The 112,918-nt window shown below is 47.4% G+C and carries 113 protein-coding genes, 9 tRNA genes and 2 riboswitches (2 of these 124 cut by a window edge); of the genes, 60 read left to right on the forward strand and 62 right to left on the reverse strand.

What is annotated here, in order from left to right; translation table 11 throughout:
- Window positions 1–203, forward strand: the end of a protein-coding gene (locus ASJ33_RS03325; RefSeq protein WP_023652133.1) for a metal ABC transporter ATP-binding protein. 562 nt of this gene lie to the left of the window's left edge; 203 of the gene's 765 nt are visible here — the last part of the coding sequence; its start codon lies beyond the left edge, outside the window; the stop codon is at window positions 201–203.
- A complete protein-coding gene (locus ASJ33_RS03330; protein ID WP_023652134.1) occupies window positions 200–1,021 on the forward strand; it encodes a metal ABC transporter permease in 822 nt (273 codons plus the stop codon). Before ASJ33_RS03325 ends, ASJ33_RS03330 begins: the two co-directional genes overlap by 4 nt.
- 48 nt (window positions 1,022–1,069) lie before the next feature.
- On the opposite strand, the gene ASJ33_RS03335 is transcribed toward ASJ33_RS03330, so the two are convergent.
- The 4 genes from ASJ33_RS03335 to ASJ33_RS03350 form a co-directional block, all read right to left on the reverse strand.
- Window positions 1,070–1,420 (reverse strand): hypothetical protein, encoded by a 351-nt coding sequence (locus ASJ33_RS03335; protein ID WP_023652135.1) that lies wholly within the window; start codon window positions 1,418–1,420, stop codon window positions 1,070–1,072.
- 116 nt (window positions 1,421–1,536) lie between these two features.
- Window positions 1,537–2,667: a cell division protein FtsZ gene (gene ftsZ / locus ASJ33_RS03340; RefSeq protein WP_012881889.1), complete on the reverse strand. Its 1,131-nt coding sequence runs from the start codon at window positions 2,665–2,667 to the stop codon at window positions 1,537–1,539.
- A 32-nt stretch (window positions 2,668–2,699) separates the two neighbouring features.
- Window positions 2,700–3,902, reverse strand: coding sequence for a cell division protein FtsA (ftsA, locus tag ASJ33_RS03345; RefSeq protein ID WP_023652136.1), 1,203 nt, complete (start codon window positions 3,900–3,902; stop codon window positions 2,700–2,702).
- Between the two features lie 61 nt (window positions 3,903–3,963).
- A complete protein-coding gene (locus ASJ33_RS03350) occupies window positions 3,964–4,173 on the reverse strand; it encodes a hypothetical protein (protein ID WP_011928966.1) in 210 nt (69 codons plus the stop codon).
- Window positions 4,174–4,412: 239 nt separating this feature from the next.
- Between ASJ33_RS03350 and ASJ33_RS03355 the strand changes: the two genes are divergently transcribed.
- The 4 genes from ASJ33_RS03355 to ASJ33_RS03370 all read left to right on the forward strand — a co-directional run bounded on the left by ASJ33_RS03355 (window position 4,413) and on the right by ASJ33_RS03370 (window position 7,449).
- On the forward strand, window positions 4,413–5,102 hold the full coding sequence (locus tag ASJ33_RS03355) for a DUF5343 domain-containing protein (RefSeq protein ID WP_023652137.1): 690 nt from the start codon (window positions 4,413–4,415) through the stop codon (window positions 5,100–5,102).
- A 138-nt stretch (window positions 5,103–5,240) separates the two neighbouring features.
- Window positions 5,241–6,104 (forward strand): universal stress protein, encoded by an 864-nt coding sequence (locus ASJ33_RS03360; RefSeq protein ID WP_023652138.1) that lies wholly within the window; start codon window positions 5,241–5,243, stop codon window positions 6,102–6,104.
- A gap of 53 nt (window positions 6,105–6,157) precedes the next feature.
- Window positions 6,158–6,787, forward strand: coding sequence for a cyclase family protein (locus ASJ33_RS03365; RefSeq protein WP_023652139.1), 630 nt, complete (start codon window positions 6,158–6,160; stop codon window positions 6,785–6,787).
- On the forward strand, window positions 6,787–7,449 hold the full coding sequence (locus tag ASJ33_RS03370) for a ribulose-phosphate 3-epimerase (RefSeq protein WP_023652140.1): 663 nt from the start codon (window positions 6,787–6,789) through the stop codon (window positions 7,447–7,449). Before ASJ33_RS03365 ends, ASJ33_RS03370 begins: the two co-directional genes overlap by 1 nt.
- Here the strand turns inward: ASJ33_RS03370 and rpiB are convergent.
- The 3 genes from rpiB to ASJ33_RS03385 are packed head-to-tail and all read right to left on the reverse strand — an operon-like array spanning window position 7,446 to window position 10,458.
- A complete protein-coding gene (gene rpiB, locus ASJ33_RS03375; RefSeq protein ID WP_041330779.1) occupies window positions 7,446–7,904 on the reverse strand; it encodes a ribose 5-phosphate isomerase B in 459 nt (152 codons plus the stop codon). The two genes, ASJ33_RS03370 and rpiB, sit on opposite strands and share 4 nt — an antisense overlap.
- Window positions 7,897–9,897 (reverse strand): transketolase, encoded by a 2,001-nt coding sequence (gene tkt, locus ASJ33_RS03380; RefSeq protein ID WP_041330780.1) that lies wholly within the window; start codon window positions 9,895–9,897, stop codon window positions 7,897–7,899. Before tkt ends, rpiB begins: the two co-directional genes overlap by 8 nt.
- Window positions 9,898–9,948: 51 nt before the next feature.
- Complete coding sequence (locus tag ASJ33_RS03385; protein ID WP_041330781.1) at window positions 9,949–10,458, reverse strand: nitroreductase family protein; 510 nt, start codon at window positions 10,456–10,458, stop codon at window positions 9,949–9,951.
- Between the two features lie 125 nt (window positions 10,459–10,583).
- Between ASJ33_RS03385 and ASJ33_RS03390 the strand changes: the two genes are divergently transcribed.
- From ASJ33_RS03390 to cobU, 12 genes are all read left to right on the forward strand, one after another.
- Window positions 10,584–11,426, forward strand: a complete 843-nt coding sequence (locus tag ASJ33_RS03390; RefSeq protein ID WP_041331711.1) for a class I SAM-dependent methyltransferase — start codon at window positions 10,584–10,586, stop codon at window positions 11,424–11,426.
- 139 nt (window positions 11,427–11,565) lie between these two features.
- Window positions 11,566–12,195 (forward strand): LOG family protein, encoded by a 630-nt coding sequence (locus ASJ33_RS03395; RefSeq protein ID WP_023652144.1) that lies wholly within the window; start codon window positions 11,566–11,568, stop codon window positions 12,193–12,195.
- A gap of 601 nt (window positions 12,196–12,796) precedes the next feature.
- Window positions 12,797–13,813 carry an ABC transporter substrate-binding protein gene (locus ASJ33_RS03400; protein WP_041330783.1) on the forward strand — a complete coding sequence of 339 codons (1,017 nt, stop codon included), beginning with the start codon at window positions 12,797–12,799 and terminating at the stop codon, window positions 13,811–13,813.
- Window positions 13,814–13,866: 53 nt separating this feature from the next.
- Window positions 13,867–14,958, forward strand: coding sequence for a FecCD family ABC transporter permease (locus ASJ33_RS03405; RefSeq protein ID WP_023652147.1), 1,092 nt, complete (start codon window positions 13,867–13,869; stop codon window positions 14,956–14,958).
- Window positions 14,959–14,969: 11 nt separating this feature from the next.
- Window positions 14,970–15,797: an ABC transporter ATP-binding protein gene (locus ASJ33_RS03410; RefSeq protein ID WP_012881902.1), complete on the forward strand. Its 828-nt coding sequence runs from the start codon at window positions 14,970–14,972 to the stop codon at window positions 15,795–15,797.
- On the forward strand, window positions 15,787–16,557 hold the full coding sequence (locus ASJ33_RS03415) for an adenosylcobinamide amidohydrolase (RefSeq protein ID WP_041330785.1): 771 nt from the start codon (window positions 15,787–15,789) through the stop codon (window positions 16,555–16,557). Before ASJ33_RS03410 ends, ASJ33_RS03415 begins: the two co-directional genes overlap by 11 nt.
- A 1-nt stretch (window position 16,558) precedes the next feature.
- Window positions 16,559–17,485 (forward strand): cobalamin biosynthesis protein, encoded by a 927-nt coding sequence (locus ASJ33_RS03420; RefSeq protein ID WP_023652150.1) that lies wholly within the window; start codon window positions 16,559–16,561, stop codon window positions 17,483–17,485.
- Window positions 17,469–18,575: a pyridoxal phosphate-dependent aminotransferase gene (locus ASJ33_RS03425; protein ID WP_041330787.1), complete on the forward strand. Its 1,107-nt coding sequence runs from the start codon at window positions 17,469–17,471 to the stop codon at window positions 18,573–18,575. The genes ASJ33_RS03420 and ASJ33_RS03425 overlap by 17 nt, the downstream gene beginning before the upstream one ends.
- Window positions 18,576–18,590: 15 nt before the next feature.
- Window positions 18,591–18,789, forward strand: a riboswitch (cobalamin riboswitch).
- 157 nt (window positions 18,790–18,946) lie between these two features.
- Window positions 18,947–20,005, forward strand: a complete 1,059-nt coding sequence (cobT, locus tag ASJ33_RS03430) for a nicotinate-nucleotide--dimethylbenzimidazole phosphoribosyltransferase (protein ID WP_041330789.1) — start codon at window positions 18,947–18,949, stop codon at window positions 20,003–20,005.
- 37 nt (window positions 20,006–20,042) lie between these two features.
- Window positions 20,043–20,807: an adenosylcobinamide-GDP ribazoletransferase gene (gene cobS, locus ASJ33_RS03435; protein ID WP_041330790.1), complete on the forward strand. Its 765-nt coding sequence runs from the start codon at window positions 20,043–20,045 to the stop codon at window positions 20,805–20,807.
- Between the two features lie 19 nt (window positions 20,808–20,826).
- Window positions 20,827–21,429 carry an alpha-ribazole phosphatase gene (gene cobC, locus ASJ33_RS03440; RefSeq protein WP_041330791.1) on the forward strand — a complete coding sequence of 201 codons (603 nt, stop codon included), beginning with the start codon at window positions 20,827–20,829 and terminating at the stop codon, window positions 21,427–21,429.
- 52 nt (window positions 21,430–21,481) lie between these two features.
- The gene (gene cobU, locus ASJ33_RS03445; RefSeq protein WP_041330793.1) at window positions 21,482–22,048 is read left to right on the forward strand and encodes a bifunctional adenosylcobinamide kinase/adenosylcobinamide-phosphate guanylyltransferase; all 567 of its coding nucleotides are present in this window, start codon (window positions 21,482–21,484) and stop codon (window positions 22,046–22,048) included.
- A 79-nt stretch (window positions 22,049–22,127) separates the two neighbouring features.
- Here the strand turns inward: cobU and trxA are convergent, their stop codons facing one another.
- The 11 genes from trxA to ASJ33_RS03500 form a co-directional block, all read right to left on the reverse strand.
- Window positions 22,128–22,451: a thioredoxin gene (gene trxA, locus ASJ33_RS03450; protein WP_041330794.1), complete on the reverse strand. Its 324-nt coding sequence runs from the start codon at window positions 22,449–22,451 to the stop codon at window positions 22,128–22,130.
- 174 nt (window positions 22,452–22,625) lie between these two features.
- Window positions 22,626–23,771: a sensor histidine kinase gene (locus ASJ33_RS03455; RefSeq protein ID WP_023652158.1), complete on the reverse strand. Its 1,146-nt coding sequence runs from the start codon at window positions 23,769–23,771 to the stop codon at window positions 22,626–22,628.
- Window positions 23,772–23,785: 14 nt separating this feature from the next.
- A complete protein-coding gene (locus ASJ33_RS03460; RefSeq protein WP_023652159.1) occupies window positions 23,786–24,460 on the reverse strand; it encodes a response regulator transcription factor in 675 nt (224 codons plus the stop codon).
- 78 nt (window positions 24,461–24,538) lie between these two features.
- Window positions 24,539–25,174, reverse strand: a complete 636-nt coding sequence (locus ASJ33_RS03465) for a DUF3786 domain-containing protein (RefSeq protein WP_041330795.1) — start codon at window positions 25,172–25,174, stop codon at window positions 24,539–24,541.
- A gap of 18 nt (window positions 25,175–25,192) precedes the next feature.
- Window positions 25,193–26,539 carry an acetyl-CoA decarbonylase/synthase complex subunit gamma gene (gene acsC, locus ASJ33_RS03470; RefSeq protein WP_041330796.1) on the reverse strand — a complete coding sequence of 449 codons (1,347 nt, stop codon included), beginning with the start codon at window positions 26,537–26,539 and terminating at the stop codon, window positions 25,193–25,195.
- Between the two features lie 20 nt (window positions 26,540–26,559).
- A complete protein-coding gene (acsB, locus tag ASJ33_RS03475) occupies window positions 26,560–28,761 on the reverse strand; it encodes an acetyl-CoA decarbonylase/synthase complex subunit alpha/beta (RefSeq protein ID WP_041330797.1) in 2,202 nt (733 codons plus the stop codon).
- 59 nt (window positions 28,762–28,820) lie between these two features.
- Window positions 28,821–29,762 (reverse strand): acetyl-CoA decarbonylase/synthase complex subunit delta, encoded by a 942-nt coding sequence (locus tag ASJ33_RS03480; RefSeq protein WP_041330799.1) that lies wholly within the window; start codon window positions 29,760–29,762, stop codon window positions 28,821–28,823.
- A 35-nt stretch (window positions 29,763–29,797) separates the two neighbouring features.
- The gene (locus tag ASJ33_RS03485; protein WP_041330800.1) at window positions 29,798–30,688 is read right to left on the reverse strand and encodes a bifunctional 5,10-methylenetetrahydrofolate dehydrogenase/5,10-methenyltetrahydrofolate cyclohydrolase; all 891 of its coding nucleotides are present in this window, start codon (window positions 30,686–30,688) and stop codon (window positions 29,798–29,800) included.
- Window positions 30,688–31,470, reverse strand: coding sequence for an AAA family ATPase (locus tag ASJ33_RS03490; RefSeq protein ID WP_041330801.1), 783 nt, complete (start codon window positions 31,468–31,470; stop codon window positions 30,688–30,690). Before ASJ33_RS03490 ends, ASJ33_RS03485 begins: the two co-directional genes overlap by 1 nt.
- Window positions 31,467–33,389, reverse strand: coding sequence for an ASKHA domain-containing protein (locus tag ASJ33_RS03495; protein ID WP_041330802.1), 1,923 nt, complete (start codon window positions 33,387–33,389; stop codon window positions 31,467–31,469). Before ASJ33_RS03495 ends, ASJ33_RS03490 begins: the two co-directional genes overlap by 4 nt.
- Window positions 33,390–33,426: 37 nt before the next feature.
- Entirely contained in the window at window positions 33,427–35,220 is a 1,794-nt protein-coding gene (locus ASJ33_RS03500) for a formate--tetrahydrofolate ligase (protein WP_041330804.1), read from the reverse strand.
- Between the two features lie 129 nt (window positions 35,221–35,349).
- Between ASJ33_RS03500 and ASJ33_RS03505 the strand changes: the two genes are divergently transcribed.
- The 5 genes from ASJ33_RS03505 to ASJ33_RS03525 all read left to right on the forward strand — a co-directional run bounded on the left by ASJ33_RS03505 (window position 35,350) and on the right by ASJ33_RS03525 (window position 40,064).
- Window positions 35,350–35,931: a hypothetical protein gene (locus tag ASJ33_RS03505; RefSeq protein WP_023652168.1), complete on the forward strand. Its 582-nt coding sequence runs from the start codon at window positions 35,350–35,352 to the stop codon at window positions 35,929–35,931.
- Window positions 35,894–36,229, forward strand: coding sequence for a hypothetical protein (locus tag ASJ33_RS03510; protein ID WP_023652169.1), 336 nt, complete (start codon window positions 35,894–35,896; stop codon window positions 36,227–36,229). The genes ASJ33_RS03505 and ASJ33_RS03510 overlap by 38 nt, the downstream gene beginning before the upstream one ends.
- Window positions 36,230–36,305: 76 nt before the next feature.
- Complete coding sequence (aspS, locus tag ASJ33_RS03515; RefSeq protein WP_023652170.1) at window positions 36,306–38,102, forward strand: aspartate--tRNA ligase; 1,797 nt, start codon at window positions 36,306–36,308, stop codon at window positions 38,100–38,102.
- A 19-nt stretch (window positions 38,103–38,121) separates the two neighbouring features.
- Window positions 38,122–39,465, forward strand: a complete 1,344-nt coding sequence (tig, locus tag ASJ33_RS03520; protein ID WP_041330806.1) for a trigger factor — start codon at window positions 38,122–38,124, stop codon at window positions 39,463–39,465.
- Entirely contained in the window at window positions 39,462–40,064 is a 603-nt protein-coding gene (locus ASJ33_RS03525) for an ATP-dependent Clp protease proteolytic subunit (protein ID WP_010936452.1), read from the forward strand. Before tig ends, ASJ33_RS03525 begins: the two co-directional genes overlap by 4 nt.
- A gap of 79 nt (window positions 40,065–40,143) precedes the next feature.
- Here ASJ33_RS03525 and ASJ33_RS03530 read toward each other — a convergent pair whose 3' ends face one another.
- The 10 genes from ASJ33_RS03530 to ASJ33_RS03575 all read right to left on the reverse strand — a co-directional run bounded on the left by ASJ33_RS03530 (window position 40,144) and on the right by ASJ33_RS03575 (window position 48,783).
- Window positions 40,144–41,130: a carbohydrate kinase family protein gene (locus ASJ33_RS03530; protein WP_012881925.1), complete on the reverse strand. Its 987-nt coding sequence runs from the start codon at window positions 41,128–41,130 to the stop codon at window positions 40,144–40,146.
- A gap of 1 nt (window position 41,131) precedes the next feature.
- Window positions 41,132–41,953 (reverse strand): phosphoribosylglycinamide formyltransferase, encoded by an 822-nt coding sequence (gene purN, locus ASJ33_RS03535; RefSeq protein ID WP_041330808.1) that lies wholly within the window; start codon window positions 41,951–41,953, stop codon window positions 41,132–41,134.
- A 2-nt stretch (window positions 41,954–41,955) separates the two neighbouring features.
- The gene (locus ASJ33_RS03540; protein WP_023652173.1) at window positions 41,956–42,615 is read right to left on the reverse strand and encodes a PHP-associated domain-containing protein; all 660 of its coding nucleotides are present in this window, start codon (window positions 42,613–42,615) and stop codon (window positions 41,956–41,958) included.
- A 2-nt stretch (window positions 42,616–42,617) separates the two neighbouring features.
- A complete protein-coding gene (efp, locus tag ASJ33_RS03545; protein WP_041330809.1) occupies window positions 42,618–43,178 on the reverse strand; it encodes an elongation factor P in 561 nt (186 codons plus the stop codon).
- Window positions 43,179–43,193: 15 nt separating this feature from the next.
- Window positions 43,194–44,282 carry a M24 family metallopeptidase gene (locus tag ASJ33_RS03550; RefSeq protein WP_041330810.1) on the reverse strand — a complete coding sequence of 363 codons (1,089 nt, stop codon included), beginning with the start codon at window positions 44,280–44,282 and terminating at the stop codon, window positions 43,194–43,196.
- Window positions 44,279–45,202 carry a tyrosine recombinase XerC gene (xerC, locus tag ASJ33_RS03555; protein ID WP_041330811.1) on the reverse strand — a complete coding sequence of 308 codons (924 nt, stop codon included), beginning with the start codon at window positions 45,200–45,202 and terminating at the stop codon, window positions 44,279–44,281. The genes ASJ33_RS03550 and xerC overlap by 4 nt, the downstream gene beginning before the upstream one ends.
- Entirely contained in the window at window positions 45,203–47,314 is a 2,112-nt protein-coding gene (topA, locus tag ASJ33_RS03560; RefSeq protein WP_041330812.1) for a type I DNA topoisomerase, read from the reverse strand.
- A 6-nt stretch (window positions 47,315–47,320) separates the two neighbouring features.
- A complete protein-coding gene (gene dprA, locus ASJ33_RS03565; RefSeq protein WP_023652178.1) occupies window positions 47,321–48,442 on the reverse strand; it encodes a DNA-processing protein DprA in 1,122 nt (373 codons plus the stop codon).
- 128 nt (window positions 48,443–48,570) lie between these two features.
- A tRNA-Ser gene (locus ASJ33_RS03570) sits at window positions 48,571–48,660 on the reverse strand.
- Between the two features lie 33 nt (window positions 48,661–48,693).
- Window positions 48,694–48,783 (reverse strand) — tRNA-Ser (locus tag ASJ33_RS03575).
- Window positions 48,784–49,213: 430 nt separating this feature from the next.
- On the opposite strand from ASJ33_RS03575, the gene ASJ33_RS03580 reads away from it, so the two are divergent.
- The 11 genes from ASJ33_RS03580 to ASJ33_RS03630 all read left to right on the forward strand — a co-directional run bounded on the left by ASJ33_RS03580 (window position 49,214) and on the right by ASJ33_RS03630 (window position 58,721).
- Window positions 49,214–50,488: a cation:proton antiporter gene (locus ASJ33_RS03580; protein ID WP_041330814.1), complete on the forward strand. Its 1,275-nt coding sequence runs from the start codon at window positions 49,214–49,216 to the stop codon at window positions 50,486–50,488.
- A 35-nt stretch (window positions 50,489–50,523) separates the two neighbouring features.
- Window positions 50,524–50,595, forward strand: a tRNA-Arg gene (locus ASJ33_RS03585).
- Window positions 50,596–50,629: 34 nt separating this feature from the next.
- Window positions 50,630–51,202 carry a 2-oxoacid:acceptor oxidoreductase family protein gene (locus ASJ33_RS03590; RefSeq protein WP_023652182.1) on the forward strand — a complete coding sequence of 191 codons (573 nt, stop codon included), beginning with the start codon at window positions 50,630–50,632 and terminating at the stop codon, window positions 51,200–51,202.
- Window positions 51,195–51,491, forward strand: coding sequence for a 4Fe-4S binding protein (locus ASJ33_RS03595; protein WP_011929000.1), 297 nt, complete (start codon window positions 51,195–51,197; stop codon window positions 51,489–51,491). Before ASJ33_RS03590 ends, ASJ33_RS03595 begins: the two co-directional genes overlap by 8 nt.
- The gene (locus ASJ33_RS03600) at window positions 51,491–52,663 is read left to right on the forward strand and encodes a transketolase C-terminal domain-containing protein (protein WP_012881935.1); all 1,173 of its coding nucleotides are present in this window, start codon (window positions 51,491–51,493) and stop codon (window positions 52,661–52,663) included. The genes ASJ33_RS03595 and ASJ33_RS03600 overlap by 1 nt, the downstream gene beginning before the upstream one ends.
- Window positions 52,663–53,604: a pyruvate synthase subunit PorB gene (gene porB, locus ASJ33_RS03605; protein WP_012881936.1), complete on the forward strand. Its 942-nt coding sequence runs from the start codon at window positions 52,663–52,665 to the stop codon at window positions 53,602–53,604. Before ASJ33_RS03600 ends, porB begins: the two co-directional genes overlap by 1 nt.
- A complete protein-coding gene (locus tag ASJ33_RS03610; protein WP_012881937.1) occupies window positions 53,580–54,053 on the forward strand; it encodes a complex I 24 kDa subunit family protein in 474 nt (157 codons plus the stop codon). The genes porB and ASJ33_RS03610 overlap by 25 nt, the downstream gene beginning before the upstream one ends.
- The gene (locus tag ASJ33_RS03615; RefSeq protein WP_041330817.1) at window positions 54,053–55,924 is read left to right on the forward strand and encodes an NADH-quinone oxidoreductase subunit NuoF; all 1,872 of its coding nucleotides are present in this window, start codon (window positions 54,053–54,055) and stop codon (window positions 55,922–55,924) included. The genes ASJ33_RS03610 and ASJ33_RS03615 overlap by 1 nt, the downstream gene beginning before the upstream one ends.
- Before the next feature lie 11 nt (window positions 55,925–55,935).
- A complete protein-coding gene (locus tag ASJ33_RS03620; RefSeq protein WP_041330818.1) occupies window positions 55,936–56,658 on the forward strand; it encodes a 2Fe-2S iron-sulfur cluster-binding protein in 723 nt (240 codons plus the stop codon).
- A gap of 55 nt (window positions 56,659–56,713) precedes the next feature.
- Window positions 56,714–56,791: transfer RNA gene (locus ASJ33_RS03625), tRNA-Pro, on the forward strand.
- 460 nt (window positions 56,792–57,251) lie between these two features.
- Complete coding sequence (locus tag ASJ33_RS03630; RefSeq protein WP_041331714.1) at window positions 57,252–58,721, forward strand: dihydrolipoyl dehydrogenase family protein; 1,470 nt, start codon at window positions 57,252–57,254, stop codon at window positions 58,719–58,721.
- A 34-nt stretch (window positions 58,722–58,755) separates the two neighbouring features.
- On the opposite strand, the gene ASJ33_RS03635 is transcribed toward ASJ33_RS03630, so the two are convergent.
- Window positions 58,756–58,830: transfer RNA gene (locus tag ASJ33_RS03635), tRNA-Gly, on the reverse strand.
- A gap of 149 nt (window positions 58,831–58,979) precedes the next feature.
- On the opposite strand from ASJ33_RS03635, the gene ASJ33_RS03640 reads away from it, so the two are divergent.
- Together ASJ33_RS03640 and ASJ33_RS03645 are read left to right on the forward strand one after the other, a co-directional pair.
- Window positions 58,980–59,366 carry a zinc ribbon domain-containing protein gene (locus ASJ33_RS03640; protein ID WP_041330819.1) on the forward strand — a complete coding sequence of 129 codons (387 nt, stop codon included), beginning with the start codon at window positions 58,980–58,982 and terminating at the stop codon, window positions 59,364–59,366.
- A 16-nt stretch (window positions 59,367–59,382) separates the two neighbouring features.
- Window positions 59,383–59,457 (forward strand) — tRNA-Ile (locus ASJ33_RS03645).
- A 65-nt stretch (window positions 59,458–59,522) separates the two neighbouring features.
- Here the strand turns inward: ASJ33_RS03645 and ASJ33_RS03650 are convergent.
- Window positions 59,523–60,320, reverse strand: a complete 798-nt coding sequence (locus ASJ33_RS03650) for an SDR family NAD(P)-dependent oxidoreductase (RefSeq protein WP_023652187.1) — start codon at window positions 60,318–60,320, stop codon at window positions 59,523–59,525.
- 146 nt (window positions 60,321–60,466) lie between these two features.
- On the opposite strand from ASJ33_RS03650, the gene hflX reads away from it, so the two are divergent.
- Window positions 60,467–61,678 (forward strand): GTPase HflX, encoded by a 1,212-nt coding sequence (gene hflX, locus ASJ33_RS03655; RefSeq protein ID WP_023652188.1) that lies wholly within the window; start codon window positions 60,467–60,469, stop codon window positions 61,676–61,678.
- 5 nt (window positions 61,679–61,683) lie between these two features.
- Window positions 61,684–61,896, forward strand: a complete 213-nt coding sequence (locus tag ASJ33_RS03660) for a hypothetical protein (protein WP_023652189.1) — start codon at window positions 61,684–61,686, stop codon at window positions 61,894–61,896.
- Window positions 61,897–62,520: 624 nt separating this feature from the next.
- Here the strand turns inward: ASJ33_RS03660 and ASJ33_RS03665 are convergent.
- The 7 genes from ASJ33_RS03665 to dxs form a co-directional block, all read right to left on the reverse strand.
- Window positions 62,521–63,693: an LL-diaminopimelate aminotransferase gene (locus tag ASJ33_RS03665; protein WP_041330821.1), complete on the reverse strand. Its 1,173-nt coding sequence runs from the start codon at window positions 63,691–63,693 to the stop codon at window positions 62,521–62,523.
- Complete coding sequence (gene dapF / locus ASJ33_RS03670) at window positions 63,680–64,534, reverse strand: diaminopimelate epimerase (protein WP_041330823.1); 855 nt, start codon at window positions 64,532–64,534, stop codon at window positions 63,680–63,682. The genes ASJ33_RS03665 and dapF overlap by 14 nt, the downstream gene beginning before the upstream one ends.
- Window positions 64,521–65,507, reverse strand: coding sequence for a tRNA (adenosine(37)-N6)-dimethylallyltransferase MiaA (gene miaA, locus ASJ33_RS03675; protein ID WP_023652193.1), 987 nt, complete (start codon window positions 65,505–65,507; stop codon window positions 64,521–64,523). Before miaA ends, dapF begins: the two co-directional genes overlap by 14 nt.
- Before the next feature lie 49 nt (window positions 65,508–65,556).
- Complete coding sequence (gene tpiA, locus ASJ33_RS03680) at window positions 65,557–66,312, reverse strand: triose-phosphate isomerase (RefSeq protein ID WP_023652194.1); 756 nt, start codon at window positions 66,310–66,312, stop codon at window positions 65,557–65,559.
- Between the two features lie 11 nt (window positions 66,313–66,323).
- The gene (locus ASJ33_RS03685; RefSeq protein WP_023652195.1) at window positions 66,324–67,529 is read right to left on the reverse strand and encodes a 2,3-bisphosphoglycerate-independent phosphoglycerate mutase; all 1,206 of its coding nucleotides are present in this window, start codon (window positions 67,527–67,529) and stop codon (window positions 66,324–66,326) included.
- Window positions 67,522–68,715 (reverse strand): phosphoglycerate kinase, encoded by a 1,194-nt coding sequence (locus ASJ33_RS03690; RefSeq protein WP_023652196.1) that lies wholly within the window; start codon window positions 68,713–68,715, stop codon window positions 67,522–67,524. Before ASJ33_RS03690 ends, ASJ33_RS03685 begins: the two co-directional genes overlap by 8 nt.
- A 98-nt stretch (window positions 68,716–68,813) precedes the next feature.
- The gene (dxs, locus tag ASJ33_RS03695; protein ID WP_041330824.1) at window positions 68,814–70,715 is read right to left on the reverse strand and encodes a 1-deoxy-D-xylulose-5-phosphate synthase; all 1,902 of its coding nucleotides are present in this window, start codon (window positions 70,713–70,715) and stop codon (window positions 68,814–68,816) included.
- A 164-nt stretch (window positions 70,716–70,879) separates the two neighbouring features.
- Between dxs and ASJ33_RS03700 the strand changes: the two genes are divergently transcribed.
- Window positions 70,880–71,431 (forward strand): COG2426 family protein, encoded by a 552-nt coding sequence (locus tag ASJ33_RS03700; protein ID WP_041330825.1) that lies wholly within the window; start codon window positions 70,880–70,882, stop codon window positions 71,429–71,431.
- A gap of 39 nt (window positions 71,432–71,470) precedes the next feature.
- Window positions 71,471–71,547 (forward strand) — tRNA-Arg (locus ASJ33_RS03705).
- A gap of 383 nt (window positions 71,548–71,930) precedes the next feature.
- Here ASJ33_RS03705 and hpt (ASJ33_RS08625) read toward each other — a convergent pair.
- The 8 genes from hpt (ASJ33_RS08625) to ASJ33_RS03750 form a co-directional block, all read right to left on the reverse strand.
- Window positions 71,931–73,352: a hypoxanthine phosphoribosyltransferase gene (gene hpt / locus ASJ33_RS08625; protein WP_072555580.1), complete on the reverse strand. Its 1,422-nt coding sequence runs from the start codon at window positions 73,350–73,352 to the stop codon at window positions 71,931–71,933.
- A gap of 108 nt (window positions 73,353–73,460) precedes the next feature.
- Window positions 73,461–73,820 carry a 50S ribosomal protein L20 gene (gene rplT, locus ASJ33_RS03720; protein WP_023652200.1) on the reverse strand — a complete coding sequence of 120 codons (360 nt, stop codon included), beginning with the start codon at window positions 73,818–73,820 and terminating at the stop codon, window positions 73,461–73,463.
- A gap of 18 nt (window positions 73,821–73,838) precedes the next feature.
- Window positions 73,839–74,042, reverse strand: coding sequence for a 50S ribosomal protein L35 (gene rpmI / locus ASJ33_RS03725; protein WP_012881956.1), 204 nt, complete (start codon window positions 74,040–74,042; stop codon window positions 73,839–73,841).
- Window positions 74,035–74,592 carry a translation initiation factor IF-3 gene (infC, locus tag ASJ33_RS03730; RefSeq protein ID WP_072555582.1) on the reverse strand — a complete coding sequence of 186 codons (558 nt, stop codon included), beginning with the start codon at window positions 74,590–74,592 and terminating at the stop codon, window positions 74,035–74,037. The genes rpmI and infC overlap by 8 nt, the downstream gene beginning before the upstream one ends.
- Window positions 74,593–74,658: 66 nt before the next feature.
- Window positions 74,659–76,407: a threonine--tRNA ligase gene (gene thrS, locus ASJ33_RS03735; RefSeq protein WP_023652202.1), complete on the reverse strand. Its 1,749-nt coding sequence runs from the start codon at window positions 76,405–76,407 to the stop codon at window positions 74,659–74,661.
- 126 nt (window positions 76,408–76,533) lie between these two features.
- Window positions 76,534–79,065, reverse strand: coding sequence for a hypothetical protein (locus tag ASJ33_RS03740; protein WP_023652203.1), 2,532 nt, complete (start codon window positions 79,063–79,065; stop codon window positions 76,534–76,536).
- A 140-nt stretch (window positions 79,066–79,205) separates the two neighbouring features.
- Window positions 79,206–80,612, reverse strand: a complete 1,407-nt coding sequence (locus ASJ33_RS03745; protein WP_012881960.1) for a hypothetical protein — start codon at window positions 80,610–80,612, stop codon at window positions 79,206–79,208.
- Between the two features lie 494 nt (window positions 80,613–81,106).
- A tRNA-Leu gene (locus tag ASJ33_RS03750) sits at window positions 81,107–81,191 on the reverse strand.
- 97 nt (window positions 81,192–81,288) lie between these two features.
- Here ASJ33_RS03750 and ASJ33_RS03755 point away from each other — a divergent pair.
- Together ASJ33_RS03755 and ASJ33_RS03760 are read left to right on the forward strand one after the other, a co-directional pair.
- Entirely contained in the window at window positions 81,289–81,657 is a 369-nt protein-coding gene (locus ASJ33_RS03755) for a zinc ribbon domain-containing protein (protein WP_012881961.1), read from the forward strand.
- Window positions 81,658–81,667: 10 nt separating this feature from the next.
- Complete coding sequence (locus tag ASJ33_RS03760; protein WP_041330827.1) at window positions 81,668–82,330, forward strand: YggS family pyridoxal phosphate-dependent enzyme; 663 nt, start codon at window positions 81,668–81,670, stop codon at window positions 82,328–82,330.
- Here ASJ33_RS03760 and ASJ33_RS03765 read toward each other — a convergent pair.
- Window positions 82,327–82,986: an MtnX-like HAD-IB family phosphatase gene (locus tag ASJ33_RS03765; protein ID WP_023652207.1), complete on the reverse strand. Its 660-nt coding sequence runs from the start codon at window positions 82,984–82,986 to the stop codon at window positions 82,327–82,329. The genes ASJ33_RS03760 and ASJ33_RS03765 overlap by 4 nt on opposite strands.
- 23 nt (window positions 82,987–83,009) lie before the next feature.
- Window positions 83,010–83,513, reverse strand: coding sequence for a peptide deformylase (def, locus tag ASJ33_RS03770; RefSeq protein ID WP_041330829.1), 504 nt, complete (start codon window positions 83,511–83,513; stop codon window positions 83,010–83,012).
- Between the two features lie 125 nt (window positions 83,514–83,638).
- On the opposite strand from def, the gene ASJ33_RS03775 reads away from it, so the two are divergent.
- Window positions 83,639–83,715 (forward strand) — tRNA-Pro (locus ASJ33_RS03775).
- A gap of 82 nt (window positions 83,716–83,797) precedes the next feature.
- Here the strand turns inward: ASJ33_RS03775 and heR are convergent.
- Genes heR through ASJ33_RS03790 form a run of 3 tightly spaced genes read right to left on the reverse strand, consistent with a single transcriptional unit; the run spans window position 83,798 to window position 85,723 of the window.
- Window positions 83,798–84,601: a heliorhodopsin HeR gene (heR, locus tag ASJ33_RS03780; RefSeq protein WP_041330830.1), complete on the reverse strand. Its 804-nt coding sequence runs from the start codon at window positions 84,599–84,601 to the stop codon at window positions 83,798–83,800.
- A 52-nt stretch (window positions 84,602–84,653) separates the two neighbouring features.
- Complete coding sequence (locus tag ASJ33_RS03785; RefSeq protein WP_023652210.1) at window positions 84,654–85,055, reverse strand: DUF2177 family protein; 402 nt, start codon at window positions 85,053–85,055, stop codon at window positions 84,654–84,656.
- Window positions 85,052–85,723: a dienelactone hydrolase family protein gene (locus tag ASJ33_RS03790; protein WP_023652211.1), complete on the reverse strand. Its 672-nt coding sequence runs from the start codon at window positions 85,721–85,723 to the stop codon at window positions 85,052–85,054. Before ASJ33_RS03790 ends, ASJ33_RS03785 begins: the two co-directional genes overlap by 4 nt.
- Window positions 85,724–85,935: 212 nt before the next feature.
- On the opposite strand from ASJ33_RS03790, the gene ASJ33_RS08475 reads away from it, so the two are divergent.
- Window positions 85,936–86,100: a hypothetical protein gene (locus ASJ33_RS08475; protein WP_012881968.1), complete on the forward strand. Its 165-nt coding sequence runs from the start codon at window positions 85,936–85,938 to the stop codon at window positions 86,098–86,100.
- Window positions 86,101–86,170: 70 nt separating this feature from the next.
- On the opposite strand, the gene ASJ33_RS03795 is transcribed toward ASJ33_RS08475, so the two are convergent.
- Window positions 86,171–88,297, reverse strand: a complete 2,127-nt coding sequence (locus ASJ33_RS03795; protein ID WP_012881969.1) for a sodium-translocating pyrophosphatase — start codon at window positions 88,295–88,297, stop codon at window positions 86,171–86,173.
- Window positions 88,298–88,470: 173 nt separating this feature from the next.
- Here ASJ33_RS03795 and ASJ33_RS03800 point away from each other — a divergent pair, with 173 nt between their 5' ends.
- On the forward strand, window positions 88,471–88,701 hold the full coding sequence (locus ASJ33_RS03800; protein ID WP_012881970.1) for a hypothetical protein: 231 nt from the start codon (window positions 88,471–88,473) through the stop codon (window positions 88,699–88,701).
- A 66-nt stretch (window positions 88,702–88,767) separates the two neighbouring features.
- Here the strand turns inward: ASJ33_RS03800 and ASJ33_RS03805 are convergent, their stop codons facing one another.
- The 4 genes from ASJ33_RS03805 to ASJ33_RS03820 form a co-directional block, all read right to left on the reverse strand.
- On the reverse strand, window positions 88,768–89,097 hold the full coding sequence (locus ASJ33_RS03805; RefSeq protein ID WP_023652212.1) for a DUF4870 domain-containing protein: 330 nt from the start codon (window positions 89,095–89,097) through the stop codon (window positions 88,768–88,770).
- Between the two features lie 73 nt (window positions 89,098–89,170).
- Window positions 89,171–90,313, reverse strand: coding sequence for a site-2 protease family protein (locus ASJ33_RS03810; protein WP_041330833.1), 1,143 nt, complete (start codon window positions 90,311–90,313; stop codon window positions 89,171–89,173).
- Window positions 90,314–90,342: 29 nt separating this feature from the next.
- The gene (greA, locus tag ASJ33_RS03815; protein ID WP_041330835.1) at window positions 90,343–91,140 is read right to left on the reverse strand and encodes a transcription elongation factor GreA; all 798 of its coding nucleotides are present in this window, start codon (window positions 91,138–91,140) and stop codon (window positions 90,343–90,345) included.
- Window positions 91,141–91,187: 47 nt separating this feature from the next.
- Window positions 91,188–92,309: an NAD(P)/FAD-dependent oxidoreductase gene (locus tag ASJ33_RS03820; RefSeq protein ID WP_236886634.1), complete on the reverse strand. Its 1,122-nt coding sequence runs from the start codon at window positions 92,307–92,309 to the stop codon at window positions 91,188–91,190.
- Window positions 92,310–92,439: 130 nt separating this feature from the next.
- On the opposite strand from ASJ33_RS03820, the gene ASJ33_RS03825 reads away from it, so the two are divergent.
- The gene (locus ASJ33_RS03825; RefSeq protein ID WP_010936505.1) at window positions 92,440–92,676 is read left to right on the forward strand and encodes a hypothetical protein; all 237 of its coding nucleotides are present in this window, start codon (window positions 92,440–92,442) and stop codon (window positions 92,674–92,676) included.
- Here the strand turns inward: ASJ33_RS03825 and ASJ33_RS03830 are convergent.
- Genes ASJ33_RS03830 through thiC form a run of 3 tightly spaced genes read right to left on the reverse strand, consistent with a single transcriptional unit; the run spans window position 92,665 to window position 95,844 of the window.
- Entirely contained in the window at window positions 92,665–93,405 is a 741-nt protein-coding gene (locus ASJ33_RS03830) for a CPBP family intramembrane glutamic endopeptidase (RefSeq protein ID WP_041330836.1), read from the reverse strand. The two genes, ASJ33_RS03825 and ASJ33_RS03830, sit on opposite strands and share 12 nt — an antisense overlap.
- Window positions 93,398–94,513, reverse strand: coding sequence for a site-2 protease family protein (locus tag ASJ33_RS03835; protein WP_041330838.1), 1,116 nt, complete (start codon window positions 94,511–94,513; stop codon window positions 93,398–93,400). The genes ASJ33_RS03830 and ASJ33_RS03835 overlap by 8 nt, the downstream gene beginning before the upstream one ends.
- Window positions 94,514–94,548: 35 nt before the next feature.
- On the reverse strand, window positions 94,549–95,844 hold the full coding sequence (thiC, locus tag ASJ33_RS03840; protein WP_041330840.1) for a phosphomethylpyrimidine synthase ThiC: 1,296 nt from the start codon (window positions 95,842–95,844) through the stop codon (window positions 94,549–94,551).
- 51 nt (window positions 95,845–95,895) lie between these two features.
- A riboswitch (TPP riboswitch) is annotated at window positions 95,896–95,991 on the reverse strand.
- 80 nt (window positions 95,992–96,071) lie between these two features.
- Between thiC and rsmG the strand changes: the two genes are divergently transcribed.
- The 9 genes from rsmG (at window position 96,072) to ASJ33_RS03885 (ending at window position 104,973) form a co-directional block, all read left to right on the forward strand.
- Entirely contained in the window at window positions 96,072–96,779 is a 708-nt protein-coding gene (rsmG, locus tag ASJ33_RS03845) for a 16S rRNA (guanine(527)-N(7))-methyltransferase RsmG (protein ID WP_041330841.1), read from the forward strand.
- Between the two features lie 191 nt (window positions 96,780–96,970).
- Entirely contained in the window at window positions 96,971–98,500 is a 1,530-nt protein-coding gene (locus ASJ33_RS03850) for a R3H domain-containing nucleic acid-binding protein (protein ID WP_041331718.1), read from the forward strand.
- 3 nt (window positions 98,501–98,503) lie between these two features.
- On the forward strand, window positions 98,504–99,127 hold the full coding sequence (gene tmk / locus ASJ33_RS03855; RefSeq protein ID WP_041330843.1) for a dTMP kinase: 624 nt from the start codon (window positions 98,504–98,506) through the stop codon (window positions 99,125–99,127).
- Window positions 99,124–100,197: a tRNA 2-thiouridine(34) synthase MnmA gene (mnmA, locus tag ASJ33_RS03860; RefSeq protein WP_023652222.1), complete on the forward strand. Its 1,074-nt coding sequence runs from the start codon at window positions 99,124–99,126 to the stop codon at window positions 100,195–100,197. The genes tmk and mnmA overlap by 4 nt, the downstream gene beginning before the upstream one ends.
- 1 nt (window position 100,198) lies before the next feature.
- Window positions 100,199–100,834 (forward strand): ribonuclease HII, encoded by a 636-nt coding sequence (locus ASJ33_RS03865; RefSeq protein ID WP_041331719.1) that lies wholly within the window; start codon window positions 100,199–100,201, stop codon window positions 100,832–100,834.
- The gene (locus tag ASJ33_RS03870) at window positions 100,824–101,189 is read left to right on the forward strand and encodes a YraN family protein (protein WP_023652224.1); all 366 of its coding nucleotides are present in this window, start codon (window positions 100,824–100,826) and stop codon (window positions 101,187–101,189) included. The genes ASJ33_RS03865 and ASJ33_RS03870 overlap by 11 nt, the downstream gene beginning before the upstream one ends.
- 35 nt (window positions 101,190–101,224) lie before the next feature.
- On the forward strand, window positions 101,225–102,283 hold the full coding sequence (locus ASJ33_RS03875; RefSeq protein WP_023652225.1) for a thiamine phosphate synthase: 1,059 nt from the start codon (window positions 101,225–101,227) through the stop codon (window positions 102,281–102,283).
- Entirely contained in the window at window positions 102,276–102,929 is a 654-nt protein-coding gene (locus tag ASJ33_RS03880; protein ID WP_041330845.1) for a haloacid dehalogenase, read from the forward strand. Before ASJ33_RS03875 ends, ASJ33_RS03880 begins: the two co-directional genes overlap by 8 nt.
- 4 nt (window positions 102,930–102,933) lie before the next feature.
- Complete coding sequence (locus ASJ33_RS03885; protein WP_041330847.1) at window positions 102,934–104,973, forward strand: sodium-translocating pyrophosphatase; 2,040 nt, start codon at window positions 102,934–102,936, stop codon at window positions 104,971–104,973.
- 12 nt (window positions 104,974–104,985) lie between these two features.
- Here ASJ33_RS03885 and ASJ33_RS03890 read toward each other — a convergent pair whose 3' ends face one another.
- A complete protein-coding gene (locus ASJ33_RS03890; protein WP_236886636.1) occupies window positions 104,986–105,666 on the reverse strand; it encodes an MBL fold metallo-hydrolase in 681 nt (226 codons plus the stop codon).
- A gap of 43 nt (window positions 105,667–105,709) precedes the next feature.
- Between ASJ33_RS03890 and ASJ33_RS03895 the strand changes: the two genes are divergently transcribed.
- The 4 genes from ASJ33_RS03895 to ASJ33_RS03910 are packed head-to-tail and all read left to right on the forward strand — an operon-like array spanning window position 105,710 to window position 109,625.
- A complete protein-coding gene (locus ASJ33_RS03895) occupies window positions 105,710–106,255 on the forward strand; it encodes a hypothetical protein (RefSeq protein ID WP_048893983.1) in 546 nt (181 codons plus the stop codon).
- A gap of 36 nt (window positions 106,256–106,291) precedes the next feature.
- A complete protein-coding gene (locus tag ASJ33_RS03900; protein ID WP_010936520.1) occupies window positions 106,292–107,593 on the forward strand; it encodes a glycine--tRNA ligase in 1,302 nt (433 codons plus the stop codon).
- 13 nt (window positions 107,594–107,606) lie between these two features.
- On the forward strand, window positions 107,607–108,854 hold the full coding sequence (locus tag ASJ33_RS03905) for a metallophosphoesterase family protein (protein WP_041330848.1): 1,248 nt from the start codon (window positions 107,607–107,609) through the stop codon (window positions 108,852–108,854).
- Window positions 108,855–108,875: 21 nt separating this feature from the next.
- Window positions 108,876–109,625: a pseudouridine synthase gene (locus ASJ33_RS03910; protein ID WP_023652232.1), complete on the forward strand. Its 750-nt coding sequence runs from the start codon at window positions 108,876–108,878 to the stop codon at window positions 109,623–109,625.
- Here the strand turns inward: ASJ33_RS03910 and ASJ33_RS03915 are convergent.
- The 3 genes from ASJ33_RS03915 to hpt (ASJ33_RS03925) are packed head-to-tail and all read right to left on the reverse strand — an operon-like array spanning window position 109,618 to window position 112,599.
- A complete protein-coding gene (locus ASJ33_RS03915) occupies window positions 109,618–110,352 on the reverse strand; it encodes a phosphoribosyltransferase (protein WP_010936523.1) in 735 nt (244 codons plus the stop codon). The two genes, ASJ33_RS03910 and ASJ33_RS03915, sit on opposite strands and share 8 nt — an antisense overlap.
- On the reverse strand, window positions 110,352–112,067 hold the full coding sequence (ade, locus tag ASJ33_RS03920; RefSeq protein ID WP_041330849.1) for an adenine deaminase: 1,716 nt from the start codon (window positions 112,065–112,067) through the stop codon (window positions 110,352–110,354). The genes ASJ33_RS03915 and ade overlap by 1 nt, the downstream gene beginning before the upstream one ends.
- Window positions 112,051–112,599, reverse strand: coding sequence for a hypoxanthine phosphoribosyltransferase (gene hpt, locus ASJ33_RS03925; protein ID WP_041330850.1), 549 nt, complete (start codon window positions 112,597–112,599; stop codon window positions 112,051–112,053). Before hpt (ASJ33_RS03925) ends, ade begins: the two co-directional genes overlap by 17 nt.
- A gap of 282 nt (window positions 112,600–112,881) precedes the next feature.
- Here hpt (ASJ33_RS03925) and ASJ33_RS03930 point away from each other — a divergent pair, with 282 nt between their 5' ends.
- Window positions 112,882–112,918, forward strand: the beginning of a protein-coding gene (locus ASJ33_RS03930) for a hypothetical protein (RefSeq protein ID WP_041331724.1). Its footprint extends 626 nt past the window's final position; 37 of the gene's 663 nt are visible here — the first part of the coding sequence; the start codon lies at window positions 112,882–112,884; its stop codon lies off the right edge, out of view.

The following is a 112,918-nucleotide window of genomic DNA, read 5'->3' on the forward strand; positions in this document are numbered from 1 at the left end:
AGATGACTATTATTATGGTTACCCATGATATCAGTGCGGTGGCAGTTTGTATAGATGATATTGCTTGTTTAAATAAACATTTATCATACCACCATGCCGAAGAGGGATTGACCGCTGAAGATTTGGCAGAAACTTACAATTGCCCGATTCAGCTTATTGCACATGGACAAGTGCCGCACAGGGTATTAAAGGAACACGAATGATAGAGGCTTTGGGTTACAGTTTTATCCAGAATGCTATTTGGGCTGGTCTGCTGGCGGCCATAGGCTGCGGGATTATTGGCAGTTATGTGGTGGTCAAAAAACTGGCATCTATCAGCGGCGGTATTGCCCATGCTTCCTTTGGAGGAATAGGGTTGGGATATCTGTTGGGTATTAACCCTGTGTTGGGCGCACTGGTGTTTAGTTTGCTGGCAGCAGCCGGTATGGGTGCCATTACCCGCCGGGGGCGTATAAGTGAAGATACGGTTATCGGTATGCTCTGGTCTTTGGGTATGGCTCTGGGTGTTATTTTTATAGGGCTGACACCCGGTTATGCCCCGGACTTATTCAGTTATCTTTTCGGCAATATCCTGACAGTGCCGTCTTCAGATTTGCTCCTTATGCTGGTGCTGGATGCACTGATAATAGGGGTAGTCTGGTTTTTCTATAAGGAATTTCTGGGGGTATCTTTTGATGAAGAGTTTTGCCGTGTAAGCGGTATGCCTACCGGTTTTTTGTATATAATAATGCTTGGGCTGATAGCTCTGACAGTGGTAATGCTGATACGGGTAGTGGGCATAATACTGGTAATTGCTTTGCTGACTATACCGGCAGCAGTAGCCCGCCGTTTTACAGACAACCTTTTTAAAATGATGCTGTTTTCAATAGGGTTTGGGATGGTCTTCTGTTTGGGCGGTCTGTGGCTTTCATATGTATTGGACTTTGCTTCCGGAGCCACTATTATACTCTTCAGTGTGGCAGTATTTCTGGCGGTTTTGGTTTTCAAAGGCAAAAAGAAGCAAAAGCCGGCTTCAGATTAAACCGGCTGTATTCATTACGAATAAAACCCCCTCTTCTCTGTTAAAAAACTAGCGTGTGCCCAGAGGTCTGGTTTGGGGAAAGACATTCAGTCCAATCAGCTTGCGTCTGGAAAAATTTTGTTGCTGCTTCCATTCCATATTCCCCAAGCGGGTTACCATATCCCTGAGGTCAGGTTCACTGGTCAGGTAATAGAGTTCAGCCCCGCCCTTTTGGCAGAGCTTGATTATGCCGCTTGAAACCAGTGACTGGAGGGTGGGCAATATATCGCTTCCGCCTTCTATAGTGCTGGCAATGGCAGAGCGGTCAAAACGGGCAAAAGGGTGTTTGCTGAAAAGAAGGATTATCTGGCGGCTGGTGTAATCTACGGCACTTTGTTTCAGAAACTCATCAAGTTCCATCTTCGTTTCCTTATCTATGTCAACCCTCATTAGCTTTGCAGACTTTAATGTCTAGAGAGTGGCAGGGGAGGGAGTTCAACCTGCCACTCTCTTTCAAGATATAAAAATGTAGAATATTATCTGCTTAAGAAACGCGGCGGGGCCTGATGGGCGGGAGGAGCCGGTTTCCGGATGGAAGGCTGAGCGGAGCGATAGCGCATAAACGAAGGCACTTCCAGTTCTTCCTGGGTTTTGCTGCGCAGCCCTTTCATCATACGGGTCATTTCTTTTTCATGATTGTTGGAAAGCATGCTTTCCTTGGTAGCAAAGCCGGTGGCTATCAGAGTTATCTGCACTTCCTTGCCCATACGGGGGTCAGTGCTTACACCAAAGATGATATTAGCTTCAGGGTCAACCGCTTGGCGGATAACGTCTGCTGCAGAGTTTACTTCCATAAGGGATAAGTCTTCGCCGCCGCATACGTTATAAATAACGCCCATGGCACCATCAACTGCTATATCCAGCAGGGGGCTGGCCAGAGCGGCTCTGGCAGCATCGGCAGCCCGGTTCTGACCGGCGCCTTTGCCGATAGACATCCAGGCCGGGCCGGCGTCTTTCATGACGGCTTTTACATCTGCAAAGTCCAGGTTGATGATACCCGGAACGGTGATAACTTCGGCAATAGCTTTGACGCCGTTGCACAGAACTTCGTCAGCCAGTTTAAAAGCCCCGTCAACCCCTGTTTTCTGGTCAACCATATCCAGCAGGCGGTCATTGGGGATAATGATAAGCGTATCCACGCTGTCTACTATATTATTTATACCTTCTTCGGCGGTTTGCATGCGGTGAGCGCCTTCAAAACAGAAAGGCTTGGTGCATACCGCAATGGTCAGGGCACCTGATTCCTTGGCTATTTTGGCAACTACGGGGGCTGAGCCAGTGCCCGTACCACCACCCATACCGGCGGTCACAAAGACCATGTCAGCGCCCATTACGTTTTCTTTGAGCTCACTCATGCTTTCTTCGGCAGCGGCTTTGCCCATGGTGTGGTTACCGCCGGCACCCAGTCCGCGGGTGCAGCGTTCACCAATCTGGATTCGGGTAGCGGCTTCGGTGATAGCCAGATGCTGGGCATCGGTATTGACGGCTATAAACTCTACTCCCTGGATGTTATCCCGAACCATGCGGGTTACGGCGTTGCTGCCTGCACCACCGCACCCGATAACTTTAATTTTTGCGCCACTGGGTACATATACTTTTTTTGACATTTTATTATCCTTTGTTAACTATTATCCTTTCGTTAGTTTTTTGGGTTACCAAACATTCGTGATATAAAGCCGCCTTTGGCACTTTCTTCAGGTGCGGGGTGGCTTTTTGAGGCATCCCGGTTATTGATACTCCAAAGCAGCATGCCAACAACATTGGTACAGGCAGGGTCATTTAAAATATCTGATACGCCAAATAAATTGGGGGGAGTGCCTACCCGTACCGGGAGCCGCAGTACTTCGCTGCCAAGCTCTGCAATGCCGGGGAGGTTGGCAGTACCGCCGGTTATTACCAGCCCGGAGGGTACCATCTTGGAATAATCATCGCTGGGTAACTCAAGGATAATAAGGCGAAGCAGTTCCTCAACCCGCATTCTGACAATTTCGCAAAGGTCAGGGTAAGAGAAGGTATGTCCGCTTTCAACAAAGTTTGCGTCATTACATTCACCGGGTACCACACTACTGTATCTCTGTTTGATATCATCGGCCATTTCAAAGGGTATGCCCAAGCCCACAGAAATATCATGGGTTACCTGTGCACCGGCAATGGGCAGGACCGATGTGTGGTAGATGCTGTTGCCTTTAAAAGCAGCTATATCTGTAGTGCCGCCACCGATATCAGCCAGAATAACGCCCTTTTCGCGTTCTTCATCGGTTAGTGCTGCTTCAGCACTGGCCAAAGGATTGAAGACCAGGTCATCAATCTCTACGCCGGCAGCACGGATGCACTTGGTTAAATTTTCAATTGAATTGGAAGCGGCGGTAATAATATGGGTTTCAACATCCAGGCGGAAGCCATGCATGCCCACCGGATTACTGACGCCTTCCTGTCCATCCACCGAATAATTGCGGGGGATGATATGAAGTACTTTTCTGTCCTGGGGCATGGTGATGCTGCTGGCAATATCTATAGCCCTTTGCAGGTCACTCTGGCGCACCAGGTGGTCATTGCGGGTTATACTGATAACCCCGCGGTTGTTTTTTGAGTTGATATGTTTTCCGGTCACGCCTATCAAGGCGGATTTGAGTTTATAACCGGCAGTTCTCTCTGCCATGCTTACCGACTCACGGATGGCTTCTTTGGCTTCATTAAGGTTAACCACCATACCCTTCTGCATACCACGGGAGGGGACTACCCCTACACCCAGTATTCGCAGGTCTCCGTTTTCGGTGTCAGCCATAACGGTACAGATTTTACTTGTACCTACGTCTATGGCTGCTATCTGTCTCCTTTTCATTTTATTGCCTCTCCCTCATTTTTTATCCCCTGGCAACCCCCTATATATAATAGGTAGTTACCTATTTGACATGGCGAAAATGGACATTCCACTTACCGGATAGTGACTCAATAAAAGCTTTTGAATCAGTGCTGGGTGCGCGGTATAATTCAGCAAGGAATCCATGCAGAAGTTCACCGCCACTCATGCCGGGCATAGGCTCGGCTGGACCGGGTAGATTGATATGAACAATCTCCGTCATCAGCTTCTGATACTCAATTGCAGTCCCCATAGGTATTTTCCCTCCCTTTGAAGATTCAGTTGTGCCACATATTAGTCCGTTCCAAATATACCCGTCAAATTTAGTCCAAAATAATTTTGGAATATTCTAGCTGGAATTAGAACACTTGGAACTATGATAAAAAATGTCCTTAGGAATACCAGTTAATCCGTGGTTGGAATATGTAATAAAACAGATAAAATTCTTGCTATTTCAGAATTTGTGGAATAGAATATCTGGACGGAGGAGAAATGGCTAATCTGAAAGGCTCAAAACCCTTACCCCCATATGTATCATACCGGACCTTTTTGAACTTTCTTTTAGGCTTACAGGAAGCCATTCCATCCCGTCTTGACCGCAGCTTCTGGGGGGATAAATGGTCTGGCAGTACCGGTACTCAGCTTATGTCTGCCCTGCGTTTTTTGGGTTTGGCAGACGATGAAGGTATGCCCAGAGAAAAATTGCGTCGCCTGGTAGATGCCAGGGGAGAAGACAGAACTCTGATACTTAGACAGATAACCCTTGAAAAGTATGAATTTGTTTTTAATTCGTCTGCAGACTCGGAGTCTCTCACTTATGCCCAGTTGGAAGAACTCTTCCATAATAGCTTTAAAGTAGCGGATGATGTGGTCCGCAAGTGTATCAAGTTCTTTTTAGGGTTGGCTGAAGATGCTGATATTCCTATTTCGCCTTTTGTTACTAAGAAATCACGCACCGGAAGATCTGGAATTGGTACTAAAAAGGTTCAGCGTAAAATAGTGCCAAGGACTGCTTCGCATGTTCTAATACCAGATAGTACAGTGAAAGTTCCAGATAATGCAGATATGGATAGGGTATTGCTTGGTAAATTCCCCACTTTTGATCCGGCTTGGACGGATGAAGTTAAGGTGAAATGGTTTGAGGCTTTTGATGTTTTGCTTAAAAAAGTGTCAAAGACCTGACTCTAAAACCAGTACTATCCTCTAGATTTTGATTGTACGCCCCCGTTCTATTTTGAGATATTAAAAAACATTTTAAAAAAATACTCCACAGGCTAGATGTATAGGGTATAATCTTCTGAGAACTTTTGAGGGCAGAAGATGTATTTTAAACGCATACTGGTAACCCTGGATGGTACAAAAATAGCCGAAAAGACTCTTCCGGTAGCTGAACTTATGGCCAAAGATTCTGAAACCGAACTGTTACTGGTAAGCATATGTGATCCCAAACCTAAAATTACTGATGAACGACAGAAATATTTAGATGCTAAATCTGCCGAATTAAGGGAAAAAGGCATAAAAGCTAGCGGAAAAATGTTTTGCGGTGAGTTGCTGCCGCTTATTTTAAAATGTATAACTGATAATAGTATTGACCTGTTGTGTATGGCTTCTCATGGATATACCGGAATTAAGAAAATGGTACTGGGTAGTGTATCCGAAAAGCTTATTAAATCTACCAAACTGCCGGTATTATTGGTAAAAGAAGGTTATGAACCGGGCAAGGCACTTTTTGAAAATATCTTACTGCCGTTGGACGGTTCACTCTTTTCAGAGACTTGCCTGAAACAGGTATCGATTCTGGCACACGATTTTAAAAGTAAACTTACATTGCTGGTTGTTATTCAACCGCCATGTATACCCTCAGACCGTTCACCCAATATTCAGCCCAGCTGGGATGAATACTATCAGGCACTGCTTGAAGAACTTAAACAGCAGGCTCAGTCCTATTTGGAACGGCTGACCGGCGAATTGCAGTCAAATGGAATTAAAACTGAATTCCGTATGGAAATTTCAGATAATATTCCTGAAACTATTTTAAGTACCGCCGAAGATATAAATGCCTCGCTTATTTCATTTACCACCCATAACCGCTCTGGAATAGAGAAATGGTATTATGGAAGCGTGGCAGCCGGCTTGATTGAAAATTCCCCTCACCCCATGCTTTTATGGCGGAACTCCATCTAAATCTTGCTTGACACCTGCCTTTATTCCTTCCTACAATTAATTGAGGAAAAGGAATGAAGAAAATTTATGACCTCAGCCCCGAAATATGCCCTGAAATGATTAGCTGGCCGGGTGATGGTTGCCCGGAGATAACACTGCTTCACAGTATCAAGAACGGTTCTCACAGCAATCTTAGTCGCCTAACAATGACATTACATAACGGCAGCCATATAGATGCACCCCTCCATTTTTCTGAAGATGGCGACGGGGCAGGTGAGATACCCCTTGAGATACTTATTGGCAATGTCCGTGTTTTGCGCTTTAGCGGGGTGAAAACTGTCACCCGTGATATGCTTGAGCAGGTTGACTTAAGGGGGGTAATCCGGCTTATATTGGCTACGGATAATGAAGCTCTTTGGTATAAGCCTGATTTTGACCGGAACTATACTTATATAGATATCGGGGCTGCTCGTTATCTGACCGAGATAGGTGTACGCCTGCTGGGCATTGATTATCTTTCGGTAGAGGACTTCGAAGGTCTGGCTGGAGTGCATCGGCATCTTTTAAGCCATGGAGTGGTTATACTGGAAACCCTTCAGCTTGCTGGTGTACCGGAAGGTGATTATGAGCTTTACTGCCTGCCTTTAAAACTGGGTAAAGTTGATGGGGCACCTGCCAGAGTAATATTAATAGAGAGAGATTAGTGAAAGACGTAAAAGTAGTACCGGCCATACTGACAGATGACCCTGCGGCCTTTGAGATGATGATAAAACAGTCAGAAGGTTTCGCTCCTTCTGCCCAGATAGATATTATGGACGGGCAGTTTGTACCTTCGCTAAGCATTCCGCCTGAAGTACTGGGCAGATACAAGCCCCGTTTTGCCTCTGAAATACACCTAATGACCATTAATCCCGAAGAATATCTTATCTACTGCAAGCAGCACGGCGCGTTCAGAGTAATATTTCATTTTGAAGCAACAACCCGCCCCGAATATGTTATCAGCAGGATAAAGGAACTGGGTTTTAAAGCAGGATTGGCGGTAAACCCAGAAACACCTGTTTCAGATTTTGCTTATCTGGTTTCCCAGCTGGACATGGTGCTTTTCATGTCGGTTATTCCCGGTTTTTACGGCGCGTCGTTTATACCTGAGGTGCTTCTGAAGGTGAAAGAGTTTAGACACCGTTTCCCCGAAACTGAAATAGGTTTGGACGGTGGTGCCAAAGAGGGCAACATACCTGAGATTGTGGTGGCCGGGGTAAATGATATATGCGTGGGAAGTGCTATCTTCCGGCAAACTGACCCTAAGTCAAGCTACCTGTATTTGGATAAACTGGCCAAAAATGCAGCCAAAGAAGCGGGTATTTAGCCCTCTTTTTCAGCCTGAAGCAGCTTTTCAAGGCGGCGTTTGTGCCGTTCTTCGCCGGTAAAACGGGCATTTAAAAAGGCCGTAATAATCTCTTTGGCTACTTCAATGCCTATTACCCTTGCCCCTAAACAAAGCACGTTCATATCATCATGCTCCACCCCCTGGTGGGCAGAATAAACGTCGTGGCAGAGACCGGCCCTGACGCCTTTGATTTTATTGGCGGTGATACAGGCACCCACCCCGCTGCCGCAGATGATAATGCCGCGGTCTGTCTGCCCGCAGGCAACCTTTCGGGCAACCGCTGAAGCAAAATCAGGATAGTCATCCGTACTGTCATAGGTACAAGCACCCAAATCCAGCACCTTCGCCCCCAATTGATTTAAAAAGGGTAAAAGGTCTATTTTCAGGCCGTAACCGCCGTGGTCTGCCCCGATGGCAACAGAGATATTACTCATCTTCATTCTCCAAAAGCTTTAAAGCCTTTTCAGCCATATTTTCCGGGGTTAGCCCAAAGTGTTGGTAAAGCACAGGCGCCGGGGCTGATGCCCCGAAATGGTCAATGGAAATAATATCACCGTTTGCGCCCAGATATTTGCACCATCCCTGTGCACTGCCGGCTTCTATTATTACCCGCGGCAGGGAAGCTGGCAAGATGCTCTGGCAGTAGGTCCGGGGTTGGGCCTCAAAAAGCTGCCACGAAGGGAAGGATACTACCCTTGACGAGACGCCTTTGTTTTTAAGTATTTCAGCCGCCTGAACGGCTATGCTTACTTCTGAGCCGCTGGCTACCAGGGCAACCTGCGGGCGGGAATCTGTTTCTGCCAGTATATATGCCCCTTTGGACAAGTTTACGGAATTTGCCTGCGAGTTATCTAAGAGAGGCAGTTTCTGGCGGGAGAGGGCAATGGCGGTCGGGCCGTCCTTGCGGAGTATGGCTGTTTTCCATGCCTGGGCTGTTTCATACGAATCTGCCGGGCGGATAGTAACCAGACCGGGCACCGAACGTAAACCGGCCAGCTGTTCAATAGGCTGGTGGGTAGGGCCGTCCTCTCCCAGACCGATAGAGTCATGGGTAAAAATATAAATAACCCTTTGCCCCATAAGTGATGCTAGCCTTACCGCCGGACGCATGTAATCATAAAATATAAGGAAAGTGGCAACATAAGGTATAATCCCGCCATGGAGAGCCAGCCCGTTGGCTATTGCCCCCATGGCGTGTTCCCGCACTCCGAAATGGATATTCCGCCCCTCATAATGCGGCAGTTCATATTCACCGCCGTCTTTGATAACAGTTTTGTTAGACGGGCTAAGGTCTGCTGAACCGCCCATAAGGGCTGGCAGGCGGGAAGCCAGTGTATTTATAATCAAACCGGAAGCCTCACGACTGGCCATAGCCTTGTCAAAAAGTTTATCCAGGTCTTTATCCCAGTCTTCGGGCAGCTTACCAGAAAGCCTGTCCTGCAAAAGGGCGGCTTTTTCGGGATAACGGCTTGAATAGTAGTCCAGCTTGGATTGCCAGACCTGCTGGGCAGTTTTGCCTTTATCCAGTGCCATACGGAATTCCGCCAGAGCTTCAGGCGGTATTACAAAAGGCTCGTAATCCCACCCTAAAGATTTGCGGCTTTTGGCCACTTCGTCAGTTCCCAGCGGCTCACCATGGGCAGAGGCCTTGCCAGCCTTGTTCGGGCTGCCAAAACCGATAATTGTTTTACAAATAATCAGGCTGGGGCGGGCGGAATCTGACTGGGCTTCTTTAATAGCCACTGAAACTGCCTCAGGGTTAAGCCCGTCTACCGGGCCAATTACCTGCCAGCCGTAACTTTCAAAACGCAGAGCCGTATTTTCGGTAAAAGCCAGCTCTGTTGAACCTTCAATAGATATTTCATTATCGTCATACAGGTAAATCAGCTTACCCAGTGCCAGATGCCCGGCCAGAGAGGCTGCTTCGGAGGCCACACCCTCCATCAGGTCTCCGTCAGAGACTATACCGTAAGTATAATGGTCTATTATTTTGCAATCCGGCTGGTTAAAAACCGCGGCCAGATGGGCTTCGGCCATAGCCATACCCACACCGCTGGCAAAACCCTGCCCAAGCGGGCCGGTAGTCATCTCAACGCCGGGGGTCAGGCCATATTCCGGGTGCCCCGGGGTTTTACTGCCCCACTGGCGGAAATTTTTCAGCTCATCCAGTGGCAAGTCATAACCGGCAAGGTGGAGAAGTGAGTAAAGCAAAGCTGAGGCATGGCCAGCTGAGAGTATAAAACGGTCACGGTTAGGCCAGACGGGATCCTGCGGGTTATGCTTGAGAAATTTTTGCCACAGGGCATATGCCATAGCGGCCATACCCATAGGTGCTCCGGGATGCCCCGAATTTGCCTTCTGAACAGCATCTACCGAAAGAAAGCGAAGGGCATTTATACATAAACTATCTAACTTCGTATTTGACATATGTGCTTAATTTTAACGTTTAGCGGGTTCTTTTTCAAATCTGGCTTGAAGCTACCAGCCATTTTTATGTATATGGCTCTTTAAATAACGTCCGGCCGGTGGCTTCACCTCTCCCTTTTTGCCAATGGCGATAAGGCTGAGAGGGCTTATACCGGCAGGGATGTTTAGTAGCTGAGAGACAGCCGCTTTGCGTTCTTCACGCGGGTGCAGGCCTAGCCAGCAGGCACCCAAACCCAACGCCTCTGCTGCCAGAAGAATGTTTTGGGTGGCAGCCGCACAGTCCTGTATCCAGTAACCTACTTTAGTTTCGGCACTTACATCTGCACATACCATGATAGCCATGGGGGCTTCTTTTAGCATTTCGGAATAAGGGTGAATTTCAGGTATTTTATCAAGTATGCGGCGGTCATCTATAACTACAAAATGCCAGACTTGCTGGTTTCCGGCGGAAGGGGCGGCCATGCCTGCCCTTAAAAGGGTATCCAGTTCTGAGGGGCTTATACCTTCGTTTTGATAGTGACGTGTGCTTCGGCGGCTGAATATTGTTTCAAGTGTGTTCATTTAAAACTCCTTGACTAATCCCATCATCTCTTTATATCATATTGTATTATGATCTGCTAAATACTTCCCGAATGTCAGGGGCTTAAGTGCCCGGTTTTCCATTTTTTAAAATAAAGGGGAAGTTTGTGTTTAAAAAACTGGCAGATATAAATAATAAGCCTGAGTTATATCATCAGTACAGTGCATCTGTACTCTGGAATGACCCTCATATTTCCTCCCGTATGCTGGAGTTCCATCTCAACCCGGATATTGAGCCTGCATCACGCAAAGCTATCTTTATTGAAAAATCCGCCTGCTGGATAGCAGAATATTTTAGGTTGGGTGATGGCAAGCTGGTTTGTGATTTCGGCTGCGGGCCGGGACTTTATACCAGTCGTTTGGCGGCTGCGGGTGCGGATGTGACCGGTATAGATTTTTCAAGCCGTTCTATAGGTTACGCCCGTGAATTTGCATCCGCTCATCATCTGGATATCCATTATATAGAACAAAACTACCTGGAGTTTGCTGCTCCGAAGAAGTTTGATCTGATAACACTTATCTATTGTGATTACTGCGCTCTAAGCCCTGCTCAGCGTTGCCGGCTTCTTTCGGTCTGGCGGAAATGCCTGAAAGATAACGGGCAGATATTGCTGGATGTATTTTCTCTTTCAGCTTACGAAGGGCGGGCAGAAAGTGCCGCATATGGGCACTGTTTGATGGATGGTTTCTGGTCCGGCAGTGATTATTTCGGCTTTGTAAATACCTTTAAATATCCGCTTGAAAAAGTGGTTCTAGATAAATACTCTATTATAGAGGCGGATAAGGAGTGGCAGGTTTTCAACTGGCTGAAGTATTTCTCTGCCCCGGAGCTTGAGGCTGAGTTAGCCGCAAACGGGTTTGAAGTAACAGGTGTATTTTCAGATGTTGCCGGGGCGGCTTTTTGCGAAACTTCACCTGAAATTGCCGTAGTTGCCCGCAAGAAAAACTAATTTATTAGCTAAGATACAGGTCTTAACAGCCGCAGCTTTATAAACTGCGGCTGTTTTATTGATTGAGATAGCCTGTTTATTGGGGTAAAATGGTTTACAATTGTATATTGTTAAACCTTAGAAGAGAGAAGCAAGAGTAATGACAAAATCAACCAAAGTCATTCCGCCTTTTCCCCAGATGACGATAGGCGTTATGGGGTCAGCCGGCGGGAATATGACTGAAGAAACCAAAAAGAGTTTGCGTTGTTTAGGTGAGTGCATAGCTAAGCGTAAACATGTGCTTATTACCGGTGCCTGCCCCGGTATGCCCCATGAAACCGTGCTGGGGGCTAAAGAAGAAGGCGGGGTAGTGGTAGGCATTTCCCCGGCCCTGAATCTGGAAGAGCATGTAGAAAAATATCATTCTCCCACCCGTGGCTACGACGCCATTATATATACCGGCTCCGGCCTGATGGGGAGGGAAATTGAAAATATCCGCAGTTGTGACGTAGTGATATTTGCCGGAGGCAGGTCCGGCACTCTGGGTGAGTTTGCCATAGCTTATGACGAAGGTAAGGTTATAGGCGTACTTCGGGGAAGCGGCGGTATTGCTGACCATCTGGACAAGATTATTTCCATGGTGGACAAGGAAACCGGTGCCCGGGTCTACTACGAATCAGACCCGTATAAATTGCTGGATGTGCTGGAAGCCGTCTATCGGGAACGCATTTTCCCCAGGCATAAACGTTTGATGGAAAATAATGATCCTGATGGCATGTCTGACGGTTAGTTGCTTCGTAGAACGGAAGAGACTTGATTATTCCCCCCCATTATCTTTAACAGGATACGGGGGTTTTATTTTGTAGTCAAATAGTTTTGGATATATTCCCTTGAAAATATCTTAGATTTTTGTGACTGATGTATTGACTAATCAAAAATACTGGAGTAAACTAAAATTTAGTTGAATAAATCAACGGGGACTATGAGTGCAAGACCGGTGTGAAGCCGTCGCAGTACCGCCTACTGTAACCGCAGGGGATACCTTCGGGAGCCAGAACCTCAAACCCCGTTTACCGGGTACTCCGCGGAATAGGGAGGGTAGTCATTTTAAATGGCTTAAATACCTTTGTCCGATGAGGCAGAGGTATTTTTTGTGTCTGGTAGGTTGTAAATGTATCTAACAGGGCCTTGAACTTTGGGTGCAAGCTCGGTGCAATTCCGGCGCAGTACCGCCTGCTGTAAGGGGTAAATACCCTGAAGTCAGAACCTCAAAGTTCGTTTATAAAGGCTCTCCGCGGTAAGAGGAGGTATGGCCATGCAGAAAAACTTGTAACAGTAAGTAGCTTCGCCTGATATGTTGGTTCTCAATATTTAAAATGAATGGAGCAGTTATGCTGGACAATATAAATAAAAAACTTAGCAGTAAAAGTGCTCGTCTGGGTACTACTGTTGCCGGTATTTTTCTGAGTTTGGTTTTATTGTTGGGTTTGGTGGGTGGCTGTAAAGCTGCTGATGATACCAATAATGATGACGAAAACCCTGTTGTAACCGAGGTAACTTATCCCTTAACTGTTACTGACCAGCTGGGTAGAACTGTGGAGATTAAATCTGAACCACAGACCATAGTATCCCTTTCCCCCAGCAATACCGAAACGATTTATGCCATGGGTCTTGAAGATAAACTGGTGGGTGTAACTACTTACTGTAACTACCCAGAAGCTGCAGCAGCTAAACCTAAAGTAGGCGGTTTTTCAAATGTAGATGCTGAAGCGGTGACTGCCATAGGACCTGATATTATTTTGGCATCCAATATCCATGCATCAACAGTTATCCCGCAGCTTGAACAGCTGGGGCTTACCGTAATAGCTATTTCTCCGGATAATCTGGAAGAGGTGCTGGAATCTATTGAGCTTATCGGCAAATGCCTTAATCAGGTTGAGAAAGCCAATTCACTGGTAGATGAGATGCAAACCCGTATTGATGCGGTAACATCCAAGGTTAAAAACCTGTCTGAAAGTCAGAAACCGCGTGTTTTATATATCGTTTGGCATGAACCTCTTATGAGCGTTGGTTCTACTGCCTTCATAACTGGCTTGATTACTGCTGCCGGAGGCGTTAGTATTACTGCTGATTCTGCAGAATCTTATCCCACCATTAGCTTGGAAACAGTGCTTGGGGCTAACCCCCAGGTGGTAGTGGTTGGTACAGGCATGGGCTCAGGAGCTGATGCGCCGCTGCTTTTTATGCAGGATGAACCCCGTTTGGCTGATATTGACGCCAGAATAAACGGCAATATATATAGTATCAATACAGACCTTATCGGCCGTACCGGCCCGCGGATAGTAGAGGCTCTGGAACAACTGGCTAAGATGCTTCACCCTGAAATATTTGGAGAATTTAGCGCGTAATGAATTCAGGTGGGGCAGGTGATATCACCTGCCCCACAGTTTTGCGGGTAAGAATGGGTGTTAATACAAATCTGAATAAGGAAAACTGCCCGGCAGTTCCCAGCGGTATGCACCCCCACTGGAGGGGACGAATTATTGCTATGGCCGGATTATTTGGACTACTGCTTTTGGCGGCTATTTTTGCTATATCGTTCGGTTCGGTTGAAGTGCCGTTTTTTACCACTATATCTATCATGATTTCAAAAATTCCCTTCGTAAATATTATCCCGGACTGGACTGTAAACACACAAACCATTATTTGGGATATCCGTTTACCTAGGGTTTTGCTGGCCGGGGTGGTGGGTATGGCTTTGGCTGTAGCCGGGGCTACTTATCAGGGGCTTTTCCGAAACCCTCTGGCAGACCCGTATCTTATCGGTGTGGCACAAGGTGCAGCCGTAGGCGCAGTATTGGGGTTGATACTTGGTATTGGTTTTGATGTTCTGGGTATTTTTACTACGCCATTGTTTGCTTTTGCTGGGGCTTTCGGGGCGGTAGGGGTAGTGTATATGCTTGCCAGAGTGGGAAACCGCCTGACTGTGACTACCTTGATACTGGCCGGTGTGGCGCTGGGGTCATTCCTTACGGCTATTGTATCGTATCTTATTACGGTTAGCGGTGACAAGATTCACTCTGTTATGTTTTGGCTGATGGGTAGTTTTTCCATGGCCGGCTGGGAGAGTGTGAAGATAGCAATACCTATCGTAATCATAGGTACTCTGGTTATACTCCTGTTTGCCCGTTCGCTGAATCTTATCCAGCTGGGTGAGGAGCAGGCTCAGGAACTGGGAGTGGATGTAGAACGAATGAAGATTATCCTCCTTACGGCGGCTACCCTGATAACAGCCGCGGCGGTATCTTTCGTGGGTATTATCGGTTTTGTGGGTATTATTGTTCCCCATGCCGTGAGACTGATCTGGGGGGCAGACTACCGTTTTCTGCTGCCGCTTTCGGCTCTGGTGGGGGCGGTCTTTATGATAATGGCTGATATCGCTTCCCGTACTCTGGTTGCTCCCAATGAAATTCCGGTAGGGGCTATTACGGCTCTGGTAGGTGCGCCCTTTTTCCTGTATTTGCTTAGAAAACGCACTCGAATGCTCTTTTAGGTATATGAAAAATGTTTGAACTTGAAGTAAGAGATGTAACCCTGGCATATGGTCCGGTTGATGTTCTGCGGAATGTCAGCTTTAAGACCATGCCGGGTGAGATGATTGGACTAGTGGGACCGAATGGTTCAGGCAAATCTACCCTGATAAAGTCTTTGGCCAGAGTAATAGAACCGCGTCTGGGCAATATTTATATAAACGGGCGTAATTCACGTTCCATACCCCGTCTGGAACTGGCTAAGATGGTAGGGGTTGTCCCCCAGATACCTGTACTTCCCAGTGCTTTTACTGCCTTTGAGATTGTACTAATGGGGCGTAATCCACATATGGGTACTTTTCAGTATGAAAGCCACAAAGATATTGCAATTGCCTGGGAGGCTTTGAAAAGGGCGGGTGTGCTGCATCTGGCTGAACGCCAGATAGGGGAGCTTTCCGGCGGGGAGATACAGAGTGTGGTTATTGCCCGTTCCTTGTGCCAGAAAACCGAAGCAATTTTGCTGGATGAGCCTACTTCCAACCTTGATATAGGCCGTCAGATAGAGATACTTGACCTTATAAAGTCTGAGTGCCGTGAACGGAATATTACCGTAATCGCCGCCTTGCATGACCTTAATCTGGCTGCTCATTATTGTGAGAGGCTGATACTCATTGATAATAATGGAATTCATGCGGATGGCAGTCCGGTTGAAGTAATAACTACAGATAATATAAGCCGTGTTTACGGCCCCGGCAGTTATGTTCATACCCATCCCTTAAGCGGTCTTCCGGCAGTATTGCCGCGTTTGGGTAATATCCGCTGTAATACAAATGGTGAAAAGGGAGGCACGGGTGCCCACTGAGAAAATAAATATACGGACTGTTGCTGAATTTCACGGCATAAAGGCAGAGGTTATTAAGCACGAGGTCTGGGGTGTTCCCGCCAATGCTTTAGTGGTTACTTTTCCCGAAGAACGGCGGGCACTTTCCGGCAGGCAGGGTTACCGCAAAGTAAAGGCAGTTTGCAATATTTATTTGCCGGATGCTATCTGGCCGCGTCTGCATAATGATAAATTAAGCTGGAATGGCTATTACCGTCAGGTTTTTTCCAAAGCCCTGAGTGCTATAGGCATTCCCCTTTCCAAAGTGCTGGTTTTATCCACCGGGGTTACCATGGATCATCTGGCCTTCCATGAGGAAAAACAGGGTGATTTGTGGGTGGCGGTTCTGGCTACTGCCGGGGTGGAGTCTAATGCCTTACGCATTGGGCAGGATAAGTCTTCGGGGATTGACCGCAACGGCAAGTTTAAACCCTTCGGCACTATAAATACTATTATTCTTACCAGTGAAAGCCTGCCGCAGTCTGCTCTGGCTTCCTGTTTTATAACCGCTACCGAGGCAAAGACTATCGCTTTGGATGAACTGGGTGTTATGAGTGCTTATACCCCCGGCCTAAAAGCCAGCGGCACTGGTACTGACCAGATAGCGGCAGTTTCAGGCACAGGTGATAAGGCAACCTACGTGGGCGGGCATACATTGCTGGGCGAACTTATGGGGCGGAGTGTTACCCTGGCCATAAAAGAAGCCCTGACCAAGCGTATTGCCAGCAGAAAAGGGCATTAGGTTGGAAGTCCTTTTTATATTCCTGCTGGCGCTCATTATTGATTTGGTTTTTGGAGACCCGCCTAATGCTTTTCATCCGGTAGCCTATATGGGCAGGGTAATTGCCTTTTTTGAGCGGGCAGGGTTTAAGGGCGGCCGGGTCTACCAGTTTGTTTACGGTATAGTCATGGTTTTTATTGCCATGGCACTTTTTTTTATACCGGTATATTTTCTGCTAGGCTGGCTGCATGGGGTAAACAGTGTAGTTTACATAATAGTGTCGGCCATTTTACTCAAGATGTGTTTTACGGTAACCGGCTTGCGTAAGGCAGCTTTGCTGATTAAGCAATTGTTAGAAAAAGATGACATTGCCCAGGCCCGTTTTGAGCTCCGCTCACTGGTTTCTCGTGATACCTCCAAACTGCCTCAGCCCAAACTGGTGGCGGCGGCGGTGGAATCTGTGGCGGAGAGTATCGGAGACGGGTTTGTGTCGCCGCTCTTCTTCTTTCTGATATTCGGCGTGCCCGGTGTTATGGCCTACCGGGTAGTGAGCACCTTTGACAGCATGGTGGGTTACCGCGGTAAATACGAACATCTGGGCAAGTTTGCTGCCAGATTTGATGATGTGCTTAATTTTATTCCGGCCAGACTGTCTGCCTTGTGCATACTTGTGTCCAGCCTCTTTGGGCGTTACAGCCCGGCAGGGGCATGGCGGATAATGTGGCGTGACCATGCCAAGACCCAAAGCCCCAATGCCGGCTGGCCAATGGCGACTGCAGCCGGTGCCCTTGAAGTTTGTCTGGAAAAAGTGGGACACTACTCTTTAGGGGATAATATCAGGGAGCTTGTTCCCCAAACTATCAGCCGTTCGCTGCTGCTTATAAACAGTGCGGCCTTTATCTGGGTCTTAATAAGCGCGGGAGTGATTTATTTTGTCCATATCGCCTAAGCCGCAGGTAGAAAAATTAAAGCCGTGTTATCACGGCGGGCCGAACTATGCCGAGCTTAGAAAACTTGGTATCAGCCCGGATGCGATTATGGATTTTTCGGTAAGTTCAAATCCCTATCCGGCACCTGCAGAGATAAAAGAAGCCCTGTGTTCCTTGGTTATTGACCGCTACCCTGACTCTGATTCTGTCGAACTCAAAGAATATCTGGCGGGCAGGCTTTCGCTTAAGCCCGAAAACCTGATTGTAGGCAGCGGCTCTATGGAAATTATCCGTCTGGTTGCCGGGGCATATTTTGGGGTGGGGGATACGGTTTTAATACTTAAACCCACCTTCGGGGAATATGAACTGGCAGCAGAAGTGGCCGGTGCGGATATAATTGAGCAGTGGGCAGACGAAGAGAGCGGATTTAAGTTTGATTTGGATTTAACCTGCCGCATTATTAAAAAACACCAGCCCAAAGCGGTATTTATCTGCAATCCCAATAACCCTACCGGGGTTTATCTTTCCAAAGCGGATATTGAAAAAGTGCTGAGCGTCTGCACTGATACCCTGCTGGTGCTGGACGAAGCTTATATAGCCTTTGCTGAAGACTGCTGGAAAGCAGCAGATTTGCTTGAAACGGGCAATATTATAGTTATCCGCTCTATGACCAAAGACTGCGCTTTGGCCGGGCTGAGGTTAGGTTATGGCATGGCCTCGGCGGAGATAATAAACAACCTTAAAAAGGTCTGTCCGCCGTGGAATGTTAATGCTGCCGCCCAAAAAGCAGGATTAGTTTGCTTACGTCACCCCAGCTATCTAGCGGAATCTGAGAAAAAGATAAAGGCCTCTAAGGAGTATCTCAGGCAGGGTTTTGCAGGCTTGGGCTTTAGAGTACTGCCCTCCGAGACCAATTTTTTCCTGATGAAAGTGAAAAAGGCCGCAGATTTCCGTTTGGCACTCCTGAAGCACGGGCTTATGGTGCGGGACTGCACTTCATTCGGCTTGCCGCAGTATGTCCGCATTGCTCCCCGCACCCAAAGTGAGTGTGAACGCCTGCTTGCGGTTGCGGCTGAATTGAAAAGTAAGTCTGAGATTTATCCAGCCTGATTGACTGGCAGGGTTTTGTCTGATATAGTTTTTAATGGTGATTAGTAAACGGAACACGGTTTGAATCCGTGGCGGTCCCGCCGCTGTAACCGGGGACTTTGGTTTCTTAAAGCACTTTTTGTGCGGCCACTGTCAGGGCAGTACCCTGATGGGAAGGGCGGAACCGGGGGATAATCCGGAAGCCAGAAGACGTGTTAACACCAAACCGGATACCTGATGGTAAAGGGGCCGGCTCATCTTGAAGATATTTTGAGATGTGCCAGCCCCTTTTTTATTTGGGCAGGCGCCAGAGGAGGATAAACTGAGCATAGCCTGAAGTGCTAAAAATTGATATACCCTAATCAAAGTTTTTAATAAAGGAGTTTAGAAATATGGAACTATTAAATGCAACACTTGCAAAGATACACGGGCTTGATAAAGAGGCCATGACCAAGGCTCAGGCCCATCAGGATATCCTGACTAAACCTCAAGGGTCTTTAGGCAAGCTTGAAGCCATTGCGGTTCAGCTTGCAGGCATTCAGGGGGATGCCAAGCCCCAAACTGCCCGCAAAGCCATTATAACTATGGCTGGCGACCACGGCATTATTGATGAGAAGTTTCACAACTGGCCCAAAGAAGTAACCGCCCAGATGCTGCAAAATTTCGCCCATGGCGGTGCCGCCATAAATGTCCTTTCCAGACAGGTGGGGGCGCGTAATGTGGTGGTTGCTTTGGGGGTGGCCACCCCCATGGCGGAAGACCCGAATATAATCAACCGCAATATTGCCCCCGGCACCAATAACATGGTTTACGGCCCGGCTATGACCCGCGAGCAGGCGGTAAAAGCTATTGAGACCGGTATAGAGATTGTAACCGCCGAGGTTAAAAAGGGGCTGGATTTGGTAGGTACCGGTGATATGGGTATCGGCAATACTTCCCCCTCCGCCGCTATTTGCTCTGTCATTACCGGGCGGTCACTTGAAGAGGTAACCGGGCGGGGTACCGGTGCTTCAGACGAGCAGATGAAGCTGAAACGCAACGCCATTGCCAAGGCAATTTCCCTTAACAAACCCAATGCCAAAGATGCGCTGGATGTGCTGTCTAAGGTGGGCGGCTATGAAATAGGCGGTTTGGCAGGGGTAATACTGGGTGCGGCTGCTAACAGAGTGGGGGTGGTTGTAGACGGCTTTATTTCAGGTGCGGCGGCACTTATTGCGTATACTATCTGCCCGCAGGTAAAGGACTTTATGTTTGCCGCTCACCAGTCGGTAGAGCCGGGACACCGTATTTTGCTTGAACATATGGGGCTGGATGCTATTTTGAAAATGGATATGCGGCTGGGTGAAGGCACAGGTGCCGCCCTTGCCATGAATATTATCGAAGCATCCAACCGTATCCAGCACGAGATGGCCTCTTTTGCAGATGCCGGGGTTTCCGAAAAGCAAAGTTAGGTGTATTCTGGTATAATCCCGGTTTGAGGAAATATATATGGGTTCATTCTTAGCGGCTTTCCGCTTTCTTACCAATATACCTGTACCCTGGCTGAAAGAAGACTGGCAGGGGGAGAAGTCACATCTGGATTTTGCCCGCTCACTTGGCTTCTACCCCCTGGTGGGTTTAATTGTCGGGTTGATACTGGCCGGTTTGAGTTGGGTTTTCACCCTTTTTTTACCTGATGTACTCACGGCCGCTTTGCTGACAGTAAGCCTAGTGGTGATTACCGGCGGTTTGCATCTTGACGGCTTGACAGATACTTTTGACGGTATTGCCGCCGGACACAAGTCATTTGAACGCGCCCAGGAGGTAATGCATTTGCCGGGGGTGGGGGCTATCGGGGTACTTGCGGCAATCTGCCTTTTACTTTTAAAGTTTGCCGCTATCGTTAGCCTTCCTTCAGGCAGTTTCATAACCGGGCTTATCCTGTTTCCTTTAATCAGCCGCTGGGCTATGGTCTATGCGGTGGTTTGTTACCCGTATGTCAGGTCACAGGGTTTGGGCAAAGAGCTTAAGGGCGGGTCTGCAAAAGCCAGCTTGTGGCTTGCTACCATTTTCTGTCTGGCAGTCTGTGTAATACTGGGCGGCTGGGCAGGGTTGCTGGCTATGTTCGGCAGCTGGCTGCTGGTTATGTATCTGGCATCTTTCTTTAGACGCAGGCTTGGCGGACTAAACGGGGATACTTACGGCTCAATTAACGAATTTACCGAGGTAGCGGCGCTGATATTTATAGTGGCCTTGTCCGGGTATTTCAGCTGAAACAGAGGGAGTTTATAGCATGAAACTGATACTGGTGCGTCACGGGGAGACCGAAACAGATAACTACCGCCGTTACTGGGGGCATAGTGATATCGGCCTTTCAGACTCCGGCCATGCTCAGGCTAACTCCCTGCGGGAATATTTGTCTGCGGTCAGGATAGATGCCATTTATTCCAGCCCTCTTAAGCGCTGCACGGAAACTGCTGAAACCATTGCCTACGGGCGGCCTCTTTCAGTCAATAAAAATAATGACCTGAAGGAAATAGATTTCGGGCGGGTAGAGGGCCTTACCTACGATGATGTTTTAGAACGCTACCCGGATATTGCCCAGAAATGGGCTGAGGGCAGCTTTGACGTGCATTTCCCGGACGGGGAAGGCATGGAACATTTTGCCCAGCGGGTTGTTAAATTTGTAAAAATGCTCTCCAAGCACCGGGAGGATGAGACTTTATTACTGGTGGGGCACGGGGGTGTTTTCCGTATCCTTATCTGCCATTTTCTGGGCATTGATTACAAACACTGGTGGCAGTTTACGCTGGGTGTTGGCTCGGTAACTGTTCTGGATATTTACCCTGAGGGGTCTATACTGGAAAAACTGAACGACAAGTCCCACCTTAGCTGATTTTGGTGTAAGTTCAGGCAGGGCGTTTTTATAATACCGGAGGGTCATTAAAATGAATTATTTACTTATCGGCGGTGCCCGCAGCGGCAAAAGCAGTTATGCTGAGGAACTGGCCAAGTCCATAGGCGGCAAGGTTATGTTTGTAGCAACTGCTGAAGCCGGTGATGATGAAATGAAAACCCGTATCCTGCGGCATCAGCAGGCCCGTCCGCCCGAATGGGGGCTTATAGAGGCCAGTTTGGGGGTGGGTGAGAAAATAAGTGCTTACAGGGAAAATGCTGATGTGATTATACTTGACTGTATTACCCTGCTGGTAAATAACATAATGTGCCGGTATATGCTTGACCATGGTGATGAACTTGGTGGTGATGCGGCAGACTATCTGGATGCGGCGGTTAAAAAAGAAATAAATGATATAATACTGGCTATGAAAAAGACGGGTGCGTCATTTATTGTGGTGACCAATGATGTGGGTGCGGGGCTTATCCCGCCCAATGCCATGGCCAGAGTCTATCGTGATTTGCTGGGAAGGGCAAACCAGATGCTGGGTGCATATGTTGAATATGTTTACCTGATGGTGGCCGGATTGCCTATGCAGGTTAAACCGTTACTTCGTTAGTGGCAGTTTTGTAATATACATTATATAAAAACCCCCGGATATCCGGGGGTTTTTATAATTTCCGTTATTGGAGAAGAGTTTACTTCTGAATCAGCTGGTCAATCTTCTGGCTTAAGGCAGATTCGGGTACTGCACCTACCACCATATCAGCTACCTGACCGCCCTTGAAAAACAGCAGGGTAGGTATGGACATAACCCGGTATTGGGCGGCAGTGGTTTTATTTTCATCTACATTCAGCTTGCAAAATTTAAACTTACCTTCGTATTTAGTAGATAATTTGTCTATTATGGGGGCTACCATACGGCAGGGGCCGCACCACGGAGCCCAAAAATCCACCAGTACGGGCTTAGCTGATTTCAATACTTCAGCTTCAAAGTTCTGGTCGGTTATTTCCATTACCATATCGTTTCTCCTTAGTGTATTCGTATCTCTTCTAATACTACTTTGGCGTTCATTTGCTGTCAAGGCGGTTAAAAACTGGCGGCAGGAGTTCGTATATCACTCGGCTCGGTTAATTTCTTCGGGAAGATGGCTGTTTATTGCAGAAAAAGGATTTGTTGTGTGGAAGCAATGGGGTTAAATGTCATTATCCTCAAGGTTACCGGAATTTGGTACTGCCACTGTTACCATAGTACCTACATCCGGCTTAGATTGAAGGGAGAGTCGTCCGCCGATAAGCTGTGCCCGTTCCTGCATGCCGGTCAACCCCAGTTTGCCCAAAGCGGCTAAATCTCCAACCCGTTCAGGCAGTAAGAACCCTTTGCCATTGTCCTTTATGGTAAGGGTTGCTTTGTATTTACCGAAATCTATGTAAACCCAGGCTTTGGTAGCCTGAGCATGCTTGCCTACATTACGCAGAGATTCCTGTACTATGCGGAACAGCACCAGTTCGGTTTCAGGGGCAAAGCGGCGGATTTCTCCGTTTACATCTATATCAATATTTATTCCGAAGTGTTTTGAAAGGTCAGGTATCAGCCACTCCAAGGCAGGTATTAAACCCAAATCATCCAGTACCGAAGGCCGCAAATCCTGGGCAAAACGGCGGACTTCACTTAGAGTGCGGTTTACATGGTTTTGCATCTCTTCCAGTTCGGCCAGATTGTCTTCGCCAAGGTTGGGGTTTTTGGTCGCAAAGCGGTCTATGGCACGTGAAATAACAATTAGATCTTGAGCGGTATCATCGTGCAGTTCCTGGGCAATACGCCGGCGTTCATCTTCCTGAGCTATGGTAATTTGTTTGAGGTAAAAACGCAGATTTTGCTGCATCCGCTGGAGTTCTCGCTGGGCGGTTTCCATTTTCAGGTAAGCCTGCTGGCGGTGTTTTTTATCTGTTTCATAGCTTTCCAGCCAGAGGTTAACTACCAGACCGATTATAATAATGCCAATGATTTCAATAATATCATCCGCGGTTACGGTGTCTGTCACAAAAATATTCGGGATAATAATAGCGATAGCCAGAGTAAGGGATACCAGCCCAGGTCTCAAGCCGAATACCAGAGCTGTATAGGTAACCGGCAGCAGCATTATAAGCCGTCCTACCGAATGGCGGGTCAGGTACAGAAATGAATCAGGGTCTATCTGGCCGATAAAGGGCAGCAGCTGGGGGTAATGCAGGAAAAATCCCCCGGTAAACAGAAGTATCAGTATCCAGATATGCACATTGGCAAGTAATCTGGGCAGGCGGCGAATCTGGCTGTAGAGGAAACTAAATACTTTTTTCATAAGGTCATATGGTTTCAGGGTAAATCTTCCATGATGAACCAGCCGCGTTTCAACCCGTAGAGAATAGCTTCTGTCCGCGAACCTACAGATAACTTTTTGAAAATATTGGAAAGATGCGTCTGGATGGTACGGTTGGATAAATATAACTGGTCGGCAATATCCTTGTTGCTGACGCCCCGTGCCGCCATTTTAAGCACCTCTATTTCACGTTCGGTAAGCGGGTTTACGGCTGATACTTCCTCTGTTTTAGCAGCTTTATTAATCAGCTGGTCAATAACCCGGCGGGTGGTAGAGGGCTGCAGTACCGATTCTCCGGCATATACGGAACGGATAGCTTCCAGCAACTGGGTGCCTTTAACGTTTTTAAGCAGAAAACCGGCGGCGCCTGCTTCCAGTATGGCCAGAATATACTGTTCAGATTCGTAAGCGGTAAGTATGAGTATGGCAGTGGTAGGCAGGAGCTGTTTTATTTGTTTGGTGGCCTCAATTCCATTTAAGCGGGGCATGGCAATATCCATAACAACCACATCAGGGTGAACCTTCATGGACATTTCCACAGCCTCAACCCCGTCTGAGGCTTCGCCAACTACCATCATGCCGGACTCGCGCTGGATAAGTTCCCGTGTGCCTTCACGCACAATTACGTGGTCATCTGCCAAAAGCACTTTTATCATTTGGGTAGTTTGCATAATGTTTCCCTCGTTCTAATTATATACTCAGGGCAGGGATGGTTCAACGCATTTGTCAGGCAGCACATTTTAACGAGTTTATTGAGTAAGTCTCCTGCCAAGGTTCTGGCAGATTTCAGTAATGGCTTCAGTATCCAGATAATGTGAGATGGATCGGTCAAAGATAATATTACCCTCCGGGGGGAATTCATCGTCTCCCTGCCAGAATACCAGCCAGAGGGGCAGTCGGGGCAGGGCTTGAAATAAGAAACTCATATCAGCCTGGTCTGTTTTTTCACCGCCTAGTGACAGAGCGGATAAGGTCAGTTTAGCCCTATCTGCGGTATAAAGGGCTATCAGCCCTTTGAGCACCCTGTTATAGAAAACAGGCTGGTAGTTGGCACCCTCAGGCAGTTCTTTAAAGCTTATCTGTTCGTGCAGAACTGGTGTCCTGTCTGCCTTTAGCAGGTAATGCAGTATCAGGGCTTCTTCACGCAGGGACAGGTCTGTATCAGGGCTAGTTACGGCTGCGTTTCGGGTGTCTACCTTTATCTTAAACCCGAAATATTCAAGCTGGATAAAGGGTGGCTGGAATACCGCACCTGAGTTTTGGCACATTTTATTAAAATCCTGCACGGCCAGAAAACGGCTGCGGTTAAGTTCAAGGGTGCGCTGGGTGGCCAGTTCAAAATTACGCTGGTTTGGCAGGCGGAAACCTTCTCCTAAATTCATCATTTAACCCTCCGGTTTATGTTAGGGTTTAAACTGCTTTAAATAGGCCGGTATATGAGCGGCTTCACGCGGACCGACCATTATCTCCCAACCGGATAATTCTTCTTCCAGACCTCCGCTTTCCATTGAAGCGTAGCCCGGTATAATCAGCTTGCGGTGGTTGATTTTAGCGGCAATGCCGCTGTTTTTTACAAATTTACCAATGGTATCAGCCCCGAATTTGCCTGCTGCCCAGGCGGTCATGACCGAAAGCCCTTCGGTGTCTTTTATCATCAGGTAACAGGGTACACGGCTGTTTTCCATCTCACCGGAGACAATAAAATATGTCAGCGAGAAATTGCAGGTAAGCATGACAGGTGAATTGGCATCCGGGGTGTTTATTTCATAAATACCCTCGGTAGTAGCCAAAGGCCGCTGGGGGTCGGTGTAAAGGTTCATACGTGTTACCAGCAAAGGGAACAGGGTTTCACCGCTAAAGTCAGACAGCACCAGTATACCTGCATATTTGGCAGTCAGTATGCCGGCAAAAAGTGATTCTTTCATGGGGTCTTGGGTCATCTGGCAGGGGAAATTGATGACCGAAAAACCCATGGGCCGGAATTTTTTCGAAATGGCTGAGCGTCTTATGGCAACGTTGTCAGATAAGGCCTGTTTTAAATTTTCGGCAGAGCTGTCCAGCACAATATCTTTTATTCCCAGTGATTGAAGTTTAACGCTAAGGTCAGCCAAATCTGCCAGGTTAGCCGCTTTGGCTACCAGCGGACAGTTGTATTTTTTAGCCAGCTCTGCCATTTCGCTGCTGTTTTCGGCTGTGGCGGCGTAAAGAAGCGGTTTGCGTTCAGCGCAAATCTTCAAAGATTCATCAAGTACGGCGGTATCAGCACACATCAGCATGAGGCTGGCCGGGCATTTTTCGGCGGCCAGTTTGACCAGCTTCAGGTATTTTTCACCTGAGCCGCTGTCTGCCCTGAGTGCCAGCATATCCGGCTTCAGAATAGCACCCACCCGTTTGTACTGAAAACGGTTGAAAGCGGCCAGTTTGGCATCCTGTTCCGTCTCGCTCAGGCTGTCTGAGATGAGCAGGGCAATACCCGGCTGGTGCTCAAAGCGTTTTTCATGGCGGTGCATGACAGTTTCGCCGCCGGTTTTAAAAGAGTAATCACCTGTACCTATGCTCACTGTCCTGACCGGGGGGGCGGAAGCTTCCTCCAGCTTTTGTTTGGCTTCTTCCGAAACGTAAGGGCAGGCAGAAAGTTCAGCCCGGCCTCCTGCCAGACTCATGGCGAATGCCAGACAAGTGGGTACGCCGCATTCGCCGCAATTGGTTCGGGGTAAAAATTTATAAATTTCTATACCGGTAGGTGACATAATATCAAACGGGCTCCTTTCTAGATAAGTGGCTCAAGGGTCAGCGCCGGGTGTTGTTTTTCTTCAAGGAAGGGGAGTATTTCTTCCTCGGTAGTGCCTACGCTTTCGTCTGCAATCCGCTCCAGCAAATCCGGTATGCCCAGTTCGGCGGCTCTGGCATTAAACCGTTCCCGTATCTCGTCTTTCAGGGATTTGGGCATCCATACCAGACGGAGCAGGCCGTTTTCGGCGGAGATAAATTTGCGTTGGGTAATATTGTATTTGCTGTGGCCCAGAAAACCGGGGGTGGTAATGCCCCCGCCGATAGTCCCGGCCAGAGTAGTAAATTTCATACCGCAGGGTGTCATCCCGGCATATTCGCGGTTTACGGTCATAACCCCGTTGCACAGAGGGAGTATGGACGCAATACACTCGCAGCAGCCGCAGGTGGTCATGGGGTCATGGATTATGCTGTAAAGATTATAATGGCTGACCACCCCGCCGGATGTTTTTTCTACAAACTGGTTTATACCTGACCATTGCCCAAGTTTAGCATCAATAACTGCCCCCTTGTTTACCGGCTGGTTGGGCCCTAAATTATTAATCTCATTGGAAGCCCGGCAGTCCATCCAGTTGTAAGCCCCGCATAGCCCGGTTCTTTCGGGGCTGACTATACAGACGTGGCTGGGGGCAAATGACTGGCAGAGGGTGCAGGAATAAAAAGTCTCGGTATTTTCATCAGTCATGCCCTCAATGCGTTCATCCCGCTTGGCATAAATCTTTTTGGACTGCCCGCTTATCTCGGCCACTTTTTCAGGTGTGGTATATAGTTTTATCTGTATTTTGTCTACTATACCTCCGAAATCCTGATGCAGTTTGGCATGGAGAATAGAGCCGATATGCTTTAAGGAAAAGCCCTTGGCGGCTGCGCCTTTGCTTACACGCAGCCAGGCTATATCTCTCTGGCCGATATGCATAACACCCTGAGCGTAGTTTAAGAGGTGGTGTATCTGGCGTTCCAGTATAGGTTCGTAATCTTCATTCATCTTGTGTCCGGCTGCTTCTACCACTATAGCCAGCGGCAGGCGGGAGCCTTCGGGTACATCAGATACATCCTGTCCGAACAGTTCTATTTTGCCGTCGGTAACATTATCCATTTTGGCGGTTGTTACCAGCTCTACCATCTGGGTGCGTCCGCCACCGCATTCCAGATATATCTGTTCGCCCCGTACCCGTTCTCCTTCGTAGGCAGGGCCGTAAGCCACCGGAACAGGCACTTTGGTTATATTTACTTTTATTCCCCGGACGTCCATAGCCTTGGAGACGATGCGGTCATAAGGTATTCCTGCCAGCACTGAATCAACCGCATCCACCCCCGGCAGAATGGGCAGCACGGATTTGTCCGCAATAATGGGGAAGCCGAAATTGAGCGCCCCGGCGGCATTGGCATACCATTCGTCACTTATATCTCCCAGCGGCATAACAAAGGCCTTTATGCGCTCCTGGCTGTATTCAAAAAGTTTGGTACGGTTGCCCGGCTCTACATTGCCGAATGACAGGGCTACCCTGACGGCAAAGCCGAAGGCAAAGATGGCGGCGGTGGGTTCATCCCCGAAGGAAACCAGACGGGGTGTCCAGCCAAGCTCAACCCCGGCATCAGCCAGCTGGCTGGCAAAACGCTTGCCTTGAGATTCACCGCACATAAACGTATACAGATTTTTCTGCTGAAGCTCAGCGGCTATGCTTTCGGCCGTGGTATTATCAGGTGCCGCACCTATAATGGCGGCAAAACCGGGGGCGGTGCCGTCTACAAACTCTACCCCGCGTTTACGCAGAATAATATCATCAGCCGCACCCAGCCAGATATTCTCAGGGGTGGGGTCTTCGGTATTGGTGTAATATTCCGGCTGGCTCAGATAACGCAGAGCTTCCAGCATTTCCTCTGCAAACAGGGTGGCCAGACCGGCCTCAAGCACCGCACCCAGCTCGGTTACATCTTCGGCTTTTACCTCCGGCGGGGGCAGCATCTTGAAGCATTTATCAAAAACGGTCTCCATATCAGACAGTTTTTCAACCTTAATACCCAGTATGCCGTAAATGACCGGCAGGAAATAGGCGGTATTCGGGAAACCCACTGCTGTATCAGGGCAGTTTGCGGCTAGTGTTTGTTTAAATATTTCATAACTAGCATTTACTATGTTTCTGGCGCCATTTACAGAAGCTTCGGCTACTGTATTACTCATTTTTCATGTCCCTCCTTGATAATCAGGGCATTACCTGTAAGTGCATTATGCGGGCGGGGTTAGCTAAGTTCGTCTATCAGTTCACCCGCCAGCCGCATAGATTCCGGATGGCGTATTACCAGTATATCCGCCCCGGCAATAAGTAAAATAGCAGCGGACATAGCTTCAATCATAATAGCCCGTTTTTCGGTCTTGCCCATTTCCGGGCTTTCCGCTTCAGGTATTTTGGCTTCTTTGGTTTTCCAGGCTTCCCGCCCTATATTGCAGATAAGGGGGTACTGGAGGCGTTCGTCCTGCTGGGTGAGCGCCGCCAGACGGATGCGTTCTATCACCGAATACGAATACTCTATGCCGTATCCTATGCTGCTGACAGTGGGGTCCATAATCAGCCCTTCGGCGGGTACGCCCAGATTGCCCAGCAGGATATTAAGCTGTTTAGCCAAGTTTATATCTATGGGTGACGAAGCGATAATAGTATGTTTATAGGCCATGGCCTGGGCGGCTATTTTCTTATAGTCACCCTCTTCCACCGGCCCAAGTATAAGCTTTTTATCAGGGCAGGCTTCACTTGCCTTGCGGAGTACCTCGGTGTCCTTTTCATGGTTAGCCGTTCCCCAGACTATCAGGGGTACATCCACGGCATCTGCCACTTCCCGGACAATTTTGGCAGATTCTTCGGCAGAGCGGTCAAGCCCGTTCGGGTCAGTGCTTTCCAGTTGAAGGCAGATAAGCTCCGCCCCGTATGTATCAACACATTTTTTAGCCCAGATGACCGGGTTATTGACTGCATCCCCAAAGGGCTTTAAAACATCTTCCGGCCAATCTTCGGGCGGGGTGTCCTGTATTTCCATGGCTATTTTAGGTTTGCGGGGCATTTCCCCCTCAAACAGGTAAAAGGGCATGGAAGTTTCACCGCCTGCAGTGACGGCTTTCGGCCCTTCACCCAGGGTTATTTCCTTGATACGGCCGTTGTAGTTTATTTTAGGCGTTTCAAATGGCATAAACTTTCCTCCATGAGGGGGTTAAAAGTATTTGTCTATTTTACCAGACCGGCAGCCCTTTTGGCGGCAGTCAGGGTATTTAGCATAAGCATAATAATAGTCATAGGGCCTACACCTTTGGGTACGGGGGTAATGGCAAAGGCCTTTTCCTTGACGGCTTCAAAATCAACATCACCGGAAAGTATCCGCTTGCCTTCGGGTGTGTAGCCTATACAGGTTGTGCCTACATCTATCACCACCGCGCCCGGCCTGACCATATCTGCGGTGATAAATTTGGGCTTGCCCATGGCGGATACCAGTATATCTGCCTGCGAAGTTATCAGCGGCAGGTTTTTAGTGCCGCTGTGGCAGATAGTGACTGTGGCGTTTGCCCCCGGAGCTTTTTGCAGCAGAATATTGGCCAGCGGCTTGCCGACCAGATTGCTCCGTCCCACTATAACCACATGGGTGCCCTCTATCTTTATGCCCGAGCGGATTAAGAGCTCCTGAACGCCGTGCGGGGTGCAGGGCAAAAAGCAGGGTTCACCCAGGCACATTCTGCCTACGTTTACCGGGTGGAAACCGTCTACATCTTTATCCGGATTTATGGCATTTAAGACCAGATTTTCTGAAATCTGGACGGGCAGGGGTACCTGTACCAGAATACCGCTTATTTTGGGGTCTGCATTCAGCATGGCTATCAGGGTCAGCAAATCCTCGTTGGTGGCACTCTGGGGCAGCGGGTGATGCTCTGAATATATACCCAGATTCTGGCACATTTTTATTTTGGAGTCTACATAAGAGTGCGAAGCAGGGTCATCTCCCACCAGTACGGTGGCCAGACCGGGTACTATGCCGTGCTTGGCTTTAAGTGCAGTTACTTCACTGCGTATCTCTTCGCGGATGGCTGCGGCTATTTCTGTGCCGTTTATAATATGTGCGCTCATTATTCTGATACCTCTGTGCGGTTTTTAATGCCAAGCCGGGTTGAAAGTATTTTGGCCACTGCCTGCACTGCCGGAGAGTTGTCAGGCAATTTAAGCAGGGGGGTTTGCTTCAGGTCAAATTCACGTATCATTTCATCTGCCGGCACGGTATCTGTATAGGCTATGCCCAGTTTATTAATCTCCGCCTCCAGACGCGGGTCAAGCGTTCCGGTGACCATGTTTATAATAACAGAAATCTGGCTGACATTAAGTTTCATTTCATCTACCAGCTGGCGTATCCGCCCCAGTGTCCGCACCCCTTTGACCGAGTGGTCAGATACTATAAAAAGGTGGTCTACATTCTGGGTGGTGCGGCGGGACAGGTGTTCCATACCGGCCTCGTTATCCATAACTACATAGCGGTAGTTCTGGCTGAGTTTGTCTATATAACTGCGCAGGATGCTGTTAGGGTAGCAGTAACAGCCGTCACCTTCGCCCCGGCCCATGCTTATCATATCCAGCCCTTTGCTTTCCGCCAGAGTGGTATTCAGCTGATACTCCAGATAAGCTTCTTTGGTCATGCCGGGTGGCAGGTTTAATTTTACATTGTTAAAGCTGGCTATCAGCCCGCCCACAGTCTGCAGGACGTCTAAACCCAGGCTTTCCCCCAGATTGGCATTGGCATCAGCATCTACCGCCAGCACCGGGGTGAGAGAGTTTTTTAAAAGCTGGCGTATAATCAGACTGGAAACGGATGTTTTGCCTACCCCGCCCTTGCCTGCCAGTGCAATAGTATAGGTCAAGTATTGCCTCCGTTGAATTTACTTAAAGCGGCATATACCTCAGGGAAATCACTGGATTTGGTATGAGGCAGGAACATGGCCGCCATATAGTTATCCATAAAGCTGGTGCTTTCAGACAGCTCTACATTGGTCATCATTTTGGCGGCGGCAGCAGCCTGGGTCTGGGCATTTGCATCAAAAGCACACAACCTGGCACCAGCCAAAGAGCCGTTGCCTACAAAGATGAAACGTTCTTCGGAAAGTTCGGGTAGCAAGCCTATATTGATAGCTTTTTTAATATTCAGTTTGGCACCGAAAGTCCCGGCAATAATCACCTTTTCAAGGTTGTCAAAACCGGCGCCGGCACTTTCCAGCAGTGTCTGGTAACCGGCATACATGGCAGCCTTGGCCCGGATAAGGTTGTCTATATCTACCTCTGAAAGGGTTATATCTTGTCCCTGCCCGAATTCGCGGCCAAAGGCCAGCACATATTCGCAGCCGTCAGCACCTTTGCGAAGGCGGCTGGTTTTAATATTTGAGTTGTATTTGCCGTTTTGTCCCAGCAGGCCGCATTTGAGCAGGGCGGATGCCGTATTTATAAGACCTGCACCGCAGATACCCTTGGGACTGCCGCCGCTTATAATGCTAAGTTTGGGTTCAAAATTTTGGGTATCCAGTTCAATATCTTCTATCGCCCCCGGTTTGGCCAGCATGCCGTTTTTTATACCGCCGCCCTCAAAGGCCGGTCCGGCAGAGCAGGAAGCAGTTAACATAAAGTCTTTGTTACCAACTACTATTTCCCCGTTGGTGCCAATATCTATATACAGCACTAAACCTTCCCGTCGGGGGATATTGGTGCTTATTACTCCGGCCACTATATCACCGCCCACATAGCTGGCAACACAGGGCAGGGTGTATATATATGCCTGCGGGCAGATGCTCAGATTTATATGGCGGGCGGGTATCAGCGGCAGTTCATTTGCCGCGGGTACATACGGGGCAAGCCTGAGGTGTTTGGGGTCAAGCCCGTAAAGCAGCTGGGTAATGGTGGTATTGGCGGCTATGGTTGCAAACGAAATATCCTCCGCTTCAAGTCCGTATTCGGAAAGCATGGCGTTACCCAGATTGTTAAGGGTGTTTACTACTGCCCGCTGAAGCTGAATAAGCCCGCCCTCTCTGGCAGCATAGTTTATCCGGCTGATAACGTCTTCCCCAAGGGGTATCTGACCGTTGTATTCGGTTGCCTGTGCCAGCACCTTAGATTCGGTAAGCTCCACTAGCTGTCCGCGGACACCGGTAGTGCCTATATCAAAAGCAAAAGCGTATGTTGCCTTAGTCTGGTCTCCCGGTTGGATATTTATTATCTTTTCCCCGAAGGGGGTTTTAAGCAAACTTAGGGTTACTTCCCAGTTCTTTTCCCGCAGGGTTTCGGAAAGACCTGAGAGAAGGTGATAATCTATATCAGGCTCTGCCGGACACACAGGTTTAAGAAAACGTTTTAATCTGGCAAGGTCACTTGCGTTATCCGTACCGGACGGGGGGGTAAGTTTCAGAAAAACCTTTCGGAGAGGCAAAACGGCTTTATTTTCAGCAGGTTCAGGCTGGCTTTGCAGGGTGCAGCTTATAGTATCACCGCTTAGGGCGGTATCAAAACGTGATTCAGCCAGAATCTCCACTGTTACGTTTGATATAAGACGGCTCTGGCAGGCCAGCCGTATTCCCTGGGCAAACTCTTCAGCGCTTATCTGGAGGTGGTCTTCGCACTCCAGTTCGCCTTCCACCAGTTTTATACGGCAGCGTCCGCATACGCCTTCGCCCCCGCAGGAGGCACACAGCCCTGTTCCGGCGGCAATAGCCAAATCCAGCAGGCTGTCCCCCTTCTGTCCATTTATAATTTTATGGCCGGGCTCAAAGCAGACGCTAAATTTCTTCTCGGTCATCTTACCATTTTATCAGCTTTAAACAGATTAGACCAATTTAGAACAGGCCCTTAACCTTGCCGGTATGAGTATCTATATCTATCCGCCTGAAATTGGGGTCAGACGAAGTACCGGGCATAAGTTTGATATCCCCCGCCACCGGCACTACCAGGCCTGCCCCCATATAGGTGAGTATATCACGTATAGGCAGGGTAAAGCCGCCGGGACGTCCTTTAAGTGCGGGGTCATGCGAGAGGCTGAGGTGGGTTTTTACCATGCAGCTGGGCATAAACTGGGTGTTGCCTGTGTTTTCCAGGCGGGTAAGTTTTTCTAGGGCTGTCTGGCTGTAGGAAACGCCGTCTGCCCCGTAAACCTTACGGGCAATGGTTTCAATCCGTTCCCTCAGCGGCATATCTTCGGGGTAAAGGAAATGAAAGTCATTAGGTTCGTTACAGGCATCTATCACTGCTTCGGCCAGTTCGGCTGCTCCTTCACCGCCATTTGCCCAGTGATAGGAAACAGCTACTCTGGCACCTGCCTGCTCGGCTGTGCGGCGGATAATATCTATTTCCTGAGCTGTGTCTGCGGCAAAGTGGTTTATGCAGACCACAGGGTTTATGCCTGCCATTTTTACAGTCTGGATGTGGGCAAGCATATTCTGGCAGCCCTTTTCCACCAGCGCCGCATTGGGAGTGGTATAGGCAGGGTCAAGGGGGGCGCCGGGAGTTACTTTGGGCCCGCCGCCGTGCATCTTTAAAGCCCTGACCGTAGCCACAATAACTGCACAATCCGGTTTTAAGCCGCTTAAGCGGCACTTTATGTTCCAGAACTTTTCAAAACCGATATCCGCCCCGAAACCGCTTTCGGTTACATGGTAATCAGCCAGTTTAAGTGCCAGCCGGTCAGCCACAATAGATGACTGCCCGATAGCAATATTGGCAAAAGGCCCGGCATGGACAAATACCGGCTGACCTTCTATAGTTTGAAGCAAATTCGGGTTTACCGCCCGAAGGAGCAGGGCGGTCATGGCGCCATCTACCTCAAGGTCTGCGGTGGTAACCGGTTCGCTGTTTTGGCGGTAGGCTACAATTATCTTGCTCATACGTTCCCGCAGGTCTGCCAAGCCGGTAAAAACCGAAAGTATGGCCATCACCTCGGAGCTTACGGATATGCCGAAGCCGGAGCGCATCTGGTAGCCGTTTGTTTTACCGCCTATGCCCATAATGATTTCCCTGAGGGACTGGGCGCAAAAGTCTATTGCCCATTTCAGTTCCACTCTGGCGGGGTCTATATCCAGCCGTTTTAAATTGCGGCTGGACAGAAATTCATCTGTATTATTCGCTTCATGCTGAAGCCTGGCCTGAAGGGCGACCATGGCCAGGTTGTGGGAATTGGTAACAGCATCTATATCCCCGGTCAGCCCCAGAGTAAAAGGTGAAAGCGGCAGGCATTGGGAGCGTCCTCCCCCGGCTGCCGAGCCTTTTATATTGAAGGTAGGGCCGCTGGAAGGCTGGCGGATTGCCCCGGTTACTTTCTTGCCCAGATTTCCCAGCCCCTGCACCAGCCCCATAGTGGTAGTGCTTTTACCTTCACCCAGTGGGGTGGGGGTAATGGCGGTTACATCTATATACTTGCCGTTTGGTCTGTCTTTCAGGCGGGTAAGTACCCCGGCAAAATCCACTTTGGCAACATATTTGCCGTGGGGGATTATCTCATCTTCGGTCAGGCCCAGTTCCTCAGCCAGCAATTTTGATGGCTTCAGGAATTCTTCGGCCTTTTCGGCTATTTCCCAGTCTTTCATCAGGCCGGGGTCAAGGTCTTTTAAGTGGGATTTGCGGTTATTTATAGTCAAAATACTCCCCGTAAAATCTTTAAAAGGTACTGAACCCAGTATATCAGACAGCCCCTTTTTTGCAATGATTTAAGTATAGAAAATGGTAATACGAAAGGTTTTTCCTGCCGGTTCTGGTATAATAAACAAATGCACGAACTATTGCCCTTTTACGGCAAACGCCAGAAGTCATTTCTGAAGTGGTATATGCGTCTGGCATCACTCAGCCGCTGGCCGCTTGCAGGCAGTCTGGTAAAGAAATATGCCAATCATTATGCCCGCAAACAGCATGGCGGGTATTTGCTGAATCTGCCCGAAGCCAAAGAGATACTGGACATGTCCGAAAATATTTATCTCGGTCCGTGCAGCTGCCGTGAGGTTTTTAAAAACTGTGATGCCCCGGTTATGGCGGAGATTATCATAGGGGCGGGCGGGCATGTATACCGGGATACACTCGGGAAGTTCAAGCCCATCAGCCATGAGCAGGCACTGGAGGTTATTATATCCTGCCAGCAGGCCGGGCTGATGACCACCCTGGTACACTGCAAAGAGCATTTTTATTCTATTTGCAACTGCTGCCGCTGCTGCTGTGTGCCGTACCGTTTAAAGCACCAGTACGGCATAGAGTTTGCCCTGGTACGGGATAAAAATATTGTTAGCCGTTTTGCACAGTTTCTAAAGGAGGAAGGCCTGCATGGAGTACCGGAAAATATACAGCCGCCTAAAACCTGAGCTTCTTTTTGATACCCTTAAAGATTTAATAACCAAACATGGCGGGCATCTGGAAAGTGCCAGCAGTGACAATTACTCTGTAACCGACTCTTCTTCAGATTTCATTTTCAAAGGGACAATGGTCTTCAGCCGGGTAAAAAACAGCTCCGCTGCCTGTGCCAGTGTGTATGTAATGGGGTCTGAACGTAAGGATAGCCGGGTAATACTGGATATAGAGCCGGGTGCTTTCGGCGAGGCGGCTGTAAAATGCCTGATGGATGAGGTGGATTTTTTGCTGGGCGAATACGAAAAAAAATAGCTTTCAGCGTTTGAACAAACACAATGTATAGGATATAATCTTCTCTAATTGTCTTGACTAAATTTAGAAGGTGCGCATGCTTAAAACTCATAGCTGTGCCTTAACTCAGGAAAATATTGGCACTGAAGTTACTCTGGCAGGTTGGGTACACCGCCGCCGCGATCATGGCGGGGTTATATTTATTGACCTTCGTGACAGGGAAGGCATTGTTCAGGTGGTATTTAACCCCGAACAGTCCGCCGCCTGTCTGGATATCGGTAAAGAGCTGCGGAGTGAATATGTCCTGCAGGTAAAAGGCACTGTCAGCCGCCGCCCGGCCGGTACGGAAAACAGCCGTATGCCCTCAGGTTTGGTGGAAGTGGTGGCGGCTGATGCCAAAATCTTAAATGCCGCTAAAACCCCGCCCTTTTATATTAACGAAGAAGTGGAAGTGGACGAGAGCCTCAGGCTCAAGTATCGCTATCTGGATATACGCCGCCAGGGCATGAAAAACAACCTGATTATCCGCCATAAAGCTGTCAGCTTTATGCGGGAGTTTTTAAATACCCGGGGTTTTATAGAGATTGAGACTCCCATTCTGATTAAAAGCACACCTGAGGGGGCGCGTGACTATCTGGTTCCCTCCCGCTTGTTTCCGGGGCAGTTTTTTGCCTTACCCCAGTCTCCCCAGCAGTTAAAACAGCTGCTTATGGTGGCGGGTATGGAAAAATACTATCAGGTCGCCCGCTGTTTCCGTGATGAAGACTTAAGAGCAGACCGCCAGCCGGAATTTACCCAGCTGGATATGGAAATGAGCTTTGTTGATGAAAATGACATGATGCAGCTCATGGAAGACCTGTTTACCGGGCTGGTAGCCAGTGTCCGCCCGGATATGAAATATAATAAAAAGTTTCCCCGTATCAGCTTTGCTGATGCTATGGAGAAATACGGCTGTGACAAGCCTGACCTTCGCTTCGGTATGGAATTGGCAGATATTACCGATATCGGCGCTTCCTCGGCTTTCGGTGTTTTCAAAAATGTGGCTGCTCAGGGCGGGGCTATCAAGGCCATTTCCGCTCCCGGTTGCGGCGGGTACAACAAGAGCCAGCAGGAAGAACTGATAAATCTGGCTAAGAAGTACGGGGCGGCCGGTTTGGTACCCATTTCACTGGGTGCGGAAAGCGGGGAGCTTAAAGATTTGACTATTGAAATGGTCAAATCCGTAGCCGCTAAGTACCTTACTCTGGAAGAAATCAAAACCATAGCCGAACGCAGCGGGGCTAAGTCGGGTGACCTTATTTTGATTGTGGCCGGTGCCCGTAAAATGGTGAACAGTGTACTGGGTGAGATGAGAAATCATTTGGCTGCAAAGCTTGGTTTGTGTGATAAAAATGAACTCAGTTTTGCCTTTGTAGTAGACTTCCCCCTTTTCCAGTGGGACGAGGAGGGCAAACGCTGGGATTCGGTTCATCATCCCTTTACCGCTCCGCTTGAGGCTGATATGCCCCTTATGGATACCGACCCCGCCAGGGTAGGAAGCCGTGCTTATGACGTGGTTTGTAATGGATACGAGATTGCCGGCGGCAGTATCAGAATTCACCAGGCAGATCTGCAGAGGAAAGTATTCCATCTGCTGGGATATAATGATGAACAGATAAATGAACGTTTCGGCCACCTTCTGGAGGCCTTTGAGTTTGGCGCGCCCCCCCACGGAGGTGTTGCACCCGGTATAGACCGCTTTGTAATGCTGCTGGCGGGGGAAACTTCCATACGTGAAGTTATACCCTTCCCCAAAAATCAGGCTGCTCAAGACCTGCTTTTTGGGGCTCCGTCAGTAGTAGATGATAAGCAAATAAGGGATTTACATATCCGTATTCAAGCGGAAAAAGAATAGTTTTTGGGATTGAGGTGCCATGAAAGTAACAGATAAAAAGATAGAGGGCTGTCAGGCCAGTATAACGGTAGAGATGGATTCAACCGAGGTTGAAGAGGGTCTTTCCAAAACATACCGCCGTCTGGTAAAAAAGGTGGAAATTCCGGGTTTCCGCAAGGGTAAAACCCCCCGGGATGTGTTTGAAAAGTACGTTAGCCGTGAGAAAATGCTGGATGAGATGGTAGATGATATTGTACCCGAAGCTTGCCAGCAGGCTATTAAAGACGAGGATATAAAACCTTTTGCTGCCCCCAAGGTAGCCATGGTTACCACCGAACCCTTTGTCTTTTCCGCCCGCATACCTCTGCCCCCAGTAGTGGAACTGGGTGATTATAAAACCATAAGAGCCACTAAAGAAAAGGTGGAAATTACCGAAGAAAATATTGACACCGTGATAGACCAGGTGCTCCACCAGAGAGCCACCTGGGAAAAAGTGGAACGCTCCGTTAAAATAGGTGATATGCTGCTTATGAATGTTGAAAGCACCCTTAACGGCGAACCCTACCTGAACCGTGAGGATATGCAGTATTCTGTAAGGGAAGAAGCTATTTATCCTGCCCCCGGTTTTGGTGAACATCTGGTAGATATGGTAGTGGGTGAACCTAAAGAGATTTCTATAGTTTTTCCCGAAGACCATGCACGGGCTGAACTGGCCGGCAAGACAGCCGCTTTCAAGATAACTATCAAGGAAATCAGGGAAGAAAAACTGCCGGAACTGAATGACGCCTTTGCCCACGAATTAAACCCCGAATTTAATACTCTGGCTGAGCTTCGCCAGCGTATTCGGGAGAATATGCAGGAAAGACAGGATGACAAGGCTCAGGCCAAGTTTGAAGACCAGATTGTTGAAGCCCTGATAAAAATGAGTAAAATAGATTATCCGGAAGTTATGGTGGAAGCAGAGCTGGACCAGATAATTGAACAGCAGCTTCAGCGTTTGCAGAGCAATGTAAAAAGCCCCGAAGAATTCCGGGCTATGTTGTCCCAGATGACTCCGGAAGATATGCAGCAGCGGTATCGTCCTCTGGCAGAACAGAGGGTGGAGTCTTCGCTGGCTTTGGGTAAACTGGCTACCGCCGAAAATCTTATACCCAGTGACGAAGAAGTGGATGCCGAAATTGAGAAACTCACCCAGGATTCGGGTGATAAAAAACAAGAAGAAAAAGCTTTCTACAATAAACCTGAGACCAGAGACCGCCTTATTCAGCTGTTGACTGCCCGCAAGACTATGGCTTTTATAGATGAAATAGCTCTCCAACCAGCTATTGAGGTTGTTGAACCTAAAGCTGATAAAGGTGAAAAAACAGAGGAGGCAGATAAATGATAAGCCCTGAAAACGTAGTACCTATGGTTATTGAGAGCAGTGCCAGAGGCGAACGTGCCTTTGACATTTATTCTCTATTACTAAAGGAGAGGATTATCTTTCTGGGTTCACAAATCAATGATCAGGTGGCTAACCTGGTGATTGCCCAGTTGCTGTTCCTTGACCGCGAAGACCCTGACAAGGACATAAGCCTTTATATTCACAGCCCCGGCGGCGTAATATCTGCCGGACTGGCCATGTACGATACCATGCAGCTTATCCGGCCCAAAGTATCTACCATTTGCGTGGGTGTTGCGGCTTCCATGGCTACAGTTTTGCTGTGTGCCGGTGCCAAGGGTAAACGTTATGCTTTGCCCAATGCTACCATTCACATGCATCAGGCTATGGGTGGCGCTCAAGGGCAGGCTTCGGATATTGAAATTGCCGCCCGCGAGATTATGCGCCAGCAGGATATTCTGCGGAATATCCTGGTAAAACACACCGGCCAGCCTATGGAGAAAATTATCCATGACAGTGACCGTGATTATTACCTGAATGCCCAGCAGGCTGTGGAATACGGCCTGATAGATGAGATTTTGCAGAAACCCGAAAACAAATAATTAATAACTGGTTATTTCATATCTAAAAATAAAACGCCCCTTCGCAAGAGGGGCGTTTTTATTATATCTTGGTGAATAATTAGTTGGTAAAGTAGTGCATACCAAAGCGTTCTTTCAGCCCCGCAAGGTCAGGCAGCCCTGAGCGGGCTCCCAGTTTGCTTATACAAAAACGAGCGGAAATATCACCCAGCAAACCGCACTCTTCAATAGGTTTGTCACCCATCAATCCGAAAAGAAAACCGGTAGTAAAAGCATCTGCCGCACCTATTGTATCAACTACGGTACGGATATCTTTCCGGAGGCTTACGGTTGACTCCATATGGCATTCGTGGTCTTTGTCCCGTATATAGGTCTGGAGTGTTATTTTGCCTTTTCGCTGAAAACGACGGCTCTCCCCCAGAGTTACCACTACATGTTCACACCCACTGCGGATACACATATCTGTAGCCCGCTGATAGTTTTTCTGGGTCATTTTTTCTATATCCTGCTGGTTGGTGAAGAGGGCATTGGTGCGGGAAAGAATGGGTGCAAGCCTTTTTAAGCCTTGGGCGGCAAAGAGGGCTCCGGGTGAAAAACTAAAAAGTACACCTGGTGCCAGCCGTTCCGCTATTTCGTGGCAAAGGGCAAATTCGTTCTGGTTAAAAAAGGTGGACATGTGAACCAGTTTAGCCTGACTTAGGTATTCCAGATTTATATCAGAAAGGTCAAGATAATTGTTGGCACCGGGATTTACATATGTTGAGCGGCGTCCAGAAGACTCGCTCAGGGAAACCACAGAGCCTGTTTGGGCTTCGTTTTTTACCATCAGATACCGGTTATCTATACCTGCATTTTCAAAATCCTTAATTAACAAGTTTCCATCAGGGTCATTCCCCACTGCCCCTATGAAACCGCATTTTAATCCCAGACGGGACAGCCCGTGTATGGTATTGGCCCCCGAACCGCCGGGAAATAAAGCAGATTCGGTAACTACGCATTCCCCGTCATGGAGTATCTGTTCTACAGTGTATATATGGTCTACATGCACCGCCCCCAGGCCGATAGCCTCAAGACGACAAGCAGTCATGTCATTCTCTCCCTTGAATTATATGGTCAATCTCGGTACTCAGGTCATATCCCGGTATGGTCTGCCCGCAGTTATCGGTTATTTTACCTTGGCGGATATTCACCCGTTCTTCGCTTATGGCTTTTATACTGCGGACTATAAGCGGCAGTTCGCGGATAGTGCCCTGATGGCGGATAGCCCTGAAAAGAGCATTATTTTCTCCTTCTGTGGCTTTAATCTCATTTACTGCACGCCCAGCAATATCATCCCACAGCGGTTTGAAGGAATCTGTCTGAATAGAAAAGCGGCAGTAACTCACCACCGGCCCTCTGTCCAGTTCAGGTGTTACCAAATGTATCATAGCCCCGGTCTCGGAGGCTTTTTGCTGCATAAGCTCCCATATGACCTCTTTCCATGTGCCTTTTGGTCCCCAGGGGGTGGCGGGGTGCAGATTTATAATGTTATAACGGCTGCACATTTCCGGCCCCATTATCAGCATATAGCCGGCCAATACGCATAACTGGGGTTTATACGGCTTAAGGCGTTTTAAGACTTCGCTGTCGTAATCCAGTCTCCACCGGGGCAGGCTGCCGCCGGGAGTTTCGTCACTGCCGTTTACCTTGGCTTTATATTTCTGGTAGGAAAAGGTAACTAGCGGTATATTATGGCTTTTTACCAGTTCAAAAAAAGCGTCTGTTTCGGCTGATTCACCGGGTTCGCGGCTGCAAAAGACAAAACTTATTTTTGCCTTAAGCTCTCCCTTTTGGATACTGTCCAGCACGGCGGTCAACAGGTTGCGTGACCCTTTGCCTCTGGCAGTTGAAAACCAGCCCAGTTCAAACATGCTTATTTCTCCGGTTTGATATATTTGGAAAGTTTGCGTACCAGTGCCCGTATACGTACCATACGGTTCTGGCGGCCGGTTATCCGCCCCTGCCTGAGGGCGGTTATGAACTCTTCAGGGGAATTAAAATTAGGCATGATTACGTAGGTAGTGCCTATCTCCGGCAAAGTATGGGAATCTGTACCGGCACTCATGGGCAGGTCGTATTGTTTGGCCAGTTTGCGGGCTTTTTTAAGGCTTCCGTTCAGCAGGGTGCGGGAGTTAAAAACCTCCAGCACGTCTATTTTTCCTTCAGAAGCCAGCCTTTCCAGTTCCGAATCTATCAGAGCCGAACCCCTTAGTTTGTCATAAGGGTGGGGAATGCAGACCAGAGCGCCCTGGGCTTTTATTCGGGATACACATTCGTCTACTGATATACCGCTGGGTATGCTCTCCTTGAGAAACATACCCATAATTTCTCCGTGATGGGTAAGCACTTCTTCGGAGACTATTATTTTGATGGGGCTGTTTTTAGCCAGCATTAAAGCTCCCTCGGCTGTGCCATGGTCACATAAAGAAATGCAATTCACGCCTTTTTCAACGCACTTTTTTATCAAATCTTCGGGTTTGGTATTTGAGTCCATAGAGTAATTCGTATGGACGTGTAAATCAGCTTTTAACATTATTAAGCGGTTGCCTTTCCCAGATACTGGCCGCTGCGGGTATCTACCCTGATTAAATCTTCGGTATTTATAAATAAGGGCACCTGCACTACCAGTCCCGTTTCCAGAGTTGCCGGTTTGGTAGTGGTGGCGGCGGTGTCACCCTTAAAACCTGGTTCGGTATGAGCTATTCTCAGGTTAACCGATGCCGGCAACTCAACGCCTATTGCTTCTTCCTGAAAGGTCATTACCCTGACACTGCCGTTTTCAAGCAGGTAGTTGACGGCATCACCCAATACGCTTTTATTTAGAGCTATCTGCTCAAAGGTTTTATCATCCATAAAATGGTAAACGTTATCGTCGTTATATAAAAATTGCATATGGCGGTATTCCAGGTTTACCAGATTGAACTTTTCGTCTGACTGAAAGGTTTGTTCCATAGTATGCCCGTCTCGTATGTCTTTCAGTTTCAGACGAAGCAGGGCGGTGTGTTTCATCTTTACATGTTGGATATCCATTACCTGAAACAGGCCGTTTTCCTGTTGGATTATGCAGCTTTTTTTTAATTCGTTTCCAGTGGCCATATAAACCTTTCTTCTTTAAATATAGGGGTTTTGTTTATCTGATTTTGAAAGCAACTCTATTTTACCATTTTTAAGAGTACAGGTATCTTCTATACGGATACCGCCCCATCTCGGCAGATATATGCCAGGCTCTATACTGAAGACCATTCCGTTTTCAAGTATGTCTGTACTTTTGGGGCTGAGACGGGGCGCTTCATGCACTTCAAGTCCCACCCCATGTCCCAGACTGTGCCCGAAATTTGCCCCGTAGCCGGCTTTTTCAATAACCTCTCGGGCTATAGAGTCAGCTTCCTGTCCTGTCATTCCGGAGGTGATTTGGTCTATGGCCTTTTGCTGGGCGGACAGAACTATATCATATATTTTCTTAAATTTGCTATCCGGTTTTCCGGGTAATACCGTCCTGGTCATGTCACTGACATACCAGCTTGCTTTTGCCCCGTAATCCATAAGCAGGGGCTGCCCGCAAACCACAGCGGCCGGGCGGGTTCGGGCATGGGGCAGGGCGGAGTTTGCCCCCGTAGCGGCAATAACCTCAAACGGCATAGACTGGCTGCCGCGGTTTCGCATAAATTTCTCAAGTTCCCAGGCCAGCTGCTGTTCGGTTATACCCGGTTTTAGCAGGAAGGGCAGGGCGGAGAAAGCGGCATCGCCAATGGCGGCTGCTTGTTTAATATCGTCTATTTCTTCCTTAGATTTTATCTGCCGCAGTTTGCCTGCCAAGTCTGCTGTTTCTGTGAGTAAAATATCTGAGCCGCCTTCGTTAAGTGCGGTCTTTAGTTTGCTGTATTCTTCAAAAGTAATATAGAAAGATTCAAAACCCAAACGGCGGATGTTTCCGGAGCTTAACAGTTCAGGCAGCCAGTAAGACATTCCGTTAGTAACTTTACATAAAGTATATTCAAGGGATTCATTTTCCGCTTGCTCGTAGTAACGGAAATCCACCGCAATAAAAGATTGTGCCTGAGTTATAAGCAGATGACCTTCGCCGCCGGTAAAGCCGGACAGATAAAAAATATTTTCAGGCTTGGATACCAGCAGGCCGTCCAGTTCATTTTCAGCCATGAGCTTTCGCAGGAGTGCAAGCCGGGTGTTTGGCTGTTTCATTCGTCTTCACTCCCTGAAATATCATTCTGAGGTTTGGCCAGCGGGTGGCTGGACATATAGACTTTGCGGGCTTGGCTTTTGGTAACGTGGGTATATATCTGGGTAGTGGAAAGGTTTGAGTGGCCGAGTAGCTCCTGTACTACCCTTAAGTCTGCTCCGCCGTCCAGCAGGTGAGTGGCAAAGGTATGGCGCAGCATGTGGGGGTGTACGTGTTTTTCTATACCGGCTTGGTGTGCCAGCTTATCCAGTCTTTCCTGAAAACTGCGGGCACTCAGTCTGCCGCCGTTTGGATTAAGGAATAAAGCCGGAGTATTCCGCTTGCTTTTCAGCAAAGGTCTGCCCAGGTTTAGATAGGTTTGGATAGACTGGATTGCCGGCAGACCCATCAGAACTATGCGTTCTTTAGACCCTTTGCCCCAGACCCGTATCTGGTGGGAGTGCAAATCCAGGTTTTCTATATCCAGTTTGACCAGCTCACTCACCCGCAGGCCGCTGGCATAAAGCAGCTCCATAAATGCTTTGTCCCGCAAACCCTGGGGGGTGGAGGAATCAGGTATCCGCAGCAGTTTACTAACTTCAGCGGTAGTCAGAAACTCCGGCAGGCGTTTATCCAGACGGGGGCTGGAGGCATTTAGGGTGGGGTTTTTCTGGATAAGGCCTTCCCGCATCAGGTAGCGGTAAAAAGAACGTACAGCCGAAAGTTTGCGGGCGATACTGCCCTTAACAATCCCTTTTTCTATCAGGCTGGACATATAATCCCGCAAAATATAGCGGTCTACCCTGTCAAAAGAGCTCACTTTTTTTTCAATCAGGTAGTTAATAAAACCAATCAAATCTGTGCGGTAGTTTCTAAGGGTATAAACCGAAACATTTTTTTCTACCGTCAGATATTCAAGGTATTTGTTGAAATTCTCCTGCATTTAGCTTTCATCTTCAAGTTTTTTGCGTTTACCGCACTTGGTGCATTTAGCCCAGTTCTTGCCGCTCTTGGTCATAAGGGCGCCGCATTCCGGGCAGGGTTTGCTTAGCGGCTTGTAGAAAGATACAAATTTGCAGTTCGGGTAACCGGCACAGCCGTAAAATATCTTGCCCTTTTTGCTGTATTTTTCAACTATATCCGAATTGCACTCAGGGCATTTGGCACCTGTTTTTATCTGGTATGAGCGGGTATAACGGCAGCCGCCCTCTTCTTTGGTATAACGTGAGCAGGCAATAAATTTACCAAAACGCCCCCGTTTTACTACCAGCTTGGCATTGCATTCGGGGCAAAGCTCGTCCAGCTCTTCTTCGGGCGGTTTGATTTTTTCAATTTTTTCACTGGCGGCTTCTATCTCTTTGATAAAAGGTTCATAAAAACGCTGAATTATAGGCACCCAGTCCAGTTTTTCAGTGGCTATTTTGTCCAGTTCGGTTTCCATGGCGGCTGTAAAATCTATACCGATAATATCCGGGAAATACTCTACCAGCAGGTTATTTACCAGCATTCCCAGTTCACTGGGTTTCAGGCTGCCTTTGAGCTTGGTAATGTATTCCCGTTCCTGTATTGTGGAAATAGTGGGGGCGTAGGTGCTGGGGCGGCCTATGCCGTATTGCTCCAGCGCCTTGATTAGCGTAGCCTCTGTATAACGGGGAGGAGGCTGGGTAAAATGCTGGCTGGCTTCTAGGTTTTTCAGCTTCAGCTCTTCGCCTTCTTCCATGGGTGGCAGGCTGGACTGCGCCGCTTCCTCATCTTCGTCCTTGCCTTCTATATATACAATGGTAAAACCCGGAAAAGTATTTACCGAACTGGTGGTTTTAAGCAGATAACGGGTTTTTGAGGGCTGGTGCTTGGCTTCTATGTCTATTGTAGTATTATCAAAGGTGGCCGGGCTCATCTGGCTGGCCATCATACGCTGCCAGATAAGCTGGTAAAGTTTGAACTGTTCGGCAGACAAACTCTTTTTTATCAAGTCAGGGGTGCGGGTTATGCGGGTAGGGCGGATAGCTTCATGGGCTTCCTGTGCGCCCTTAACCTTGCTTGAAAATACTCTGGCCTGTTTGGGCAGGTAAGCCGGGCCGTATTTTTCACTTATATAATCACGGGTTTCGGCTACGGCGGTACGGGCTACATTGGTAGAGTCAGTACGCATATAGGTAATAAGACCCACTTCCCCTTCGCCCTCTATATTCAGGCCTTCATACAGCTGCTGGGCTATCACCATGGTTTGCTTGGCTGAAAAATGGAGCTTTCGCCAGGCCTCCTGCTGAAGGGTGCTGGTAATAAAGGGGGCGGGGGATTGCCTGAGGTTTGATTTCTTTTTTATCTTCAGTACCTGATAGTCAGATACTTCCAGTTCTTTTTTAATTTGTTCGGCTTCAGATTCGTTATGTATCTCCAGTTTGCCTTTGGTTACATAACCTGCCAGAGAAGCTTTGAAAGCGGCTGATTTAACCTTTTTATTCAGCAGGGCTTCTATATTCCAGTATTCGGCAGATACGAATTTTTCTATTTCTCGTTCGCGGTCAACAATTATTTTAAGGGAAACAGACTGCACCCGTCCGGCTGAAAGCCCCCGTTGTACCTTTCGCCAGAGCAGCGGGCTTAATTTGTAACCTACCAGTCGGTCAAGCACCCGCCGGGCCTGCTGGGCATTTACCAAATCCATATCCAGTTCGCGGGTGTTTTTAAAAGCCTTGTCTATGGCTTCTTTGGTAATCTCGTGAAAGACCACCCGTTTAGGCTTAGCCAGATTGGCTTTGGTAACTTCGGATATATGCCAGGCAATAGCCTCACCTTCGCGGTCAGGGTCGGTAGCCAGGTAAATTGCCTTGGAATTTTTAACTGCGTCTTTGAGTTCCTTTATGACCTTGGCCTTGGCTTTTAAGGAGACATACTTGGGGGTAAAACTGTTTTCAACATCTACGCCCAGGGTGCTTTTGGGTAAATCCCGTATATGCCCCATGGTGGCCATAATATTAAAGTCTTTGCCCAGCATTTTGCTGATAGTACGGGCTTTGGCAGGTGACTCAACGATAACAAGTTTTTCTTTCATGACAGCTTAATTCATCTCCAGCTGGTAGATTTCTTTCTTTTCACGGGTGCGCACATAATTCATGCCTCCGGCAGAGCGGACTTGCCCCCTCAGTTCCATTATGGCCAAAGTGCTGCTGACCAAGGCTATTCCCAGGCCGCACTCACGGCAAATCTGGTCAATATGTATTGGCTCATAGCCCAGTTTATCCAGTATCAGGCTTTCGGTCTGGTTTTCAGGTATAGCTTTGGGAGTGTTATCCGGCACTGAAAGCAGGCCTATATTCAGTTCTTCAAGGACATCTTTGGCGGAACAAACCAGCTTGGCTCCTTCCTGAATAAGACGGTTTGTTCCCACTGAAGCCGCTGATAGTATACTCCCCGGAACGGCAAAAATCTCGCGGTTTTGTTCAAGTGCAAAATTGGCGGTTATCACAGCCCCGCTGTTTTCTCCCGCTTCGGTTACCAGTATTCCGCGGCAAAGGCCTGAGAGTATACGGTTGCGGCGGGGAAAAAATTCGGGCCGGGGGCGGATTCCGGGCGGGTGTTCACTCACCAGGGCCCCGTTTTCAGCTATCTGGCGGGCAAGGCAGCTGTTTTCAGATGGATAAATTATATCCAGTCCGCAGCCGAAAACCGCAATACTTCTGCCGCCGGTTTTAAGGGCGGCAGTATGGGCAACTGTATCTATTCCTCTGGCCAGACCGGAAACTATAGTCAGGCCTGATCGTGCCAGTGATTCGGCCAGTTCTTCGGTGACCAGTTTGCCGTAGACAGTGGGCTGGCGGGTTCCCACTATCCCCAAACACAGTTCATCATTCCCCAAAAGCTGTCCCTTTACAAAAATAAGGGGAGGGTAATCATGTATTTGCTTAAGTCTGGCAGGGTAATCACTATCTGTATGGGTGAATACCTGAATATCGTGACGCTTCAAAGTTTCAAGGGTTTTAGGCAGGTCTATTTTGGGGCGGGAAGTAACTATATTTTCCGCCAGAGAGTTATCAAGCCCGGCTGATACCAGCGCTTCCTTACCGGCGTGCCAGGCACTTTCCAGATTGCCGAAATAGCTTTCCAGCAGGTTCAGGCGCACCCGGCCGACCCCGTTTATATAACTGAATCCTATGGCGTATTTGCACTCTTGGTTTTGCATCTTGTCTTTTGGAATTCTAGCACAGGCACAATATCCAAACAATAAAACATTATTAAGGAAGAAATGCACTGTCCGGACGGCAAAAAAATAGCCTTCAATTTTGAAGGCTTCAATTGTTTAAAACTTAATGGCGGAGAAGGTGGGATTCGAACCCACGGTCACCTTGCGGCGACACACGCTTTCCAGGCGTGCCTGATAGACCACTCCAGCACCTCTCCGTATATTACCCTATATTCCTTTATTAAGATTTGTGGCGGAGAGGGTGGGATTCGAACCCACGCTCCGCTTTCACGGAGACCGCTTTTCGAGAGCAGCACCATCAACCACTCGGACACCTCTCCAGAGGCTATATTTTACTTGAATGCAAGTAAAATTAAAAGCCAATCAGGAATGTATCCAAGCCTGCAGGAGTAATAATATAATGAAACCCGCCCTGAATTCAAATTTACCTGAAAGTGTCTTTATAAGGTGCTGTCCTGCCGGATAAACAATATTCAGATTGTCCGGGTGGAAAAATTAGTTTATACGCCAAATATCTGCGTGTATGGGTATTCTCCATGGCACTAAAATATGTTTACATAACGTTTACTGTTTTATAATAGAAAAACATCGCCCCGGCGAAGCGGCATCGAAGTCTCTAAAACATGAATACAGGATAATTTATTGTTTTAAAATATATTTTTCAGCCGCCAGCTTGCTATAGCAATCAGTAAATTAGATTATCGGGCGTATTTTTGCTAGAATAGGTCAAATTATTCTTAAGCGGCTGGTATGGAAACAGAAATATATTTTAAATTTATACTTTCATTCGGCCTCATACTGCTTGTTGCTCGTTTGGGCGGCGCTATTGCCGAGCGTTTTCTGAAGCAACCGGCGGTTATTGGTGAGCTTTTGGCCGGTATTATCATTTCACCCTTTCTAGTTGGGCAATTCCTTTTTGCCAATGACCCTATCATTATGAATTTTGCCCTTATTGATGGGGTGTTCAGTCAGAATGGCGAACATCTGAGTGAATTTGCCCCTATGGAAATTATTTCACAGATAGCGGTAGTGGTGCTGCTGTTTGTGGCGGGGCTGGAAACAAACGTTGCTTCGTTTATTAAAAACAGTTTTACCGGTGCCATGGTTGCCATAGGCGGAGTGATTGTCCCCTTTGCGCTGGGGGTGTTTAGCGCCATGTACTTTTTCCCTGATTTGCACATGGCCGGCTGGCTTTTCATCGGTGCTATTCTGACCGCTACCAGCATTGGCATAACGGTGCGTATCCTGATGGATATGGGTAAACTCAGCTCCCGTGAAGGCACTATTATTCTGGTAGCTGCGGTTGTGGATGATATCATCGGTTTGGTTATCCTTTCTGTGGTTATCTCCATGGCTCAGAGCGGCAGTATCAATGCCTTAAGTGCTATCGGCACCGGTGTTATCGGTTTCGCTGTCTGGCTGGGTATACTTTTGCTGGGTGTGTACGGACATAAATATATATCAAAATATATACTTACTCCGTTCAAGGCCTCCGGTACTATGCCGGTTATGGCTTTGATTGTGGGTTTACTGGTTTCTTATTTGGTTACTCTGGTAGGCTTGCACCCGGTGGTGGGTGCTTATGTAGCCGGGCTTATGTTTGCTTCCACTATGGAAAAAGAAGAAATACTTCACCAGACACGCCCTATAATGCTTTTTATCGCCCCGTTCTTCTTTGCGTACCTGGGTATGCAGGTGGATTTAAAAGAAGTCTGGGCAGTGATTGTGCCGGCACTCGTTATAGTTGTGCTGGCCATTGTCGGCAAGATTGTCGGCTGTTATTTCCCTGCCCGGTTTGTGGGCAAAACCAGCCATAATGGTGCTTTGATTGTCGGCGTAGGTATGGTACCCCGAGGTGAGGTTGGACTTATCGTAGCTGGGGCTGGACTTATTGCCGGGGCTATTACCCGTGACCTTTTCGGCATTGCGGTAGCTGTCAGTATACTGACTACCCTCGTTATGCCCCTAATGATAAACCCTTTATTTAAACCAAAGGCTGAAGCTAACGGCAAGCGGCTTCCTTGAGGAAAAACATAGCTTAAGGTAAAATTGGGTACTATGCCTCTGTAGCTCAGTGGATAGAGCACCAGCCTCCGAAGCTGGTGGCGAGAGTTCGAGTCTCTCCAGGGGCACTTTTATAAAACGGGGAGGACTACCACCATAGACATGAAACATTTTATTGAAATCAGATGGCATGGGCGTGGCGGTCAGGGTGCGGTAACCTCAGCCGAGCTTATCGCCCAGGCGGCAATTGGCAAGGGGAAATATGCTCAGGCTTTTCCCAGTTTCGGGCCTGAACGCAGAGGTGCCCCGGTTCAATCTTTCAACCGTATCAGTGACAATAATCCTATCCGTGAGCGTTCCGGCATAAGCCAGCCGGATATTGTGGTAGTACTTGACCCCAGCTTGGTTATCATCGGGAATGTAGTTTCAGGCCTTAAAGAAGGCGGCACCCTTATTATCAATACCACCAAGCCGCTGGAGTATTTTGCTTCTCAGTATGGTGACCGCTGGAAAGTAGCCACAGTTGATGCAACTGCTATTGCCAAAGAAGTATTAGGCGTAAATATTGTCAATACAACCATGCTTGGTGCTCTTATAAAGGCAACTGCTCTGACGGATATGGAAGCCTTCGAAGAACCTTTAAAACACCGCTTCGGAAAGCTGGCTGCTAAAAATATGGCAGCTATGAAAAAGGCCTTTGAAGAGACTGCTGTAAAGGAGCTTAAAGTTGGCTAAACAGGAAAACCAGATTACATGGCAAGAAGTAACACCCGGCTGTATAGTCAGTGAACCCGGGAATGCCAGTCAGTACAAGACGGGTGATTGGCGTTCTCAATTGCCTATTCATAATTTCAAGAAGTGCATAAAATGCGGCGTGTGCTATATATTTTGCCCTGAAGGTTGCATAAATGAGACCAAAGAGGGCTTTTTTGAAGCAGACCTTTTCTATTGCAAAGGCTGCGGTATCTGCGCTCATGAATGTCCCACTGGAGCTATTGTTATGAAGGATGAGGAGGAGAAATAATGGCCAGAGTAGGCTTAGAAGTTTCCATTGCCCTGAGTGAGGCAGTAGGGCTTTGCAATGCTGATGTCATTGCTGCTTATCCCATTACTCCTCAGACTCATATTGTTGAACATTTGGCCGAGATGGTAGCCGAAGGTGAACTGGATGCCGAATATATTCCGGTAGAATCTGAGCATTCGGCTCTGAGTGCCTGTCTGGGTTCGGCAGCAGCCGGTGCCCGCACCTTTACTGCAACAGCCGGACAAGGGCTTGAGCTTATGCACGAGGTGCTTTATGTGGCTTCTTCCATGCGGCTGCCTATTATGATGGCGGTTGCCAACCGGGCTCTTTCCGGCCCTTTGTCGGTCTGGGGTGACCACTCTGACGTAATGTCTTGCCGTGATATCGGCTGGATACAAATATTTACCGAAAACGGACAGGAAGTGGTTGATAACACTATCTGTTCTTTTAAAATAGGCGAAGACAAAAGGGTGCTTTTGCCTGTTATGGTTCACTTGGATGGTTTCCACCTTTCTCATGTTATCGAGCCTATTGATATGCCGGAGAGAGAGCAGGTAGATGCTTTCCTCAGCGTTAATGACTATCCGTATGCACTGAATCCTGATAATCCCCGCGCTATGGGTGATTTTGCCCCTCCGGTTATTTTTACCGAAGCAAAATGGGCACAGGAGCAGGATTTCCAAAAATCCAAGGCTGTTATTTTAGAGGTCTGGAAAGATTTTGAGAAGCAGTTTGGCCGTTCTTACAAGCCGGTTGAGACCTATCGCACCGAAGGTGCCGAGAATCTGCTGTTTACTATGGGTAGTTTCTCAGAGACTGCCATGGCCGCCATTGATAAAATGCGTGATGACGGCATGAGTGTCGGTCTGGTACGGCTTCGGTTGTGGCGTCCCTTCCCATTTGAAGAGCTGCGCGCTGCTGTTAAAAATGCCAAAAACCTTATCGTGCTTGATCGTGCCTTGTCAGTAGGCGGTCCGGGTGGTCCGGTCTGCTCTGAGATTAAGGCTGCTTTATATCCTCTGGAGAAAAAACCCAAGATTGTCAGTATTATCGGCGGTTTGGGCGGACGGGATATTACCGTTGCCAATTTTGAGGATATCATGAAGAAAGGTATGGCTATTGCAGAAAAAGGCAGTCCTAACGAATATGAAATATATGGAGTGAGGGCATAATGCAGAACTATTCAGTATTTGTTCCCAAGCTACTGCCCAAACGTGAGTTGTTTGCCCCCGGGCATCGCGGATGTATAGGTTGCGGCGAGGCTCTGGCAGTTCGTTTGGCTACCAAGGCTATGGATGAAAATACCATAATGGTAAATGCCACCGGCTGTATGGAAATTATCGCTTCCCAGTATCCGTATACCTCATGGCGTTTGCCATGGATACATACCCTGTTTGAAAATACGGCTGCGGTTGCTTCTGGTGTTGAGTCGGCCATTAAGGTGCTTAAACGCAAAAAGCGGATAGAAGACAGGGATATAAAGATTGTAGCCATCGGCGGTGACGGTGCAACTGTAGATATTGGTCTTCAGGCACTTTCAGGCGCTATGGAACGCGGTCACAATTTCACCTATATTTGTTTTGACAACGAAGCTTATATGAATACCGGTATTCAGCGTTCCTCAGCTACTCCTTTCGGTGCGTCCACTACTACCTCACCGGCCGGTAAAGTAGGTAAAGGTCAATTCTCATGGAAAAAAGATATGCCGGCAATAGCTGTTGCCCACAATATCCCGTATGTTGCTACCTGTTGCCCCAGCTATCCTTTTGACATGATTGAAAAAGTCAGCAAAGCTTTGGCGGCTGACGGTCCGGCCTATATACACTGTTTATCTGTTTGCCCCACTGGCTGGCGTTGTGCTACCGAAGATACTATTAAGATAGGGCGGCTGGCGGTTGAGACCGGTGTTTTCCCTCTGTACGAGGTCATTAACGGCCAGTACAAGCTGAGCATGGAAACCCCCGAGCTTAAGCCTCTACGGGAATACACCAGTCTTCAGCGGCGGTTCCGCCATCTTACAGAAGAATCTCTTGACCTTATTCAGGAAAGAGTTCAACTGGAATACAATAAGATTGCAGAGAGGGCGGCATGTGCACCGAAACTAGAGAAATAGTAGCGCCTAAAGTTAAGGATATTCTGAATAAATATGCCAAAGACAAAGGCATGTTGGTAGCCATACTGCAGGATATTCAGACTGAGTTTAATTATCTGCCCCGTCCCGCTCTGGAGGCCGTAAGCCAGGGATTGGGTGTTCCAATGAGCCAGGTTTACAGTGTTGCCACTTTCTTCAAGGCTTTCAGCCTGAAACCCAAGGGCAAACATTCTATTCATGTGTGTATGGGTACTGCCTGCCATGTACGCGGTGCCAACAAGATACTGGATAAGCTGGTTGAAAAACTGGGTTGCTGTGCAGGTGAAAACACCGAAGACATGAAATTTAGCCTTGATGCTGTAAACTGTGTTGGTGCATGTGCTTTGGGGCCTGTGGTTGTAGTGGATGGCCAGTATATGGGCAACATGACTACCGAAAAGGTAAAACCTTTGATTGAGGGATGCCAGTAATGAGTAATACAGCGATTAAAAAGTTTAGCAGTGTAGCCGAACTTGAGGCCAAGAGGCAGGAAATTCTTAAAAGCAGGAATTCTGGACAGACGGTTATTGCTATTTGCTGCGGTACCGGCTGCCAGGCCTACGGGGCTAAAAAAGTTGCGGACGCCTTTGAAGAAGAACTGGCGAAAGCCGGTTTGGGAGATAAAGTTGAGGTAAGGACTACCGGCTGTCATGGTTTTTGTGAACGCGGCCCGCTGGTAGTTATCCGCCCCCAGAATATTTTCTACCAGCGTTTGAAAATTTCGGATATACCTGAAATCATTGAAAAAACCGTAAAAAACAACGAAGTAATAGAACGTCTTTTGTATGTTGACCCCATGACCAAAGACAAAAAGGTGCATGAACATGATGTGCCTTTCTATAAAAAACAGATGCGTCTGGTTTTCGGCAACAACGGCAATATAGACCCTACCTCTATAGATGACTATCTGGCGGTGGGCGGCTATAAATCTTTGGCCAAGGCTATATCTGGCCTCAAGCCGGAAGAAATTGTGGAAGAAGTTATCAAATCCGGACTGCGCGGGCGGGGCGGCGGCGGTTTTCCCACCGGCTGGAAATGGCAGTCCTGCCGGGACGCCCATGACCCGGTAAAATATGTAATCTGCAACTGTGACGAAGGTGACCCTGGTGCGTTTATGGACCGCTCACTGATGGAGGGCAATCCACATAGTGTTATAGAAGGCATGATTATCGGTGCTTATGCTATCGGTTCGCATGAAGCTTATATTTATATCCGTGATGAGTATCCTATGGCTGTAAAGCACGCCCTTCTGGCTATAAAACAGGCCGAAGATTATGGTCTGCTGGGTGAAAACATACTGGGCAGCGGCTTTGACCTGAAAATACATATCAACCGGGGTGGGGGTGCCTTTGTCTGCGGTGAGTCCACGGCACTTATGGCCTCTCTGGAGGGCAAGGTCGGCGAACCCCGTGCCAAGTATGTTCATACCTCTGAAAAAGGTCTGTATGACAAGCCTACTACCCTGAATAATGTGGAAACCTGGGCGAATATACCCCTGATTATGGAAAAAGGGGCAGACTGGTTCAATAAAATAGGCACTGCGGGCAGCAAGGGCACCAAGATATTCTCACTGGTGGGTAAGGTAAACAACACCGGCCTTATTGAAGTTCCTATGGGTATTACCCTTCGGGAAATTGTATATGATATAGGCGGCGGTATTCCCAAGGGTAAAAAATTCAAAGCTATTCAGACTGGGGGTCCTTCCGGCGGCTGTCTACCTGAAAGTATGCTGGATTTACCGGTAGATTTTGATGAACTTACCAAGGCTGGCTCTATGATGGGTTCGGGTGCCATGATTGTTATGGACGAAGATAACTGCATGGTGGAAATCGCCCGTTATTTCCTAAGTTTCCTTGAAGGTGAATCCTGCGGCAAATGTATACCTTGCCGTGAGGGTGTAAAACGCATGCGCCAGATTTTGGAAAAGATAACAAAAGGTGAGGGCGAGGAAGGAGACATAGAGCTTCTGGAGCAGCTTTCGCAAGCTATACAGGACGCTTCTTTGTGCGCTCTGGGCGGCAGTGCTCCCAATCCAGTCATGTCTACCATAAAATACTTCCGTGAGGAATATGAGGCTCATATCCGGCAGAAAACCTGTCCGGCTAAGGAATGTAAAGCCCTTATTAACTATAATATCATTGATGCAAATTGTCCCGGCTGCGGTTTGTGTTATAAAGCCTGTCCGACAGGAGCTATTATTCCTCAAGGCAAAAAGATGCCGGTTATACTTGACCAGAGCAAATGTACTAAATGCGGTGCGTGTTTTGACGCTTGTAAGCTCCACGCCGTAGAAATCAGATAAGGTAGGGTAGCATGATAGATTTAACCATAGACGGCAAGAAGTATCAGGCAGAAGAAGGTCAAACAGTACTGGAAGTAGCTCACCGGCATGGTATTTTTATTCCTACTTTGTGCGTAGATGAAGCGGTTTCAGCCTATGGAGCCTGCCGCTTGTGCATGGTGGAAATTGAGCGGAAGGGGCGGAAAAAACTGGTTGCTTCCTGCCTGTATCAGGCAGAAGAAGGTTTGGTGGTTACTACCCAGAATGACCGTATTACCAATATCCGCAAGACTGTTATAGAGCTTCTTCTGGCGCGTTGTCCCCAGTCCGATGGGGTTCAGGCTATGGCCAAGAAACTGGGGGTTACCTGCTCGCGGTTTGAAAGTGAAAAACCTGAAAATTTATGCACTTTATGTGCTCTTTGCACCAGAGTTTGTTCCGAAGTGGTTGGCAAGAGTGCTATCAGTCTGGTAAGCAGAGGCACCAGCCGTGAAGTAGCTTTGCCATATTATGATGATAAAACAGATTGCATTGCCTGTGGCTCTTGTGCATATATATGTCCAACCGGTGCTATCACAATGAAAGATGGTAATGGTATGCGTATCATTACCTGGCCTAACTGCAAGGTTAGTTTTAAACTTAGGCGCTGTGCCAAATGCGGTGCCGAATGGATTCCTGAAAAACAGGTCAAGCATATTCTGAATACCACAGAGGTTCCGGTAGAGTTCTTTGATGTCTGTCCTGATTGCCGTTAATAAGGGTATGGGGCTTCCTTGACCCTGTAACATAGCTTTGTTATACTGGCGCCTGCGGGGTGTAGCGCAGTCTGGTTAGCGCGCAGCGTTTGGGACGCTGAAGTCGGAGGTTCGAATCCTCTCACCCCGACCAGGCCTTTCTTTGTGAGTTCAATCCTTTCCTTTTACATGTTTCCAAGCTGGCAGTTAGTTTCGGCCGTATATTCCATTTTATATACTCCGTTTTACCTATGCGGAGTAGGCTGCTAACGGAATACCAATATCAATGACTTTATTTCAGCATTGACTCTTTATCTAACATCTCCTCTTACTTAAGCTAACCTCAAAATTTTTTCAGTGTATCTCTGCAAATGCTTGGAAGTTTGGGATGTTGCCAGACTTTGAATAAGTTTTCTAGGGATAAAAACCTGAGCACAAGTTTCTTCAGCTTAAAAAACATTGACTTGCCGCAAACGCCTGATAGAATAAATTAACCCATTGCTGATTGTAAATTACATAATATTGGAATTATTAGATGGATAGAGTAAACAGGGCAGGGGAGGGGTAAATACTGCATTGTCTTGATGATTTTGCCGGACGGAAAGAGAACAGGTATGAAATATCAATATGATCTGGTGGTTATCGGCGGTGGATTGGCCGGGTTTACTGCAGCTGTTTTTGCTAACGGGTTAGGTAAGAAAGTGGCTTTGGTTGAAAGAGGCAAACTGGGTGGTGCCTGTACATGGAATGCTTGTGTCCCTTCCAAGGCGTTGCTTCAAATAGGGTTACGTATACAACAGATAGAAAAGTACAACCGGAACGGGGTGAAACTGGCCAGTGTGAACCTGCAACCGGGTAATATTATGTCGTACTTGCATTCTATCCTGGGAGATATTGCCCGAATTGATGATTTTGATAACTTGGGTAATATCGGCATAAATATACTTAAAGGCGAAGCCGTATTTACAGACCATCATTATATAAATTTAAACGGACAGGTTATTTCCGCAAAACGTTTTATTATTGCCACCGGTTCAAGTCCTGCGATTCCGCCGGTAGAGGGCTTAGTCGATATACCTTTCTATACTAATGAAACAGTATTTGACATAAATACCATACCATCTTCCATGATTGTATTGGGAGGAGGGCCAGCCGGTATCGAACTGGGACTGGCTTTTGCCTGGTTGGGATGCAAAGTGGATATTGTTGAAATGGCAGATCATATACTACCGAAGGATGATACCGAGCTAAGTGAATTATTATTTGAGTATCTTAATGTGGAAGAAAACTTGAGTATTCATATTTCCACCAAGGCAATCCGTTTCCAAAAGCAGAATAACGGGCAAGTGAAGCTTGAAATGCAAACCCGTGAAGGGAAAATTGATGAAATTGCGGCTGAAGCAGTACTGGTTGCAGTGGGCAGGCGGGCAAATGTAAGCGGGCTTGGGCTGGAAAAAGTCGGGGTAAAATATACCTCACGGGGTATCAGTGTTGATAAAAAACTTCAAACCAGCTCTTCAAATATATTTGCAGCCGGTGATGTCGCAGGGCCTATCCAGTTGGGCATGATGGCTGAAAAACAGGCTATTTTGGCAGCAAGTAACGCCTGCTTGCCATTTAAACAAAGCATCAGGTATGAAGATGTGGCTTGGGTAACGTATTCTGAACCTCAAATGGCCCATATAGGTTTGACCGAAGATGAGGCCAGACGGAAATACGGTAATAATGTGCGTATTATCCGCTATCCGCTAAACAAGGTGCGCAGGGCGGTTATGGATCACGACATTCGCGGTATGTGTAAATTTATGCTGGATAAAAAAGACAGGCTGATAGGGGCACAACTGCTGTGTTCACATGCCGAAAACCTTATTCACGAGCTGCAAATAGTAAAATGTCTTCACAAGCCGTTTTTAAAACTGCATAGCATTCCCCATATTTATCCTACTTATGAAGAGGGGATAATAAAACGGGCGGCAGATATCAGCTATACTATGAAAATGCGCCGTAATCCGCTTATCAGGCTGGTACTGCGTTACTGGCCTGGTTATAAAGATAAGCTGGATGCAGTGATAAATCGCCTCTGAACGTTATTGGCGATATACTCATGGGAAAGAAAGATGGAGCGGGAGACGGGGCTCGAACCCGCGACAGCCTGCTTGGAAGGCAGGAACTCTACCACTGAGTTACTCCCGCTGATTTTGCATGGTTATTCTAACCTGAACAATCAAACATGTCAAAGGTGTTTTATGAGTAGAGAAAGCATCTTTTTTGCTTGAACGAAGATATAAAACATGTTAGAATTCTCTGCGGATTAAAGATAACAAGTTCATTGGAGGTAACTCATGCCAATCTACGAATATTCATGTTCAAAGTGCAATAAAGTCTTTGAACTTATGAGACCGCGGAGTGAGTCCAGCTTGTCAGCCACTTGCCCTGTTTGTAATGCGGAATCTCCCCGCATTGTTTCAGATTTTACCCATGGCGTAGCTTTTTCCAAAGATGCACCTGAATCCCGCAAGGATTCTGCCAATGAAAAAATGTGGATTTCTCAGCAAAAAGTCGAAGAAAATAAAATCAAAAATCCTGACCCCCTAAAGAAATGGCGTGAAGAACGCGAAAAGTCCTGTGGAAAAGGACCTGAAGCATGGGTGGAATATGCCAAACAGGAAGAAGCTAAAGTACAGAAAGTTAAAGATTACGGTACCGGATTTACCGGCCGCGAAGTATAAAACAGTTTTATCCTGAGGGCTCGTAGCTCAGGGGCAGAGCGGGCGGCTCATAACCGCTTGGTCGTAGGTTCGAAACCTACCGAGCCCACCATATATAGATAGTAAGAGGGGGAGTTTCAAAACTCCCCCTCTTTATTTGATAATTTACTTCCAGGGTTAAACCAGCAGAGCTCCGCCGTCAGCTATAATAACACTTCCCACCATATAATCTGCCGCCGCACTTGCCAGGAAAAGGACTACTTTTCCAATGTCATCCGGTTCACCCATCCGTTTGAGCGGCAGTTTTGCCACAAATGATTTAGATAACTCCATCAACTGTTCGGCTGACATATTTCCGCTTGGCATTAAAGCGGCTGCACCGGGGGTGTTTATACCGCCAGGTGCAACGGCATTCACCAGTATGCCATGAGGTGCCCATTCCTGAGCCATAGCTTTGGTAAGCATAACTACCCCGCCCTTGGATGCGTCATAATGCGCTAAATTACCGGTAGGGCGGAAGCCATCTATAGATGCAATGTTTATTATCTTACCGCCGTGTTTCGCCGCTATCATGGCCTTAGCGGCTGCCTGTGAGAAGAACATAAGCCCCTTAAGATTTATACCAAGAGTTTTATCCCACATGGCCTCGGTCATATCTATGGCAGGCATAAAGCGGTAAATACCGGCATTATTCACCATAATATCCAGATCACCAAATTCCTTCAGGGTGGTATCTATAACTTTTTGAGCGTCACTGATGTTGCTTACATCAGCCTGAACTGCTGCAGCTTTGCCGCCCATAGACTGAATTTCAGCTGCTGTTTTCTGAGCCACTTCAAGGTTCAGGTCCGGAATCATTATACTGGCACCTGCTTCGGCCAAACGCATGGAAATACCTTTCCCAATACCCATTGCACCACCGGTTACGATAGCAACTTTGCCTTTTAGGTCAAATAACTCGGCTACGGTCATCATGGTCTCTCCTCCTAACAGTATTAATCCATTGGTACTAGCCCTTGTTTATTTTGATTTATCAGATGGGTGTGTGTCAATACGTCATTCAACTTAATTATGGGGACAATATGGTATATAATAGATAAATACGTATACACTTTACATAAATGGAGGGTGTCATTAATAAAACAGTTGTAAATAATGTGATAATCCAGCCGGAAAGAGCTGTCTTAGCGGCTGTAGATACCAATAATAACTCAAATTGGGCTATAGAAGACTCGCTTGATGAATTATCCCAGCTGGTGCTTACTGCTGGTGCAGCGGTAGTAGGCCGTATAATTCAGAAGCTTCATGCACCAGCCCGCAATTCATACTTGGGAAAAGGTAAGCTGGATGAGCTTGTGGGGATGAAAAAAGAGCTTAACTATAATCTGGTCATTTTTGATGATGAGCTTTCACCTATTCAGCAGAGACTATTGGAGGAAGCGCTGGGCGTAAAGGTAATAGATAGGGTGGCACTTATACTGGATATATTTGCCAAACATGCTAATACCCGTGAAGGCCAGCTTCAGGTTGAACTGGCACAGATGCAGTATTTGTTGCCAAGACTAGCAGGTCAGTGGAGTCATCTTGAAAGATTGGGTGGTGGAATAGGAACTAGAGGGCCGGGTGAATCCCAGCTTGAAACAGATAAACGCATAATTCGCACTAAAATACGCAGTTTGCAGGATCATCTGGACGAAGTGACAACTCACCGTGATTTGTACCGTGAAAGAAGGCGTATGCGGGGTGTGCCGGTGGTTTCATTGGTTGGCTATACCAATAGCGGGAAAAGCAGCCTCTTAAATGCGGTTGCCAAAACAGATGTATTAGCTGAAAACAAACTTTTTGCTACCCTTGATCCGACTACCAGGAGGTTGTATATAAACGGGCTGGGAAATGTACTCTTGACTGATACAGTGGGTTTTATACGCAAATTACCTCCTGCTATCGTAAAAGCTTTCCGGGCTACACTTGAAGAAATAAATCAAGCTGATTTATTGGTGCATGTAGTTGACATAACTGCGAAGAATGCTGTTGAGCAGTGTCAAACAGTGGAAAAGATACTGGCCGATATGGGTGTGGCTGATAAACCCCGTCTGACAGTTATGAATAAGATAGACCTGAAGCTGGATGGCGGACGTAATTGGACTGAAGATGAAGCCTTGAATTTACTGAAAGCAGAGTGTCCGGTGGCGGAAAATACGGTGCTTATCTCAGCCGCAAAACGCTGGGGCTTGATGGAATTTACCCGCATGCTGAAAGAAAAACTGCTTGGTATTGGTTTTAATCCAGGGTATGCGGTTTATGATGAAATTGGGGGAAAGAAAGAGCGGTAATATATATGGAAAAAGAATTGGCTGGCAATATAATGTCATGTTTAGATGAATTGTCAAAAGGCCTTAGCCGTCGTCGGGAATTATTAGCTAAGACAGGCGCTTGTGAAGATTATTATTTTTATTATGATTTAGCGGCTATTGACGAAGAGGAAAGGAAGGCTTTGAATAAGCTGAATAGCCTGGGTAAGCAGGATGCAACAGAAAATATCGCTAAATAAACGTAATAAATTGCAGCCCGCAGAATCCAAATCTAGGGCTTTTTACGGGGTGAGCAATACCAATCCATTAGTTCATCATTGCCCTTAATTACCCTTTATATAATTAAACGCATTAAGCATACTAATTTGTGCAGATGAAGTTCGTTTTTGCATAATTTTGGATAGGGGGGCATTTAGGATAAGTTTTTGGGAACGTGCAAATGCCTTCATGGGTTTGCGTTGATCTTCAAACGAAAGTTTGAAATATATTACAACAAATGTCTGGAAGAATATTTCATCTTGATACTCAAGGCAAAACACGTCAAAATTAAGCTTTATAGTGGTTCGCACTATATATGTTATGTAATATGTTAAGCTAAAAATATAACTTAACATAAAAGATGGCGTAAAAAATAACTAACAAATGTTTTACCGAAAATTAAATTTGCAGCAAGTATGATTTAATATTTGCGCATGCTAAAAATATTTCTGTAGAAATCCTATGGACTATATGGTTGGCTTGCCGATAAAGATATTGAGATAAATATCCCCTACCAAACATTACGGATTGTCGAAATATGCAAAGGGTTCACGCTATGAAATCATTTAGATTCCGGCGTGAACCCTAAAACCAGAAATAAAGACTCAACTAAAAGTGTTTCTTTTGTAGCCGGACAATTTGGTGATACCCTTTTCGAGCTGTTCATCAGGTACGGTCAAAGATAATCTTATATAGCCTTCGCCGGCAGTCCCATAACCTGTGCCTGGAGTAACGACTACACCGGTTTTATCCAGAAGTTCAGTAGCAAAGCTGGCGGATGTATAGCCTTCGGGTACCGGTGCCCAGATATATAAACTGGCTTTGGGGGCTGTAACCTCCATGCCTATATTGTGTAGTGCTTTCACCAGGCGGTCACGGCGGCGTTGATATACAGCACAATTATGGTTTATGACTTCTTGTGAGCCTTTCAAAGCCGTAATAGCCATCAGCTGGATAGCCTGGGGTATGCCTGAGTCAAGGTTGGATTTAAAACGTCTTAAAGCGTCTATCATTTTGGCATTACCAACAGCCATACCAATACGCCAGCCGGTCATGTTATAGCTTTTGGAGAGTGAATGAAACTCAATTCCTACATCTTTAGCACCTTCGGCTTCAAGGAAACTTACAGGCTTGTAGCCGTCAAAAGCTATTTCAGAATAAGGTCCGTCATGGCAAACTGCCAGATTGTGTTTGGCGGCAAAATCCGCTGCTTTCTTAAAGAAGTCCAAGTCTGCCACTGCACCGGTAGGATTGTTAGGATAGTTAATCCAGAGTACTTTGGCTTTTAAAAGGATATCTTCCGGTATGGTGTTAAAGTCAGGCAGGAAGTTATTTTCTTTGTTAAGAGGCATATTAAACACATCTGCACCTGCCAGTTGACTGCAGATGGCATATACAGGATAAGCCGGGTTAGGTACGAGTGCAATATCCCCGGGGTCAAGAAAACACCATGCGGCATGCCCTATACCCTCTTTAGAGCCAATTAATGGCAATATTTCGGTGTCAGGGTTTAGTTTTACACCGAACCTTTTTTCATACCACTCTGCCATAGCTTTACGCAGCACCGGCATTCCCTCTGTTTCAGGGTAACGGTGGTTAGATGGATCTTCTGCCGCTTTACAAAGCTCTGCCAGAATGTGTTTCGGAGTGGGTAAATCAGGATCGCCAATAGCAAAACTGATTACTTCCTCTCCTTTGGCGCGTTTCTCAGCTATCTTTTTGCTTATCTGGACAAAAAGATATGGCGGCAGATTTTCAATTCGTTTAGACAATTTCATCTTTCAACCATTCTCCCGTATATATGATTTCAGCTTTTCCGGTAAGACAGACATCATCATGCCCATCCCATTCAACGCCGAGTGTTCCGCCCGGCAACTTTATGTAAACAAACTTACCGACATATCCCAGTATCTGCGCAGCAACCGCTACTGCAGAAGCACCGCTGCCGCAACCCAGAGTTTCCCCTACCCCTCGTTCCCAAACCCGTACTTTTATATGTTCGGTATCAAGGATATTTGCAACTTCGAAATTGGTGCGTTTGGGGAATGCCTTGTGGGTTTCAACCAATGAGCCCACTTCTCCCAGCGGGAATTCTTCTACCGGTTTAGTGCAAAAATGGATAGCGTGCGGGTTTCCCATGGATACCAGTGAAACCAGTACCCGGCGGTTATTGATATTTAACGGAAAATCAGAAATAAGTTGTCCGCTGTAGTGTTTAGGGTCTGGTTCAGCGGCAACAGGTATCTGATGGGCTTCAAACATAGGTTTGCCCATGGTGGTGCGTATGCGTCCATCTTTAAATATTTGAGCATGCCGTATACCGGCTAGAGTCTCAATGCTAAGTTCATCTCTGCTGCCAATCAATTTGTTGGCGGCTATATAATGAATAAGACAGCGCAAACCATTACCGCAGATTTCTGCCTCAGAGCCATCCGCATTAAAAATTCGCATGCGGAAATCTGCTTTTGCTGAAGGCAAAAGCAACATCAGCCCGTCAGCACCGGCACCGAAATGACGGTGGCACATATGGAGTGCCAGTTTTGGCCAATCCCGTTCTTCGCCTTGCGGGTCTACCAGAACAAAGTCATTGCCAACACTTTGCAGTTTAGTGAATTTCATATTTATCCTCCGCAGCCAGAAAATCACGGACCAGCCGGATAATGTTGTTACTTCGGCTTTCTTCCAGTGTTATCCAGTGTATATCGGCATCTGTCAGACGGAAATAAGTATTTTGCTGGCGGATAAGGCGGTGGGTTTCATATTTCATCTGTTCTATTGCCTCTGCCAGGCTGATACCGCCCTCGATATGTTTGGCTATCTGGCGGTAGCCTATGCCCGACATAGACGGTAGATTAGCCTTATATCCTTTTTCCAGCAAAAAGCGAACTTCCGCTTCCAGACCTTGTTCTAACATTTTTTCTATCCGCAAGTCAACGGTGCGGTAAAGTTCTTCGCGGGGTATATGTATACCTATTTTAAGTATCCTGTAAGGTGGCGGGTTTTTTGTTTGGAGCTCGGAAAATTTTCCGCCGGTTTTGTAGATAACCTCCAATGCCCGTATAACCCGGCGGATATTACGTGAGTCTATTTTTGAAGCAGCCTGCGGGTCTTTTTCTTCAAGGTCTGCAAAAAGGGCTTCTCCGCCTTCTTTTTCTGCTTTTTCAAATAAAGCGGCACGCAAAGTTTCATCAGGGGCTATTTGGGGAATACTCCAGCCCTCAAGTACTGCCTTCAGGTATTGTCCGCTCCCCCCTACCAGTATCGGCAAACGGGTTTGGTTATGGAGACTATCTATAGCCTGATAGGCAAGCGTCTGGTATTCTGCCAGATTGAAAGACTGGTCAGGTTGAATGAAACTATAAAGAAAGTGCGGTATTTCTAACATTTCTGATAGAGTTGGTTTGGCTGTGGCAATATCCATATGGGAATATATCTGGCGGCTATCCGCGTTGATTATGCCGGCGGGAATTTCCTTTGCCAGTTTCAGCGCCAGAGCGCTTTTCCCTGAGCCGGTGTTGCCCAGAATAACCAGTAAAGGCGCTACAGGCGAATTTGAGGCTTTTGCACTGGCGGTATTATCAATTATGCTCATTGGTCTCCCTGCAGGTCTTAAAAAGGGTTTAGGGATGCCTTTTCAGGCTTTATTTTGAAATAGCGGCGGCTTGGCGGCAAATGCTTATAAAAGAATCAGCATTCAATGAAGCTCCGCCTACCAGTGCCCCGTCAATATCTGACTGAGAGAGGAGTTCGGCGGTATTTTTTTCATTTACACTGCCTCCATAGAGTATGGAAGCTTTTCGGGCTGCAGTGTTCCCCAGAATTTCACTTAACACCTTACGTATATAACAGATTGCCGCATTGGCTGCTGAAGCGGTGGCAGCCTTGCCGGTGCCTATAGCCCAAATGGGTTCATAAGCTATTATGATACTGCTCAGGCTAAGCCCATTCAAAGCCTCTTTTAGCTGAGTTTCCAATACTTGGCGGGTTTGGCCCTTCTCATTTTCTTCGAGTTTTTCACCCACACATACTATCGGAAGTATGCCAGCCTGAATAGCGGCTTTTATTTTTTGGTTGACAACCTGTCCTGTTTCACCGAAATATTCCCGTCTTTCAGAGTGGCCTATAATCACGTATTGGCAGAGCTCTTTCAGCATCAAGGGGGATATTTCACCTGTATATGCCCCTTTTTCTTCGTAGAAAAGGTTTTGGGCACCCAGCTTGATGCTGCTATTTTCTAGTATGGTTTTTATGTGACTCAAGGATATAAAAGGCGGGCAGACTATTTTTTCAATGCCGTCTATCGTTTCAAGTTCACCTTTCATGCTTTGTACGAGTATACAAGCTTCGGAAAGAGTGGTATTCATTTTCCAGTTACCGGCAATAATAATCTGCCTCATAAAGCTTGCTCCTAGGCTCCGAATTTGCCGAGTTTAAGGGCATTAGCCATGGCTAGAGGCATAATATCCCTGGCAGGTATATGCCCCAGTCCACCCTGCAGACAATCCGTTTCGGAAAACCTGCAAACTTTGTCAGGGCGGCAGTATTTAGAATAAATAAGCACCGGTACTTCATGCCAGCTATGCCCCTCTATAACAGCCGGGGTGGAATGGTCACCGCTTACGGCTATTACATCCGGCTGTAAGGCTAGTATTTCAGGCAGTACCTGATCCAAGTTTTCTAATGCTTTCACTTTGCGTTCAAAGTCACCGTCTTCACCGGCGGCATCTGTGGCTTTCACATGGATAAAGAAAAAGTCGTATTTTTCAAAGTTTGCTTTGTAAGTGGCTATTTCATCATCTAAGGTTGGGCCTGTGGATAACACATCCATGCCCACTACTTTGGAAAGTCCCCTGTACATAGGGTAACTGGCAATAGCGGCCGTCTTAAGCTTATAAATCTCGTTCATAGTGGCGAAGCAGGGTTTTTCTGAAAATCCCCGCAGTAGTATCATATTGGCTGGTGCATGGTCTTTGAGTGTTTTAGCTGCAAATTGTAAGAATTGGTTTGCAACTTTTGCCATTAGCCGGGCATTTTCAGATAAGTGTGTAATCTCTTTGGGGGCAGCCCCCAGTTTTTGGGGATCCGAATCAGTCACCTTTTCAGATAATCCGCTCCCCCTGAATACAACTACCAGACGGTGGTCTTTTACCGGTTTTACAATTACCTTGACACCCTCAAATTCCTGTCCGTCCAGAAGAGTACAAAGTTTGGCACTGACCGCGCTTGAAACCCGTCCCGCTCTGCGGTCACAAATCAGCCCTTTCTCATCTACAGTGCAGAAGTTACCGCGTGTTGCCACGTCTCCCAGTTTCAGGTCAAAATCTATTCCCAGTGCTTCCAGCACACCCCGTCCTATAAGGCAATCAACCGGATCATAGCCAAAGAGTGCCAGATGACCGGGGGCACTGCCGGGGATTATACCGGCTCCAACCGGGTTTGCCATGCCGCAAATGCTTTTACGGGCTAATTCATCCAAATTAGGTGTTCGGGCTGTCTCAAGTTCGGTCTGCCCGCTTTCAGGGTGAGGTAATCCTCCCAGTCCGTCTATCACCAGCAGTACAATCTTGCTGGGAGTAGTCTGCGAAAGCTGGCTGACAAGATTTATTTTATTCATTTTTCTTTGCAAGCACCTCTACGCCAGGCAATTTTTCACCGCTAAGAAATTTGAGTGAAGCTCCGCCTCCGGTAGATACAAAACTCATCTTGCTGGCAATATTCAGTTCGGTCACAATCTCAGCAGTAGAACCGCCACCAATAATGGTAGTGCCATGGAGACGGGTCATGGTATTGACCATTGCCCGTGTGCCCTCTGAAAATTGAGGTATCTCATAAATCCCCATCGGACCATTCCAAAAGACGGTCTTGCACTTCTCAAGGTGTTTGGTGAAATGGGTAATGGTAAGAAGGCCGATATCTACAATTTTGGCAGTATGAGGTATATTCTCAACACTCACATTTTCTGCCTTGGCCTCAGGACCTATTTTATCAAATGTGACCAGCACATCATCCGGCAGGATAATCTTAACATTTTTTGACTTTGCTTTATCAATTAGCATTTTTGCGGTATCAAGGCTGTCATCAATGAGTGAATCACCTATCTCCAGCCCTTGAGCCTTCAGAAAAGTGGCTGCCATTCCTCCGCCAATAAGAATAGTATCCACTTTGTCCATGACGTTTTCCAGCATGCCCACCTTGTCACTTACCTTGGCGCCGCCAAGAAGTATCATAAACGGTCGGGGCGGGTGTTCCAGTACCTTTCCCAGAGCGTGAAGCTCCTTTTCAAGGAGAAGCCCAGCCACTGCCGGCAGATATTTGGCTACGCCTACAATAGAGGCATGTTTGCGGTGGGCAGTACCAAAAGCATCGTCCACATATATATCAGCCAGATTTGCCAGTTTTTTGGCAAATACCGGGTCGTTAGCTTCTTCTTCCGGGTGGAAACGCAAGTTTTCCAGCAGCAGCACCTGGCTGTCTTCCAGAGAGTTAACCTTGGCAATTACTTCGTCTCCGATACAATCAGAAACTGTAAATACTTCTTGCCTGAGTATCTCGGACAGGCGTTTTGCTACCGGGGCAAGACGCATACTTTCTACTACCTCGCCGTCTGGTCTTCCCAGGTGGCTGCATAAAATAACTTTGGCCTGGTGGTCCAGCAGGTAATCAATGGTCGGAATAGCTGCACGTATACGGCTGTCATCATTGATACCGCCAGTCTCTTCATTTATAGGGACGTTAAAGTCCACTCTCACCAGAGCTTTTTTACCAGAGAAATCTAAATCTCTGATTGTTAAGTTTTCCATGAACGCTCCTGAAAAGGTCTTATTATTCATAACCAAGCCAAACTTTCTTTAGGCGGCTTCGGGTTATACCGGGTAATAATTTTCAGTGGTTGGCTTGTCTATGGGCAAAGTATCTGCTGGTGCTTTATTTCACCGGGATTGTCTACCATGGATAATATCTTTTGGGCTATGCCTTTCCCGTCCAATCCGTATTTGGCACGAAGCAGGCTTTGATTACCGTGTTCCACAAATTTATCAGGTATGGCAATATTGGCAACCTTGATACTATTAACCAACCCAGCCTCTGCAAGGATAGTGTTTATTCGGCTCCCCAGGCCTCCGGATATTACATTTTCTTCAACAGTAATAAGGTATTTATGGTTTCTGGCTATTTTTATAACCAGCTCCTTATCAAGGGGGCTTATATATCGGTTGTTTACCAGTGTGGGCTTGATACTGCTTTCGGCCAGTATTTCCAAGGCTTCTCTGGAAAATGCGACGCTCTTACCGGTTGCGAGAATGGCTATTTCACTACCGGTGGACAGAACTTCATTTTGACCTATTGGAATATTATGTAAACCATTTTCCATTTCAACCCCTTCGCCGAATCCTCTGGGGTAGCGGATGGCAAATGGTTTGCCTGAATTTACAGCAGTATATAGCAGGTGTTGTAGATCATTTTCATCAGATGGAGCGGCTACTATCATATCCGGTATCAAAGACATGAAAGATAAATCAAAAATACCCTGATGGGTTTTTCCATCATCACCCACAATACCTCCCCTATCAATCGCAAAGACTACCGGAAGTTTTTGTAAACAGACATCATGTATTATCTGATCAAAACTGCGCTGGAGGAAAGTAGAATAGATAACTACGACCGGTATGTAACCTTGGGTAGCCATTCCGGCTGCAAAAGTGACGGCATGCTGCTCGCAAATGCCCACATCAAATACCCTATCAGGAAAGTCTGCAGCAACTTCACCCAATCCGCAGCCATCAGTCATGGCGGCAGTGATAGCCACTACTTGAGGGTTGTCAGACATGATTTTATGTAATGTCTGACCGAACACCTGGCTATACGACTGCCCGTGGCCGCTTTTCAGCCCGCCTGATTTGGGTGAAATACCGTGGTATTTTACGGCATCAGCTTCAGCATCATCGTAGCCTTTGCCTTTTTGGGTAATCATGTGGATAAGTACTGGCTGGGATTCAAAATCTTTGGCGCGTTTAAGTGCTGCCTCAAGTTCGCGGATATTATGGCCATCTACCGGCCCAAGGTATATAAATCCCAGTTCTTCCCAAAGACTGCCCGGAAGCATGGATTTTTCAAATTTGTGTTTAATGCTTTTGGTAAAAGCCCAAACAGCCTTGCCGAAAGGCATATTGGTTATAGTCTGTTTAGCACCCCGCTTGGCGAATTCAAACCGCGGGTCAAAGCGGACATTATTTAAAAATTTAGATAAAGCCCCTGTGGAGGGAGATATAGCCATGCCGTTGTCATTAAGAATGACTATAAACTTGGTGTGCAAGTGTCCGGCATTGTTGATAGCTTCAAAGGACATGCCGCCGGAAATAGCTCCATCTCCGATTACTGAAATGACGCTATAATCTGCTTTAGCCAAATCACGGGCTACAGCCATGCCCAGCCCGGCAGAGATGGAGGTGCTGGCGTGGCCTGCTCCAAACGGGTCATGCGGGCTTTCATCCCGGCAGGTAAAGCCGGATATCCCCCCATGCTGGCGGAGTGTGGCAAACTGTTCGCGGCGGCCGGTCAAGAGTTTGTGGGCATATGACTGATGTCCCACGTCCCATATTATTTTATCTTTGGGACTTTCAAAAACGCGATGCAACGCAATAGTAAGCTCAACGACGCCTAAGCTTGAGGCTAAATGTCCCCCGTTTAAAGTCACCCGGTTTACGAGCTCTTCACGGATTTGGACAGCCAGCTCATTTAGTTCGTCCAGAGTAAGTTTTTTCAGGTCTGAGGGACTATTTATTGTGTCTAGCAGTTTTGACATTTCCAAGTTGTGCGGAATAGAAATTTCCAATCCTGTATTCAAATTATAGTAACAGTTGTGTTCATACTAGTCAAGCTAGAAAAAGATTGACTAGTATAGTCGTATTTGCTAGAGTTTTCGGGACAGTTGGCATATAAAATGCCAAAAGAGGTAATAAAAAGGACTTGTCGTCAGAATTTTGGATTAATCTGGGCCTGCCGCCGGAGTGGCTGGTTTTTCTGGTATCAGCTCTGCCTGTTTTTGAATTGCGTGGGGCTTTACCACTGTCTATAAATATTCTCGGTATTCCCTGGTATTGGGCGTATCTGATTGCACTGGCAGGTAATCTGCTGCCTGTGCCATTGATACTGTTTTTACTGGAAAAAGTGTTAAATGTACTTGAGCATTTCGACTTCATGCGTGGCTTTACCCGATGGATTTATGTTATGGGGCAAAAGAGGAGTGCCACTGTTGAAAAATATAAACGTATCGGGCTTATACTGTTAGTTGCAATACCCCTGCCTTTTACTGGAGCGTGGACAGGTTCATTAGTTGCGGTTGTATTGGGTCTTAACCGTAACGAATCTTTGCTGTATATCAGTTTGGGAGTTGTCGTGGCTGGAGCGATTGTTACTTGCTTATGTTTGTTAGGCTGGGTTGGGGCTATGCTGGCAGGATTGGTACTTGGAGGTATTGCATTTACCCGTATAATACACTCAAAAAACCAGCTTGTTTAACTTGACCTTAAAAGCTGTAAAATGGTAGCATTTCATCGTGTCCCCGTAGCTCAGCTGGATAGAGCAACTGCCTTCTAAGTAGTGGGTCGAGAGTTCGAATCTCTCCGGGGACGCCACTCTATTTTAGATTTTATCTGCCATCTGTAGAAATATTTTCATCCTGTTTCAGCGTCATGCATATCAAATAATTATCAGATTTGCGAATATCAGACTAATTAAGGGTGTATGAGAGATCTCTTTCCTGCTGTACTTGTATGAATAGTTTTAAAGGCGGTTGCTGGCATATCAACAGGTGTGGCATATTAAAACTGTCCCAGGTGACCGAAGCAATGGTGACGGAAACTGACCCAGATAACCTTAGTAAGTTCTACCACAATACGGAGCTAGGTAATCTAAAGAGCCCTCTCTGAAGATTGTCAAGAAACTGGGTAGGTAGAAACCGAAAGGGAGCTCCAAGGTTAAAACGTCCCGAATGCATAGGCTACCTGGGGCCGCTGTTTTATTTGGGTTTAAAATCAGGCGTTTGCTGTATGCCGGGTATGCCTATAAATGGCAGATTACGATATTCCTCATGGTAATCCAGTCCGTAACCTACCACAAATTCATCAGGTAGTTCAAAACCTACATAGTCAATCTTTATGTCAATAAGCCTTCTTACTTTGCGGTCAAGCAGTGTGCATACCTTCAGACTGGCGGGATTTTTAGACCTTAGGTGGTTTAAAAGGTAGTTCAAGGTTATGCCTGTATCTACAATATCTTCAACAAGCAGTATGTCTCTGCCTGCTACGTCCAAATCCATATCTTTGGTTATGCGTACCATAGATGTATTGCTTCCGCTATAATAGGATATGGTCATAAAATCTATATCCAGAGGAACGGCTATCTGGCGTATCAAGTCAGCCATGAAACAGATAAATCCCCTTTGCACCCCGATAAGTATAGGACGGTTGTCCGGATAATCATCAGAAATTTGGCGTGCCAGGCTGGCCACTCTTTCAGCGATATCCTGTGCAGTATAAAGTACTCTATCTATTCCGTGAGCTCTGGTCTGCGCCAATGGACCGCAGCCATACTTGGACAATAGGCGTGCATAATCATTTTTATATAACAAGCTTATTTTTATATCGGGGTAAAGCTCTCTGAGCAGCTTGAGTTTATGATTTTTGGTAGTGACCAGACTTTGTTTTAGAGTGGTCAGTTCTATATACATGTCCAGCCCTGGAAGATAAAAGTCAGGTGTAAACATTTCTGTAACCCGTTCCCCTTCCCAGCTAAGCGGGAAAGAGCGGGGTTCGTATATCCATTCTATATTATAAAAATCCAGCAGGCGGGCAAATTCAGTTTCGCTTTGGTGAGCAAAGGTGATATTTCTGGCAGTTTTCAAGTCTGAAATCGGCATTGGGGTGATTTTGTCCGACGAGGCAGTATTTACCGGCAAGGTGAAAAATGCCAGTGAAATTATATGTGCCATATTTTCGGCAAAATTTATATCCTGTTGGCTGAATTCGTAAAAATCCTTGCAGTAAAACCTGAGGCTGCCGATCACTTTTTCCTGCTGGATAATAGGACTGCCCATTATTGAAGAAAAGCCGGCTTTTGAAGCCATTTGCGGAAACTGGATACGGCTGTCATTTTGGGCATCTGTAATAGCTATGGTTTGAATGTTTACAGTTTCACCCAGGCTGTCTGTGGCTGAAAGAACCCCTTTATGAATGTAAAACTGGGGCAGTCCGAAGGAGATATTGTGGGAAAGTTTTTGCCCGGCTGTATCAATAAGGAGGAGTGATACAGCGCAATGGCTGGCCCGTGCTGCCAGTCGGACAATCCCTTCCAGCTTTGCTTTAAGTTCAGCTGGGGTATTCAGGCTCTGGATTGACCGGCTAACGGCCTTGTAAAAAGCCCGCTCTTTGTTCAATACCATTCTCTCCTAGCACAATTGTAAAATGGTAGATTGGGTATGTCAATTTAATAAAATGGAAAAACCGCTGCTTTTAGACAGCGGTCAATTATCCATTTTATGGGTTTAAATCTAGTTGGTTTTAACAGCAGCGGCTTTGGCTGCCACAGCAGCAAATGCAACGCTGTCAGATACAGCCATATCGGCTAAAACCTTGCGGTTTATATCAATACCGGCAAGCTTGAGGCCTGAAATAAGCTCACCATAGGTCAGCCCTTCAGCTCTGGCGGCTGCATTGATACGGGTTATCCAAAGCCTGCGCATATCACCTTTGCGTGCGCGCCTGTGGGCAAAAGCATAGCTCATGGCATGAACCATGGATTCATGTGCCCGCTTAAAAAGCGAATGTCTGGTTGAAGCGTGGCCTTTGGTTAAGGCCAATACCTTCTTATGTCTTTTATGTGTGGCTATGCCACCTTTAATACGTGCCAATGTAGTACCCCTCCCTAGTTAGCTTACACCATATGGAATTAACTTCTGAATACGAGCTCTGTCCACACCAGCTACCTGAGACATTTCGTCAAACTGACGGCGTACTCTGGCGGATTTATTACGGCGCAGGTGGCTCTTCATGCCTTTGCTGCGCATAATTTTGCCGGTACCGGTGACATGAAAGCGCTTTACAGCGGTCTTTCTGGTTTTCATTTTAGGCATTAGCAGTTTCCTGTCCTTCCTTTACCTTAGACACTTTGATAGCTGCCTTAGGCAAAAGTGTTAAATGCATTCTGGATCCGAGTAATGAAGGTTGCCCTTCTATAGTTGCAATATCAGTTAAAGTATCAGCCATTTTCTTAAGTAATTTCAAACCCAGCTCAGCATGGGTTATTTCCCGTCCCCGGAACATAACAGTCAGCTTTACTTTGTCTCCGCTTTCAAGTTGCTTGCGGGCAGAGCGGGCTTTGGCATCAAAATCATGTTCACCAATTTTAGGACGCACACGTATCTCTTTCAACAGGGATATCTTCTGCGTTCTCTTAGCTTCACGGTCCTTCTTGGTCTGTTCAAAACGGTATTTACCGTAATCCATCAAACGGCACACGGGGGGCACCGCTGTAGGAGCAACTTCAACCAAATCAAGATTGATTTTCCTGGCCTGTTCACGGGCCTGTAAAATTGGCAAAATGCCTAACTGTTCGCCTTTGTCACCTACAAGGCGACATTCGCGGGCAGTTATTTGATTATTGATGCGAAGTTCCTTAAATATTCCTGGCTACCTCCTTAACGGACACACGTCTATTCTGGCAAAATATACCATAGTTCAGCTAGGTAATCAAATCTCTGTAGACTTGGTTTTTATTTTATTAAGGAGCATAGATTTAAACTCTGCAAACGGCATTACCTGCTGGCTGCCGATACGACTTCTCAGGGCTATACTCCCGGTTTCAATCTCTTTGTCTCCAACCACCAGCATGTATGGTATCTTAGCAAGTTGAGCTTGACGGATTTTCTGGTTCATAGTTTCGGAGCGATTATCTACCTCTACCCTAACTTCTTCTTCCCTTAGTTCACAGGCCAGCTTTTCGGCAAATTCGCTATGCCTATCGGCAATGGGTATTATCATAACCTGCTTCGGTGATAACCAGACAGGGAAAGCACCACCATATTGTTCGGTTAAACAGGACATAAACCGTTCCATGCTGCCTAGTACTGTGCGGTGCACCATAGCTACTGGCTGGTCCTTGCCGTCCTCCCCTACCACGCTGACTTCAAAACGTTCGGGCAATTGGAAATCCACTTGAATAGTTGGTCCTTGCCATGCGCGTCCCAAGGCATCTTCAAATTTTATGTCAATCTTGGGACCGTAGAAGACACCCTCTCCGGGGTCTACCTGATAAGAAATCCCGTTGGCTTCCAGAGCTTTTGCTAAAATATCAGTGGCATATTCCCATTTAGCCAGCTCGCCCACATATTTTTCGGGACGAGTTGAAAGCATAACCTTGTATTTGGCAAAGCCGAAGGTGTCAATCATGAATTTTGCCAGATCAAGAACCTTTACAACTTCTTTTTCCAACTGTTCATATAAACAGAATATATGGGCGTCATCCTGGGTAAAACCGCGTACCCTTGAAAGTCCGTGTAAAACACCTGAGCGTTCATAACGGTAAACAGTACCCAGTTCAGCCATACGGATAGGCAGTTCTTTGTATGAGCGGGTGCGGTTTTTAAACATGAGGATATGGTAAACACAGTTCATTGGCTTAAGTACATACTCTTCGCCGTCAATATCCATAGGGCTATACATATTTTCGCGGTAAAAACCCCAGTGCCCGCTTGTTTTCCAGAGGTCTACTTTGGCTATGTGGGGGGTATAAACCAGATTATAACCCCGTTTGAGGTGCTCTTTTTTCCAGAATTCTTCAATCAGGTGTCGTATTGTAGCACCGTTTGGCAGCCAGTTTACCAGACCGCCCCCTATTTCCTGATGTAATGAAAACAGCTCCAGTTCTTTGCCTAGTTTACGGTGATCGCGTTTAGCGGCTTCTTCAATCATATTCAAATAGTCTGCCAGAGAGGCTTTATCCAAAAAGGCTGCCCCGTATATACGCTGCAACATGGGGCGTTTTTCGTCACCTCTCCAGTAGGCACCTGCAATAGACAAAAGCTTAAAAGCCTTTACCTTGCTGGTGTAGTTGACGTGAGGCCCGCGGCAGAGATCACAAAAGTTACCCTGACGGTAAATACTTACGGTTTCGTCAGGGATATCATTCAGTAGCTCCAGTTTATACGGCTGGTCGGCAAAAAGTTTTCGGGCTTCATCTTTAGACATTTCTTCACGCCTGAAAGGCAGATTAGCCTTTACCAGCTGATTCATCCGGGTTTCTATTTCAGGCAGGTCTTCTGGTGTGAGGGTGCGAGGCAGGTCAAAATCATAGTAAAAACCGGTATCAATAGCCGGCCCTATGCCAAGCTTGGCCTCAGGAAACATGGACAAGACCGCTTCAGCCATAATATGGGCGGCGGAGTGACGCATGATTTCAAGGTCGCTTATGGGCTTTGCTTCGTCTATTTGGTTGGCCATAAGATTCACCTCTAATCTAAATAAAAGCCTCTCACCCACCGTTTCCGGTTAATGAGAGGCTTTTTCTCTCTTGGGTTAGCTTTTGTAACTAATTATACATGGGCTAAGCCAAATTAGGCAATATTATCAGATAAGCGCGCCGAAGGCGGTAGCCAGGAGTACGGCTGCAAAAACTATACTTAAGTTTATGATAACCAGGATTGAAATCCACTCCCAGCTGGTAAGGCGTTTAATGACAGCTTTTACCAGAGCTTCCTGAGCTTTACTCATGGCTTCTTCGGCAGCTAGTTTAGCCGCGTTGGCAATACTCTCTGCTTTGGCACCGGCATCTTCGGCAGCACGGCGGGCTTTTTCAACCTCGGCGGCGGCCTTCATCTGGGCATCACGCATCATGGCTTCTGCCTGTGAGCGGGATATCCGGGCAAAGTCTTCAGCTGAACGCTTGGCATCAATACCTACCTGTTCAGCTCTGTTTATGAGTTCCTGAATAATACTCATTGAAGCATGAATTGCGGCATCTCCGGCCTCGTCGGCCAGTGTAGCCTTCTTGCGGGTTTCTTCCGCTACCTTGAATCCTGACTTGGCGGATTCCTTAGCGGCATAACCGGCATCTTCAGCTCGTTTAGCAATATCACCGCTTACTCTGGTTGCGGCTTCAAGGGCTTCATCTCCGGCTATCTCAGCCAGAGATGATTTGCGGGCAGTTTCCTCTGCCAGTTGCAAAGCTGCTGTAGCTGCCATTTTGGCTTTGCGTCCGGCTTCATCTGCCTTGCGGGCACTATCAGCATCTTTTCTGGTATTAGCAGCAGTAGTTGCCGTGTTTGCAGCAGCTGTAGCTTCAGTAGCATTATTTCCAGCTTTATTTGCGGCCAGAATAGTTTTATCAAGGTCTGTCTTGGCGGTTAGAGCAATCTGGCTGGCACGGATGGCAGTTGCCTCGGCAGCCTTTTTATTGGCCAGAGCAGTTTCCTTGGCAGTTAGTGCTACTTCGTCTGCCCGGTTGGTAGCCTCTTCCGCAGCCAGTTTGGCGGCTTTGGCGGTATCTTCAGCCTTGTAAGCAGCCTCTTCGGCTCTCAAAGCGGCGGCAGCGGCAGCAGCGGCAGCAGCAGCGGCTGCTTGTTCAGCCCTGCGGGTGGCTTCCTCCGCAGCCAGTTGAGCCTTCTTGGCAGCATCTTCGGCGGCTTTGGTAGCAGCCTTTACAGCCTCATCAGCTGCCAGTTTGGCAGCCGCTATCGCTTCTTCAGCTTTCTTTGCGGCAGCGGCAGCAGCAGCTTCGGCTCTCTTGGCAGCTTCATTAGCGGCATTCGTAGCGTTGGCAGCAGCTAGTTTGGCGGCTTCTCCGGCAGTTTTGACAGCTTCCTCGGCTTTTTGGGTAGCAGCCAAAGCAGCCGCTTCTGCCCGTTTGGCTGCTAAATCAGCAGCTTTTATGGCATCCTCAGCTTTTTGAGTGGAAAGCAAACTGGCGTTTTCAGCTTTTCTAGATGCTTCGGCGGCAGCAGCTTCAGCTTTGCGGGCAGCATCTTCAGCTACTAAAATAGCTTTTTCAGCTGAAGATTTGGCAGCGGCAACAGCCGCCTCAGATTTCATCGCCGCAGACATGGCGGCTTCGCTAGCTGTGGCTATAGCCTCAGCGGCAGCTTTTTTGGAAGCCAAAAGGGCTTCTTCTGCTTTTAAAGCAGCGGCTTTGGCAGCCGCCTCTGCTCTAAGAGCAGCATCGTTAGCGGCTTTTATAGCCTGTTCGGCAGCAGATTTAGCTATAGCACTGGCTTCCTCTGCTTTCTTGGCAGCGGCTTGAGCAGCTGCGGTAGCCATGGCGGCAGCTTCTTTGGCTGCCAGACTGGCGGCTTCTGCCCTTTTGGCAGCTTCGCTTGCAGATTTCATAGCATTTTCAGCTGCATTAGTAGCAGCCAAGCTGGCGGCTTCGGCTTTACGGGCAGCTTCTTCAGCTTTGAGTACTGCTTCTCGTGAGGCATTGGTAGCTTCTTCGGCGGTTTTTCTGGCTAAAGCAGAGGCTTGTTCGGCTCTGTGAGCAGCATCTTCTGCAGCTCTGGTAGCCAGTTCGGAAGCTTGAATAGCTGCGATAGTGGCATCTTGAGCTTCGCGGATAGCTTTTTCAGCTGCCTGGCGGGCATTCTCACCGGCGTCTTCCGCCCTTTGAGCGGCAGACTCAGCTACAAGCATGGCATTATCTGCTGCATCACGTGCAGCTTGGCTCGCGGCCTCTGCCCTTCTGGCGGCTTCTTCCGCTACCTTTTTAAAATCTTCAGCAGCCTTAGCCGCCCCTTTTTCAGCATCTTCGGCCTTACGCGAGGCTAATTCAGCAGCTTTCAGGGCTTCATTGGCGGCGTTGGTGGCTAATTTAGCAGTTTTTTCGGCTGCAGCAGCAGCTTCGGCAGCAGCTCTGGTTGCGGTTTCGGCCGCTTTTTCACCGGCTAACCGGGCATCTTCAGCCCTTTTTTCAGCCAGATTGGCAGCTTGAGTAGCACTTTCAGCTGCTTTACCTGCAGTGACAGCCGCTTCTTGTGCCCTGCGGGCAGCTTCAGCAGCAGCGCGTATATTGGCATCCATTTCATCCAGGATTTGAGGTAAAGGTTTAGTTAAAATCTTGGGTTGGGCAACAGGTTCATTATTTGAAGAAATGTTTTTCTTTCCTTCCATTTTTAGATTCCTCTCACCATTATTAGCCAAAAAACCTAAAGCCTCCCAACCGGTTTCAACGGTTGAGAGGCTTTTGTATCAGGTTTGACCACCACGAAGTCATTATAACATTCGTTGCGGACCATCAACAAGACATTTTATTAAAGCAAGGCGCCAAGGGCAGTAGCAATAAGGACTGCCGCAAACACTATACTAAGGTTAATCACTACCAGAATTACAATCCATTCCCAGCTGGTAAGACGTTTAATGACTGCTTTTACCAGAGCTTCCTCAGCTTTGGCAAGCGCCTCTTCGGCAGCTCTGCGTGCGCTTTGGGCAACCTCTTCGGCTGTTTGTCTTACCCGTGATACCTCTGCCACAGCTCTATCTGCAGCGGCCCTGGCGGTAGTTTCAGCACCGGTAGCTCGTTCAGCAGCGGCCTTGGCGGTAGCTTCAGCACCGGTAGCTCGCTCAGCGGCGGATTTGGCGGTAGCTTCAGCTCTGGTGGCTAACTCTTGCAAGATGGACATTGCAGTCCGGATAGCATCATCGCCGGCTTTGTCTGCAGATGCAGCTTGCTGAGCCATGTTTTCGGCAATTTTAAAGCCACTTGCAGCTGATTCTTTGGCCATTCGGCCAGCTTCATCAACCGCAGCAGCTAATTTGCCGCTGACTTTAGTGGCAGCTTCTATGGCTTCATCTCCGGCTACATCGGCCATTTCAGCTTTGTGAGCCAGCTGTTCGGACAAATGTAAAGCAGAGACCGCCATTTCTTTGGCTTTACGCCCTGCATCATCGGCGGCTTTACCTGCTTCGGTAGTTAGTTTGATAGTGGCTTCTTTGCCGGCGGATTTGGCTGCAGCAACAGCAGCTGCAACTTCAGCGCTGGCTCTTTCAGCCTGTTTAATAAGCCTCTCAAGAGCTTCTTTGGCTGCTTTGGCAATTTCCTCAGCCCTGATGGCAGTTTGTTCCGCAGCTCTCTGGGCAGCTATAGCTGCTTCTTTTGAAGAACGGGCAACTTCATCAGCTTTTGCCGTTGCTTCTTCAGCGGCATAGATAGCGGCTCTGGCAGTTTCCTCTGCACGTCTGGCAGCTTCCTCTGCGCGTCTGGCAGCTTCCTCTGCGGCTAAACTGGCCTGAGCAGCTGCTTCGGCAGCAGAGGCTCTGGCTTTCTCGCTGGCTTCATCGGCAGCTTTTTTGAAGGTTTCGGCGGCTTTTACGGCAGCCTTATCAGCCTCAACTGAACGCAAAATAGCTTCCTGGGCTTTTGCAGCAGCTTCGGCAGCTTTAGCAACTGCTTCAGCGGCGGCTTTCTTGGCTACTGCAGCGGCATTTTCACCTGCAAGCCGGGCATCTTCAGCCCGTTTTTCTGCTACCTCAGCGGCACGCATAGAAGTGCTAGCAGATGCGCTTGCCTGTTTTGCTGCTTCCTCTGCACGTCTGGCGGCTTCCGCTGCGGCGCGGATATTGGCCTCCATTTCGTCCAGAATAATAGGCAGAGGCTTGGTCATAATCTTGGGACCGGGTTGGTCTACATGCTGACCCAGAGCAGGGCTTTTATTCTCCATTTCATCCTCTTTCCTTGGCCGGCTAGTAGTACCAATGCCACAAATAGCCGTTGCCAAAAACTATATATAGCTCTGACAATTAAAACGCACTATTAAACAAGCAAGTACTTATATATCACTCATGTGTAGTCTAATCTATGCTTAGATCAGAGTCAATACGAAAGTATGAGTGGCCAAGAATATATTATATTATGTAAAGTTAAAAACGGGTTAGATTTGCGGTAGATTTAGAGCAAATGGGTCAATATATCATCACCAAACAAATGAAAGCAATAAAACTAAGAAAAAATGATAAAGAAGTAAAGATATATAGATATATAATACTGTGCCTGAAGCAACAGCGTTTTGAGGGTAAATGTGAGAAAAGAGTTTGGTAATATAGTGCCTCAGGTTAAATGATGGTTTTTCTGGCAAGATACGTGGATTATAATAAGGGCGTGTTTGTATCGGTAAACTATAAGCATACCGGATTAACATTTCAGGTTTGGGTTTCGTGGTGGGGAAGCGGGGACTCGAACCCCGACGCCTTTCGACACATGATCCTAAGTCATGCCCGTCTGCCAATTCCGGCACTCCCCCGCTTTGAGAGTACATATTAACATTTTGGGCTTAGCCTCTCAAGCTAATAACAGATAATCAGTTTGACAAGCCGGTATTTCCATTATAACATCACTGTATGATTGTGCTATTTGGAAACAAAGCCTACTTCGATATCTTGGGGTACATGGTTACTACCTGCCCCGGTTGCAAGACTACTTCGGTAATGACAGTCGAACAGCAGCGCAAAAAACTTACGGTTTATTTTATCCCCACCTTCGATTTTTCCCGCAGGCAATATATGTATTGCGGTCATTGCCATGAGCGGTTTGAAATTGATAAAAGCCTCCAATCCACAGTGAAAGCCCGCCTGTTGAGCAAAAAACAGATGGAGAACTTAATGCTGAAGCTGGAGATGGAAAACCCCCGCTACGAATGTGCCAATTGCGAATCTGGGGTGGAGGCAGGTATGCATTTCTGTCCTCAATGCGGAAATTGTTTGGATTGAGGGTGAACGTATGTACGAAAATATTACCCGAAGCGTAAAAGATATTTTGGCTGAATTGCCGCCTGACGTGGTGCTTGAAGCGGCTGTCAAGAAACGCCAGCCGTCTGAAATATTGGCTGCCATAGATGCCGGTATAAAGATAATCGGTCATAACTATTTAACCGAGGCTGAAGAAACCTACCCGCTTATCGGAGACAAGGCTGAGTGGCACTTTATAGGGAAGGTTCAGTCGAATAAATGCAAAAAGATAGTCCGCCGTTTCTCAGTTGTGGAAACAGTGGATAATATTGAAATAGCCTCTGAATTAAATCGGCGGGCAGCTGAGATTGATAAAATCCTGTCGGTTTTTATTGAGATAAACAGCGGGCGGGAAAAACAAAAGTCAGGGGTATTGCCAGAAGAGACTGTGGAATTGGCCAAACGTATATCTTGCTTATCAAACCTTAAACTGACGGGGTTGATGACTATGGGGCCGGCACTGGAAGCCCCTGAGGAACTGCGTACCATATTCCGCCTGACCAAAATTAAGTTTGATGAGATAGCCGCTATGGGTTTACCAAATACTGAGCTTCAGTTTCTCTCCATGGGTATGTCAGGCTCTTACAAAGTGGCTGTTCAGGAAGGTGCTAATCTGGTTAGGCTGGGCACCCGCATCTTTGGACCTCGCCCCTAATGGGGTATTGTTTTCAGACGGGCCACAATATCGTGCAGATCTTGAAATGGGTAGCAGGGTAAATTGCTCTTTTTGAAACGGTCAAGCAGCATATCTGTGGCAAAGGCATAATCGCAAAGTTTGGCAGGCGGAAAATCCGAAGGGCCATTTCCTGCATAAATCACCTTATAGTTTTGCGACCGGTAATGGTTAGTGTAGCTTTCCTTAAAACCGTTATCCACCATTTTGCCGTCAGGCCCGTAATAGCGGGCGTCAAGCCCTTCACTGGTAAAAAGTGTACGGGCGGCATTGATCTCGATATCCTTAAATCCCAGTTCTTCCAGCATGGTATGGATATAAAAATCCAGTCCGTTACTTACTACTGAAAAACGGATATTTTCCTGCTTGCAGTAGTTGATAAGTTCATGGATGCCTTTTTTGGGTACAGCATTTTCCCGAATAAAATCAACTAGTGTCTTTTGGTCTTCTTTTACTAGTGCAAAAGCCCGGTAATTGAAATCACCTACGCTTATTTTGCCCTGTTGGTATTCGCGCAAAATGGCACACCAGTCACCTTGAGCATATTTCTCCAGTATTAAAAAGCTTACGTCTCCTTCAGTAAGGGTGCCGTCAAAATCACTCTGGAACATCAGCTTAGGGTTATGAGTAAGGGGCATATATATTTATCCTGTTCGTCTGGCTAGTCACGGATTTCTTCGGGCAGTTCATCATCCGCCCCTATCTCGTGCAGCTTTTCTTCACTTTCAAGGTGGTCTATGTAAAGTATGCCATCCAGATGTTCGGTTTCATGTTCCAGCAACTGGGCGACAATACCGGTTCCTTTTATGCGGCAAGCCTTACCATGGCGGTCAAGCCCCTTAGCGGTAACAGTTTCGGCTCTGGTAAGTTCACCAAAATACCCCGGAATGGAAAGGCAGCCTTCAGTAACCTGTCTCTGCCCTTCTTTTTTCACAATCTCCGGGTTAATAAGTACGGTTGCTTCTTTGGCATCCGGTTCGCGGAAAACTACCAGCCTGAGAGATACGCCCACTTGAGGGGCAGCTAATCCCGCTCCATCAGCGCTACTCATAGTTTCAATCATATCATCAATGAGCATTTGAATTGAGCTGTCAATGGAAGGTACTTTTTTGGCTTTCTTCCGTAAAACCGGCTCAGGCAGCTCACAGATGCGGCGTATTGCCATGGAATTTTTCTCCGTTTGCGAATTAGTTTATAAAATTACACTATAACTATAGCATATTTAGCTTTGGCGGACAAAAATTCAGACTTGCTCAAAGTCAAGCACTATGCTACCATATCTTGCACAGTCGGGGTGTAGCGCAGCCTGGTAGCGCACCTGAATGGGGTTCAGGTGGTCGGAGGTTCAAATCCTCTCACCCCGACCATTTTCTTTAAACTAAAGCCCTCTTTCAAAGAGGGCTTTTTATTTATCGGATAAATAAGTTTAGTATGTTTATACAGTCTGAGTTACGAACCGCCCGCCAGTGCTCCGCCAAATACCTGCCAGGCCAGAGCTGTCTTGGCTGTAAGGCTTAGAAATACGTAAACCCGCTCGCCAAACAGATAATCCCGCCACTTGCCTGATTTCTTGTATTGCAGCCACATGTTTAGAGCAAAGCTGAAAAAGAAAACGAACAGAGTAGGCAGGATGAAATAAACAAATGTGGGTATATTTTCGCTGGCTTGTGATATTGCCCCGAAGAAATAAATACTTATAGCCACCCAAGGTATGAATCCGGCAAAACACCCGAAAGTGTATGAAAGCCAGTTGGTTTTGGATGTGGTCTGGTTATGAAGCTCCATCATCAGGCCAAACAGATTCATAGCAGCATTTGCCCCAAAAATAGCAATTAAAGTTGCTACATCATATATACCGCTGAGCATAGCAATCAGGACAATCATTATAGATGAACTTAAAGCATACTCGTACCAGCGGGCGTAGTTAATCCCTTTTGATAAATTAGTTTTGTACCATTCAAATATACCTGGTAAAGACAGCAAGAAATGGGCTGTGGCTGAAAGCAATAGGAAGATGGCAACCATAGGGCCTACTGGCAGGTCAAATAGTACTTCGGGTGGTTTAAAAGTAATCCCGCCGGGGCCGCCGCCGATAAAGTTGGTGGTAACCGGAAGCGAGAAACTGTTGCTGAGGAATAAGATAAGTATTGATTGGGCTAAATGGAAACTGCCCATGACAAGGTTATAAACCCGCAGTTTCCTAAACGCTTGTGGCTGATTCAGCTCAGGCTGTTTTACTTTTTTGTTAGCCATATTACCTCCCGTCACCATTTACAGGTAAAAACAGGTAAACTCTCAAAAAAAGTTACAGGCTGTACAGAATGCCGCCTGTCAGTCCGGCGGCAGCACCCAGGAAAACCCCCCAGCCCATATCTACCAAAGCCATCTTCAGGCTGAAACTATTTAAAGTGGAATAATTGGTCAGGTCATGAATACCGTAAGTGATAAATCCGAAAAGACCACCGTAAGCCAGAGCGGCAAAAATATTATCTCCGGCTAGCGGCAAAGCCATAGCTACTATACCTAAACTTATAAGCAGGTAGACCAGTATTGCCGATGGCCAGTCCGGTGACATACTCCCTCCGCTCCAGCGGGCAATCGGAGAAAGTTCGGTAACGTAAAATTTTTTGGCAATCAAGCCAATCCAGACGATATCCAGAACAAAGATAAGCACCAATACTATAAGGTAGACCAGTATACCGCTCATCTTTCCTCCTTAGGCGTTCTTTCCATGTATTCTATAAACCAGCCACCTGCCAGTTCAGCCACTTTCTCCAGCGCCCCCGGCTCTTCAAAAAGGTGGCCGGCTCCGGGTAGTATGCAAAGATGATTGAGGGCGCGCATTTGCTTTTGAGCTTGGGTATTAAGCTTTAATACTTGGGAGTCATTTTCACCGACTATAAATAAAGTTGGAGATTCCACCATTGGCAGCAGTTCTCTGGCAAGGTCAGGCCGCCCTCCTCTAGATACAACCGCCTTTATCTGCCCGGGCAGTAGCGAAGAAGCATAAAGCGCGGCGGCAGCCCCGGTGCTTGCCCCGAAATAACCTAACGGCAGGTTTTTGGTTTCTTCTTTGGTTTTCAGCATTTCAGTTACTTTAATAACTCTGTCTGCCAGAAAACGGAAATTGTAGCGGGTATTGGCTATTAGAATATCTACCATATCTTCTTGGGGTGTCAGCAAATCAAATAGAAAGGTAGCTAATCCATAACTATTTAGCTGGTGGGCAACCTGACGGTTGCGGGGACTCTGGCGGTTTGAGCCTGAGCCATGTACAAATATCACTAGCCCTATGGGTTCCGGCGGTATAGCCAGCTCACCGGGCAATTTGGTAGTGCCTATCACAACATTTATAGTTTTTTCGTATATCTGCATAAAAATTCCTGGCTATAGTATAGGATATTACTTTACCAAAGTCATTATAAATAAAGCAAAATTATTAAACTAAATTTAAAAATAGGTGTTTTCCCATAGGGCAAATAAGTACTAATACGCATTATTTTTGATGGTCAATTATTGTAACCTTCTAACACGGACAGACTCTTTTCCCTGCTGTATTTGAGTTAAGAAATATGGAGGAGGCCGAAATGAAAGTCACAATAAACGCCTGCCCCAAGTGCAAAAAGGAACGGGTTATTCGGATAGAAGATGAAAATAACCTCTATGAGTATCGGGAGCGATATGTACATCAGGACTGCACCAAGTGTGTAGCCAAAGAAATGGAATCTAAAGCAGTAGGTGCTTCGGCCTGACTCCAATATCACTTAATAATAAAGCCCCCGGCTTTAAGCCGGGGGCTTTTGATTTTATCTGCTTGCGTTACTAGATAAAAAGAGGAGCAAGTACCAGAGTAATGGTAGAAAGCAACTTTATCAGTACGTGGATTGACGGACCGGCAGTGTCCTTGAAGGGGTCACCTACTGTATCACCCACCACAGTTGCGGCATGAGTAACAGTATGTTTCATGACAGGACTGCCATCTTTTTCCAGCATTTCGCCTGTTTCAATGTATTTTTTGGCATTATCCCAGGCACCGCCTGCGTTATTCAGATAGGCGGCCATCATGATACCGCCGATAGTACCTACCATCAGGAATCCGGCGATGGCCATTGCGGAATCATATCCGGTTACTCTAAGGAAAATACCCAGAATAATGGGGGAAAGTACGGGCAGCAGGCCGGGGAAAATCATTTCGCGCAGACCGGCGGCAGCGGTTATATCTACTGCACGAGCATAATCCGGGCGTGAAGTTCCGGCTAGAATACCGGGGTCGGCCTTAAACTGGCGGCGTACTTCTTCAATAATCTTGGAAGCAGTTTTACCCACAGCTTTGATAGCTACGGCGGAGAAGAAGAATACCAGGGCAACAGCCAGCAAACCGCCTACGAATACTTCAATTCGTGAAAGGTCTACCGCCATCATTTCGGTTTCACCGCGAAGGAAGGCAACCCGCTCCAGATAAGCCTCAAAGAGCAGGAAAGCAGCCAGACCGGCAGAAGCCAGGGCATACCCCTTGGTCAAAGCCTTGGTGGTATTACCAACGGCATCCAGATGGTCAGTAATTTTTCTTACTTTGCCGCCTACTCCGGCCATTTCAATAACGCCGTTTGCATTATCGGTAATGGGGCCGAAAGTATCCATGGCAAGAATGAAGGGGCAGGTCATAAGCATACCCATGGTAGCGGCAGCAGTACCGAAAACAGCACCGCCAGCGATACCGGTTTGTCCGCCCATCCAGTAAGAAAGCAGCAGGGCGGCACCAATAGTAATAGCGGTAGGCATGGCGGTTTCAAGACCGACAGCCGTACCGGAAACTATATTGGTAGCCGGACCGGTGCGTGAGGCATTGGCAATTTCCTTAACGGGGTTATAACGGAATTCAGTGTAGTATTGAGTTATGAAAACCATGGCTACACTGGTAAGAATACCAATGACGCCTGCACCAAACAGCCACAGGTCACCGCCAATAGTCTGATTAGCTATAAAGATACCTATTATAGATAAACCTACAGCTGTAAAGTAGCCGCGGTTAAGGGCATTCATGGGGCTTTCGTTATCCTTACCGCGTACGAACATAATACCTATGATTGAGGCCAATATGCCGAAGGCACGGACAACCAGCGGGAAGAGTACCCAGGCAGCATTTCCAGTAGCCAGATAAAGGGTAATACCCAGTATCATAGCACCTATATTTTCGGCAGCAGTAGATTCAAATAAATCAGCACCGCGGCCGGCGCAGTCACCTACGTTATCACCCACCAGGTCAGCGATAACAGCGGCATTGCGGGGATCATCTTCAGGGATACCGGCTTCAACTTTACCCACCAGGTCAGCACCCATGTCAGCGGCTTTGGTATAAATACCGCCGCCCAGCTGGGCAAACAGAGCCACAAAACTGGCACCGAAACCGAAACCGATAATAAGATGGGGAGTTACTTCGGGATTGCCTCCGTACATGTAATAGATGCCGGCGACACCAAGCAGACTTAGAGCGACAATGAGGAAACCGGAAACAGCACCGCCTCTAATAGCTACTGTAACAGCTTCAGAGAGGCCACCTTTTGCGGCAGCAGCGGCACATCTGAGGTTTGATTTAACCGAGATGTACATGCCGATAATGCCAGAGATACCGGAGCATAGAGCACCTGCCATGAAGGCAAGAGCAGTCCGCCAGGCGATACCAAAACCGGTTATGCCATAGGCTTCCAGTCCGCGTTCGCCACCTAGCAAACCAACCACTGCACCCACAGCTACTGCAGCCACGATGGCCAGAATAGCGATGGTGCGATACTGCCGCCTCAAGAAAGCTACAGCGCCTTCAAGAATACGGCCGGCAATATCCTGCATAGCCGGGGTACCGGAATCACGACGCATAACATCGCGAATCAGGTAGAGGGCAAATAGCACGGCAATAAGCCCTGCTGTCCACACCAACCAGGATAGATCCACAGTCTTCTCCCTTCTTTTTTTAGTCTTCTATTTTTAAACGCCGTAAGTATAAGTTATAAGTGCATTTTCGTCAAACATGCAAGTACCTTTGGAATAAGTGATATATATCAAACGGACATGGGGCTTTGCAAAGCTGACTGTATTCTGATATAAATACCCCCTAGGAGACAATTATGGGGATTACCAGTTTTGTAATAGGCCTTTTCAGTTTGGCCGGTATGGGAGTGGGTTTGATTCCTTTGCTGGGCACGATTAATTTTTTTAATTTCTTCTTTGCACTTATCGGTTTGGGATTGGGTATCGGCGGTATGCTGCGTTCCCCCCGCCACCGTCTCAGTTTGGCAGGGATTGCTCTTTGCGGATTATCTTTGGTGCTGGGTTTTGTAAAATACATCTTAGGTTAATATTTCCTGTCTCAAATAAAAAAGCCAGACTTAAGTCTGGCTTTTTTATTTGTTGGTTTATTTAAATTATTTATTTGCCCAGCGCTCGGCTATATCCCCTGCAATGGGCAATTTGTATTTGAACCCTTGTGCCGCCTTTACTATCAGAACTACCCACAATATGAATGAAAGAACACTTATAACCCAGCTGATAAATACCCCCAGCACAGGTATTATGGTAAAAACCAAACCGATTATCTGAAGTGAACCGAAAACCACCAGTGACTGATAGGCATGGAAGCGGACAAATTTATTATCTTTCTCAAGAATCAGGAATATAATAGCGGAAATCCAGGCAAGTACGTAACAAAGTAATCCGGCAACATTTTCCTGCAAACCGGTAGAGGTTCTGGTCATTAGTATCTCCTTTAATAATCTAGTTTAAGGCTATATTATTTTAAACTTGGCGTCAATATATCCGAATATATTTTTATTGTTTTACATCCGGATGCTTGGTTTCCATTTCCTGCCGCATTTGCAGGTATTCTATCAGGCTGGTACGGGAAATAATGCCTACCAGTTTGCCATCTGATAAAACCGGCAGCTGGTTAATATCTTTGGACTGCAGTATATTTATCACATTGCCAAGATGTTCTTCAGGGTTCACCGTCTTAAGTTTTTCAAAAGGGGTCATTACCTGCCGTACTGATGTCTGGCCAAGTTTATCTGTCGGTATTTTTTTAATATCACTCAGGCTTATAAGGCCTGTAAGCTGCCCATTCTCAAATACAGGGAGCGCCCTTTGGTTAAGCGGCAATATATATTCGTGAAGTGTCTGATAGAGTGTTTTATCCGGGTCAATAGTTTTAAATTCACGCCGCATCACTCTGCTTACGTTTACTGCGCTGAGTATTTCCGAAATAACTGTTTGCTGGTATGATCCTTGAGCCGTTGTAGCCATAAACCAGCCTATAAGTGCCAGCCAGAGACCGCTTATACCTATGCCCAGGAAAGCGGCGGTAATACCTCCAAAGATTAGCAGGTAAGCAAAGACCAGCCCTACTCTAGCTGAAATGAGAGTGGCTTTTCTGAGATTCTTTAAGGTATTCCAAATAATAGCTCTGAGTATCCGCCCCCCGTCCAGAGGGAAACCGGGGGTAAGATTGAAAATGGCCAGCATGGCGTTTATCTGGGCTAGATATAAAAATACTCCGCTTGTCAGAGTAATATTGAGAGCGGCGAAGACAGACTGAAATAGCCAGAATACCAGTGCCAGTATAATGCTGACTGCCGGACCGGAGATAGCTATACGGAATTCGGCTCCGGGATTATCCGGTTCTTTGGTCAGGTTTGAAACCCCGCCAAAAATAAACAAAACTATGCTTTTAACCGGTATGCCCTGTCTTATGGCTATCACAGAGTGCCCCAGTTCATGGGCTAAAACCGAGCCGAAAAGGAGCAGGCAGCTTAGAACCCCCAATGCCCAACCGGTAAACAGGCTTATTTGGTTATCTATTGCAGGATAATAAGCCACAGCCAAAGACCAGCTTAGCAGAGCGAAGATAATGAGCCACGAAGCATGAATGCCTATTTCTATGCCTAGAATCCGCCCAAGCTTGAAAGAGGATTTCATGGTCTCCCTCCAGCAGCTGTAAGGAGTTATTAAAAGCTTATATCTTCTATTATATACTGTAAAGTACCGGAGGGTACTTCTATTTCTACTTTATCGCCCTTACACCGGTTAAAAAGAGCCTTGCCAATGGGTGATGAGGCAGATATTTTGCCCTTTAGGGGTTCTATTTCTTTAGGGCTCACCAAAGTATAAACGCACTGGTCCCCGTTTTTCAGGTCACGGAGTTTTACGGTATTGCCCATATTTACTTTGGATGTGTTATTATCGGTATATTCGCTGACTTCGGCATATTTTAGTTCGTGTTCTATTTCTTTTATGCGCCCTTCAATCTGGCCGCGTTGTTCCTTGGCGGCGTGGTAAGGGGCATTTTCACGCATATCTTTATCCATGGCAGCCAAACGCATTTCTTCAATAACTTCAATCCGTTTGCCTTTCAGGGTGCTCAGTTCATCTTCCAGTTTTTTATAACCGCTTGCGGTCATAGGTATCTTTTCAACGGCAGTTTGGCTGGTGCGGGCAGCAGATTTTCGTGAAGCCAGCTTTTTAATCTTGATATGTGAAGAAAGATTGTAATCCACCCAACCCTGTTCATTCAGGTATGTCAGGAAAGCCCGTACAGACTGTAGTTTGACGGATACTTCCTTGTCAGAAGAAGAGATGCATTCCGGGTAGCGGGATACCTCAATGGCAGTCATACGGCAAACAAGCTTGTCCTTTCCGCACCAGCGGGTAAAATGGACCAGCGAATTCTGGTGAATTTTCTTATTGCTGTTATCGTTAAGATATTGATTTAATGCTTCGTCAAGGTTAATGCCGCTGTTTTGCATAAAAATTCTGATTGACTCCGATTTTCTTTTTTAGCTGCGGATAAGATCTAGCGGGTTTTTAAGAGGTGGGCAAATGCTTTGCCATGCCAGTCAAACCCCAGGTGACTCTTTGCAGCCATCTTCTCAATCATACCATTTGCGGCACACTTTTTAAAAATTTGTTCCAGCAGGCGGTCATCAAGCCCCGCGTATATCCTGCTGAGGAGTTTGCCAATGTATAGCTCTGATCCTATAAGAGCTTTCCAGCTTTTTTCATATTCGGCCATATCTGCTTTGGAAAGTTTATTGGTTTTTATTTTTTTATCCAGACAAGCCACCGCCAAATCAGCACACAGCAAACCGAAGTATATCCCTCCCCCAGTGGTTGGTTTTAACTGACCGGCAAAATCACCCACCGCCAGTACTCTATCTCCGAAACTGGCGGAAAGATTGCCTGCCGGAATCGGGCGGCAGGCATATTTTATATTTCTATCGGGTATCAGCCCTTGTTTGTATATAGTATTATGTAAAATACTCCAGCATTCATTTGGGTTTTTACGGGTCAACAACCCCATTTTAGCTGCATGATCATTTATGGGACTGAGCCAACCGAAATATCCCTGAGATATAGCTTTACCGGTAAAGAGTGACAATGCGGTTGGTATGGAGGTGTCAACTTCCCCCTGCAAGCCGAAGGCAAAGTGCTTTATTTCTCCTAGTCCGGCTGCCCAGCTGAGTTCAGTATTATATCCTGCGGCCAGAACAGCGGCTTTGGCAAAGAAAGTTTGCCCTCCTTTGGTGGTTATGCAGATACCATTACCTGTGTTTTCAAGGCCGTTTACCTGGCAGCCGAAATTTATCTGCACCCCGCAGTTTACGGCCTGTTTTAGTAAACCAGCCTGAAATCCGCCCCTATCCAGCATTATGGCCTGGGGTGTATTCCGCTTAAGCAGTAACTTTCGCCCGTAAGGTGAATATACGGTAGCTTCCGAAAATATATTTTGTACGTGTTCGGCCTCAAAGCCATATTTTGCGGCACACTCTGTGCTGATTAAACCCGTACAGCAAATTTGTTTTACCATCTCCGGCCTTTTTTCCAGCAGCCTTACTTCGTAGCCGCGCTGAGCCAGACACTTGGCGGTGTATATTCCTACCGGCCCCGCCCCTATTACCAATATATCCGTATTCATAAAATATATTATCCGTTTTTCAGGTAAAAAAGACAATTGGCAATAATAACACAAAAGAGTATTGTGCTAAATCTAAAATAACGTTATAATAAAGGACAAAAGTATAAAATTATGCTTGACAGAGGGGTATATGATAGTAACCGTAACCAGTGTGGTTATTGCTACTGCAACAGGTACGGCGGCAGTTATAGGTGGTGTTTCGCTGGCCTCTCTGATAGCTTTTTTGATTGCCCGGGAGATGGCACTGGCCAGAAAATCCGCTTTTTCCATAAGGGTAGCCCGCTACCTGGGAATCAGTATTTTCCCCTTGTTTCTGGTGATGGGTGTTATTGTGATTTCCCGTATAATGGAAACGCTAGCCCAGTAACAGCGGCGCTACCGCAAAGAGTATAGTATTTGTTATTCCGTGTGCCAGGGTAACTCCCAGTATAGAGCCTGTCTTTTTGACCAGATAACCGAATATGAGTGCCACTCCGAAGACAAAAACGATATCAGTTATGGAAAGAAACCCAATATGGAGTATGGCAAATATTAGGCTGATGTAGATTATTCCCCTTGCCTCGAATGAATCCAGTGCTGCTTTCTGTAAAACTCCTCTGAATATAAGTTCCTCAACAAATCCGGTTGTGATTAGCAGTATCAGACCGGGCAATACCAGGCTGCTCCAGCTTAAGGTTTCTATGATGGCTTCAGGTTTTAAAATAGCGTATTCGGCAAAACCCAGCCCTATTCCTGTAAGGCCTATCAGTATCTGTATCGGTATTTTCCCCCAGTTGAGGCCTATATCTTTAAAATTGTATTCAAGTGTTCTGGCTACTATAACAGTTCCAATCAGCAAAGGCAGGTAGATAACGGGATACCACCATATCTGGGGAATATCAGAAAGGGGCATAGCCAGGCTGATTATGCGTATCAAGGCTACCAATGAAAGTGACAGAATAAGCCGGTCAGGATGAAAGCGGTTGGTTTTGGCAACCCGAAAGATGATGCTGAATAAAAGTAATATATATATGCCAAGCCCGAAAAGCGGTTGGCAGGCTACAGTGACAATTTCAGCTGCGGTGATTATCAGCAGGTAAACCAAGGCACTAAGCATCCGTAATGCCTTTTACCGGTAATTTATTCATATAGGCTATCAGGCTGTCCAGAGTTATAAAGCCGGATTGGATATTTTTACCTTCCAACCTGACTATCTCTATCTTGTCCTCATTCATGCGGCGGGCAATATCCAGAGCATTTTCCTCCGGCGGTATGACTGGTATTTGGCTGACAGGAGTATACAGTTCAGCTAAGGGCTTGGATTTAAGATTGTCCGCATTTTTCAGGTTGTGCCGGTTTATTATACCTGCCAGCCCGTTTTCATCTTCAACCAGTATATATGCCCCGTTTGGTGTTTGGGTCAGATAATCTCCGAAAATCTGGGTGGATTTAGCTTTGGGTATATTAAAGTCAATTACTTCCATAGGTGTGACTCTTTTTAACACCTGCTGCAGGGTATACTGGCGGAAACTGGTTCGGGCGGTATCAGATAAATACCAGCCTAGCAATCCCAGCCAGACGCCGGACAACCAGTCTTGGGTGCGTATCACGATAAATATTCCGGCCGCTATAAAAAAATAACCGAATATCTGGCCTGCTATGGTTGAAATGCGGGTGGATTTGGTCAGGTCTTTGGTTTGCTGCCAGAAGGCTGCCCGGAGAATGCGCCCTCCATCCAGGGGGAAGCCGGGAATCAGGTTAAATACCGCCAGTATCAGGTTAATCTGAGCCAGCCAGTAGTTCATTACGGCCAGTTCAGGGCTTTGTCCGTTAAGGTTTATATACAGAACATAAAATATTCCTGCCAGTCCCAAACTTGAGGCCGGTCCGGCCAGTGCCATTTTAAATTCGCTTCCGGCGGTTTCTGCTTCTTCACTCATATTAGCAGCCCCGCCGAAAATAAAAAGGGTGATGCTTTTTACTTTCATACCGTTAGCTCTGCCGATTAGGCTGTGAGCAAGTTCATGGACGATTACCGATGCAAAAAACAGCAGGCTGGTAGTAATTCCCATAATCCAGAGCTTGAGATCGTCGGCATTATCCAAGGTGTCAGGAAATACCTGGGTAGCCAGAAAAACGGATACCAGCCCGAATATGATAAACCAGCCGTAATGAAGGCGGAACTGGATGCCGAAAAGCTTGCCTATATTTATGCCCTGTTCCATATCACCTGACAATCTTTAAAAAAATATATCTTATGCTAGCACCGCGAGACGGAAACGCCAAGATGTTTTTCAGCCAGTTCCATGGCGCAGAAGTCCCCGCACATGCTGCAGGCTTTACCTTTGGTTTTAAAGCGGTCACGTGTAAACCTGGCATGTTCCGGGTCAAGTGAAAGATTAAGCTGACTTTCCCAGTCTAATTTCTTACGGGCAATGGCCATCTGCCGGTCACGTTCTGCTGCCCCGTTTACCCCCTTTACAATATCAGCGGCATGGGCGGCAATGCGTGAGGCAATCACACCGTCTCTTACGTCGGTAACATCCGGCAGAGACAGGTGCTCAGCTGGGGTAACGTAACACAGGAAATCAGCACCGGCAGCTGCTGCAATTGCCCCGCCGATAGCTCCGGTAATATGGTCATAGCCGGGGGCAATATCGGTCACCAGCGGGCCAAGCACATAAAAGGGGGCGTCTTCACAGACGGATTTCTGCAGGTGTATATTGGCCTCTATCTGGTTCAAAGGCACATGCCCGGGACCCTCCACCATTACCTGCACTTCGGCGTCTCTGGCTCTTTTTACCAGTTCACCCAGCACCAGCAGTTCAGCTACCTGGGCGCGGTCTGTTGCATCTGCAATACAGCCGGGGCGCAGCCCGTCTCCCAGGCTCAAAGTAACATCATATTCGCGGCAGATATCCAGCAGGCGGTCAAAATATTCATAAAGCGGGTTTTCTGCCTGGTGGAATACCATCCAGCCGGCGGTAAAAGTACCCCCGCGGGAAACTATATCGGTAAGCCTGCCTTGCCCTTTGAATGTATCTATGACCTGGCGGGTAACCCCGCAGTGTACAGTTACAAAATCAACCCCCTCTTTGGCCTGGGATTCTATTGCACCAAACAGATCGTCAGATGTCATCTTTACCATAGCACCGTAACGGTCTTTAGCTTCCACAGCTGCCTGATAGACAGGCACAGTCCCCAGCGGAAGGCAGGTATTTTTCAGTATAGCCTGGCGGACTGAATTTATCTTGGGGCCGGTGGAGAGGTCCATTATGGTATCGGCACCTGCCATTTCGGCCATTTTCAGTTTTTCAATTTCACTTGCCACCGAACCAAAGTCTGTGGAAGTGCCGATATTGGCATTTACCTTGGTGGAAAGTCCCTTGCCTATACCGCACAGCTTCAGATTGTTATGGAGTTTGTTGGCAGGTATTACAATATTACCGTCAGCTACGCCTTGGCAGATAAACTCCGGCGGTAGTCCTTCAATCTTGGCTACGGCTTCCATTTCGGGAGTGATAATGCCTCTTCGGGCTTGCTTGAGTTGGGTCATGATTTTCCCCTGAAAATAAATTAACCAAGGCAAAGCGTTAACTTTAGACCCTGGTCTCAAAGTTCGCTTCCCTACGCTCGTATTATCGAGGTCAGGTTTTAGGGTTGGCTATGTGCCTCTCAGCCTTGAGCACCCCTAGCGAGTTTATGTAAATAAATGATAACACGATTAATTTGTTAAATGCAAAAATAGAGCCTGAAATTTGCCTTTATGATATATTACTATGCATGAATGAATTTATTTGCGGGTTGTCATCTTTGGGCATCACTTTGAGTTTTGTCCAGTTTGAGCAGTTTGAAACGTACTACCATGAACTGGTGGACTATAATAGCCGGGTTAATTTGACGGCTATTACAGAATATAAAGATGTCCAGGTAAAACACTTTTTAGATTCTGTTTCACTAGTATTGGCCGGAATCAAGGGTGACGAAAAAATTTTGGATGTGGGCAGCGGAGCCGGTTTTCCCGGTCTGCCACTAAAGATACTTTTTTCTGATATACAGCTTGGTTTACTGGAAGCTACTCAGAAAAAGGCCCGTTTTTTAAGTGAAATTACTGCCAAACTGGGTTTAACCGGTGTTGAAATAATATCCCAAAGGGCAGAAGATGCGGCTCAAAACCCCCTCTATCGCCAGAAATACACTCTGGTTACATCAAGGGCAGTGGCAGATATGGCAACTTTGGCTGAGCTGACTCTGCCGTTTTGTGCTCTAGGCGGGCGGGTTATTGCCCCTAAAAAAGGTGACATTGAAGAAGAGATGGATAGGGCTAATACCGCTGTTAAAAAGATGGGCGGGCGGGTGTTTGAAGTGATAAAGATTGCATTGCCGGGCCTTGAAGATGGCCGCAAACTGGTGGTGCTGGAAAAAATTTCAAACACCCCGGCTTTGTATCCCCGCCGTGCGGGAATACCGGCTAAAACCCCCTTGATTTAGCTTGTTTGGGGTATAATATAAATAGTAAAATGTAAACGGATAATTCATGGCAAAAACTCTCAAAGGGAGACTGGGGAAAAACCGGTTCTCAAAAAATATCTATCTAGATGATGCCCCAAAGGGGTGTAAAGCGGATAGATACCAATATACTTATCTACCGTACGGTTGGTAAAAAGATTACGGAGGCAGATATGCCTGAACTTTTAACTGATGACCTTAATGCTTTGCTGGAGGTATTGCCTCCCAATATACGCCAGCCGCTTACAAACCCTGCCAACAGAGAAAATCTGATAGAGATTGTTATGGATTTGGGCCGTAACCCCGAGGCCCGTTTTCCTGACCGTGAAATTATACTGTCTAATCGGGATGTCACCCAGAAAGATATAGATTATGTTTCCTCCCGCATAGGTGATTTCGGTGATGACAACCGGGCAGGTATTGAACGTACTTTACATCGTATTTCCGCTATACGTAACCGCAAAGGCAAAATAGTAGGCCTAACACTTCGGGTAGGACGGGCGGTTTTTGGTACTATCAAAATTATTCAGGACCTTATCCAGTCAGGACAGAGCGTGCTTATGCTGGGGCGGCCGGGTGTAGGCAAAACCACCATGCTAAGGGAAGTAGCCAGAGTGTTGGCGGGTGATCTTAAAAAACGGGTGGTTATAGTGGATACTTCCAATGAAATTGCAGGTGATGGGGATATCCCCCACCCCGCAATTGGCCATGCCCGCCGCATGCAGGTTCGCACGCCTGATATGCAGCACGCTGTTATGATAGAGGCAGTTGAAAACCATATGCCGCAGGTGATTGTAATAGATGAAATAGGCACGGAACTGGAAGCCCTGGCCGCCCGCACCATTGCTGAGCGGGGTGTCCAGCTGGTAGGTACAGCTCACGGCAATGTGCTGGATAACCTGATGCTTAATCCCACCTTAAGTGACCTTATCGGCGGTATACAGTCTGTTACTCTGGGTGATGAAGAAGCCCGCAGACGGGGCACTCAGAAAACTATACTGGAACGGCGCGCCCCGCCCACTTTTCAGGTGATTGTGGAAATACAGGAGCGCAATAAAGTGGCTGTCCACCCGGATGTGGGTGCGGCGGTAGACTCTATTTTACGGGGTGTGTCCCCTTCGTCTGAAATCCGCTACCTTGATGAAAATGGCGAAGTTGTTATCAGCAAGCAGCAGCCCAGCGAAGAAAAAGTTAAAGCGGCCGCCGAGAGTTTGCCTTTGCCAAAGGGCAAGGAACTGCCGGTTATGTATCTTTTCGGGGTGAACCGCAGCCGTATGGAAGAAATTGCCCGGGAAATGCATCTGGATATCAAGCTGGCCGAACGCCCGGAACAGGCACAGCTGATGGTTACTTCGCGGAATTATTACCGCCGCAAACCCCAAAGAGTGCGTGATGCCGAAAATATGAATATACCTATATATGTATTAAAGAGCCATACGCCGGGTCAGTTCCACCAGCTTCTGGCTACCCTTAGCGGCAGGGATGTGGCTTTTACAGCGGATAAGCCGCCTGAAATAGATTTAGCTATACATGAAGCCGAAGAAGCAATAGCCCAGGTTAAGAGTTCCCATATACCGGTAGAGCTTAGCCCGCAGGGTGCTTATATAAGGCGCTTTCAGCACATAATAGCTGAAAAAGAGCATCTTTCTTCCCATAGTTTGGGCAAAGAGCCGCACCGCCGGGTAAGAATATCAAGGGGTTAAAATATGTCTTTGTTTATAACATTTGAGGGCGGCGAAGGCTGCGGCAAAAGCACCCAGTCCAAAGCCTTGTACAGGTATCTGAAAAAACTGGGGCTGGGGTGTGTGCTTACTCACGAACCCGGCGGTACCCGCTCAGGTGATAAAATAACCCGTTTGCTGAAGTGGTCTAAAGAAGAAAACATTTCCCCGCTTACGGAATTGCTTCTTTTCAATGCCTCGCGGTCTATCCTTATAGACAATGTGATTAAACCGGCCTTGCAGGACGGCAATATAGTTATATGTGACCGTTATACAGATTCCACCTTGGCATACCAGTGGTACGGGCGGGGGCTTGAGCTGGATACGGTAAAATGTATAAACAATCTGGCAAGCGGTGGTCTGGTACCTGATTTAACCATCTGGCTGGATATGGATGACAAAGCCGCTCTCCTTCGCAAAGGAAAGTTGCCGCCTGACCGCTTTGAAAGTGAAAATAACGGCTTCCACCAAAGGGTTCGTGACGGTTTCGGGGTTATTGCCGCTGCCGAACCAAACAGGTTTCTGAAACTGGATGCTTCACTGCCCCAGTCAGAGCTTGCCAGATGTATCAGGCAAAGGGTTAACGTTCTTTTGAAGCTGCCGCAATGAATGATAATCCTGGACTGATAATGGTAGCTATGAGCGGCGGGGTGGATTCCTCGGTTGCGGCCATGCTCCTGCTTGAACAGGGATACGATGTAGCCGGGGTCAGCCTGCAACTCAAGTCCAATAATGAACCTTACGGCAACGGCTATAACCTGAAACTTATTAACCGGGCGCGTGAAGTGGCGGCCGCTCTGAATATCCCCCATTATGTGGTTGATTTGAGTGATATTTTTTCCCAAAGGGTTATTGCAGATTTCTGCCAGCAGTATTCGCAGGGGCGTACTCCGAACCCCTGTATTCGTTGTAATTATTATGTAAAGATAGGCGCTTTGCTTGATAAAATACCTGATTTCAATGCCGGTTATTTAGCTACCGGACATTATGCCCGTGTCCTTTCAGATGGAAACGGCACTCACCTTCTAAAAGGGGCCGATGAGAAAAAAGACCAGTCATATTTTTTATACACCCTGCCGCCCGAATCACTGTCCCGTCTTATGTTCCCACTTGGCAAAAGGTACAAAAAGGATATTATCCGTTTAGCGGCTAAGATGAAACTGCCCGTTTCCCAAAAGGAAAGCCAGGACGTGTGCTTTATACCTGACGGTGATTACAAGTCTTTTCTGTCCACCCGTATGGGATTTACCCCCGGCAAAATTCTGGATAAAACCGGCAAAATACTGGGCGAACATCAGGGACTACCTCTTTATACCATAGGTCAGAGACAGGGACTGGGCTTGGCTTCAAATGAAAAGCTTTTTGTATCTGATATGAACCCGGAGGCCAATACCATTACGGTTGCCAGCCATGACCAGCTTTACACCAGCCGCATATTGCTGAGCAACTTCATCTGGCGGGAAAGCAGTATTTCCATAGATACCCCTGGTATGATAGTCAAAGTCCGCTACAAAGCCGCACCTGCTGAGGTGAAAAAGATATCCCAAACAGGTGATTTTCATTTACTCGAACTGGCAACCCCTGTTTGGGCAGCTACCCCTGGTCAGGCAGCCGTTATTTATCTGGGTGATACGGTACTTGGCGGGGGTATTATTGAACACGGCGGGGATGCCGCCTGATATGCCTGCCGCTATCTGCCCCGGTTGGGCTGAGGAAAAACAGCTCTGGAAGCAGGGTTTTTCATCAATTGCCGGTTTAGACGAAGCCGGCAGAGGATGTCTGGCCGGACCAGTGGTAGCCGGAGCGGTCATCATGCCGCCCCGGCTAAAGGGCGAATGGGTGGCTATGGTGCGTGACAGCAAGGTGCTTACCCCCGAAAAACGCGAATACCTTTACTGCCATATTGTTTCCATGGCAATAAGTTTCGGGGTGGGTGTAGTGGATAACACCCAGATTGACTGTCTGGGGATTGCCCCCGCTACCAGACTTGCCATGAAACAGGCGGTGGAACATTTGGATTGTCGGCCTGATTATTTGCTGGTGGATTACCTGAAACTGCCGGATATTCCCCTGCCCCAAAAGGGCATTGTGGACGGCGATGCCCTTTGCTTCAGTATTGCCTGTGCTTCCATTATTGCCAAGGTCAGCCGTGACCGGCTGATGTGCGAGCTTGATGCTACCTATCCCGGGTACCACCTTGCCAAACACAAGGGTTACGGTACTGCGCTTCATATGGAGTGCATTTCCCAAAAAGGTATCTCCCCCATCCACCGCCGCACTTTTGCCCCTTTAAAGAGTATGTTTGATGTCATATAAGCGTAAAGCAACAGGTAAACTGGGTGAGGAACTGGCAGCAGAGTACCTGATAACTTTGGGCTATCGCATTATCCAGACCAACTGCCGCCTGCCTGAGGGTGAAATTGATATAGTGGGGCAGGATGGTGAGTGTCTGGCATTTATTGAGGTGCGTACCAAACGCCGCTTGGAATACGGTTTGCCTGCTGAATCTGTTACCCTGCGTAAAAAAGCCCATCTTATTGCCAGTGCCGAAAGCTATATGCAAAAATACCATCTGGAACACCTGCCCTGCCGGATAGACTTCGTTTCAGTAGACCTCAGCCAGCCTGAACCTAAACTGGAACTGATTAAAAATGCACTGGGCGAAGAATGAAGACGACAGATATGGGTTTATGTTAAAATCTTGCCGTGGATAATCTTGAAAAACTGTGGCGGATAGTTGATGTTAACCAGAACCGCTTAAGTGAAGGGTTGCGGGTACTGGAAGAGATTGCCCGTTTATACCTTGAAGATGAAAAGCTTAATTCACGTTTCAAAAACCTGCGTCACTCACTTACTTTGCAGGATATTGCTTCCAATTCCCGTCTGTTATTTTCCCGCCAGGCTGATACTGATATCGGCGCTCAGTTAGAAACAGCTGACCAGTCCGAACCTGAAACCTTATTTTCGCTTGTAAGTGCCAATGCCAAGCGGGCAGAACAATCCCTGCGGGTTTTGGAAGAGTTTGCCGGTTTACCTGAGACGGGTCTTGATGCCGCTCTCTACAGCCGCGGGCGTTTTGAACTTTATACCCTTGAAAAAGACCTGGCGGCCAGGCTTTTGCATAAAAACCGCCGGGATATGATAAAGGGGTTGTATGTGGCTATAGATGCAGATTATCTGGCCGGGCGGGATATACCCGCAGTTACCAGAGAAGTGCTTGAGGGCGGTTGCCGCCTTATCCAGCTTAGGGCTAAAACGGCCTCTACCCGAAAGTTTCTGGCACTGGCCGTAAGCTTGAAGGAAATTTGCCTTGCATACGGTGCGCTTTTTATTGTAAATGACCGCATGGATATTGCCCTGGCCTGCGGTGCGGATGGGCTTCATCTGGGGCAGATAGATATGCCGCTTTCGCAAGCCCGCCATTTTATGCCGCCGGATAGCATTATAGGTATTTCTACGGATACGCCCGAACAAGCTGTTTCAGCTCAAAATGAAGGGGCTGACTATGTGGCGGCCGGGGCGGTTTTCCCCACCCAAACTAAACAAGATGTCCTTTTCGGCGGCCTTTCAGGTTTACAGGCCATTCACCAAGTGGTAAAAATACCTCTGGTGGCTATTGGCGGCATAAACAAGTCGAATTTTTATGAAGCCATGCAGGCAGGTGCGGGCAGTCTCTGCCTGATAAGTGCGGTCTTAGGTGCGCCTGATATTAAAAAGGCTACTTCAGAATTTATAACCCTTATGGAGGCAGCAAAAATTGACTAGCATCAGTCTCAAAATGGAACAGATATCTGACAGCATACGGGAAAACTTTAAAACCCGTGATGCCGCCCGTGAAAAATCCCTGCCTGTCAGCCGGGAAGCTATCCGCTACTGCAGTCTGGCTATCAGGGCGGTTCACCGCCAGGAACTGGCACAGGCAAGGGAAATGCTGGTTTTGGCCAAAGCTCTTATTAAGGAGGCCGGGCAGGCTATAGACGCATGCGGGGAGTTGTCCAACACCGCGTTTTTCCTTGATGCCCAAAAAGAATACGCCGAAGCCAATACCGTACTGGCTCTGGTGGATGGCAAGGATATGCCCTCACCACAGGAACTGGAAGTGGACAATGCCGCCTATTTAAATGGTATTGGCGAAGCGGCAGGTGAACTGAGGCGTTATATACTGGATGGCCTGAGAAAGGGCGAAGATACCCGTGGCGAAGAGCTGCTTCAGGCTATGGATGATATCTACGAAGTATTGGTTACCATGGATTTCCCGGATGCCATTACCGGCGGGCTTCGCCGGACTACAGATATGGTTCGGGGTGTACTGGAACGCACCCGAAGTGATTTAACGTTATATATACAGCAAAAGGGGCTTGAGCAAAAGCTGGAAGATTTCCAGTCAAAATTGACCCGGAAAGGGGAGTAATTTAGTGTCTATCTGGATTGCATTGGTTGTCGGTTTAGCGGGTCTGGCGGTTGCCGGGCTGCTGGCCAGATTTGTCCTACGGCAAGATGAGGGCACACCTAAGGTAAGGGAAATTGCATCTGCCATTAGGGAAGGTGCAATGGCCTTTATTACCCGTGAATACACGGTGATGGCTATCTTCGTAGCAGTAGTGACTGTCATACTGGCATTTTTGCCCTCACTGGGTTGGCCGGTATCGGTTTCGTTCCTGTTTGGTGCGTTATGCTCGGGGCTTGCGGGTTTTATAGGTATGAGTATAGCCGTCAAGGCTAACTCACGCACTACTACCGCTGCCAGCCACAGCCTTAATCAGGGATTGAAGCTTTCCTTCAGAGCCGGTTCGGTTATGGGTATGTGTGTGGTTGGCATAGGCATTATCGGCCTTTCAATAATGTACTTTGCCTTTGGCAGTGACGTGGACTTCATTAAGATTTTGCCTGGATACGGTTTTGGTGCTTCCTCTGTAGCTATCTTTGCCAGGGTGGGCGGCGGTATTTTTACCAAGGCGGCTGATACTGGTGCGGATATTGTGGGCAAGGTAGAAAAAGGTATCCCCGAAGATGACCCCCGCAATGCAGCGGTAGTGGCAGACTTTGTGGGTGATAATGTGGGTGATGTGGCCGGTATGGGGGCTGACCTTTTTGAATCTTATGTAGATTCCATTATAGCCACCATGGCCTTGGCTACTGTTGGTGCCTTCTCAATGAAACTGGGCTATTCGCTTGTCCCGTCTGAGGAAGCGGCTTTCTTCCTGCCCATGCTGGTTGCGGCCGGGGGTATACTGGCCTCGGTTATAGGTATCTTTTTAGTACGTACCGGGGAAAAACTCCAGATGAAGGCCCTGCTGGCAGCTTTACGCAAGGGTACTCTGGCAGCCGCCTTTTTATCGGCGGTATTCTCTTTCCTGGCTGTCTGGTATCTTCAAGCAGATTTGGGTCTCTTTGTTGCCATTCTGGCCGGTCTGGTGGCGGGTGTGCTTATCGGTGAAAGCACCAACTACTTTACTTCTTACGTCTATAAACCTACTTTGGGTATAGCGGCATCTTGCCAGACGGGCGCGGCTACCAATATTATCTCAGGTTTCTCAGTAGGTCTTTTGAGTGTAGTACCGCCTATCGTTTTGGTGGTAGCGGCTATTGTGATTTCCTATGCTTTCGGTGATGTTTATGGCGTGGCCCTAGCGGGCGTGGGTATGCTGGCTACTCTGGGTATACAAGATGCCACTGATGCTTACGGTCCGGTAGCGGATAATGCTGGCGGTATTGCCGAAATGTCAGGTTTATCCAAGGAAGTACGCGAGCGGACGGATGCGCTTGATTCTCTGGGCAATACCACTGCCGCTATAGGCAAAGGGTTTGCCATAGGTTCTGCCGGGCTTACTTCACTGGCTCTTTTGCTTTCTTACACCCAGGCGGTTGGTATAACCGCTTCGCAGGTAAGCCTGCTGGATGTTAAGGTGCTGGCCGGGCTTTTGTTGGGTGTTATGATGCCGGCTGTTTTCTGTTCACTTACTTTAAAAGCGGTGGGTGTGACCAGTTTTTCCATTGTGAACGAAGTGCGGCGTCAGTTTAAAGAGATTGCCGGCATAATGGACGGCACTGCCAAGCCCGAATACGGCAAATGTGTAGATATCTGCACCCGTGACTCCATTAAGCAGATGATTTTACCCGGTATTATCACGGTAGTTTCAACGGTAATAGTCGGCTGGCTGCTGGGTTCGGTTGCCGTGGTGGGTTTCCTGGCCGGTATCATACTGTGCGGGTTTATACTGGCAGTCACTTTTGCCAATGCCGGCGGTGCCTGGGACAACGCCAAGAAATGGGTTGAAACCGGGGCTTACGGCGGCAAAGGTTCGGATGCCCATAAAGCGGCAGTGGTGGGTGATACGGTGGGAGACCCCATGAAGGATACCGCCGGACCGTCACTTAATATTATGATTAAGCTGGTTGCCATTATTGCCTTGGTTATGGCACCTATACTGGCTAATTTTAGCGGTATAATTTAAGGCTATATAAAGCTAAATAAACGGGTTGCCGGCCTTTTCTTTGCCAATGGTTGTTTCCCGGCCGTGTCCAGGGAAGACAAGGGTTTCAGGGGGAAGGCTGAGCAGCCTGTTTATTATATTCTGCCGCAAGGCTTCGGTATCACTTTCCTCAAAATCTGACCGCCCTATGCCGGAGTTAAAAAGGGTATCCCCGCTGAACAAATAACCCGGCGTGTACAAACAGATACCGCCTGGTGTATGTCCAGGTGTAGAAATAACCGAAAACCTGGTTTTGCCCAGTTCCAGCGTACTGCCTTCATCAAGCGGAATATCCGGCACAAGGTTTGGCAGCGCGGGCATTCCCAGGTAACTTACCAGCTCAATATTTTCACTTAAGCTGGCATCCGAAAGGTTAAAACAAAGTTTGGCTTCGGGGTAAAGTTTCCGGACATATTCCAGCCCTGCCAGGTGGTCAAGATGCCCATGGGTAAGTACGATATATTTTACATTCAGCCGGTATTCGGTCACTGTGTCGGGTATGGAGCTTGATATAGCAGCCGGGTCTATGATAAGCCCCTCACGGCTTTCTTCATCACCCAGTATATAGCAGTTTGTGCCCAGTAAACCTAAACGGAGTTTGCGGTTAAGCATGTTTGTATAAGCCTCAAGGATAATATTTTGGCACATTCTAGCACTAAAGCTGGTATCCGCCAAAATATTTTTGACTTATTTGCCCAAAGCTGATAACTTTTTATTCATGAGTATAGATAATCAACCGAATATGCCTGCCGCTTCATTCAGCTTCCGTCCGGCTTATTTCATGGCACCACTGGTGGTGCTGGTTATATCGCTTATCCTTACTGCTATTTATTATGGCCGTTTGCCGGTAGAGGTAGCGTACCGTTTCAGTATTGACGGCGCACCGGTTACCTATATAAATGCTGGGCTGATAACCGGCATGCTGGTTGGAGTGCAGGTTTTAGTGGTACTTTTGGCTTTTGGCTTGGCGTTTTTCCTGCCGCGGCTCAGCTTTTTTAAAACCAACCAGACGGATTTCTGGGTGAAACCGGGAACTTTGCTTGGCTTTATGGGCAATATCATGGCTGTGCCCCAGCTGATACTGGCATATGCTTTGCTAGACGTATTTGTTTATAATGTTAATCAAACTCACCTGTTGCCCCTGTGGCTGTTTGCCATTATCCTTATTGTTATAGCGGCCATTGTTATAGGGATTTTTGCCATTCCGGTATTTGTCAGGGCTTATAAAACTTTTAACGGCCCGAGTGCAAGCAAAAAGGAGTAATTGACCTTGTCTGAAAATGTTTCTCAGCCTGTTTCCATGGATAAAATAGTTTCTCTGGCCCGCCGCCGGGGCTTTATATTTCCCAGCAGTGAAATCTATGGCGGCCTGAATAGTTGCTGGGACTACGGCCCGCTGGGCGTAGAGCTGAAACGCAATGTTAAAGAAGCCTGGTGGCGGTATATGGTACGTGACCGGGATGACGTGGTGGGTTTGGATGCCAGTATCATCATGCATCCCCGCGTTTGGGAAGCCAGCGGTCATGTGGCCGGGTTTTCCGACCCCATGGTGGATTGCAAAAATTGCAAAATGCGCTGGCGTCCCACAGACCTTGCCGAACCCAAATGCCCGGCCTGCGGCGGTGAGCTTACCGAATCCCGCCAGTTTAACCTCATGTTTAAAACCTTTATGGGTCCGGTTGAAGAGGCGGCCAATATTGTCTACCTGCGGCCGGAAACCGCTCAGGGCATATTTGTAAATTTTGAAAACGTTTTAAATACCACCCGCAAAAAGCTGCCCTTCGGTATTGCCCAGATAGGTAAATCGTTCCGCAACGAAATTACTACCGGTAACTTTATTTTCCGCTCACGCGAGTTTGAGCAGATGGAATTGGAGTATTTTGTAAAACCGGGTGCGGATGATGCCTGCTTGGAGGAATGGACTCAGTACCGCCTGAATTGGTATAAAAATTTGGGTATGAATCCTGAAAACCTTAGGCTTCGGGCTCACCGCTCTGACGAACTGGCCCATTATGCCAAGGGTTGTTATGACGTGGAATACAATTTCCCCATGGGCTGGAGTGAGCTTGAAGGTATAGCCAACAGGCGTGATTTTGACCTTACCCAGCACTCCAAATACAGCGGCAAGGCACTGGAGTATTTTGATGAAGAAACCAAAGAACACTTTATACCTTATGTAATAGAACCCTCAGCCGGGGTTGAACGCTCTACTCTGGCTTTCCTGATTGATGCTTATGCCGAAGAACCAGACAAGGACGAAATACGGACTGTTTTGCACCTGCACCCGGCACTTGCCCCGTACAAGATAGCTGTATTGCCTCTTTCCAAAAAAGAAATACTGTCTGATTATGCCCGCAAGATTTATGCTGACCTTAGAAAATGCTGGATGGTAGCTTACGATGACTCACAGAGTATCGGCCGCCGTTACCGCCGTCAGGACGAAATAGGTACACCCTACTGCGTTACGGTGGATTTCCAGTCTCTGGAAGACGGCATGGTAACCATACGTGACAGGGACAGCATGGACCAAATACGGGTAAAAGTATCCGAACTTAGCTGCATTCTGGCTGCCAAACTTTCGGGTGAGCCGTTTAACAGCTGATTTGGAGGCGAAATTGAAAATCCTCCACTTTGCAGACCTTCATATAGGGGTGGAGAATTATGGCCGTTTTGACAGTGCAACCGGGCTTTCATCCCGGTTGGCTGATTTTTTAGCTGCCTTTGACTGTTTGGTGGCTTATGCCATTGAGAACAAAGTGGATTTGGTGGTTTTCAGCGGTGATGCTTACAAAAGCCGTGACCCTTCCCAGACCCAGCAGCGGGAGTTCGCCCGCCGGATAAGTACCCTGGCAAATAGTGGCATACAGGTGTTTCTGCTGGTGGGAAACCATGACCTGCCGAATGCCACCGGCAGGGCTACCACAACCGAAATATTTGATACGCTTAATATTGCCAATGTGCATGTTTCCGCCAAGGCGGAAGTGCGGCTGATAAATACCCACAGCGGCCCTATTCAGGTAGCTTCCCTGCCATGGTTACGCCGTTCTTCTGTTCTTTCGGTATCAAACCAGAAAGAAGAAAAAAGCCTGAGCATTGAGGAACTGAACCGGAGAGTAGAACATTATCTAGCCGGTATTATAGAAAATCTGGCAGGCCAGCTTGATAAAAATATCCCCGCCATCCTTTCCGCCCATCTTTCGGTCAATACCGCCAAACTCGGCTCCGAGCGGAATATCTCAATAGGTCACGAGCCTACAGTTATGTTAAGTAATATCACCAATCCTGCTTTTGATTATATTGCCCTGGGGCATATCCATAAGCAGCAGGTATTGTCTTCTTCACCTCCGGTAGTATACCCAGGCAGTCTGGAAAGGCTGGATTTCGGTGAGGAAAAAGATGATAAAGGTTTTTATCTGGTAGAAATAGATCCCCTCAGCCGCAAAACTGAATTTGAGTTTATAAAACTGGAAGGCCGCCGTTTTCTGACTATAGAGCATACTGTGACGACAGACAGCCTTGACCCGACTCAGGAAGTAATAAATATATTACAATCACGTCAGCAGGAAATAAAAGATGCAATAGTCCGCCTGAAGCTGGAGCTGCCGGCAGAGATTGGCGGGCAACTGTGGGATAATGATATACGGGAAGCTTTGCGTGAGGCTCACAATTTTACTGTTTCCAAAAATTTCACCCGCTCAAGCCGCCAAAGAGAGGGCGGTTTCAAAGCGGAGGGACTTGACCCTGTTCAGGCTTTGGAACATTATCTGGATGCCAGGCAGACTTCGGCACAGGAGAAAAAGACCCTGCTGGAATATGGGCGCAAGCTGTATGCTTCACTGGATAACAAGCTTACAAAGGTTTAATACCCATTTAAAGGAATTTTAATGTCATATAATGCATCTTCAGGTACTCCGCTGGTGAAAGTTTTAGTGGAAGCCAGGCTTGGTTCACGCCGCAAAATGGCGGAGGCTATTAAACAAGGTCTGGTTACCCTGAACGGACAGAAAGCGGAATCTTACTCCCAGCCGGTAAATACCCAGAAGGACAAGATAACCTTTGGGGGCAAACCTGTTGAACTTAGTCGTATCCGCCGCATATACCTTATGTTAAATAAACCGCCTGAAATAGTCTCTACCACCATTGATGAACTGGGTCGTAAAACTGTGATGGATTTGATCCCCCGCCGTTATGAGGGGGCAGGGCTTTTTCCTGTGGGCAGGCTGGACGAGGCTACTACAGGACTGCTATTGCTTACCAATGACGGTGAACTGACTAACCGCCTTACCCACCCCAGCTATCAAATAGAAAAAGAATATCTGATATCCATTGATGCCGCACTTACCCAGGCAGATAAAGAAAGTCTGGAAAAAGGCATGCTGCTGGATGACGGGCTGACCTCACCTGCCCGCTTAAGCCGGGTTACAGATGAACCGCCGTATAACTACAAACTGATAATACACGAAGGTAAAAAACGGATAGTAAGGCGTATGTTTGCCCATTTGGGATACCAGATAAAGGCTCTGAAGCGCAGCCGTATAGCCACACTGCGTTTGGGCAAACTGGAAGAGGGTAAAACCCGTGAGCTTACTCCGGGAGAAATAGCCGCCTTAAAGCGCATTACCCGCCTTAAATAAGGGGTTTACGCCGCATGGTCATGCTGGGCGGAGGCAAGTTTTCAGGGCGGAGATTTAAGTTTTGGCGGCGCATCTGCCAGTCTTTAAATACCTTTAACCCTTGTTCATCATCCAGTACATTCCAATACCGATAGTAATCTGATACGTAAAACTTGGGCATAAACCCGTCAGCTACGGTAATTACTTCGTCGGCTGCCTTTTCCACCAGTTTACGGGCAGTAGCTGAAGCAGCGGGTACGGCGGCAACTATTCTGGCCGGTTTTTTACGCCTTACAGATTCTATTGCCGCCAGCATGGTATAACCTGAGGCAAGTCCGTCATCAATGATAATAGCTGTCCGCCCGTTCAGTATGGAAAGTGTGCGGTGTCCCCTGTACAGCAGGCTTCTCTGCTGGACTTCAGCCCTTACTTTGTTGACCGTATAATGTATTTGCTGTTCGGTCATCTTTAGGTAATTTACCACTTCGTGGTTAAGCATCACCGCTCCGTCATCTGCCACTGCCCCGAAGCCTCCTTCCGGCCTTAACGGTATGGGCAGTTTACGGGAAATAATCATATCCATATCGGCATCCAGTGCCAAAGCCACCTGGGTAGCAATGGGTATACCGCCGTTAGGGATAGCCAGCACTATGGCAGATTTGTCCTTGTATTGGGTCAGTTTTTCAGCCAGCTGCCTGCCTGCATCAAATCTGTTTTCAAATATGGGCGATACCAGTGGTCTGTGCATCATGTCTCCTGCGGAATAAGTTTAAAAGCGTTTACATCTACCAGCCCCAAATCAGTCAGGCGCAGTTCGGGTATAACAGGCAGTGCCATAAATGATAAAGTGGCAAAGGGGGCGCTTAATTTACAGCCCAGTCCGGCTACCTGTTTATTTATTTCTTCCAGTGCGTCTACCACTTTTTCAAGCGGCTGGGTGGAAAGCAGCCCGGCTACCGGCAATGGCACCGAAGCACTTACCTTACCGTTCACCACCAGGGCAATGCCTCCGTTTAGCCTTTCCAGTTCCTTTACGGCAGTGTATATATCGGCATCATTTGTGCCTACGGCTACTACATTATGCGAATCATGGGCGACAGATGAAGCTATAGCCCCTTTTGTAATTCCAAACCCCTTTATCAGTCCCCGTCCTATATTGCCGCTTTGGCAGTGTCTTTCCAATACCACTATTTTTAGCAAATCCTGTTCAATATCTGGCGTGATAACCCCGTTTTCAGCGGGTATTTTCAGATTTAACCTGCGGGTTACAATCTGCCCGGGTATTACCTCTATGACAGGCATTTGCGTACTGCTGCCTTTAAGCGCCAGGTCTTTCATGTCAAAAGGTTTTATGTTCATACTGCTCAGGAGTGATTTGGGGACGTGGCTTTGGGATTTAAATAACGCCTGCCCCTTTTCCGCTACCAGTTCACCTGTGTGAAAGACCATATCTATATCCAGCTGATTTAGGTTTTGGCAGACTATCATATTGGCCAGATATCCGGGTGCAATTGCCCCGTGACCCTGCAGGCAGAAGTATTCGGCGGTGTTTATACTGGCCAGCTGGATAGCCCTTACGGGGTCAAGTCCCAGCTTTATGGCTTTGCGCACTACTGCGTCAATATCCCCGTCCCTTTGCAAATCAGCACAGCTTCGGTCATCTACCACAAAAATACAGCGCTTATAAGTTTTATCAGTTACCAGCGGCAGAAGCTCTGTCAGGTTTTTCTCCGAAGAACCTTCGCGTATCATTATGTACATGCCGCGGGCCAGTTTTTCTTTGGCTTCGTCAAGGTGGATACACTCATGGTCAGAGTGTATACCGGCGGAAATATAGGCATTTAAATCCTTGCCCGAAAGACCCGGAGCGTGGCCGTCCAGCACTTTACCCGAAGCGGCTTTAATCTTGTCAAGTACCGAAGGGACACCGAACAGTACCCCGGGAAAATTCATCATTTCTCCCAGTCCGGTTACGTTTGGAAGACACAGCAGCTCCGTCACATCTTTAGAGTTTATTTCAGCTCCGGCAGTTTCCAGATGGGTGGCAGGTACGCAGGAAGGGACTTGTAAAAAAATGTTTAAAGGTAAATCGGCTGAAGCACTCAAGACATAATCAATGCCCTCTTTGCCGCAGACATTACTTATCTCGTGCAGGTCGGTTATCAGGGCGGAAGTACCATGGGCAACTACTGCTCTGGCGTATTGGGAAATATCCAGCATGGAGCTTTCCACATGGGTATGCCCGTTGATAAGTCCGGGGAGAAGATATGCCCCTTTAAGGTCAATCACCCGGTTACCCAGTGTGTAGTTCCCTACACCGGCTATTTGGCCGCCAAACACAGCTACATTTGCCGGTTCTATTTCAGCGTTAAATACGTTTACTACTTTGGCATTTAAAAGCACCAAATCGGCTTTGGCTTCCCCTCTGGCAACTTTTATCAGCTGACTAAGGTTTGTCTGCATCCGGTTGTTCCTCCAGAGCAAATATTTCAGGTAACTGGCGGTGGCATTCGCCCCTGTCCAGTCCGTAACCTACCAGAAATTTATCAGCTACTTCGCAGCCCAGATAGTCTATTTCTACCGGGCAGATTCTGCGGCTGGGTTTACTGAGCAGGGCACACAGCTTTACCGAGTTTGCTTTACGCCTTTTCAGATACTTTAAAAGGTAAGAAATAGTTAACCCCGAATCAACAATATCTTCCACTACCAGTACGTCTTTGCCGGTAATATCCCGCTTCAGGGGGCGGGTCAGGCGTAATTTGCCGCTGCTTTGGGTATTTTGACCGTAACTGGCCAGCCCTACAAATTCCAGTTCAACAGGCATATTAAGGCGGCGTATCAGGTCAGCCATAAAAATAAATGACCCCTTTAGCACGCCTATGACTATCAGTGGTTTATCCTTGTAGCTGCGGTTGATTTCAGCGGCCAAACGTTCAAGATAAACTTCAATATCAGCCTTGGAAATAAAAAGCGAAAGATTCATCCTGTTCATCATCTGGTTGTGATTATAGCCTGCAAATCTCCACCTGTCTAGAAAGCAGGTTATTATTACTTGTATCAGGTGTTTATTATTTAGATCTAACCTTGTGGGGCAAAATACGTTATAGGAAAAGATGACTTGGATTGTTTTAGGGAGGTGTTTAAGGAGTAATTATCCGGGGCAGCGGGATTTCCAAACTTTAGTTCTGTAAATATAAACTGTAAAGCTAAATGGTATGCTTCGGGGAAAAAGAGTGTTATAATTTGCCAACTAAAATTGATAGATAACGAGGATTTTATGAAGTGTCTTAATTGTTCCCGTGATTTTGATGATA

The organism is Dehalococcoides mccartyi, assembly GCF_001889305.1.
GTDB classification, from domain to species: Bacteria; Chloroflexota; Dehalococcoidia; order Dehalococcoidales; family Dehalococcoidaceae; genus Dehalococcoides; species Dehalococcoides mccartyi_A.

What these genes read in the sequence shown, in the direction of transcription:
- ASJ33_RS03330 (WP_023652134.1), top strand. Translation starts at nt 200, where the DNA reads ATGATAGAGGCTTTGGGTTACAGTTTTATCCAGAATGCTATTTGGGCT.
- ASJ33_RS03335 (WP_023652135.1), bottom strand. Translation starts at nt 1,420, where the DNA reads ATGGAACTTGATGAGTTTCTGAAACAAAGTGCCGTAGATTACACCAGC.
- ftsZ (WP_012881889.1), bottom strand. Translation starts at nt 2,667, where the DNA reads ATGTCAAAAAAAGTATATGTACCCAGTGGCGCAAAAATTAAAGTTATC.
- ftsA (WP_023652136.1), bottom strand. Translation starts at nt 3,902, where the DNA reads ATGAAAAGGAGACAGATAGCAGCCATAGACGTAGGTACAAGTAAAATC.
- ASJ33_RS03350 (WP_011928966.1), bottom strand. Translation starts at nt 4,173, where the DNA reads ATGGGGACTGCAATTGAGTATCAGAAGCTGATGACGGAGATTGTTCAT.
- ASJ33_RS03355 (WP_023652137.1), top strand. Translation starts at nt 4,413, where the DNA reads ATGGCTAATCTGAAAGGCTCAAAACCCTTACCCCCATATGTATCATAC.
- ASJ33_RS03360 (WP_023652138.1), top strand. Translation starts at nt 5,241, where the DNA reads ATGTATTTTAAACGCATACTGGTAACCCTGGATGGTACAAAAATAGCC.
- ASJ33_RS03365 (WP_023652139.1), top strand. Translation starts at nt 6,158, where the DNA reads ATGAAGAAAATTTATGACCTCAGCCCCGAAATATGCCCTGAAATGATT.
- rpiB (WP_041330779.1), bottom strand. Translation starts at nt 7,904, where the DNA reads ATGAGTAATATCTCTGTTGCCATCGGGGCAGACCACGGCGGTTACGGC.
- tkt (WP_041330780.1), bottom strand. Translation starts at nt 9,897, where the DNA reads ATGTCAAATACGAAGTTAGATAGTTTATGTATAAATGCCCTTCGCTTT.
- ASJ33_RS03385 (WP_041330781.1), bottom strand. Translation starts at nt 10,458, where the DNA reads ATGAACACACTTGAAACAATATTCAGCCGCCGAAGCACACGTCACTAT.
- ASJ33_RS03395 (WP_023652144.1), top strand. Translation starts at nt 11,566, where the DNA reads ATGACAAAATCAACCAAAGTCATTCCGCCTTTTCCCCAGATGACGATA.
- ASJ33_RS03400 (WP_041330783.1), top strand. Translation starts at nt 12,797, where the DNA reads ATGCTGGACAATATAAATAAAAAACTTAGCAGTAAAAGTGCTCGTCTG.
- ASJ33_RS03405 (WP_023652147.1), top strand. Translation starts at nt 13,867, where the DNA reads ATGGGTGTTAATACAAATCTGAATAAGGAAAACTGCCCGGCAGTTCCC.
- ASJ33_RS03410 (WP_012881902.1), top strand. Translation starts at nt 14,970, where the DNA reads ATGTTTGAACTTGAAGTAAGAGATGTAACCCTGGCATATGGTCCGGTT.
- cobT (WP_041330789.1), top strand. Translation starts at nt 18,947, where the DNA reads ATGGAACTATTAAATGCAACACTTGCAAAGATACACGGGCTTGATAAA.
- cobS (WP_041330790.1), top strand. Translation starts at nt 20,043, where the DNA reads ATGGGTTCATTCTTAGCGGCTTTCCGCTTTCTTACCAATATACCTGTA.
- cobC (WP_041330791.1), top strand. Translation starts at nt 20,827, where the DNA reads ATGAAACTGATACTGGTGCGTCACGGGGAGACCGAAACAGATAACTAC.
- cobU (WP_041330793.1), top strand. Translation starts at nt 21,482, where the DNA reads ATGAATTATTTACTTATCGGCGGTGCCCGCAGCGGCAAAAGCAGTTAT.
- trxA (WP_041330794.1), bottom strand. Translation starts at nt 22,451, where the DNA reads ATGGTAATGGAAATAACCGACCAGAACTTTGAAGCTGAAGTATTGAAA.
- ASJ33_RS03455 (WP_023652158.1), bottom strand. Translation starts at nt 23,771, where the DNA reads ATGAAAAAAGTATTTAGTTTCCTCTACAGCCAGATTCGCCGCCTGCCC.
- ASJ33_RS03460 (WP_023652159.1), bottom strand. Translation starts at nt 24,460, where the DNA reads ATGCAAACTACCCAAATGATAAAAGTGCTTTTGGCAGATGACCACGTA.
- ASJ33_RS03465 (WP_041330795.1), bottom strand. Translation starts at nt 25,174, where the DNA reads ATGATGAATTTAGGAGAAGGTTTCCGCCTGCCAAACCAGCGTAATTTT.
- acsC (WP_041330796.1), bottom strand. Translation starts at nt 26,539, where the DNA reads ATGTCACCTACCGGTATAGAAATTTATAAATTTTTACCCCGAACCAAT.
- acsB (WP_041330797.1), bottom strand. Translation starts at nt 28,761, where the DNA reads ATGAGTAATACAGTAGCCGAAGCTTCTGTAAATGGCGCCAGAAACATA.
- ASJ33_RS03480 (WP_041330799.1), bottom strand. Translation starts at nt 29,762, where the DNA reads ATGCCATTTGAAACGCCTAAAATAAACTACAACGGCCGTATCAAGGAA.
- ASJ33_RS03485 (WP_041330800.1), bottom strand. Translation starts at nt 30,688, where the DNA reads ATGAGCGCACATATTATAAACGGCACAGAAATAGCCGCAGCCATCCGC.
- ASJ33_RS03495 (WP_041330802.1), bottom strand. Translation starts at nt 33,389, where the DNA reads ATGACCGAGAAGAAATTTAGCGTCTGCTTTGAGCCCGGCCATAAAATT.
- ASJ33_RS03505 (WP_023652168.1), top strand. Translation starts at nt 35,350, where the DNA reads ATGCACGAACTATTGCCCTTTTACGGCAAACGCCAGAAGTCATTTCTG.
- ASJ33_RS03510 (WP_023652169.1), top strand. Translation starts at nt 35,894, where the DNA reads ATGGAGTACCGGAAAATATACAGCCGCCTAAAACCTGAGCTTCTTTTT.
- aspS (WP_023652170.1), top strand. Translation starts at nt 36,306, where the DNA reads ATGCTTAAAACTCATAGCTGTGCCTTAACTCAGGAAAATATTGGCACT.
- tig (WP_041330806.1), top strand. Translation starts at nt 38,122, where the DNA reads ATGAAAGTAACAGATAAAAAGATAGAGGGCTGTCAGGCCAGTATAACG.
- ASJ33_RS03525 (WP_010936452.1), top strand. Translation starts at nt 39,462, where the DNA reads ATGATAAGCCCTGAAAACGTAGTACCTATGGTTATTGAGAGCAGTGCC.
- ASJ33_RS03530 (WP_012881925.1), bottom strand. Translation starts at nt 41,130, where the DNA reads ATGACTGCTTGTCGTCTTGAGGCTATCGGCCTGGGGGCGGTGCATGTA.
- purN (WP_041330808.1), bottom strand. Translation starts at nt 41,953, where the DNA reads ATGTTTGAACTGGGCTGGTTTTCAACTGCCAGAGGCAAAGGGTCACGC.
- ASJ33_RS03540 (WP_023652173.1), bottom strand. Translation starts at nt 42,615, where the DNA reads ATGTTAAAAGCTGATTTACACGTCCATACGAATTACTCTATGGACTCA.
- efp (WP_041330809.1), bottom strand. Translation starts at nt 43,178, where the DNA reads ATGGCCACTGGAAACGAATTAAAAAAAAGCTGCATAATCCAACAGGAA.
- ASJ33_RS03550 (WP_041330810.1), bottom strand. Translation starts at nt 44,282, where the DNA reads ATGAAACAGCCAAACACCCGGCTTGCACTCCTGCGAAAGCTCATGGCT.
- xerC (WP_041330811.1), bottom strand. Translation starts at nt 45,202, where the DNA reads ATGCAGGAGAATTTCAACAAATACCTTGAATATCTGACGGTAGAAAAA.
- topA (WP_041330812.1), bottom strand. Translation starts at nt 47,314, where the DNA reads ATGAAAGAAAAACTTGTTATCGTTGAGTCACCTGCCAAAGCCCGTACT.
- dprA (WP_023652178.1), bottom strand. Translation starts at nt 48,442, where the DNA reads ATGCAAAACCAAGAGTGCAAATACGCCATAGGATTCAGTTATATAAAC.
- ASJ33_RS03580 (WP_041330814.1), top strand. Translation starts at nt 49,214, where the DNA reads ATGGAAACAGAAATATATTTTAAATTTATACTTTCATTCGGCCTCATA.
- ASJ33_RS03590 (WP_023652182.1), top strand. Translation starts at nt 50,630, where the DNA reads ATGAAACATTTTATTGAAATCAGATGGCATGGGCGTGGCGGTCAGGGT.
- ASJ33_RS03600 (WP_012881935.1), top strand. Translation starts at nt 51,491, where the DNA reads ATGGCCAGAGTAGGCTTAGAAGTTTCCATTGCCCTGAGTGAGGCAGTA.
- porB (WP_012881936.1), top strand. Translation starts at nt 52,663, where the DNA reads ATGCAGAACTATTCAGTATTTGTTCCCAAGCTACTGCCCAAACGTGAG.
- ASJ33_RS03610 (WP_012881937.1), top strand. Translation starts at nt 53,580, where the DNA reads ATGTGCACCGAAACTAGAGAAATAGTAGCGCCTAAAGTTAAGGATATT.
- ASJ33_RS03615 (WP_041330817.1), top strand. Translation starts at nt 54,053, where the DNA reads ATGAGTAATACAGCGATTAAAAAGTTTAGCAGTGTAGCCGAACTTGAG.
- ASJ33_RS03620 (WP_041330818.1), top strand. Translation starts at nt 55,936, where the DNA reads ATGATAGATTTAACCATAGACGGCAAGAAGTATCAGGCAGAAGAAGGT.
- ASJ33_RS03630 (WP_041331714.1), top strand. Translation starts at nt 57,252, where the DNA reads ATGAAATATCAATATGATCTGGTGGTTATCGGCGGTGGATTGGCCGGG.
- ASJ33_RS03640 (WP_041330819.1), top strand. Translation starts at nt 58,980, where the DNA reads ATGCCAATCTACGAATATTCATGTTCAAAGTGCAATAAAGTCTTTGAA.
- ASJ33_RS03650 (WP_023652187.1), bottom strand. Translation starts at nt 60,320, where the DNA reads ATGATGACCGTAGCCGAGTTATTTGACCTAAAAGGCAAAGTTGCTATC.
- hflX (WP_023652188.1), top strand. Translation starts at nt 60,467, where the DNA reads ATGGAGGGTGTCATTAATAAAACAGTTGTAAATAATGTGATAATCCAG.
- ASJ33_RS03660 (WP_023652189.1), top strand. Translation starts at nt 61,684, where the DNA reads ATGGAAAAAGAATTGGCTGGCAATATAATGTCATGTTTAGATGAATTG.
- ASJ33_RS03665 (WP_041330821.1), bottom strand. Translation starts at nt 63,693, where the DNA reads ATGAAATTGTCTAAACGAATTGAAAATCTGCCGCCATATCTTTTTGTC.
- dapF (WP_041330823.1), bottom strand. Translation starts at nt 64,534, where the DNA reads ATGAAATTCACTAAACTGCAAAGTGTTGGCAATGACTTTGTTCTGGTA.
- miaA (WP_023652193.1), bottom strand. Translation starts at nt 65,507, where the DNA reads ATGAGCATAATTGATAATACCGCCAGTGCAAAAGCCTCAAATTCGCCT.
- tpiA (WP_023652194.1), bottom strand. Translation starts at nt 66,312, where the DNA reads ATGAGGCAGATTATTATTGCCGGTAACTGGAAAATGAATACCACTCTT.
- ASJ33_RS03685 (WP_023652195.1), bottom strand. Translation starts at nt 67,529, where the DNA reads ATGAATAAAATAAATCTTGTCAGCCAGCTTTCGCAGACTACTCCCAGC.
- ASJ33_RS03690 (WP_023652196.1), bottom strand. Translation starts at nt 68,715, where the DNA reads ATGGAAAACTTAACAATCAGAGATTTAGATTTCTCTGGTAAAAAAGCT.
- dxs (WP_041330824.1), bottom strand. Translation starts at nt 70,715, where the DNA reads ATGTCAAAACTGCTAGACACAATAAATAGTCCCTCAGACCTGAAAAAA.
- hpt (WP_072555580.1), bottom strand. Translation starts at nt 73,352, where the DNA reads ATGGTATTGAACAAAGAGCGGGCTTTTTACAAGGCCGTTAGCCGGTCA.
- rpmI (WP_012881956.1), bottom strand. Translation starts at nt 74,042, where the DNA reads ATGCCTAAAATGAAAACCAGAAAGACCGCTGTAAAGCGCTTTCATGTC.
- thrS (WP_023652202.1), bottom strand. Translation starts at nt 76,407, where the DNA reads ATGGCCAACCAAATAGACGAAGCAAAGCCCATAAGCGACCTTGAAATC.
- ASJ33_RS03740 (WP_023652203.1), bottom strand. Translation starts at nt 79,065, where the DNA reads ATGGAAGGAAAGAAAAACATTTCTTCAAATAATGAACCTGTTGCCCAA.
- ASJ33_RS03745 (WP_012881960.1), bottom strand. Translation starts at nt 80,612, where the DNA reads ATGGAGAATAAAAGCCCTGCTCTGGGTCAGCATGTAGACCAACCCGGT.
- ASJ33_RS03755 (WP_012881961.1), top strand. Translation starts at nt 81,289, where the DNA reads ATGATTGTGCTATTTGGAAACAAAGCCTACTTCGATATCTTGGGGTAC.
- ASJ33_RS03760 (WP_041330827.1), top strand. Translation starts at nt 81,668, where the DNA reads ATGTACGAAAATATTACCCGAAGCGTAAAAGATATTTTGGCTGAATTG.
- ASJ33_RS03765 (WP_023652207.1), bottom strand. Translation starts at nt 82,986, where the DNA reads ATGCCCCTTACTCATAACCCTAAGCTGATGTTCCAGAGTGATTTTGAC.
- def (WP_041330829.1), bottom strand. Translation starts at nt 83,513, where the DNA reads ATGGCAATACGCCGCATCTGTGAGCTGCCTGAGCCGGTTTTACGGAAG.
- heR (WP_041330830.1), bottom strand. Translation starts at nt 84,601, where the DNA reads ATGGCTAACAAAAAAGTAAAACAGCCTGAGCTGAATCAGCCACAAGCG.
- ASJ33_RS03785 (WP_023652210.1), bottom strand. Translation starts at nt 85,055, where the DNA reads ATGAGCGGTATACTGGTCTACCTTATAGTATTGGTGCTTATCTTTGTT.
- ASJ33_RS03790 (WP_023652211.1), bottom strand. Translation starts at nt 85,723, where the DNA reads ATGCAGATATACGAAAAAACTATAAATGTTGTGATAGGCACTACCAAA.
- ASJ33_RS08475 (WP_012881968.1), top strand. Translation starts at nt 85,936, where the DNA reads ATGAAAGTCACAATAAACGCCTGCCCCAAGTGCAAAAAGGAACGGGTT.
- ASJ33_RS03800 (WP_012881970.1), top strand. Translation starts at nt 88,471, where the DNA reads ATGGGGATTACCAGTTTTGTAATAGGCCTTTTCAGTTTGGCCGGTATG.
- ASJ33_RS03805 (WP_023652212.1), bottom strand. Translation starts at nt 89,097, where the DNA reads ATGACCAGAACCTCTACCGGTTTGCAGGAAAATGTTGCCGGATTACTT.
- ASJ33_RS03810 (WP_041330833.1), bottom strand. Translation starts at nt 90,313, where the DNA reads ATGAAATCCTCTTTCAAGCTTGGGCGGATTCTAGGCATAGAAATAGGC.
- greA (WP_041330835.1), bottom strand. Translation starts at nt 91,140, where the DNA reads ATGCAAAACAGCGGCATTAACCTTGACGAAGCATTAAATCAATATCTT.
- ASJ33_RS03820 (WP_236886634.1), bottom strand. Translation starts at nt 92,309, where the DNA reads ATGAATACGGATATATTGGTAATAGGGGCGGGGCCGGTAGGAATATAC.
- ASJ33_RS03825 (WP_010936505.1), top strand. Translation starts at nt 92,440, where the DNA reads ATGATAGTAACCGTAACCAGTGTGGTTATTGCTACTGCAACAGGTACG.
- ASJ33_RS03830 (WP_041330836.1), bottom strand. Translation starts at nt 93,405, where the DNA reads ATGCTTAGTGCCTTGGTTTACCTGCTGATAATCACCGCAGCTGAAATT.
- ASJ33_RS03835 (WP_041330838.1), bottom strand. Translation starts at nt 94,513, where the DNA reads ATGGAACAGGGCATAAATATAGGCAAGCTTTTCGGCATCCAGTTCCGC.
- thiC (WP_041330840.1), bottom strand. Translation starts at nt 95,844, where the DNA reads ATGACCCAACTCAAGCAAGCCCGAAGAGGCATTATCACTCCCGAAATG.
- rsmG (WP_041330841.1), top strand. Translation starts at nt 96,072, where the DNA reads ATGAATGAATTTATTTGCGGGTTGTCATCTTTGGGCATCACTTTGAGT.
- ASJ33_RS03850 (WP_041331718.1), top strand. Translation starts at nt 96,971, where the DNA reads ATGCCTGAACTTTTAACTGATGACCTTAATGCTTTGCTGGAGGTATTG.
- tmk (WP_041330843.1), top strand. Translation starts at nt 98,504, where the DNA reads ATGTCTTTGTTTATAACATTTGAGGGCGGCGAAGGCTGCGGCAAAAGC.
- mnmA (WP_023652222.1), top strand. Translation starts at nt 99,124, where the DNA reads ATGAATGATAATCCTGGACTGATAATGGTAGCTATGAGCGGCGGGGTG.
- ASJ33_RS03865 (WP_041331719.1), top strand. Translation starts at nt 100,199, where the DNA reads ATGCCTGCCGCTATCTGCCCCGGTTGGGCTGAGGAAAAACAGCTCTGG.
- ASJ33_RS03870 (WP_023652224.1), top strand. Translation starts at nt 100,824, where the DNA reads ATGTCATATAAGCGTAAAGCAACAGGTAAACTGGGTGAGGAACTGGCA.
- ASJ33_RS03895 (WP_048893983.1), top strand. Translation starts at nt 105,710, where the DNA reads ATGAGTATAGATAATCAACCGAATATGCCTGCCGCTTCATTCAGCTTC.
- ASJ33_RS03900 (WP_010936520.1), top strand. Translation starts at nt 106,292, where the DNA reads ATGGATAAAATAGTTTCTCTGGCCCGCCGCCGGGGCTTTATATTTCCC.
- ASJ33_RS03910 (WP_023652232.1), top strand. Translation starts at nt 108,876, where the DNA reads ATGTCATATAATGCATCTTCAGGTACTCCGCTGGTGAAAGTTTTAGTG.
- ASJ33_RS03915 (WP_010936523.1), bottom strand. Translation starts at nt 110,352, where the DNA reads ATGCACAGACCACTGGTATCGCCCATATTTGAAAACAGATTTGATGCA.
- ade (WP_041330849.1), bottom strand. Translation starts at nt 112,067, where the DNA reads ATGCAGACAAACCTTAGTCAGCTGATAAAAGTTGCCAGAGGGGAAGCC.
- hpt (WP_041330850.1), bottom strand. Translation starts at nt 112,599, where the DNA reads ATGATGAACAGGATGAATCTTTCGCTTTTTATTTCCAAGGCTGATATT.